General features: G+C 61.3%; 86 protein-coding genes (1 of these 86 only partly in view). 38 read left to right on the top strand and 48 right to left on the bottom strand.

The genetic code is table 11. From position 1 onward, the window contains the following. Both KHP07_RS02650 and bfr read left to right on the top strand, forming a co-directional pair. Positions 1–219: a bacterioferritin-associated ferredoxin gene (locus KHP07_RS02650; protein ID WP_078047118.1), complete on the top strand. Its 219-nt coding sequence runs from the start codon at positions 1–3 to the stop codon at positions 217–219. 201 nt (positions 220–420) lie between these two features. Next, positions 421–891 (top strand): bacterioferritin, encoded by a 471-nt coding sequence (gene bfr, locus KHP07_RS02655; protein ID WP_010212744.1) that lies wholly within the window; start codon positions 421–423, stop codon positions 889–891. 102 nt (positions 892–993) lie between these two features. On the opposite strand, the gene grxD is transcribed toward bfr, so the two are convergent. Together grxD and KHP07_RS02665 are read right to left on the bottom strand one after the other, a co-directional pair. Further along, a complete protein-coding gene (gene grxD / locus KHP07_RS02660) occupies positions 994–1,332 on the bottom strand; it encodes a Grx4 family monothiol glutaredoxin (protein ID WP_065906770.1) in 339 nt (112 codons plus the stop codon). A gap of 77 nt (positions 1,333–1,409) precedes the next feature. Continuing rightward, positions 1,410–3,518: a molybdopterin oxidoreductase family protein gene (locus KHP07_RS02665; protein WP_078047117.1), complete on the bottom strand. Its 2,109-nt coding sequence runs from the start codon at positions 3,516–3,518 to the stop codon at positions 1,410–1,412. A 434-nt stretch (positions 3,519–3,952) separates the two neighbouring features. Here KHP07_RS02665 and argF point away from each other — a divergent pair, with 434 nt between their 5' ends. Both argF and KHP07_RS02675 read left to right on the top strand, forming a co-directional pair. Beyond that, a complete protein-coding gene (gene argF, locus KHP07_RS02670; RefSeq protein ID WP_034102406.1) occupies positions 3,953–4,873 on the top strand; it encodes an ornithine carbamoyltransferase in 921 nt (306 codons plus the stop codon). Beyond that, complete coding sequence (locus KHP07_RS02675) at positions 4,870–5,979, top strand: ABC transporter ATP-binding protein (RefSeq protein WP_078047115.1); 1,110 nt, start codon at positions 4,870–4,872, stop codon at positions 5,977–5,979. The genes argF and KHP07_RS02675 overlap by 4 nt, the downstream gene beginning before the upstream one ends. Positions 5,980–6,112: 133 nt before the next feature. Here the strand turns inward: KHP07_RS02675 and ybaK are convergent, their stop codons facing one another. Then, complete coding sequence (gene ybaK, locus KHP07_RS02680) at positions 6,113–6,583, bottom strand: Cys-tRNA(Pro) deacylase (protein ID WP_214496553.1); 471 nt, start codon at positions 6,581–6,583, stop codon at positions 6,113–6,115. Between the two features lie 328 nt (positions 6,584–6,911). On the opposite strand from ybaK, the gene KHP07_RS02685 reads away from it, so the two are divergent. From KHP07_RS02685 to KHP07_RS02735, 11 genes are all read left to right on the top strand, one after another. After that, on the top strand, positions 6,912–7,769 hold the full coding sequence (locus KHP07_RS02685; RefSeq protein ID WP_012722481.1) for an MIP/aquaporin family protein: 858 nt from the start codon (positions 6,912–6,914) through the stop codon (positions 7,767–7,769). An 81-nt stretch (positions 7,770–7,850) separates the two neighbouring features. Continuing rightward, positions 7,851–9,356: a glycerol kinase GlpK gene (gene glpK / locus KHP07_RS02690; RefSeq protein ID WP_214496554.1), complete on the top strand. Its 1,506-nt coding sequence runs from the start codon at positions 7,851–7,853 to the stop codon at positions 9,354–9,356. A 95-nt stretch (positions 9,357–9,451) separates the two neighbouring features. Beyond that, positions 9,452–10,207, top strand: coding sequence for a DeoR/GlpR family transcriptional regulator (locus tag KHP07_RS02695; RefSeq protein ID WP_025856881.1), 756 nt, complete (start codon positions 9,452–9,454; stop codon positions 10,205–10,207). Between the two features lie 201 nt (positions 10,208–10,408). Next, on the top strand, positions 10,409–11,947 hold the full coding sequence (gene glpD, locus KHP07_RS02700) for a glycerol-3-phosphate dehydrogenase (RefSeq protein ID WP_099494169.1): 1,539 nt from the start codon (positions 10,409–10,411) through the stop codon (positions 11,945–11,947). A 324-nt stretch (positions 11,948–12,271) separates the two neighbouring features. Next, positions 12,272–13,198, top strand: a complete 927-nt coding sequence (locus KHP07_RS02705) for a glutamate/aspartate ABC transporter substrate-binding protein (protein ID WP_010212760.1) — start codon at positions 12,272–12,274, stop codon at positions 13,196–13,198. Positions 13,199–13,392: 194 nt separating this feature from the next. Continuing rightward, positions 13,393–14,139, top strand: a complete 747-nt coding sequence (locus KHP07_RS02710) for an amino acid ABC transporter permease (RefSeq protein WP_025856885.1) — start codon at positions 13,393–13,395, stop codon at positions 14,137–14,139. Beyond that, the gene (locus KHP07_RS02715; protein WP_078047112.1) at positions 14,139–14,810 is read left to right on the top strand and encodes an amino acid ABC transporter permease; all 672 of its coding nucleotides are present in this window, start codon (positions 14,139–14,141) and stop codon (positions 14,808–14,810) included. The genes KHP07_RS02710 and KHP07_RS02715 overlap by 1 nt, the downstream gene beginning before the upstream one ends. Further along, positions 14,807–15,541, top strand: coding sequence for an amino acid ABC transporter ATP-binding protein (locus tag KHP07_RS02720; RefSeq protein WP_034102398.1), 735 nt, complete (start codon positions 14,807–14,809; stop codon positions 15,539–15,541). The genes KHP07_RS02715 and KHP07_RS02720 overlap by 4 nt, the downstream gene beginning before the upstream one ends. A 176-nt stretch (positions 15,542–15,717) precedes the next feature. Continuing rightward, positions 15,718–17,619 carry a two-component sensor histidine kinase AauS gene (gene aauS, locus KHP07_RS02725; protein WP_099494168.1) on the top strand — a complete coding sequence of 634 codons (1,902 nt, stop codon included), beginning with the start codon at positions 15,718–15,720 and terminating at the stop codon, positions 17,617–17,619. Continuing rightward, positions 17,616–18,965 (top strand): two-component response regulator AauR, encoded by a 1,350-nt coding sequence (gene aauR / locus KHP07_RS02730; RefSeq protein ID WP_078047110.1) that lies wholly within the window; start codon positions 17,616–17,618, stop codon positions 18,963–18,965. Before aauS ends, aauR begins: the two co-directional genes overlap by 4 nt. Further along, positions 18,965–19,303, top strand: coding sequence for a GlpM family protein (locus tag KHP07_RS02735; RefSeq protein ID WP_028619050.1), 339 nt, complete (start codon positions 18,965–18,967; stop codon positions 19,301–19,303). Before aauR ends, KHP07_RS02735 begins: the two co-directional genes overlap by 1 nt. Positions 19,304–19,425: 122 nt before the next feature. Here KHP07_RS02735 and KHP07_RS02740 read toward each other — a convergent pair whose 3' ends face one another. From KHP07_RS02740 to KHP07_RS02765, 6 genes are read right to left on the bottom strand one after another with little or no spacing between them, the layout of a single operon-like run. Continuing rightward, positions 19,426–20,823 carry a sigma-54-dependent transcriptional regulator gene (locus KHP07_RS02740; protein ID WP_099494166.1) on the bottom strand — a complete coding sequence of 466 codons (1,398 nt, stop codon included), beginning with the start codon at positions 20,821–20,823 and terminating at the stop codon, positions 19,426–19,428. Beyond that, positions 20,813–22,582 (bottom strand): sensor histidine kinase, encoded by a 1,770-nt coding sequence (locus KHP07_RS02745; protein ID WP_078047108.1) that lies wholly within the window; start codon positions 22,580–22,582, stop codon positions 20,813–20,815. The genes KHP07_RS02740 and KHP07_RS02745 overlap by 11 nt, the downstream gene beginning before the upstream one ends. Continuing rightward, positions 22,582–23,706 carry a GNAT family N-acetyltransferase gene (locus KHP07_RS02750; RefSeq protein WP_214496555.1) on the bottom strand — a complete coding sequence of 375 codons (1,125 nt, stop codon included), beginning with the start codon at positions 23,704–23,706 and terminating at the stop codon, positions 22,582–22,584. The genes KHP07_RS02745 and KHP07_RS02750 overlap by 1 nt, the downstream gene beginning before the upstream one ends. Before the next feature lie 16 nt (positions 23,707–23,722). Then, positions 23,723–24,589: an alpha/beta hydrolase gene (locus KHP07_RS02755; protein ID WP_214496556.1), complete on the bottom strand. Its 867-nt coding sequence runs from the start codon at positions 24,587–24,589 to the stop codon at positions 23,723–23,725. Further along, positions 24,586–25,980: an aspartate aminotransferase family protein gene (locus KHP07_RS02760; RefSeq protein ID WP_078047105.1), complete on the bottom strand. Its 1,395-nt coding sequence runs from the start codon at positions 25,978–25,980 to the stop codon at positions 24,586–24,588. The genes KHP07_RS02755 and KHP07_RS02760 overlap by 4 nt, the downstream gene beginning before the upstream one ends. Continuing rightward, a complete protein-coding gene (locus KHP07_RS02765; RefSeq protein ID WP_078047104.1) occupies positions 25,973–26,671 on the bottom strand; it encodes an MtnX-like HAD-IB family phosphatase in 699 nt (232 codons plus the stop codon). Before KHP07_RS02765 ends, KHP07_RS02760 begins: the two co-directional genes overlap by 8 nt. 228 nt (positions 26,672–26,899) lie before the next feature. On the opposite strand from KHP07_RS02765, the gene KHP07_RS02770 reads away from it, so the two are divergent. Together KHP07_RS02770 and KHP07_RS02775 are read left to right on the top strand one after the other, a co-directional pair. Next, complete coding sequence (locus KHP07_RS02770; RefSeq protein WP_214496557.1) at positions 26,900–27,670, top strand: MipA/OmpV family protein; 771 nt, start codon at positions 26,900–26,902, stop codon at positions 27,668–27,670. 56 nt (positions 27,671–27,726) lie between these two features. Then, positions 27,727–28,593, top strand: coding sequence for a fatty acid desaturase family protein (locus KHP07_RS02775; protein ID WP_214496558.1), 867 nt, complete (start codon positions 27,727–27,729; stop codon positions 28,591–28,593). Positions 28,594–28,676: 83 nt separating this feature from the next. On the opposite strand, the gene KHP07_RS02780 is transcribed toward KHP07_RS02775, so the two are convergent. The 5 genes from KHP07_RS02780 to KHP07_RS02800 form a co-directional block, all read right to left on the bottom strand. Then, the gene (locus tag KHP07_RS02780; protein ID WP_078047101.1) at positions 28,677–29,081 is read right to left on the bottom strand and encodes an EamA family transporter; all 405 of its coding nucleotides are present in this window, start codon (positions 29,079–29,081) and stop codon (positions 28,677–28,679) included. Next, positions 29,078–29,458, bottom strand: a complete 381-nt coding sequence (locus KHP07_RS02785) for a DMT family transporter (RefSeq protein ID WP_010212789.1) — start codon at positions 29,456–29,458, stop codon at positions 29,078–29,080. Before KHP07_RS02785 ends, KHP07_RS02780 begins: the two co-directional genes overlap by 4 nt. Beyond that, positions 29,455–30,375, bottom strand: coding sequence for an arginase family protein (locus KHP07_RS02790; RefSeq protein WP_078047100.1), 921 nt, complete (start codon positions 30,373–30,375; stop codon positions 29,455–29,457). Before KHP07_RS02790 ends, KHP07_RS02785 begins: the two co-directional genes overlap by 4 nt. Before the next feature lie 186 nt (positions 30,376–30,561). Further along, entirely contained in the window at positions 30,562–31,215 is a 654-nt protein-coding gene (locus tag KHP07_RS02795) for a DsbA family oxidoreductase (protein ID WP_100491409.1), read from the bottom strand. A 55-nt stretch (positions 31,216–31,270) separates the two neighbouring features. Further along, complete coding sequence (locus tag KHP07_RS02800) at positions 31,271–32,290, bottom strand: alpha/beta fold hydrolase (protein WP_078047098.1); 1,020 nt, start codon at positions 32,288–32,290, stop codon at positions 31,271–31,273. Between the two features lie 179 nt (positions 32,291–32,469). Between KHP07_RS02800 and KHP07_RS02805 the strand changes: the two genes are divergently transcribed. Continuing rightward, positions 32,470–38,082, top strand: coding sequence for a dermonecrotic toxin domain-containing protein (locus tag KHP07_RS02805; RefSeq protein WP_250883402.1), 5,613 nt, complete (start codon positions 32,470–32,472; stop codon positions 38,080–38,082). A gap of 78 nt (positions 38,083–38,160) precedes the next feature. Beyond that, positions 38,161–39,078 (top strand): transcriptional regulator MetR, encoded by a 918-nt coding sequence (gene metR, locus KHP07_RS02810; protein WP_078047097.1) that lies wholly within the window; start codon positions 38,161–38,163, stop codon positions 39,076–39,078. Positions 39,079–39,783: 705 nt separating this feature from the next. On the opposite strand, the gene KHP07_RS02815 is transcribed toward metR, so the two are convergent. From KHP07_RS02815 to KHP07_RS02840, 6 genes are all read right to left on the bottom strand, one after another. Further along, positions 39,784–40,290, bottom strand: coding sequence for a GNAT family N-acetyltransferase (locus KHP07_RS02815; protein ID WP_214496559.1), 507 nt, complete (start codon positions 40,288–40,290; stop codon positions 39,784–39,786). Next, positions 40,287–40,694, bottom strand: coding sequence for an NUDIX hydrolase (locus tag KHP07_RS02820; protein ID WP_214496560.1), 408 nt, complete (start codon positions 40,692–40,694; stop codon positions 40,287–40,289). The genes KHP07_RS02815 and KHP07_RS02820 overlap by 4 nt, the downstream gene beginning before the upstream one ends. 47 nt (positions 40,695–40,741) lie before the next feature. Beyond that, entirely contained in the window at positions 40,742–42,088 is a 1,347-nt protein-coding gene (gene nosR / locus KHP07_RS02825; RefSeq protein ID WP_078047094.1) for a response regulator c-di-GMP phosphodiesterase, NosR family, read from the bottom strand. 167 nt (positions 42,089–42,255) lie between these two features. Beyond that, complete coding sequence (locus KHP07_RS02830) at positions 42,256–42,528, bottom strand: type B 50S ribosomal protein L31 (protein WP_078047093.1); 273 nt, start codon at positions 42,526–42,528, stop codon at positions 42,256–42,258. Positions 42,529–42,628: 100 nt separating this feature from the next. Continuing rightward, a complete protein-coding gene (locus KHP07_RS02835; protein ID WP_099494157.1) occupies positions 42,629–43,954 on the bottom strand; it encodes an APC family permease in 1,326 nt (441 codons plus the stop codon). Between the two features lie 165 nt (positions 43,955–44,119). Beyond that, positions 44,120–44,941, bottom strand: coding sequence for a carbon-nitrogen hydrolase family protein (locus KHP07_RS02840; protein ID WP_214496561.1), 822 nt, complete (start codon positions 44,939–44,941; stop codon positions 44,120–44,122). 93 nt (positions 44,942–45,034) lie between these two features. Here KHP07_RS02840 and KHP07_RS02845 point away from each other — a divergent pair, with 93 nt between their 5' ends. From KHP07_RS02845 to KHP07_RS02865, 5 genes are all read left to right on the top strand, one after another. Beyond that, complete coding sequence (locus KHP07_RS02845) at positions 45,035–45,799, top strand: helix-turn-helix transcriptional regulator (protein WP_078047090.1); 765 nt, start codon at positions 45,035–45,037, stop codon at positions 45,797–45,799. Between the two features lie 69 nt (positions 45,800–45,868). After that, entirely contained in the window at positions 45,869–47,488 is a 1,620-nt protein-coding gene (locus KHP07_RS02850) for an FMN-binding glutamate synthase family protein (RefSeq protein ID WP_078050873.1), read from the top strand. Between the two features lie 67 nt (positions 47,489–47,555). Further along, positions 47,556–47,852, top strand: coding sequence for a cupin domain-containing protein (locus tag KHP07_RS02855; protein ID WP_214496562.1), 297 nt, complete (start codon positions 47,556–47,558; stop codon positions 47,850–47,852). A gap of 132 nt (positions 47,853–47,984) precedes the next feature. Continuing rightward, on the top strand, positions 47,985–49,112 hold the full coding sequence (locus KHP07_RS02860) for an OpgC family protein (protein WP_100491413.1): 1,128 nt from the start codon (positions 47,985–47,987) through the stop codon (positions 49,110–49,112). Positions 49,113–49,177: 65 nt separating this feature from the next. Beyond that, positions 49,178–55,705: an NEL-type E3 ubiquitin ligase domain-containing protein gene (locus KHP07_RS02865; RefSeq protein WP_214496563.1), complete on the top strand. Its 6,528-nt coding sequence runs from the start codon at positions 49,178–49,180 to the stop codon at positions 55,703–55,705. 3 nt (positions 55,706–55,708) lie between these two features. Here the strand turns inward: KHP07_RS02865 and KHP07_RS02870 are convergent, their stop codons facing one another. Beyond that, positions 55,709–57,127, bottom strand: a complete 1,419-nt coding sequence (locus KHP07_RS02870; protein ID WP_099494152.1) for an amino acid permease — start codon at positions 57,125–57,127, stop codon at positions 55,709–55,711. Positions 57,128–57,495: 368 nt separating this feature from the next. On the opposite strand from KHP07_RS02870, the gene KHP07_RS02875 reads away from it, so the two are divergent. Next, positions 57,496–60,582 (top strand): transglycosylase domain-containing protein, encoded by a 3,087-nt coding sequence (locus tag KHP07_RS02875; RefSeq protein WP_214496564.1) that lies wholly within the window; start codon positions 57,496–57,498, stop codon positions 60,580–60,582. Positions 60,583–60,731: 149 nt separating this feature from the next. After that, on the top strand, positions 60,732–65,585 hold the full coding sequence (locus KHP07_RS02880; protein ID WP_214496565.1) for a hypothetical protein: 4,854 nt from the start codon (positions 60,732–60,734) through the stop codon (positions 65,583–65,585). Positions 65,586–65,943: 358 nt separating this feature from the next. On the opposite strand, the gene KHP07_RS29425 is transcribed toward KHP07_RS02880, so the two are convergent. Together KHP07_RS29425 and KHP07_RS29430 are read right to left on the bottom strand one after the other, a co-directional pair. Further along, positions 65,944–67,875 carry a hypothetical protein gene (locus KHP07_RS29425; RefSeq protein ID WP_250883861.1) on the bottom strand — a complete coding sequence of 644 codons (1,932 nt, stop codon included), beginning with the start codon at positions 67,873–67,875 and terminating at the stop codon, positions 65,944–65,946. After that, positions 67,779–70,568: a dermonecrotic toxin domain-containing protein gene (locus KHP07_RS29430; protein ID WP_250883399.1), complete on the bottom strand. Its 2,790-nt coding sequence runs from the start codon at positions 70,566–70,568 to the stop codon at positions 67,779–67,781. The genes KHP07_RS29425 and KHP07_RS29430 overlap by 97 nt, the downstream gene beginning before the upstream one ends. Positions 70,569–70,744: 176 nt before the next feature. Here KHP07_RS29430 and KHP07_RS02890 point away from each other — a divergent pair, with 176 nt between their 5' ends. Continuing rightward, positions 70,745–75,784, top strand: a complete 5,040-nt coding sequence (locus KHP07_RS02890) for a dermonecrotic toxin domain-containing protein (protein ID WP_214496566.1) — start codon at positions 70,745–70,747, stop codon at positions 75,782–75,784. Here KHP07_RS02890 and KHP07_RS02895 read toward each other — a convergent pair. Genes KHP07_RS02895 through KHP07_RS02910 form a run of 4 tightly spaced genes read right to left on the bottom strand, consistent with a single transcriptional unit; the run spans position 75,781 to position 80,876 of the window. Continuing rightward, complete coding sequence (locus KHP07_RS02895) at positions 75,781–77,031, bottom strand: hypothetical protein (protein WP_100491419.1); 1,251 nt, start codon at positions 77,029–77,031, stop codon at positions 75,781–75,783. The two genes, KHP07_RS02890 and KHP07_RS02895, sit on opposite strands and share 4 nt — an antisense overlap. A gap of 12 nt (positions 77,032–77,043) precedes the next feature. After that, positions 77,044–77,529, bottom strand: coding sequence for a CS1 type fimbrial major subunit (locus tag KHP07_RS02900; RefSeq protein WP_078047080.1), 486 nt, complete (start codon positions 77,527–77,529; stop codon positions 77,044–77,046). A 29-nt stretch (positions 77,530–77,558) separates the two neighbouring features. Next, on the bottom strand, positions 77,559–78,296 hold the full coding sequence (locus tag KHP07_RS02905) for a molecular chaperone (RefSeq protein ID WP_214496567.1): 738 nt from the start codon (positions 78,294–78,296) through the stop codon (positions 77,559–77,561). Between the two features lie 60 nt (positions 78,297–78,356). Next, positions 78,357–80,876: a TcfC E-set like domain-containing protein gene (locus tag KHP07_RS02910; RefSeq protein WP_214496568.1), complete on the bottom strand. Its 2,520-nt coding sequence runs from the start codon at positions 80,874–80,876 to the stop codon at positions 78,357–78,359. Here KHP07_RS02910 and KHP07_RS02915 point away from each other — a divergent pair. Beyond that, positions 80,836–81,009 (top strand): hypothetical protein, encoded by a 174-nt coding sequence (locus KHP07_RS02915; RefSeq protein ID WP_177409442.1) that lies wholly within the window; start codon positions 80,836–80,838, stop codon positions 81,007–81,009. The genes KHP07_RS02910 and KHP07_RS02915 overlap by 41 nt on opposite strands. Here KHP07_RS02915 and KHP07_RS02920 read toward each other — a convergent pair. Then, positions 81,006–81,503 carry a CS1 type fimbrial major subunit gene (locus KHP07_RS02920; protein ID WP_214496569.1) on the bottom strand — a complete coding sequence of 166 codons (498 nt, stop codon included), beginning with the start codon at positions 81,501–81,503 and terminating at the stop codon, positions 81,006–81,008. The genes KHP07_RS02915 and KHP07_RS02920 overlap by 4 nt on opposite strands. A 514-nt stretch (positions 81,504–82,017) precedes the next feature. Here KHP07_RS02920 and KHP07_RS02925 point away from each other — a divergent pair. Next, a complete protein-coding gene (locus tag KHP07_RS02925) occupies positions 82,018–82,560 on the top strand; it encodes a PadR family transcriptional regulator (RefSeq protein WP_214496570.1) in 543 nt (180 codons plus the stop codon). Beyond that, positions 82,557–83,306 carry a siderophore-interacting protein gene (locus KHP07_RS02930; protein ID WP_214496571.1) on the top strand — a complete coding sequence of 250 codons (750 nt, stop codon included), beginning with the start codon at positions 82,557–82,559 and terminating at the stop codon, positions 83,304–83,306. Before KHP07_RS02925 ends, KHP07_RS02930 begins: the two co-directional genes overlap by 4 nt. Before the next feature lie 40 nt (positions 83,307–83,346). Here the strand turns inward: KHP07_RS02930 and KHP07_RS02935 are convergent, their stop codons facing one another. Next, on the bottom strand, positions 83,347–83,970 hold the full coding sequence (locus KHP07_RS02935) for a Pr6Pr family membrane protein (RefSeq protein ID WP_214496572.1): 624 nt from the start codon (positions 83,968–83,970) through the stop codon (positions 83,347–83,349). A gap of 4 nt (positions 83,971–83,974) precedes the next feature. Beyond that, positions 83,975–84,208, bottom strand: coding sequence for a VF530 family protein (locus KHP07_RS02940; RefSeq protein WP_078047073.1), 234 nt, complete (start codon positions 84,206–84,208; stop codon positions 83,975–83,977). A gap of 149 nt (positions 84,209–84,357) precedes the next feature. Here KHP07_RS02940 and KHP07_RS02945 point away from each other — a divergent pair, with 149 nt between their 5' ends. Next, the gene (locus KHP07_RS02945; RefSeq protein ID WP_214496573.1) at positions 84,358–86,376 is read left to right on the top strand and encodes a TonB-dependent receptor; all 2,019 of its coding nucleotides are present in this window, start codon (positions 84,358–84,360) and stop codon (positions 86,374–86,376) included. A 426-nt stretch (positions 86,377–86,802) separates the two neighbouring features. Beyond that, complete coding sequence (locus KHP07_RS02950) at positions 86,803–89,214, top strand: glucose/quinate/shikimate family membrane-bound PQQ-dependent dehydrogenase (RefSeq protein ID WP_099494140.1); 2,412 nt, start codon at positions 86,803–86,805, stop codon at positions 89,212–89,214. A 153-nt stretch (positions 89,215–89,367) separates the two neighbouring features. Here KHP07_RS02950 and KHP07_RS02955 read toward each other — a convergent pair whose 3' ends face one another. The 9 genes from KHP07_RS02955 to KHP07_RS02995 form a co-directional block, all read right to left on the bottom strand. Then, positions 89,368–91,704 (bottom strand): putative bifunctional diguanylate cyclase/phosphodiesterase, encoded by a 2,337-nt coding sequence (locus tag KHP07_RS02955; RefSeq protein WP_214496574.1) that lies wholly within the window; start codon positions 91,702–91,704, stop codon positions 89,368–89,370. Positions 91,705–92,194: 490 nt separating this feature from the next. Beyond that, the gene (locus tag KHP07_RS02960; RefSeq protein ID WP_214496575.1) at positions 92,195–93,370 is read right to left on the bottom strand and encodes an ABC transporter substrate-binding protein; all 1,176 of its coding nucleotides are present in this window, start codon (positions 93,368–93,370) and stop codon (positions 92,195–92,197) included. Then, entirely contained in the window at positions 93,367–94,341 is a 975-nt protein-coding gene (locus KHP07_RS02965) for a CobW family GTP-binding protein (protein WP_214496576.1), read from the bottom strand. The genes KHP07_RS02960 and KHP07_RS02965 overlap by 4 nt, the downstream gene beginning before the upstream one ends. After that, positions 94,338–94,637 carry a hypothetical protein gene (locus KHP07_RS02970; RefSeq protein WP_078047067.1) on the bottom strand — a complete coding sequence of 100 codons (300 nt, stop codon included), beginning with the start codon at positions 94,635–94,637 and terminating at the stop codon, positions 94,338–94,340. The genes KHP07_RS02965 and KHP07_RS02970 overlap by 4 nt, the downstream gene beginning before the upstream one ends. Before the next feature lie 13 nt (positions 94,638–94,650). Next, positions 94,651–95,400: an SDR family NAD(P)-dependent oxidoreductase gene (locus KHP07_RS02975; protein ID WP_214496577.1), complete on the bottom strand. Its 750-nt coding sequence runs from the start codon at positions 95,398–95,400 to the stop codon at positions 94,651–94,653. 138 nt (positions 95,401–95,538) lie between these two features. Further along, on the bottom strand, positions 95,539–96,300 hold the full coding sequence (locus KHP07_RS02980) for an SDR family NAD(P)-dependent oxidoreductase (protein ID WP_078047065.1): 762 nt from the start codon (positions 96,298–96,300) through the stop codon (positions 95,539–95,541). A gap of 10 nt (positions 96,301–96,310) precedes the next feature. Beyond that, complete coding sequence (locus KHP07_RS02985) at positions 96,311–97,651, bottom strand: MFS transporter (RefSeq protein ID WP_099494135.1); 1,341 nt, start codon at positions 97,649–97,651, stop codon at positions 96,311–96,313. Between the two features lie 33 nt (positions 97,652–97,684). Further along, a complete protein-coding gene (locus tag KHP07_RS02990) occupies positions 97,685–98,563 on the bottom strand; it encodes a polysaccharide deacetylase family protein (protein WP_003234086.1) in 879 nt (292 codons plus the stop codon). An 11-nt stretch (positions 98,564–98,574) separates the two neighbouring features. Then, entirely contained in the window at positions 98,575–99,897 is a 1,323-nt protein-coding gene (locus KHP07_RS02995) for an amidase (protein ID WP_214496578.1), read from the bottom strand. A 337-nt stretch (positions 99,898–100,234) separates the two neighbouring features. Between KHP07_RS02995 and KHP07_RS03000 the strand changes: the two genes are divergently transcribed. From KHP07_RS03000 to cmoB, 6 genes are all read left to right on the top strand, one after another. Continuing rightward, positions 100,235–101,224 (top strand): GntR family transcriptional regulator, encoded by a 990-nt coding sequence (locus KHP07_RS03000; RefSeq protein ID WP_100491426.1) that lies wholly within the window; start codon positions 100,235–100,237, stop codon positions 101,222–101,224. A gap of 222 nt (positions 101,225–101,446) precedes the next feature. Then, on the top strand, positions 101,447–103,867 hold the full coding sequence (gene lon, locus KHP07_RS03005; protein ID WP_078047061.1) for an endopeptidase La: 2,421 nt from the start codon (positions 101,447–101,449) through the stop codon (positions 103,865–103,867). A gap of 200 nt (positions 103,868–104,067) precedes the next feature. Further along, complete coding sequence (locus tag KHP07_RS03010) at positions 104,068–104,457, top strand: protease inhibitor I42 family protein (protein WP_099494131.1); 390 nt, start codon at positions 104,068–104,070, stop codon at positions 104,455–104,457. A gap of 1 nt (position 104,458) precedes the next feature. Continuing rightward, positions 104,459–105,115, top strand: coding sequence for a lysoplasmalogenase (locus tag KHP07_RS03015; protein ID WP_100491427.1), 657 nt, complete (start codon positions 104,459–104,461; stop codon positions 105,113–105,115). 36 nt (positions 105,116–105,151) lie between these two features. After that, the gene (cmoA, locus tag KHP07_RS03020; RefSeq protein ID WP_078047058.1) at positions 105,152–105,895 is read left to right on the top strand and encodes a carboxy-S-adenosyl-L-methionine synthase CmoA; all 744 of its coding nucleotides are present in this window, start codon (positions 105,152–105,154) and stop codon (positions 105,893–105,895) included. Further along, a complete protein-coding gene (gene cmoB / locus KHP07_RS03025) occupies positions 105,892–106,848 on the top strand; it encodes a tRNA 5-methoxyuridine(34)/uridine 5-oxyacetic acid(34) synthase CmoB (RefSeq protein ID WP_078047057.1) in 957 nt (318 codons plus the stop codon). Before cmoA ends, cmoB begins: the two co-directional genes overlap by 4 nt. 123 nt (positions 106,849–106,971) lie before the next feature. Here cmoB and tadA read toward each other — a convergent pair whose 3' ends face one another. From tadA to lptG, 9 genes are all read right to left on the bottom strand, one after another. Further along, complete coding sequence (tadA, locus tag KHP07_RS03030; protein ID WP_078047056.1) at positions 106,972–107,469, bottom strand: tRNA adenosine(34) deaminase TadA; 498 nt, start codon at positions 107,467–107,469, stop codon at positions 106,972–106,974. Next, on the bottom strand, positions 107,469–108,851 hold the full coding sequence (locus KHP07_RS03035; RefSeq protein WP_099494203.1) for a multicopper oxidase family protein: 1,383 nt from the start codon (positions 108,849–108,851) through the stop codon (positions 107,469–107,471). The genes tadA and KHP07_RS03035 overlap by 1 nt, the downstream gene beginning before the upstream one ends. Positions 108,852–109,125: 274 nt before the next feature. Next, positions 109,126–109,866, bottom strand: a complete 741-nt coding sequence (gene pdxJ, locus KHP07_RS03040) for a pyridoxine 5'-phosphate synthase (RefSeq protein ID WP_214496579.1) — start codon at positions 109,864–109,866, stop codon at positions 109,126–109,128. A gap of 51 nt (positions 109,867–109,917) precedes the next feature. Further along, on the bottom strand, positions 109,918–110,607 hold the full coding sequence (recO, locus tag KHP07_RS03045) for a DNA repair protein RecO (RefSeq protein ID WP_099494129.1): 690 nt from the start codon (positions 110,605–110,607) through the stop codon (positions 109,918–109,920). Positions 110,608–110,761: 154 nt separating this feature from the next. Then, positions 110,762–111,664, bottom strand: a complete 903-nt coding sequence (gene era / locus KHP07_RS03050) for a GTPase Era (protein ID WP_034102340.1) — start codon at positions 111,662–111,664, stop codon at positions 110,762–110,764. Further along, the gene (rnc, locus tag KHP07_RS03055; RefSeq protein ID WP_016978270.1) at positions 111,657–112,346 is read right to left on the bottom strand and encodes a ribonuclease III; all 690 of its coding nucleotides are present in this window, start codon (positions 112,344–112,346) and stop codon (positions 111,657–111,659) included. The genes era and rnc overlap by 8 nt, the downstream gene beginning before the upstream one ends. A gap of 150 nt (positions 112,347–112,496) precedes the next feature. Beyond that, the gene (gene lepB / locus KHP07_RS03060) at positions 112,497–113,351 is read right to left on the bottom strand and encodes a signal peptidase I (RefSeq protein WP_078047052.1); all 855 of its coding nucleotides are present in this window, start codon (positions 113,349–113,351) and stop codon (positions 112,497–112,499) included. A gap of 5 nt (positions 113,352–113,356) precedes the next feature. Further along, entirely contained in the window at positions 113,357–115,156 is a 1,800-nt protein-coding gene (gene lepA, locus KHP07_RS03065) for a translation elongation factor 4 (protein WP_028618986.1), read from the bottom strand. Between the two features lie 151 nt (positions 115,157–115,307). Beyond that, positions 115,308–115,343 carry the final stretch of an LPS export ABC transporter permease LptG gene (lptG, locus tag KHP07_RS03070; RefSeq protein ID WP_100491429.1) on the bottom strand. 1,044 nt of this gene lie beyond the right edge of the window, so the window shows 36 of its 1,080 coding nt (coding positions 1,045–1,080); its start codon lies off the right edge, out of view — the gene reads right to left on this strand; its stop codon occupies positions 115,308–115,310.

Below are 115,343 nucleotides of genomic sequence, written 5' to 3' on the forward strand. Positions count from 1 at the left end.
ATGTATGTGTGCCTCTGTACTGGCGTCACCGACGGACAAATCCGCGAAGCAATCTATGAAGGTTGCTGCAGCTACAAGGAAGTGCGTGAAACCACCGGCGTTGCCAGCCAGTGCGGTAAATGTGCTTGCCTCGCCAAGCAAGTGGTACGGGAAACCCTGACGCAGCTGCAGACAGCCCAGTCCGCGCTCCCCTATTCAGCAGAATTTACACACGCCTGATTGGGCGTGTTTTAAAGAACCGGACTTAGTGTCCGGTTTTTTTATGCCCGCAATTCAATTAGTTAGCGTCAAGACGCGGAACACAAACATTCTTATTCCGATTAATTTTCATTTATTATTCAATAACTTAGGTTTGACACTAGGGAATTCGCCGCTCAAACTCCGCCCTATACACAGCGATTACAGGGCAGGACCCCAGTCATGAAAGGCGACATCTCAGTCATCCAGCAACTCAACAAAATCCTTGCCAATGAACTGGTCGCGATCAATCAGTACTTTCTGCATGCGCGCATGTATGACGATTGGGGCCTGGAAAAGCTGGGCAAGCGCGAATACAAAGAATCCATCAAGGCCATGAAAGACGCTGACGCGTTGATCAAGCGCATCCTGTTCCTGGAAGGTCTGCCGAACGTGCAGGACCTGGGCAAGCTGAACATCGGCGAGCACACCCAGGAAATGCTCGGCAGCGACCTGGGTTTCGAGCGCAAGAGCCACAGCGACCTCAAGGCCGCCATCGCTCACTGCGAGACCAAGGGCGACTTCGGCAGCCGTGAGCTGCTGGAAGACATCCTCGAAGACCAGGAAGAGCATATCGACTGGCTGGAAACCCAATTGGGCCTGATCGACAAGGTCAGCCTGGAAAACTACCTGCAATCGCAGATGGGCGAATAAGCCCTCAGCGCGCCGGTACAAAAAAGCCCCGCTCTCTCACGAGAAGCGGGGCTTTTTATTGACCGATGACGGGTAGGCGCCGGCTTGCCGGCGCCTACACAATTACGCGTCGGTCTTGGCTGCGGCGTTGGCCGCTGCTTCTTTGATCAGCGCCTGCAACGAACCATCAGCCGCCATCTCAACGATGATGTCGCTACCGCCGACCAGCTCACCGGCTACCCACAGCTGTGGGAATGTAGGCCAGTTGGCATACTTTGGCAGGTTGGCGCGGATTTCAGGGTTTTGCAGGATATCCACGTAAGCGAATTTCTCGCCACACGCCATGATGGCCTGGGACGCCTTCGCGGAGAAACCGCACTGAGGAGCGTTGGGCGCGCCCTTCATGTAAAGCAGAATGGTGTTGTTGGCAATCTGCTCTTTGATCGTTTCGATGATATCCATGGAACACCTCGGCTGGAACTTTGCGACTCACAGGTCGGCACGGTGGCGCATTGTAACGCAAAATTCCAGCCTGGTGCTCAGGCGGCTGCTACCTGCACCGGAACGCCATTCAACGCCGCATTGCCGGATAACTCATCCAACTGCCGCTCGTCGGTCAAGTCATTGGCACTCGCCCCCGGCTGTCCGCTGGCGATCGTCATCTGCACACCCGGTCGTCCATGGCCCCAACCGTGAGGCAGGCTGACCACGCCAGGCATCATGTCCAGGCTGGCGACCACTTCCACTTCGATCATGCCGATGCGCGAACTCACGCGCACACGCTGGCCATCATTCAGCTGCCGGCTGGCGAGGTCATCCGGGTGCATCAACAATTGATGGCGCGGCTTGCCTTTCACCAGCCGGTGATAGTTATGCATCCAGGAATTATTACTACGCACATGACGACGGCCGATGAGCAGCAGTTCGTCGGCCAGGGGCATCGGCTGCGCCGCAAAACGCGCCAGGTCGGCGAGGATCACTGCCGGTGCCGCTTGCACCTTGCCATCCGTGGTTTTCAGACGTGCGGCAAGGTTGGGCCGCAGCGGCCCGAGGTCCACGCCGTGGGGATGATCCGCCAGCATGGCCACGGATAACTTATGGCTGGAGGCATCACCGTACACCCCGGCGCGCAGGCCGAAATCGATCATGTGCGAAGGCGGCATCGTGGGCTTGAGCGTCGTGCCGGTCTGTGCGGCAAACGCCTGGGCCAGGCCGACGAAGATCTCCCAGTCATGCAGCGCGCCCACGGGCTTGGGCAGAATCGCCCGGTTAAACCGGGTGACATTACGCACCGCGAACATATTGAAGGTCGTGTCGTAGTGATCATTTTCCAGCGCCGACGTAGACGGCAGGATCAGGTCGGCATACCGCGTGGTCTCGTTGATATAGAGGTCGATGCTGACCATGAATTCCAGGCCATCCAGGGCTTGTTCCAGTTGCCGGCCGTTGGGCGTCGACAGCACCGGGTTGCCTGCCACTGTCACCAGGGCACGGATTTGCCCATCGCCTTCGGTGAGCATTTCTTCGGCCAACGCCGACACCGGCAGCTCGCCGCCGTATTCCGGGCGCCCGGAAACCCGGCTCTGCCAACGATTGAAATGCCCACCACCGGTCGATGCCACCAGATCCACCGCCGGTGTGGTGCACAGCGCCCCACCGACACGATCCAGATTGCCCGTCACCAGGTTGATCAATTGCACCAACCAATGGCACAGGGTGCCGAACGCCTGGGTCGAAACACCCATGCGCCCGTAACATACCGCTTTGTCGGCGGCGGCAAAGTCCCGCGCCAGTTGGCGGATCTGCTCGGCAGGCACTGCACACTGACGGCTCATGGCCTCGGCGGTGAAGCCGGCGATGGCACGGCGTACATCCTCAAGGCCTTCAACCGGCAGATGGCTGTCGCGGGTCAGGCCTTCGGTAAACAAGGTATTGAGTACGCCGAACAACAATGCCGCATCACCGCCTGGACGCACGAACAGATGCTGGTCGGCCATCGCCGCCGTCTCGCTACGCCGAGGGTCGACCACTACCACTTTGCCGCCCCGCGCCTGGATCGCCTTGAGACGCTTCTCCACATCGGGCACGGTCATGATGCTGCCGTTGGACGCCAGTGGGTTGCCGCCCAGGATCAGCATAAAGTCGGTGTGGTCGATGTCCGGGATAGGCAGCAACAGACCATGGCCGTACATGAGGTAACTGGTGAGGTGGTGGGGCAACTGGTCCACCGAGGTAGCGGAAAACCGATTGCGCGTCTTCAGTTGCCCAAGAAAGTAGTTGCTGTGGGTCATCAACCCATAGTTATGCACGCTGGGATTGCCCTGATACACCGCCACTGCATTCTGTCCGTGCCGCGCCTGAATGCCGGCCAACCGCTCGGCAACGCGTGCAAAGGCCTCGTCCCAGGCAATTGGCTGCCATTCGCTGCCCACCCGCAACATGGGCTGGTGCAGGCGGTCGGGATCATTCTGGATATCCTGCAGCGCCACGGCCTTGGGGCAGATATGCCCACGGCTGAAACTGTCTTGGGCGTCGCCCTTGATCGAGGTGATTGCCAGGCTGCCGTCGTCGGCCTGGGTGGTTTCGAGCGTCAAGCCGCAGATGGCTTCACACAGATGGCAGGCACGGTGGTGGAGAGTCTTGGTCATGGCCAGTCTCTTATCAGGGCTTTGATTCAACTATGGGCCGCTGAAGGCCAAGGCACCACCAACGTCAGTGCCGTGAATCGACAAGCATCAGGCCCGGCCATGGCTAAGCATGAGCAAATGTTTCAGAAACTTCGCACAGCCACGCTGAAACCGACTCAGCCTGGCCCGCAGCCGCCTCCGCGCATTGCAAAAGGTTGTGACGCCAGTGTACAAATGACCCGCTGCTGTCTGGTATTCGTCTTCAAAAGCGCTCCGGCGCCCTGCTTGAACACCCCTAAAAACCGTAGCCCTATTGGTAAGACGCGACATTTAATTATAAGATCGCGCCTTCCCCTATTTCGTCGCCCCGTGCGGCTTTCGCCGCAGGTCTCGCCCGTTGTCACAATAAACAAGGCTTTGAGTATCTGCGGTCTGTTGCAAAAAGGTAGTTAATGATGAGCGCAAGGCACTTTCTCTCCCTGATGGATTGCACGCCCGAAGAGCTGGTCAGCGTGATCCGTCGAGGCATTGAGCTTAAAGACCTGCGTAACCGCGGCGTACTGTTCGAGCCTTTGAAAAACCGCGTGCTCGGGATGATTTTCGAGAAGTCGTCGACCCGCACCCGCGTGTCCTTCGAAGCCGGCATGATCCAACTGGGTGGCCAGGCCATCTTCTTGTCCTCGCGCGACACCCAATTGGGCCGCGGCGAGCCAATCGCCGACAGCGCCATCGTCCTCTCGAGCATGCTTGATGCGGTGATGATCCGTACCTTTGCCCACAGCACCGTGACCGAATTTTCCGCCAACTCCCGCGTGCCGGTGATCAACGGCCTGTCCGATGACCTGCACCCGTGCCAGTTGCTGGCCGACATGCAAACGTTCCTCGAACACCGTGGCTCGATCCAGGGCAAGACCGTGGCCTGGATCGGCGACGGCAACAATATGTGCAACAGCTATATAGAAGCCGCCATCCAGTTCGACTTCCACCTACGCGTTGCCTGCCCGGAAGGCTACGAGCCGGACGCGCGCTTCCTGGCACAGGCCGGTGACCGTGTGACCCTCGTGCGCGACCCACGCGACGCCGTGATTGGCGCGCACCTGGTGAGCACCGACGTCTGGACCTCCATGGGCCAGGAAGACGAGACCACCCAGCGCCTGGCCCTGTTCGCGCCGTACCAAGTGAACCGCGCGCTGCTCGACCTGGCCGCGCCGGATGTGCTGTTCATGCACTGCCTGCCAGCCCACCGTGGTGAAGAGATCAGCCTCGACTTGCTCGACGACCCACGCTCGGTCGCCTGGGACCAGGCTGAAAACCGCCTGCACGCGCAAAAGGCGCTGCTCGAATTCCTCGTTCCGCCGTCGTACCACCACGCATGAGCCATTCATTACTGCTGAACCTGCGCAATCTGGCATGCGGCTATCAAGATCAACGGGTGGTGCAGAACCTCAATCTGCACCTCAACGCCGGCGACATCGGTTGCCTGCTGGGTTCTTCGGGCTGCGGCAAAACCACCACGCTGCGGGCGATTGCCGGGTTTGAGCCGGTGCACGAAGGTGAAATCAGCCTGGCGGGTGAAGTGATCTCCAGTGCCGGTTTCACACTGGCACCAGAGAAACGTCGTATCGGGATGGTGTTCCAGGACTACGCACTGTTTCCTCACTTGAGCGTGGCCGACAACATTGCCTTCGGTATTCGCAAGCATCCGCAGAAAGACCGCGTGGTGGCTGAGTTGCTGGAGCTGGTCAACCTGAAGAACCTGGGCAAGCGCTTTCCCCACGAGCTTTCCGGCGGCCAGCAACAACGCGTCGCCCTCGCCCGCGCGTTGGCGCCGGAGCCGGCCCTGTTGTTGCTGGATGAACCCTTTTCCAACCTCGATGGCGAGTTGCGGCGCAAGCTCAGCCATGAGGTGCGCGACATCCTCAAGGCACGCGGCACCAGTGCGATCCTGGTGACCCACGACCAGGAAGAAGCCTTTGCCGTCAGCGATCAGGTCGGCGTGTTCAAAGAGGGCCGGCTTGAACAGTGGGACACGCCCTACAACCTCTATCACGAACCGCAGACGCCCTACGTCGCCAGCTTTATCGGCCAGGGTTACTTCATCCGTGGCCAATTGAGTTCGCCGGAATCGGTCAGCACCGAGCTGGGTGAGTTGCGCGGCAACCGCGCCTACACCTGGCCCACCGGCGGCGCGGTGGACGTGCTACTGCGCCCGGACGACATCGTCTACGCCCCGGACAGCGGTTTGAAAGCGCGGATCGTCGGCAAGACCTTCCTCGGCGCGTCGACCTTGTATCGCCTGCAACTGCCGACCGGCGCGCAGTTGGAGTCGATTTTCCCGAGCCATGCCGACCATCAAGTCGGCGCGGATGTGGGGATCCGTGTGGCCGCCGAACACCTGGTGCTGTTCCAAGCCTCAGGCAGCACCGCCGCGCAGATTCCTCAAGTCGAATCCGGCGTGCGCCGCTACAGCCCCGCCAACTGAAGAAACCGGATCAACCTGTGGGAGCGGGCTTGCTCGCGAAAACGGAGTGTCAGTCGACCTATTGATTGACTGATACACCGCCTTCGCGAGCAAGCCCGCTCCCACACCTGGCTCATACACCTCTAAATGGACGTCAGGCGCGACCAATCGGCGCGAACTTGGCCTGGGTATGTTCAGCCAGCACAGCCGCCGGCAATTCAACTTCCAAGCCCCTTCTCCCCGCACTCACAAAGATCGTCGCAAATGGCTGCGCCGTCACATCGATAAACGTGCGCAACCGCTTCTTCTGCCCCAACGGACTGATGCCGCCCAACAGGTAACCGGTGGAACGTTGCGCGGCTGCCGGGTCGGCCATTTCGACTTTCTTGACGCCTGCCGCCTGCGCCAGGGCTTTCAGGTCCAGACTTCCGACGACCGGCACCACTGCCACCAATAATTCACCTTTCTCACTGCTGGCCAGTAAGGTCTTGAACACCCGCGCCGGGTCGAGGCCCAATTTCTCCGCGGCTTCCAGCCCATACGACGCCGCCTTGGGGTCATGTTCGTAACTGTGGATTCGATGTTCGGCGCGAACTTTTTTCAACAGGTCCAATGCGGGCGTCATGGCGGCTCCGAGGCGTGGCAAACAGATGGCCAATTCTAGGCCAAGCCCACATAAAACGCTCTAGTCCGCACTCTCTTGCGGTACACGCAAAATGTGCCGAGCGTGATCATTCACCAAACCAATAGTTTGAAAGTGACTGACAGTTCACTTTCGACCTTTGACAGCCGTCATTCTTGTCTATATTTTTTCGTTTCCGAATACTGTAGGAATAGACCCGCAGTATTGAAGCAGTAAGCCGCGACCGGGATGGGGATCCTTGCCACGGTGAAAATCGCGCAACAATCCGTTGAGGTTGTGCGCCAGACAAGAACAACAACTGAGGTTTTCCATGACAACTGCTCTTCAACAGCCTTCACTTTCGAGCCAATGCATGGCCGAGTTCCTGGGGACTGCGCTTCTGATCTTCTTCGGTACAGGATGTGTCGCTGCGCTCAAGGTCGCGGGTGCCAGCTTTGGCTTGTGGGAGATCAGTATCATCTGGGGGGTTGGCGTCAGCATGGCGATCTACCTGAGCGCCGGTATTTCCGGGGCCCACCTCAACCCGGCCGTCAGCATCGCGCTGTGTATTTTCGCTGACTTCGAAAAGCGCAAACTGCCCTTCTATATCCTCGCTCAGATCGCCGGCGCCTTCTGCTCGGCGGCCTTGGTGTACACGCTCTACAGCAATCTGTTTTTCGATTACGAACAAACCCACCATATGGTGCGCGGCTCCCAGGCCAGCCTGGAATTGGCGTCGGTGTTCTCCACCTATCCCCATGCGCTGCTGAGCACTGCCCAGGCGTTCCTGGTGGAAATGGTCATCACCGCCATCCTGATGGGCGTGATTATGGCCTTGACCGATGACAACAACGGCCTGCCCCGCGGCCCGTTGGCCCCGCTGCTGATTGGCCTGCTGATCGCCGTGATCGGCAGCGCAATGGGCCCACTGACTGGCTTTGCGATGAACCCGGCGCGGGATTTCGGGCCCAAGCTGATGACCTTTTTCGCTGGCTGGGGTGAAATGGCCTTTACGGGCGGCCGCGATATTCCTTACTTCCTGGTGCCGATTTTCGCGCCGATTGTGGGTGCATGCCTCGGTGCTGCGGCCTATCGCGGGCTGATTGCCCGCCATCTGCCGAGCGCCGCACCTGCTATAGCTGAAGAAACACCTGACACGGCTGTCAACGGCAAGACGCGTATTTCCTGATAGCGCTGGCCGGGTCCCCACTGCCTCTTTGCGGACCCGGCTGATTCCTTACTTCCTTATTTTCCGTCCAAGGCAATCGACATGACCGACATTCAGAATAAGAACTACATCATTGCCCTTGATCAGGGCACCACCAGTTCCCGCGCGATCATCTTCGATCGTGACGCCAACGTGGTCTGCACCGCCCAGCGTGAATTCACTCAGCATTACCCACAAGCCGGTTGGGTCGAGCATGACCCGATGGAAATCTTCGCCACCCAGAGTGCGGTGATGGTCGAAGCGCTGGCACAGGCCGGCCTGCACCATGACCAGGTTGCTGCCATCGGCATCACCAACCAGCGTGAAACCACCGTGGTGTGGGACAAAGTCACCGGTCGCCCGATCTACAACGCGATCGTCTGGCAGTGCCGCCGTAGCACCGAGATCTGCCAGCAGCTCAAGCGCGATGGCCACGAGCAATACATCAATGACACCACTGGCCTGGTCACCGACCCGTACTTCTCCGGCACCAAGCTCAAGTGGATCCTCGACAACGTCGAAGGCAGCCGCGAGCGTGCGCGCAACGGCGAACTGCTGTTCGGCACCATCGACAGCTGGCTGATCTGGAAATTTACCGGCGGCAAGACCCACGTCACCGACTACACCAACGCCTCGCGCACCATGCTCTTCAACATCCACACCCTGGAGTGGGACGCGAAGATGCTGGAGATCCTCGACGTACCGCGCGAAATGCTGCCGGAAGTCAAATCCTCCTCGGAAATCTACGGCCGCACCAAGAGCGGCATCGCCATCGGCGGTATCGCCGGTGACCAGCAAGCGGCACTGTTCGGCCAAATGTGCGTCGAAGCCGGCCAAGCCAAGAACACCTACGGCACCGGTTGCTTCCTGCTGATGAACACCGGCGACAAGGCGGTAAAATCCAAGCACGGCATGCTCACCACCATCGCCTGCGGCCCGCGCGGCGAAGTGGCTTACGCCCTGGAAGGCGCAGTGTTCAACGGTGGTTCCACTGTGCAGTGGCTGCGTGACGAGCTGAAGATCATCGCCGATGCCACCGACACCGAATACTTCGCCGGCAAGGTCAAGGACAGCAACGGCGTGTACCTAGTGCCAGCCTTCACCGGCCTGGGCGCGCCTTACTGGGACCCGTATGCCCGTGGCGCACTGTTCGGCCTGACCCGCGGCGTACGCGTGGATCACATCATTCGTGCAGCGCTGGAGTCGATTGCCTACCAGACCCGCGACGTGCTCGACGCCATGCAACAGGACTCCGGCGAACGCCTCAAAGCCTTGCGTGTGGACGGCGGCGCCGTGGCCAACAACTTCCTGATGCAATTCCAGGCCGACATTCTCGGCACCCAGGTCGAGCGCCCGCAAATGCGTGAAACCACCGCACTCGGCGCCGCCTACCTGGCCGGCCTGGCGTGCGGCTTCTGGGGCAGCCTGGACGAGTTGCGCGGCAAGGCGATGATCGAGCGCGAATTCGAACCACAACTGGACGAAGCGGCCAAAGAGAAGCTCTACGCCGGCTGGCAAAAAGCAGTCAGCCGCACCCGTGACTGGGAGCCCCACGAAGGCGCTGAATAAGCCAAGCGCCGGACCCATATAGGGTTGTAACTGGCAGGGAGCGGATTCCTGCGTCATCATGGGCCACTTTTGTATGGCAGCCCAAAGGACGCCCCATGAATCTGCCTCCCCGCCAACAACAAATCCTCGAACTGGTCCGCGAACGCGGCTATGTCAGTATCGAGGAAATGGCGCAGCTATTCGTTGTCACCCCGCAAACCATCCGCCGCGACATCAACCAACTGGCGGACGCCAATCTGCTGCGCCGCTACCACGGCGGCGCGGCCTATGATTCCAGTGTCGAGAACACCGCGTACGCCATGCGGGCCGACCAGATGCGCGACGAGAAACAGCGCATCGGCGAAGCCATCGCCGCGCAAATCCCCGATCACGCCTCGCTGTTCATCAATATCGGCACCACCACCGAATCCATCGCGCGCGCGCTGCTCAACCACAATCACCTGAAAATCATCACCAACAACCTCAACGTCGCCACCATGCTCAGTGCCAAGGACGACTTTGACGTGCTGCTCACCGGTGGCAATGTGCGCCGTGACGGCGGTGTAGTGGGCCAGGCGAGTGTCGACTTTATCAACCAGTTCAAGGTCGATTTTGCGTTGGTGGGTATCAGCGGTATCGATGAAGACGGCAGTCTGCTGGACTTTGATTACCAGGAAGTACGCGTATCCCAGGCGATTATCGCCAATGCACGCCAGGTGATCCTGGCGGCGGACTCCAGCAAATTCGGGCGCAACGCCATGATTCGCCTGGGCCCGATCAGTTTGGTGGACTGCCTGGTGACCGACCAGCAGCCAGTGCCGGCGCTGGTGCAGCTGTTGAGCCAGCATAAGGTTCGACTGGAAGTCGTGTAACCCTGGGGTGAGCGGGCTTGCCCCGCTCACCACATCAGTAGCTTGTCCCGCCCGCAGATGTTCACAAATTTTCCTTTCCCGCCGCTTCGATGAGTTTTTTCAATCGAAGTCAGGTGGCTGTGCGCGCGTTTATCAGCTACCATTTTCGCAAATGAACATTAATGTTCGAATTCCAATACGAAAAGATCGCGAGGCCAGCCGATGAACCCTTCTACCTTGCCTGCCCCACCGCTTGCCGAAGTCTATGACGTTGCCGTTATCGGTGGCGGGATCAATGGCGTCGGCATTGCAGCAGACGCAGCCGGGCGCGGTTTGTCGGTATTCCTTTGCGAAAAGGATGACCTGGCCAGCCACACCTCCTCCGCCAGCAGTAAGCTGATCCACGGCGGCCTGCGTTACCTCGAACATTACGAATTCCGCCTGGTGCGCGAAGCGCTGGCCGAACGCGAAGTGCTGTTGGCCAAGGCCCCGCATATCGTCAAGCAGATGCGCTTCGTGTTGCCGCACCGCCCGCACCTGCGCCCAGCGTGGATGATTCGTGCCGGCCTGTTCCTGTACGACCACTTGGGCAAGCGCGAAAAGCTCGCCGGTTCGAAAAGCCTCAAGTTCGGCCCTGACAGCCCGCTGAAAAGCGAAATCACCAAAGGCTTCGAATACTCCGACTGCTGGGTCGATGACGCCCGCCTGGTGGTGCTGAATGCCATGGCCGCCCGCGAAAAAGGCGCGCACATTCACACCCAGACCCGGTGCATCAGCGCACACCGCAGCAAGGGCCTGTGGGAAATGAACATGGAACGCGCCGACGGCAGTCTGTTCTCGATCCGCGCCCGCGCACTGGTGAACGCCGCCGGCCCATGGGTCGCCAAATTCATCAAGGACGACCTGAAGCTGGACTCGCCCTACGGCATCCGCCTGATCCAGGGCAGCCACCTGATCGTGCCGAAACTGTACGAAGGCGCCCACGCGCACATCCTGCAGAACGAAGACCAGCGCATCGTCTTCACCATTCCGTACCTGAATCACCTGACCATCATCGGCACCACGGACCGCGAATACACCGGCGACCCGGCTGCAGTTGCGATCACCGAGGGTGAAACCGACTACATGCTCAAGGTGGTCAACGCTCACTTCAAGAAACAATTGAGCCGCGACGACATCGTCCACACCTACTCCGGCGTTCGCCCGCTGTGCAACGACGAGTCCGACAACCCGTCAGCCATCACCCGCGATTACACCCTGGCACTGTCCGGCGGCACGGGCGAGGCGCCGATCCTGTCGGTGTTTGGCGGCAAACTGACCACCTATCGCAAGCTGGCTGAATCGGCGATGGCGCAACTGGCCCCCTACTTCACCCACATGCGCCCAAGCTGGACTGCTACCGCCAGCCTGCCCGGCGGCGAAGACATGACCACGCCAGAAGCCTTGGCTGACGCCATCCGCAGCAAGTTCGACTGGGTGCCGAGCGAGATCGCGCGCCGTTGGTCCACCACCTACGGCAGCCGCACCTGGCGCCTGCTCGAAGGCGTGCAATCGCTGGCCGACCTGGGCGACCACCTGGGTGGTGGCCTGTACACCCGGGAGGTCGATTACCTGTGCACCGAGGAATGGGCAACCCAGCCTCAGGATGTGCTGTGGCGTCGCACCAAGCTTGGCCTGTTCACCACCCCGGAAGAACAGGACAACGTGCAGCGTTACCTGTCCAAGGTCGAGCAACACCGCGCAAAGATTGAAGCGGCCTGACCGGGCCGCCATAAAAAGCCCCTGTGCCGCGAGGTCCAGGGGCTTTTTCATGCCTGCACCTTCCCTCTTTCACCATTCGGTTTTCCGAACGGCGTACACCGTACCATTCGGTTTGCCGGACCCATGCTTCGAAAATCAACCGTCACACAAAGTTAATTTTCTTATAAATCAAATAGATAACCTTTAATTCCAGGTATGGCACGACTCATGCTCTACACTCTTGGACGATTGCCTGAGACGCCTCAGGAGCCGTCACGGGCATTCGCTGTACAAGAGAGCCGTTTAGCCGGCTTCATAAAAAAAACAAATGTCGAGGAAGTATTGATGCGCATCGTTCCCCATATTCTGGGCGCAGCTATCGCTGCTGCTCTGATCAGCACTCCAGTGTTCGCCGCCGAACTGACCGGCACCCTGAAGAAGATCAACGACTCCGGCACCATCACTCTCGCTCACCGCGACAGCTCCATTCCGTTTTCCTACATCGCGGATGGTTCGGGCAAACCAGTGGGCTACTCCCACGACATTCAGCTGGCCGTCGTCGAGCAACTGAAAAAAGACCTGAACAAACCCGACCTGAAGGCCAAGTACAACCTGGTCACTTCACAAACCCGTATTCCGCTGATCCAGAACGGCACCGCGGACCTCGAGTGCGGCTCCACCACCAACAACGCCGAACGCGCCCAACAAGTTGATTTCACCGTCAACATCTTCGAAATCGGCACCCGCCTGCTGGTCAAGAAAGACAAGGATGGCAAGCCGAGCTACGCCGACTTCGCTGACCTGAAAGGCAAGAACGTCGTGACCACCGCTGGCACCACGTCCGAGCGCATCATCAAGGCGATGAACGCCGACAAGCAGATGGGCATGAACGTCATCTCCGCCAAAGACCACGGCGAATCCTTCCAAATGCTGGAAAGTGGCCGCGCCGTTGCGTTCATGATGGACGACGCCCTGCTGGCCGGTGAAGAAGCCAAGGCCAAGAAGCCGGACGACTGGGTCATCACCGGTACTCCGCAGTCCTTCGAAGCCTACGCTTGCATGGTGCGTAAAGACGACCCAGCCTTCAAGAAAGCGGTCGATGACGCCATCGTTGCCCTGTACAAATCCGGCGAAATCAACAAGATCTACAGCAAGTGGTTCGAGAGCCCGATCCCACCAAAAGGCCTGAACCTGAACTTCCCGATGAGCGACAAGGTTAAGGAGCTGATCGCTAACCCAAGCGACAAGCCAGCCCCTGACGTAAAAATCTGATACCTGACTAAGCTTATCTCCTGAGGGAGCCAACCCTCCCTCAGGCGTCTGTTACTACCTGCTGGCTTTACTTTGGAACACTCGACCTGGCGGTTTTCGAGCCGATCGCGTGTGCCTGGCGTTCATCGCCAGGCGGGAATGGATTTTCCCCAAGCGGGTGCTTGTACATCGATCGATCTCGAGGGGAGACCCTAATGAATTACAACTGGGACTGGGGCGTGTTCTTCAAGTCCACTGGCGTGGGCAGCGAGACTTATCTCGACTGGTACATCGCCGGTTTGGGCTGGACCATCGCCATCGCTGTCGTGGCATGGATTATCGCCTTGCTGCTGGGGTCCATTCTGGGCGTCATGCGCACCGTGCCAAACCGCATCGTATCGGGCATCGCGACCTGCTATGTGGAACTGTTTCGTAACGTGCCGCTGCTGGTTCAGCTGTTTATCTGGTACTTCCTGGTACCCGACATGCTGCCGCAGAACCTGCAGGACTGGTACAAACAAGACCTCAACCCGACCACCTCGGCCTATCTGAGCGTTGTCGTGTGCCTGGGCCTGTTCACCGCCGCCCGTGTGTGTGAGCAAGTGCGTACCGGTATCCAGGCGCTGCCACGCGGCCAGGAATCCGCGGCACGCGCCATGGGCTTCAAGCTACCGCAGATCTACTGGAACGTGCTGCTGCCGCAGGCTTACCGGATCATCATTCCGCCGCTCACCTCGGAATTCCTCAACGTCTTCAAGAACTCCTCCGTGGCGTCCTTGATCGGCCTGATGGAACTGCTGGCGCAAACCAAACAGACCGCCGAGTTCTCGGCCAACCTGTTTGAAGCCTTCACCCTGGCCACGCTGATCTACTTCACCCTGAACATGAGCCTGATGCTGCTGATGCGCGTGGTCGAGAAGAAAGTCGCGGTGCCCGGCCTGATCTCCGTGGGGGGTAAATAATGGAATTCGATTTCAGCGGCATCATCCCCGCCATCCCGGGCCTGTGGAACGGCATGGTCATGACCTTGCAGTTGATGGTCATGGGCGTGATCGGCGGTATCGCGCTGGGTACGGTCCTGGCGCTGATGCGCCTGTCGTCCAGCAAACTGTTGTCCCGCGTGGCTGGCGCCTACGTGAACTACTTCCGCTCGATCCCGTTGCTGCTGGTGATCACCTGGTTCTACCTGGCGGTGCCGTTCGTGTTGCGCTGGATCACCGGCGAAGACACCCCGATCGGTGCGTTCACCTCGTGCGTCGTGGCCTTCATGATGTTCGAAGCCGCGTACTTCTGTGAAATCGTGCGGGCCGGCGTGCAGTCGATCCCCAAGGGCCAGATGGCGGCGGCACAGGCAATGGGCATGACCTATGGCCAGACCATGCGCCTGATCATCCTGCCCCAGGCGTTCCGCAAGATGACTCCGTTGCTGCTGCAACAGTCGATCATCCTGTTCCAGGACACCTCGCTGGTCTACACCGTGGGCCTGGTGGACTTCCTCAACTCCGCCCGCTCCAACGGCGACATCATCGGCCGCTCCAATGAGTTCCTGATCTTCGCCGGTGTCGTCTACTTCATCATCAGCTTTTCCGCCTCGCTGCTGGTCAAGCGTCTGCAAAAAAGGTTTGCCGTATGATCTCTATCAAGAACATCAACAAGTGGTATGGCGACTTCCAGGTGCTGACCGATTGCAGCACCGAGGTTAAAAAAGGCGAAGTGATCGTGGTGTGCGGGCCGTCCGGCTCGGGTAAATCCACCCTGATCAAGTGCGTCAACGCGCTGGAACCGTTCCAGAAAGGCGACGTGGTCGTGGACGGCACCTCGATTGCCGACCCAAAGACAGACCTGCCGAAACTGCGCTCGCGCGTGGGCATGGTGTTCCAGCACTTCGAGCTGTTCCCGCACCTGACCATCACCGAAAACCTGACCATCGCGCAGATCAAGGTGCTCGGCCGCAGCAAGGAAGAAGCCACCAAGAAGGGCCTGCAACTGCTGGAGCGCGTCGGCCTGTCGGCGCACGCCCACAAGCACCCGGGCCAGCTTTCCGGCGGCCAGCAACAACGTGTGGCAATCGCCCGCGCCCTGGCCATGGACCCGATCGTCATGCTGTTCGACGAACCGACCTCGGCGCTGGACCCGGAAATGGTCAACGAAGTGCTCGACGTGATGGTGCAACTGGCCCACGAAGGCATGACCATGATGTGCGTGACCCACGAAATGGGCTTCGCCCGCAAAGTCGCCGACCGCGTGATCTTCATGGACGCCGGCAAGATCATCGAAGACTGCCCGAAAGAGGAGTTCTTCGGCGACATCAACGCCCGCTCCGAACGCGCGCAGCACTTCCTTGAGAAAATCCTGCAGCACTAAAAAGCAGGCCCGTTTTCCCTGTGGGAACCGGTTTTGTGTAGGAACTGGCTTGCCAGCGATAGAATCACCTCGGTGTCACAGACACACCGAGGTGCCTGCATCGCTGGCAAGCCAGCGCCTACATGAGCCATGTTCGTCACAGGGCTTGCGGCTCTGGTTGACCCAAGGCATCTGTGATGAAATGCGACCCCAACCAATTTCGCGCCGCACCGCCATCACTTGCCGTGAAACCACGTCTGATCCGCCAACTGTTCCTGCCGCCGTTGATCATCGCCCTGATGATCGGCCTGGGTTATATCGGCTTCTGGATCAGTGAGTACTACGGCATCCGCACCCTCAGCGACACCGGCGAACGTCAGCTGGAGTTGCATGCCCGCACCGTCGAAAGCGAACTGAGCAAATACACCTACCTGCCCAGCCTGCTGGAATTGGAGTCCAGCGTCTCCACGCTGCTGGCCGACCCGAACCAGGAAACCCGCAAGACCGTCAACGATTATCTCGAAGGCCTGAACCGACGCAGTCGCAGTCGGGCCATCTACGTGATGGACACCACCGGCCGTGTGCTGGCCACCAGTAACTGGCGCGATGCCGACAGTTATCAGGGTGAAGACCTGTCCTTCCGCGCCTATTTCCAGAACGCCGTACGTGGCCAGCCCGGGCGTTTCTATGGGATCGGCAGCACCAACGGCGAACCCGGCTACTACCTGGCCCACGGCCTGGAGGAGCATGGCAAGATCATCGGTGTCGCCGTGGTCAAGGTGCGCCTCGAAGCCCTGGAAGAACGCTGGCAACGCGCACGCCTCGAAGCCTTTGTGAGCGACGAGAACGGCATCATCATTCTCTCCAGCGACCCGGCCCGCCGGCTCAAGGCCGTGCGCCCGCTGAGCGATGACACCAAGGACCGCCTGGCCCACAGCCTGCAATATTACTGGGCGACGCTGAACGAGCTGGAGCCCCTGGCCCGCGAGCGCCTCAACGAAGGCACCGAGAAACTGACCTTTCCCGCCAACAGCGAAGTGGTCAACGACGAGCATGAAGTCAGCTACCTGGCCCAGACCCGCCCGCTCAACGATACCCCCTGGAATTTCACCCTGCTGACCCCGCTCAACGACCTGCGCCGCGCCGCGATCAACCAGGGCATCCTGGTGGCGGTCGCGTTTGGCCTGGTGGCGTTTTTGCTGATTGCCTGGAACGAGCGTCGCAAGGTCATCGCCACCCGCCTCGCCGCGCGCGAAGCCCTGCAAGAAGCCAACAGCCAGCTGGAGCGGCGGATTGCCGAACGCACCGCCGACCTGCGCGCCAGCAATGAACGGCTCAAGGGCCAGATCCGTGAACGGCGCCAGGCCGAGGAAACCCTGCGCCGCGCCCAGGATGAACTGGTGCAGGCCGGCAAGTTGGCGGCCATCGGCCAGATGTCGACCAGCATTGCCCACGAATTGAACCAGCCCCTGGCCGCGCTGCGCACCCTGTCCGGCAACACCGTGCGCTTCCTCGAACGTGGCGCCCTGGATACTGCCAGCGCCAACCTCAAGACCATCAACGAACTGATCGACCGCATGGGCCGCATCACCGCCAGCCTGCGCTCCTTCGCCCGACGCGGCGACGATCAGGGTGAAGCCAGCCTTGCCAAGGCGGTGGACGCCACGTTCCAGGTACTCGGCGCACGCCTGGACAGCCTGCCACTGACCCTGCACCGCGACTTTTCCAACGCCCAACTGCAAATCGACCAGACGCGCCTGGAGCAGATCCTGGTCAACCTGATCGGCAATGCCCTCGACGCCATGCAAGCCCAACCGGCTCCCGAACTGTGGCTGGAAGGCAGCACCGTCGACGATAAATACCGCCTGCAAGTGCGCGACAATGGCCACGGCATCGACCCCGAGGCGCGCAAGCATTTGTTCGAACCGTTCTTCACCACCAAACCCGGCGAGCAAGGCCTGGGCCTGGGCCTGACCCTGTCCGCCAGCCTCGCAGCAGCCACCGGCGGTAACCTCGCCGTGGAGCACCCGGCCAGTGGTGGAACGGCCTTTGTCTTGTGCCTGCCGTTGGCGGGCGCTCAAAAAGCTGAGTCGACATGAATACAGACGCTACAGCCCTTAAAGACGACCTCACCGTACTGATCGTCGAAGACGACCCCCATGTGCTGCTGGGCTGCCAGCAAGCCCTGGCCCTGGAAGACATTCCCAGCGTCGGCGTGGGCAGTGCCGAAGAAGCGTTGAAGCGTATCGGCGAGAACTTCGCGGGCATTGTGATCAGCGATATCCGCCTGCCGGGCATCGACGGCCTGGAGTTGCTCACGCGCCTCAAGGCCCTGGATAAAAGCCTGCCGGTGGTGCTGATCACCGGGCATGGCGATATCTCCATGGCCGTCGGCGCGATGCGCAACGGCGCCTACGACTTCATGGAAAAACCCTTCTCCCCCGAACGCCTAGTCGATGTCGCCCGCCGCGCACTGGAGCAGCGCGGGCTGGCGCGGGAAGTCTGGTCGCTGCGCCGCCAACTGGCCGAGCGCGACTCGCTGGAAGGCCGCATCATTGGCCGTTCGCCAGCCATGCAGAACCTGCGCGAATTGATCGCCAACGTCGCCGACACCTCGGCCAACGTGCTGATCGAGGGTGAGACCGGCACCGGCAAGGAACTGGTCGCACGCTGCCTGCATGACTTCAGCCGCCGTCACTCCCACCAGTTCGTCGCCCTGAACTGCGGCGGGCTGCCGGAGAACCTGTTCGAGAGCGAGATCTTCGGCCACGAAGCCAACGCCTTTACCGGTGCGGGCAAGCGTCGCATCGGCAAGATCGAACACGCCCACGAAGGCACGCTGTTCCTCGACGAAGTGGAAAGCATGCCGATCAACCTGCAGATCAAACTGTTGCGGGTGTTGCAGGAACGCACCCTCGAACGCCTGGGTTCCAACCAGAGCGTCGCGGTGGATTGCCGAGTGATCGCCGCCACCAAGTCCGACCTCGACGAACTGAGCCGCGCCAGCCAGTTCCGCAGCGACCTGTACTACCGTCTCAACGTGGTGACCCTGGAACTGCCGCCCCTGCGCGAACGCCGCGAAGACATCCTGCAACTGTTCGAACACTTCCTGCAGCAGTCGTCACTGCGTTTTGACCGCAGTGTGCCAGAGCTGGACAACCAGACCCTGTCCAGCCTGATGAGCCACGACTGGCCCGGCAACGTGCGTGAACTGCGCAATGTCGCCGAACGCTTCGCCCTCGGCCTGCCCGCCTTCAAGAAAAGCGGCGCCAGCAGCGGCAGCCAGGGCCTGGCCTTTACCGAGGCGGTGGAAGCCTTCGAGCGCAACCTGCTCAACGATGCCCTGCAACGCAGCGGCGGCAACCTGACCCAGGCCAGCCAGGAACTGGGGATGGCCAAGACCACGCTGTTCGACAAAGTCAAAAAATACGGGTTGAGCCACTGATGGATCTGGTATTGAAGGCCGCCCTGGGCGCGGCCGTGGTGTTGATCCTGGCCGCGCTGGCCAAGACCAAGAACTACTACATCGCAGGCCTGGTGCCGCTGTTTCCGACCTTTGCGTTGATCGCCCACTACATCGTCGGCAAGGGCCGTTCGGTGGACGACTTAAAGACCACGATCCTGTTCGGGATGTGGTCGATCATTCCGTACTTCGTGTACCTGGCGACATTGTATGTGATGGTCGATCGGATGCGGTTGGAAGCGTCACTGGCCGTGGCGGCGGTGGCGTGGTTGATGGCCGCTACGATATTGGTCAGCATCTGGGTCCGCGTTCACGCCTGACCCAACACGGTCAAAACTGTGGGAGCGGGCTTGCTCGCGAATGCGGTGGTTCAGTTGGAACATATTTGACTGACACACCGCTTTCGCGAGCAAGCCCCCTCCCACATTTGAACCTCAGTGTGTCAGCGCACGATCTTGTCGACCTGGATACCCAGCTTCTTCAGGCGATACCAGAAGCTGCGCTCCGATATCCCGATCTTCGCCGCCGCCGCGGCCTGTACGCCGTTGCTCTCCTGCAACGCTGCCAGGATATAGGCCTTCTCGACCTCTGCCAGCGCCGCATCCAGGTCCTGGGGAATGCCCGGCCCATCGCTCAGAATCGCCGTCACACCGCCCTCGCTCGGCTTGGACGCAAACAGGTAACCCGGCAAGTCGATGTCCTCGATCACCGGTGAGGCCGCCACGATGGTCGCGCGCTCCACGCAGTTCTGCAGCTCACGGATATTACCCGGCCAGTGATACGCCGCCATGGCCTGCAACGCCTCCGGGCTGAAGCCAGTGATACGTTTGCCGGCGGTGGCACTCAGGGTGTGGGCGAAGTGGCGGGCCAACGGCGCGATGTCTTCCACCCGTTCACGCAAGGCCGGCAGCGGGATCGGGAAGACATTGAGGCGGTAATACAGGTCTTCGCGAAACTCTTTGTTGGCCACCGCGTCCAGCAAATTCTTGTTGGTGGCGGCAATGACGCGCACGTCCACCTTGCGCTCGCGCGGGTCGCCCACCGGTTCGATCACCCGCTCCTGCAACGCCCGCAGGATCTTCGCCTGCAACGCCAACGGCATGTCGCCCACTTCGTCGAGAAACAACGTGCCCTTGTCGGCCTGCTGGAAGCGCCCTACCCGGTCGGCCACGGCACCGGTAAACGCGCCTTTGCGATGGCCGAACATTTCGCTTTCCAGCAAGCCTTCCGGGATCGCCGCACAGTTGACCGCAACGAAAGGCTGGTCGGCACGGCTGCCGTGTTTGTGGATGGCGCGTGCGACCATTTCCTTGCCAGTGCCGCTTTCGCCGGTCAGCAAGATGGTGGCGCTGCTGTCGCGCACCGAGTCCACGGCTTGCAGTACTTTGCGAAACGCCGGGCTGTCGCCCACCAGGCTGTCGAACTGCGCGTGTTCATCCAGCTCGGCACGCATGCGCGCGTTGTCGCGCATGATGTCGCGAAACTGCAGGGCCTTGGCCACGGTGATGTCCAGCTCGTCGATGTCGAACGGCTTGGCGATGTAGTCGTAGGCGCCGTTGCGCATCGACTGCACCGCGTTTTTCACCGTGCTGTAGGCGGTCATCACGATCACCGGCACATGGGGGTAACGCACCTTGATCTCGGCGAGCAGCGCCGGCCCGTCCATGCCGGGCATGCGCCAGTCGCTGATCACCAGGTCGATGTCTTCCTGCTCCAGCACCTTGAGCGCGTGCAGGCCGTTGCCGGCGATAAACACCTGCACATCGTTCTGGCCCAGGGCCGACGCCAGCAGGTCGCAGAGCTTGGGTTCGTCGTCGACTACCAGAATGTTATGCGTCATGACTGTCCTCGTCGTCTTCGCCAATCGCCGGAATGTACAGGCTGAAGGTGGCGCCGGCATCTTTCTCACTGGCACATTCGATGCTGCCGTCGTGACTTTCCATGATCGAATAGACTTTGGCCAGGCCCAGGCCGGTGCCAGAGGCCTTGGTGGTGACGAATGGCGTGAAGATACGCTCGATCATTTCCGCCGGGATACCTTGGCCGGTGTCGGCGATGCTGATCACGGTGTTGTCGTCCAGCGTGCGAATGCCCAGGGTCAGGCGCCCGCCTTCGGGCATCGCGTCGATGGCGTTGAGGATCAGGTTGAGGCACGCCTGCTTGAGCTGTTTGGCGTCCGCGTAGATCGTCGCCCCCGGCGCCTGGTCATCGATGTGCGCGTCGATGTTATGGGTGGCCAGTTCCGGGGCGCAGAAACCGAGGATTTCCTCCACCAACGGGCGCGCAGGCTGCAACACGCGCAGCGGCGGGTTGGGCTTGGCGAAGTCGAGGAACTCGGTGATCAGGTCGTTGATGCGGCTGACTTCACTGATCACGTATTCCAAGTGGCGTTTGTCGGTGTCCGCCAGGTCGGCGCGGCGGTGCAGCAACTGTGTGGCCGTCTTGATGATGCCCAGCGGGTTGCGGATCTCGTGGGCCAGGCCCATGGCGACTTCACCCAGGGCATGCAGGCGATCACGCCGGCGCAGCTGGGCTTCGAGGTAATGCAACTCGCCCAGGCGTTCGGTCATATGGTTGAAGGTGCTGCTCAACTGCGCCAGCTCGTCGCCGCCACTGACCACCACGCGGTGCGCGTAATCGCCGGAGATCACCGCGCTCACGCCTTGGGACAGGTCTCGCAGCGGCTTGGTCAGGCGCCGCGACACCAACACCCCCGCCGCCAGCGACAATGCCGAGCTGAGCAGGAAGATCAGCACGAACAGATTGCTCTGGTTCACCAGCCCCACCAGGCTGGTGTGGCGCAGCAGGCCGCTGAAAATCACGCCCTGCAAGTCGCCGGCGTCGTTGAAGATCGGCCAGTACAACCCACTGTAGTTATTGGTGAACTGCTCGCTGGGCTGCTTGGTGCTGCGCATCGCAGTTTCGACGTTCTTGGGGATACGCGAGGGGTGATCCTCGAAGCGCTGGGTGGAGAATATCTCGGAGAACCCATCGGGGTTGGCCAGGTACAGGCGCAGGTCGAGGGAATGCACATCGGCCACGCTGGTGAGGAAACTGCTGTCCAGGTACGTGGCCACCAGCAGCAGGTAATCGACACCGTCCTGGGTGGTCTCGAAGGTGGACACCACGATCCCGGTGCTCACCCCGGCCACCTGCACGGTCTGCAACACCGCGTTGCTGGTCAGGCTGATCTGTTTGACGATGTCGTCGGAGGCGGTGCTGAACACCAGCTTGTGGTCGCTGACGCGGATCAGCGCGACCACGTCGATGTCCGTGGCATCGGCAATGTCGGCAGTCAGCCGGTCGTGCTTGGCCGCCTGCCGGTTGGAGGGCGGGCTGGTGTAGCGCAGGAACAGCTTGGCCATGCGCGCGTTGTCATGAAGGATGTCGCCGATTTCGTCCTTGACGATCTTGGTCGACTCCTGCAGCCAAATGCGCACGTTGCTGTCGAAGATCTGCGACAACGTGGTGGCGGCCAGCTCTGCTGCGATCATGGTGGGAATCACGCTGACCAACCAGAACGCCAGCACCAGCTTGCGCTGGACGCTCCAACGCGAAATGGCAAAGGGGCGGGCTTTCTGGCGGGTCTTGGTGATCATCAGGTTTCGCTTATCGCAGCAGCCATGGCAGGGTCGGAACGATCCGGTCGAATAAACAGTTTTACAAGCTTGAGCAGGCTGTTGACCAGCCGGTTGCGGTGGCGAAAATACACACTGTTGCCCTGGAACTCGCAGCCCAGGCGCAGCTTACTGGCATACCCGGCCTGCCCGCACTCATACACGGCAATATTGTGTTGAATACAGTAGTCGACATTGGTCAGCCAGCTACGGAAGTACAGGTTGTAGTCGCGGGTGAACGCGACGTCATGCCCGAAAAACTTGTCCACCAGCCGGTGTTGGTCGACCAGCATCAGGTTGAACGCCACCAGTTGCTCGTCCACCCAGTAAAGAACACAGACCGCGCGCTCATCAAGCCGTTCGAGCACCGAGGTGAAGTAACCGGCAGGCAGCCGCTCGAACTGCAACTCGGCACGCGTGAGCGTGGCTTCGTACAGGCGCATGACTTCGGGCAGCACGTCGTCGATGTTGCGCCGCCATTCTACCCGCGGGCCCGGCGCGCGCAGCTTGCGGCGCAGGTCCTTGCGGGTGGATTTGCCCAGCGAGCCCAGGTAGGCATCCACCGAACCATAGGGCAGCGGCAGCACGCCCGTGGGCAGGCTCGGCATGCTTTGGAAGCCCGCCGCCCGGCAACTCTCGAGCCAGTGCGGGTCTTTGCTCGGCGCATCCTTGACCGCCACCAGGCCGATGCCGAAGTCATCGGCATCCTGGCGAGCGGCCTGCAGCAAGTGCTTGAGCAACAGCGGACGCTGGGCATCCGGCACGCTGCTGGCGAAACCCACGTCACAGCGTTCGGCCACTGGCGATCCGAGGGCATACAGCCCCAGTTGCAAAAGCCCCGGCCACAATCGCTCCACACGCTCGGCCAAGCGCTTGCCGGCGCCCGACACCGTGGTGTCGAGGCGATAATGCGTGATGAACGCGGCCGCCACCGCCACCAGCGTTCCATCTTGATAAACCGCGAGATAACGCCACTGAAAATCATCAATGGCGGCGTTTTCCACGGCAACGTAATAGTCCCAGTCCTCCAGGGCACCCGGGAAACAGTCGTTCCAGGCACTGCGCTGGATAGCCCGGATGGTCGGGAAGGCTTGGGCGGTGATCACATCGTGTCCTTAAGGCTTATGCCCGCTGTCGATAATCTTGAGGGGCCGGGATGGCCTGGGCATGCTGTTCGACGAACCCCGCACTCAATTCGATCACCCGGCGGTATTGCAGGTCGACGGTGATCATGTGGTAGCAGTTGTCCAACAGGATCTTGGTCACCGGCCCGCCGAGGTGGCGTTCCACGTAATCGGCGTTCCAGCGGCTGGTGATGTCGTCCTCGATAGAGTGCAATACCAGCGCCGGTACGTTGATCGACGGCATGCGTTTTTTGACCACGGCGTTCATCCAGTGCAATTCACGCACTGTCACGCCCTCCATCGTCAACAGGCCCGCCTCGCTGCTTTCGCCTTCCTTCATTTGCCGTTCAACGATGGCGCGCAGGCGTTCATTCTTGATGCCGTAGGGCGGCTTCTCGGTGAAGCGGAACAGGCGTACGCCGAACGGGATACGGATGAGCAACGGCGTGATGAACGCCATTTTGTTGATGCTCCACCCGTCGTACTTGAGCGTGGTGGAATACATCAGCAAACCGGCCACCTGGCCCGGATGCTCCGACGCCAGGTACATCGACATCACCGCGCCCATCGACAAGCCGCCGACAAACACCTGCGCGTGGCGTTGCTTCACGCCCACGAAGGTCTTGCGTACGCCTTCGTACCAGTCCAGCCACCCCGTGGCCTGCAGGTCACTGTTGTCACCGCAGTGCCCGGCCAGGGTGGGCACGTACACCGTGCAGTTGCCCGCCTTGGCCAGGCCCTTGGCGACCTGGCGCAATTCCGTCGGGGTGCCGGTCAGGCCGTGGATCAACAGGATCCCGACCGGACCGTCACCGAGAACGAAGCCGGCGGTACCTTCACCGAGGTCGATCTCTGCTGTGTTCACCGGTTGGTCGCCCGCACCAGCAGTTGCTCGAGCAGCTTCAGGCCCAGTTCGATTTCCGGGTAGCTGATTTCCAGGGACGGTGCCAGGGTGATCACGTTCTTGTAGTAACCGCCCACGTCGAGGATCAGCCCGAGTTTCTGGCCGTCCACCACCATGTCGCCCTTCATGCCTTCTTCGACCATGTAGTCCAGGGTCGCCTTGTCTGGCGTGAAACCATCCGGGCCGCAGATTTCACAGCGCAGGGCCAGGCCTAGGCCGTCGACGTCGCCGATGATTGGGAAACGTTTCTGCAGGTCTTGCAGGCCTTCGAGGAAGAATTTGCCCTTGGCCATGACCATCGCGCCGTAGTCGACTTCGTTGGTCATCTTGAACATTTCCAGGCCGACCGCCGTGCCCAACGGGTTGGAGGCGAAGGTGGAGTGGGTGGAACCTGGCGGGAAGACCTTCGGGTTGATCAACTCTTCACGGGCCCAGATGCCGCCCAGCGGGTTGAGGCCGTTGGTCAGGGCCTTGCCGAACACGATCACGTCCGGTTGCACGTCGAAGTGCTCGATCGACCACAACTTGCCGGTGCGGTAGAAGCCCATCTGGATTTCGTCGGACACCATCAGGATGCCGTGCTGATCCAGCACCTGCTTGAGTTCGCGGTAGAAGTTCATCGGCGGGATCACGTAGCCGCCGGTGCCCTGGATCGGCTCGACGTAAAACGCGGCGTATTCGCTCTGGCCGACTTTCGGGTCCCACACACCGTTGTATTCGGTCTCGAACAGGCGGGCGAATTGCTGCACGCAGTGGCTGCCGTATTCTTCCTTGGTCATGCCTTTAGGGCCACGGAAGTGGTACGGGAACGGAATGAACTGCGCACGCTCGCCGAAGTGGCCGTAGCGGCGACGGTAGCGGTAGCTGGAGGTGATCGACGAGGCGCCGAGGGTACGCCCGTGGTAGCCGCCTTCGAAGGCGAACATCAGGCTCTTGCCGTTGGTGGCGTTACGCACCACCTTCAGGGAGTCTTCGATGGACTGCGAACCGCCGACGTTGAAGTGCACGCGACCGTCGAGGCCGAATTTCTTCTTGGCGTCCACCGCGATCATTTCCGACAGCTCGATCTTGCCCTTGTGCAGGTACTGGCTGGCGATCTGCGGCAGCGTGTCGATCTGTTGTTTCAGCGCATTGTTCAGGCGCGGGTTGGCATAGCCGAAATTGACCGCCGAGTACCACATCTGCAGGTCGAGGTAGGCCTGGTCTTCGGTGTCCCACACGTAGGAGCCTTCGCAGCGGCTGAAAATACGGGGTGGTTCGATGTAGTGAACGGTGTCGCCGTAGGAGCAATACTTGGCTTCTTTATCCAGAAGAACCTGGTCTTCGGCGGTAGCGATACGGATATCAGACATGGTGGAAGAGTTCCTGGTTGTCAGCAGTAAAGGAGTTGGCGTTGGCGGCGATGCCTTGTGGCAGCAGCGCCAGCAATGCCGGCACTTCGGCGAAGGTGTCGAAGCGCGCGTGTGGGATGTCGTGGGCCACGCAGTAGTCGGCGAGGCTGCCCTTGGCAAACACAAAATCGGCGGTGGAGGCCACGCACATGTCGGACTTGCCGTCGCCGATCACCAGCACGCGCTTGTTGCGCGGCGTGGACTTGCACTTGCAGTTGCCGGAGGCGGCACGGCAGGCATCGCTGGCATACGGGAAGTCGATGCGCCAGCTGTTCTGGTCGACCTGGCGCAGGCGGTTGGCGAGGATCGGCAGCAGGGTCACGTAGTTGCGTGACAGAATCCGCGCAATGCCCTGCTCGATGCCGTCGCTGACCACTTCGATGGACGCACCCAGGCCGATCACGTGGTCGACGAAATCCGGGAAGTCCGGGTCGATCTCGACGCTGTCGAAATACGAAAGCAGCTCGGAGGGGGTGGCCTTGATCAGCGCCAGTTGGCGGCTCAGGCATTCGCGTGAACCGATATGCCCATCCAGCCATTCCTGTTCGATGGTTTCCCACTCGGGGCCGGCGAAGCGTTGGAGGACGTTGTCGATGACATCGGTGGGGGTGATGGTCCCGTCGAAGTCACACACGATATGCCATTGGATCATCGTTGTTTACCTTGGAGGAGCGCGCTGTGTGCGCTTGCAAAAAGGTGTAGAGCAGGGACTGTGCCAACTGGCGCAAGCCCAGCGGGGCTGGGGCTTGGCTCGGCTTCGAGGATGATTTGTGTCGCAGGAGCTACAATTTTTGTAGCTTGCTACAAACAAGATGAGTGCTTGCGCGGGGTCGACGCTTTGCGCGTTCATGCGCACGTAATCAATCAAGGAACAGTGACCATGTTGAGGATCACTTGCGCTGCACTGGCCGGTTTACTGGGCCTCTGGAGCGTTTCGAACGCGGCTCAGGCCGCCGGTATCACCGGCGACGTCGGCGCAGGCGTCAGCTACCAGCCCCATGACCCTACTGGCAGCCGCTACGAAACGCGGCCCGTTCCCTACGTCGATCTGGACTGGGGCTCTGTCAGCCTGAGTACCGACGACGGCTTGACCTGGAGCGCCTTGGACAGCAACGGTTTTACCGCCGGCCCGTATATCAATTACCTGCAGGGGCGCACCTCGAACGGCTCGCTGCAGGGCTTGCGCAATGTGTCGGACATGGCCGAGGTAGGCGGTTTCGTTCAGTACGCACCGGCTGATTTCTGGCGGGTGTATGCACAGCTGGGCCAGGCCGTCGGCGGCGGCCATTCGCAGAGCGGCGCGCTGGGCAAGGTCGGCGGCGAACTGGGCTACCCGTTGGGTAACGGTGTGATCGGCAGCAGTGGCCTGGTGGCGCACTTCGCCGATGCCCGCCAAACCCAGACGTTTTTCGGCGTGGATGACAACGAGGCAGCCGCTTCGGGCTTTCGGCCGTACAACGCCAGCGGCGGCTTCCAGAACGTGACGCTGACCCAGAGTTTCGAGTTTCCCCTGGCGGCCAAATGGTCGTTGCTGACCAGCGCGAGCTGGGTGCATCTGGTGGGCTCGGCGGCGGACAGCAGCATCGTCCGGCAGACCGGCGAAGTGAACCAGGGCCAGGTGCAGACGGCCATCAGCTACACATTCGATTGAGGTTGGTCTGGGGTTTGCAATGAGGTGCTGGAATCCATTTTTCCAGGACACTCTTCATGGCTCGCCCCGCTTACCGCCTGCTGCATCACTCGCTCTGGGACCTGGTGCCCATCGCCCTGGGCCTGGCGCATTTCGCCTTTGTCATCTGGCTGGTTGCCGCCTTCCATAGCCTGAGCTGGTGGGCGCTGGTGCCCCTGGCACTGATCTACGCGATCAGCTTGTCGTGGAGCATCAACAGCATCTCCCACAACCAGATTCACAACGCCTACTTCACCCATCGCGCGATGAACCGGGCCTTCGACCTGCTGCTGTCGGTGACCATCGGTTTTTCCCAGACGCTCTACCGCGATATCCACAACCGCCATCACCGTGGTAACGCCGACCTACCGGGGCCGGATGGCACAACCATCGACCCGCTGTCGATCTACCAGCGCGGCCACAATGGCCAACCGGAAAACCCGTGGGCCTATACCTTCCTGAGTTTTTTCCGCGACGATCCCAAGCCGTTCTATGACGAGATGAAGCGCAAACGCCCGGCCGATGCACGCTGGGTCAAAGTCGAGATCATCGTGACGGTGGCGTTCTATGTCGCCCTGGCGTTCTACAACTGGCAGGCGGTGCTGTGGCTGTTGCCGTTCTGGTACCTGGGCCAGTGCCTGTCGTCGCTCAATGGCTACTACGAACACTTCGGCGGCAACCCGGACCTGCCGATTGCCTGGGGCGTGAGTTCCTACAGCGTGCTGTACAACCTGATCTGGATGAACAACGGCTACCACGCCGAGCACCACTACCGACCGAAGATGCACTGGACCAAGGTGAAGGCGTTTCATCGGGAGATTGCCGAGCAACAGCGTGAGGCGGGGGTGAAGCAGCTTCCAGTGTCACACGGGCTGGGCTTTCTGGTGGCGCACAGAAAAGCCTGACTCGCCACTAACCCCTGTGGTGAGCAGGCTTGCCCTGCGCGAGGCAAGCTCGCTCACCACAAAAATCAAACCGGCCAACGTGATCAGTTTTCTTCGCCTTCGGCCAGCAGGGCGATGCCGGCGATAATCACCGCCACCCCCACCCAGTGCAGCGGGCTGATATGTTCCCCCAGCCCCAGCCACGACCCCAGCAACACCACCACAAACACCAGTGAGCTCAGCGGAAACGCCAGGGACAGGCTGCTGCGCCGCAGGATCAGCATCCACACGAAAAACGCGCCGATGTAGCTGGCGATCGCCGCCAGGATCCCGGGGTTGCGCGCCACTTCACCCAGCCACTGCCAGTTGAAATCCATCTGCCCCAGTTGGTCCCCGGCCACTTTGGTAAACAGCTGACCGGCGCTTTCGGTGCAGATCAATAAGGCCCACAGCACCACCGTGCCGAAGCGCCCGTGCAGCCATCCGGTATTCATCGTTTGCGTACTCATGCCTGGCTCCCTGCAATCGCCACCAACATCACTCCCAAGGTAATCACCAGCGTGCCCAACCAACGGCGGCGGCTGACGGTCTCGCCCAACACCACTTTGCCCGCCAGCACCACCCCGCAATAGGCCAGCGCGGCAGCCGGAAACAAGAGGCTCAAGGGTGCGCGGGACAAGGCTTCGAGCCACACGAAAAATTCGATCGCATAGGCGCCGATCCCGGCCCACAGCAACGGCGCATTGAACACTTGGCCCCAGAACGCATTCAGGCGAAAGCCGCCGTCCAGCTCGGGTAAACGGTCCAGGCCGATCTTGAAACACAGCTGGCCGATCACATCGAGCACGATGGAAAACGCCACCAGCAACACCACGGTCAAGGTCACGGAAACAGCTCCTCAAACAGATCAATCAAGGCTTCATTGGTGGCAGCGTTGCGCTGCAGGTCTTGCGCGCTCCAGCGTTCGGGTGGTGGCTGGTCCGACTTGGCTTCCCAGCGCTTGAACGCGTTGCTGAAAGCCGGCTGGGCGAACTCGCCGCACACATCGATGCCGATGATGCGCTTGCGCGCGGCCAAGGCCCGCAGGGCTTGCAGCAGGTGGGTCAGGCGCATGCCGCCCTGGTCCCAGTTGGTGGCCGCGTCTTCACTGGCAAGCACGTCTTTGTCGAGGGTGATCCAGATCGCTTCGGTGGGCAGACTGCTGATCATCTGCTCCAGGAAAGCCGCCCAATCCAGCTCGGCCAGGTTGCGCCAGTGCAGGTGGTCTTCCTGCTGACGATGGCCGGCGCCGTCCCCTACCCGCCCCCAGACTTTCGAGGGCGCGTGCTGCCAGGGAAACAGCTGCAAGTGCCCGCGCTTGAGGGCGCCAAGGTTGCCGCCACGCAGCTGCGGGTTATGCAGGTCATCGCTGCAGGGGCCGAGGGTGACGATGCGTTTGATCGCCGGCATTTTCAGCGCGCGGTTGACCCACGAACCACAGTGGCGCTTGGGCGCAAAGCGCACCCAGTCGGGGTGGTTGTCGAAGTGGATCAGGCTGATCGGTTCTTTGAGATCGGCGAGAAACGCCGGCGTGAGGTGATGGTAATCACCCGAGCCGACAAACAGGATTTCCGGGCGCGCATCCGTGGGCCGGGGCCGTTGGGCCATGCGTTCGGCGAAGCGCTTCCAGGTTTTTTCGGTGGACCACAGGCGCAGCTTGGGGCCCAGGTCGAGCAGGTCGATACGGTGGGCGCGGCCATTGGCCAAACGCCGGGCAATCGGCGCCTGGCCCGTGAGGCTGTGGTCGAGGTCAAGAATGTTCAAGGCAGTGTCCCCTAAGGCTTTAGGGGGTCAATGCAAAGGACGGGCCAGCACTTATTTCAAGAACCATTGAATAACACATGTGGGAGGGGGCTTGCCCCCGATGGCGGCGTATCAGTCAAGGATGTCCTAACTGATCCACTGTCATCGGGGGCAAGCCCCCTCCCACATTTTGAACTCCGTTCGGCTTTAGTTTTTCGCGTCGTTGATGATCTGGCGAATGGCACCGACAAAGGCTTCCGCTGGCTGGCCACCGCTGACGGCGTACTGGTCGTTGAACACGATGGTCGGCACTGAGCTCACGCCACGGGAGATCCACAGCTGCTCTTGCTCACGCACTTCGGCGGCGTATTCGTCGGAGGCGAGAATCTCGGCTGCGCGTTTGATATCCAGGCCGACACTTTCGGCGATGATCGCCAGGGTGGCGTGGTCGGACGGGTCCTGCCCATCGGTGAAGTACGCCTTGAACAGCGCTTCCTTGAGGTTGTACTGCAAACCTTCGAGCCCGGCCCAGTGCAGCAGGCGGTGTGCGTCGAAGGTGTTGTAGATGCGGCTCTGGCCATCGGTGCGAAAGGCAAAGCCCAGCTCGGCGCCCATGTCGCGGATGCGCGCACGGTTGGCCTGGGATTCTTCAGCGGTGGAGCCGTATTTCTCGGTGATGTGCTCGACGATGTTCTGACCGATGGCAGGCATGTTCGGGTTCAGTTCGAACGGTTGGAAATGGATCTCGGCCTGCACCTCGGCGCCAAGCTGGTCAAGGGCTTCGGTCAGCCCGCGCAGGCCAATGATGCACCAGGGGCAGGACACGTCGCTGACGAAATCGATTTTCAGGGGAGTACTCATGACAGGCAACCTCGCAGGCGCAAATGGGCCACAAAGGTTGCACGATACACCAATGTCACAGCAGCTTCGAAGGGCCGACCGGATCGATCTGCGCCCAGTGCGCGGCATCTTCGCGATGGGCTTGCAGGTACGGCAGCACTGCCGCCAGCAACGGCGCCTTGAATGCTTCCTGGAAACGATGGGCCAGGCCGGGGATCAGTTTCAACTGGCTGCCTTGTATATGCGCCGCCAGGTGCACGCCGTGCATCACCGGCAGCAGCGGGTCGGCGGTACCGTGCACCACCAGCGTCGGCACGCGCAATTGGTTGAGCAAGGGCACGCGGCTCGGCTCGGCGAGGATCGCCATGATCTGGCGCTTCACGCCGTCCGGGTTGAAGGCCCGGTCGTAGGACAGCGCCGCCTGGTGCAGCAAGGCCTGGCGATCATCCTTCACGTTCGGGCTGCCCAGTGCGGCGAGCAGATCCGCCTGTTGCTCCAGCGCCACTTCACGGTTCGGCGCGCTGCGCCGCGACAGCAATTGCACCAGCGCCGCATTCGGCGCCGGCAGGCCTTCGGCACCGGAACTGGTCATGATCAGCGTGAGGCTCTCGACCCGCTGCGGCGCCATGGCGGCCAGGTGCTGGGCGATCATCCCGCCCATGCTCGCGCCCAGCACGTGGAATTGCTCGATCTGCAAGGCGTCCATCAAACCGATGGCGTCATCGGCCATGTCAGTCAAGGTATAGGGCGCCGCCACGGGCAGGCCAAGCTTGTAGCGCAGCACCTCGAAGGTCAGGTTGGCGCTCGCAGGCGCCTGGCGCCACGTGGACAGGCCGACGTCGCGGTTGTCATAGCGGATCACCCGGAAACCTTGCTGGCACAGGGCGACGACAACTTCGTCGGGCCAGTGGATCAACTGCCCGCCCAGGCCCATCACCAGCAGCAAGGCCGGATCGGACGCACGGCCGATGCTCTGGTAGGCGATGCTCACCTGAGCCAGGTCGACCGTTTGGGTCGGGACATTGACGTCACATCGAGAAGCCGCAAAAGACGGCAGGCCGAACAGTAGAGCGGCCAGTAAAAGCAACACGCGCATGAAAAACACCGAAACGCAGAACCCCAGTAGAGCGCGAGTCTGATGAAGTTTGTTCAAGCGCGCTGCCACACTTGCGTGACAGTTTGATGAAGCCCGCTCAACGGTCGTCCGCTATTTATATCCCACCCTGGGTCATGGCCATCGCTCTCTAATCCTTCTTAAATGAAGGAGCGACCCCCATGACCAACATTCAAGACCTCAACGTGTACGAGTTCGGACTATCACACCTGCTTGTGCCGGCGAGCATTGACGAAAACCTGCTGCTGGACGCCACACAACGCTGGCAACGTTGCTACGAAGACATGCGCGAGTTGATGGCTGGCACGCCATCGGTACGCACAGTGATCAACCAGATGCTCCAAGAACACTTGACGCTGGACGGCGAGCGCGTTGGGCTGAGGTTCCTGGCAACTGAAGCGCGTAGTTCAAGCATCATCTCCCTGTACGAAGCCTGCCTTTACATGCAACAGCATCCCTCTTTGGATACGAGCCAAGTACCCGAGGGCCAACTCATCCACCTACCGGCCAACCACCGTTTTTCAGGCTATACGGTGCCCATGTTGCTCGATGAGCTCAGAGGGTTGGATCTGGAGCAGGCAATCAAGGATGCCTGGACCCGGCACTTTTTAAACAACCGAGCGCCCCGCCAACCGGTTTCATGTCATGCAAGGGCGACCGAACTGTACAAGATCCACTTCGAGGCCTCGGGCGATGTACTGCTGGCCCAAGGCTCGATAAATGCCACGGCGCTCAACCCGATGTTTGCCCTTATTGATCCCCTCCTGGCAGCACCTGGAAGCGACAATATCTGCATCGAACACATCGTGCTAAAGCGCCCCGCTGCCGATGCACGCGTCTTGCCTGGGTCATGGGTGTTTACCCTTGATACCGACCAGCCGGTCAGCCAGTTGCTGTACTTACCCGCACATCAACCGGCGTGGCGCACGTTCGCCAAGCGTACGGACATGGAGCGTTGGTTGATCGATCAGCAACAAGCCTTGTTTTCGACTCCGAACTCCGATCCCCTCGCTACCATTGACTATCGTCTCAAGACCAGGCCGCTGGAAACCGGTATCAGCGACTGGCTGAATCTATTGGCCGAGGCCCAATATCACGAAGCGATCAAGCCCGTCCCCGGTTTCGAAATCGATAATGCCAACATGGCACGACTGCCCATCGAAGCATTTGATAAACAGCGCCAGAGCCAATCACTGTTTGCCCTGGCACCTGAACAGCCGAAACCCACCCCCCTTGAGGAGGAGATGCTCTCGCAGTTCGGCCAGCTCTACCCAAGCCTGCCATTGAGCCAACGCCAGGCCCAAGTGCTGCAACAACGCACCGCCCTGGACGGCCTGCTCGACAAAGATGATGCTGTAACCAACCGCAAAACGCGCTTGCAGCAATTCCAGCAGCAACTCGATGATTTGCGAGTACAACAGGACGCATCAGCCGTCGCAGCACGCCTCATGCTGAAAAGACGCACCCACGATGTGGCAACCCTCAATACCCAATTTACCGCTCTTTACAATGCGCGCGTGGCGGGGCTAAGAATCGAAGCGCAAATTCAGCATGCGTTGAACCAAATCAGCGCCGATGAGCTGAAACTGCTGGAGGTCATCCTTGATTCGCCCGTGGCCGAAGAGCGATTCATTGAAGTAGCGGTCTGTTCGATGAGCCTCTCGGTCACCGAACAGACCAATACCACCAAAAAAATCACTGAGAGCGAGCTCAAAGGACCGCTGGTATTCACTGCCGCAACCGACTTGAAATTACCGTCGACATCCGCCGCCAGTTACTTGGTTTACTGGCCGGGCACTGGCGGGGGCTTGCAACGCTTCGCGTCCCGACAAGCACTGCAAGGAGCCTTGTTCAACATCGCGCCCCAGGACGACCGGCTTGCCTTGGCGCTCAAGGAGCTGACCGACAACCCCTTCGAACACAGCCTCAGACTTCAGCAAGTCAATTTTGAGGAACGTGCGGCGCAGTTGCGCTTGACCTATGCCACCCCGGACGATGCCGACAAACTGGTCGAACGCCTGGAAAAATTACGCGAAGAAACCTTCGAAAAGCTCGTGGTGCCCGAGCACAGCGCCCGCGAAGCGGCGTTTTTGGAAATCGTGGAGCAGAACAACAGCAGCCATCTGGCGGCAAGCATCCCGACCTGGCTGGACAAACAAACCGAGGAACAGCGGGAACTGCTCAGGACTCGGCTCAAGGCTTACATTCCCGCACTCAAACGCTCCCAGGCCTTGCTCGACCAATCTCTGCCCTCACGGGATGAATTCGCCAGGCTTAAGATCGATTCACGCTTGCGCAAAGACTTCTCCATCACCCAGGATTTTACCGTAGAAGTGGACCTGCCTGATTCGACAAGGGATATCCGAGATCCCGTAACCGGCGGCAGCGGAGTGGGCGGAACCCCAATCAAGATAATCACCGCACCCAGCCTGAAACGCAGCAAGATGTCGCTTGATGAACTGGCCGTGAGGAACATCGACAGCAGCATGGGCAAGCGGCTGCACTACATGACCTTGGACGTGACGGCTGACAACACCGCGGAGTTCGACAGGCTCAAGGCGGGTATAGACGCTGCCTACCTGGTCAAGATGGTCCAGGACCTCAACCTGGCCAACGCCTACGAAACGCGAATAGTCCAAGCCTTCAGAGGTACCTCCCAGGAGTCGGCATTCCAATTGAACTACCGCCGTGAATGCCTGGCGGAACCACTGCGCTTGATGCTCCAGACTCAAGGCCAGTTGGCGTTCATGCAAAACCATATCAACGCTGACGAGCGCCTGGTGTGGGACACCGCGATCGACGCCGATACGCAGCAAGCATGGGAGGTCGGCACCCAACGTATTGCCCTGCTGCCGGCAATACTGGTCGATGACAGCGACACTAACCGCTATGGCACAGTCACGCTCTCAGGTATCAGCTTCATTCAGGAAAAAATCTCCGGGATGACGTTACTCTACCTGCCCGATGCGCCGGATGATCGATGCTTGCAGCGCTTCGACAGCCTGGAACTGGCGCGCAGGAAACTGTTTGATCTCTGCAGTATCGACACCATGGCCGAGTACGTGGCAAGCCGTGCCTTGACAGGAGAGCTCCAGTCTCACCTCAACCGCATTGACCAGGCCACGGTCAAACACTATGACGCGATCATCGGTGTCGGCTCCCCCTGGCCAGTCACTACTTCGCTGGCAGCTCATCAATTGGATGCTCACATGGGACGCCTGATCGAGAGCAATCGACAGTACGCTCGCTCCAATGAGGACCTGGCGGATGAGAAATACGCGCTCAAATCAGGTGGTCTGTTCAACGGCATCAAAATCGCGGTGAGTTTTCTTCCACTGATTGGCACCGCGGTTTCCCTCGTCGATGCCACCACTAGCCTTTACGCTGCTGTCGATGCCCTCAGGAAAGGCGACATGCACCACGGCATCGAGCAACTGGCCTCGGTGTTCGAATGCCTGGTGTATGCAGGCATGGACGCGCTGACCTTTGCCGCCGTGCCTGCGGCACGGCCCAACACCGCCAAAACGTTGATGCTGCAGCGCCAACTCAAACACATACTGCGCCCTGACTTCTGGCGCAACCTGAAGTCACGCCAGGCGAAAACCCAGGTTCATCGTTTCGCCGGCTACGAATTCGATCAACTACTCGAGCTCGGCAGCCTGCAAGCGGTGCAAACCGGTCCTTATCGCCACACGCTACGGCATACATCCGGCGAGCATTTCATCGCGGACGGTGGACGTTACTTCAAAGTGAAGTTTGAACCAACAGCCCATGAAATGCGGCTGGTCGCCAAGGGAAAAACCTACTCGCCGGTCATTGCCTTTGACGAAGCGCAGCAATGGAACACTTACTCGGCGCTGCATGGCGGCTATCTCACCGGGTATAGCGGCGGCAGCCGACGAGGACAGGGAACATCGCGTGCGGGTTCGCGCGTGCCAGCCGCTGTGGAGCAGCAGACTCCGCCAGCGGTAGCCACCGTACACACGCAACGCCAGGCAACACTCAACGATCTTGATAGGCTCTCCAAAAAGCTCGGCGCACAAGTTGAAGTGACCAACCGCGATGCGATGAGATTGGACAACGAATTCAGTACCGCCACCACCGCGACAGGCACGACATCGAGGCACCAAGCGACCAAGGCACTGGACCTGCGCTTGACCGAAGACGCAGACCTCGCCAAACAGGTATACGCGTTGAATCAAACAGCCGCCGGGTTCCTAGGCAGTACGTTGCAGCAGACCGTCGCCAAAAGTCAAAACTGGGCGGCCATGATAGTGGGCAATCGTTACGCGCTTCAGGCATTGAACGCCAAGCGACGAATACTTGGCTTGCAGGGGGACTTTACGCAGTTAAAGAACCGCATGAAGGCAATGTCCCCCGACGGCGCTGAATACCTGCACGCTGAAAAAGTGCTCAAGCAATATCGAATTGAAATGCTTGATGAGCTGAAACAGGTAGAAATCATGCTTGGAGAAGTGACTGGCTGGTTGGACCGCATAACTATCCCGTCCATGAGGGCAGAAGTGACCAAGTTTGCATCGCCGTTGCAGATAATTTTCACCGAGCACCGTACGCAGCTGGCAAAGGCCGAAATGTTGTTGGAACTCCTGCGTGCTGAACGCCAACCGGGGAACCCTAGCTGGATCTATCAAGAAAGGGTGTTGGAACTGGCCACCGACAAACTGAAACGCACCATCGCCGCCCACCGGGAACTTCCCACGGCCAACATCAGTAAGGCCCAGCGCAACCAAGTGCTAAGCAACACCCTCGAGGCTTATGAGCTGTTTCACCTCGATCTGACAACCTGGAACGCGATGTCACCCAGCCACTTTGACGCGAACTATGTTTCACAGATGCTGGACTGCCTGACCCAACTCATGGAGCGAGCACGCAAGGGCATAAAAAAAGCCTACACCGCCCCCCAGGCAGAACACACCAAAACGCTCTTTGAAACCGAGGATGGACAGGTTCTGGTGGGCACTGAAAAACCGGCGCAACAGCAATCATCGAGACAATTTATTGTGGAGGACAGCGAGGGCAAACCTGTGGAGGTGTGGGAGCAAATGTCCGGCAGCCAGCGATACCGCTTGAACGCCGAGCTGAGCCAGCCCAAGACTCAGCCCCCGGCGCTGCCTAGCGACCTGCCGACCATGGTGACCGAAGCCCAGGCCCGTTTAGCCGCCGTGGATGCCTTCGAAAACAAAGTCCGCGCTTACCAAACGATGGAACCGATCAACCTTGAGCACATGTTAGTCAGTGAAGCCGAGGCCTTGGAACTTCGAGCCAACCAGCTACAAGGCCTATCCCCCACGCACCCACTAATCGAACAACTGCGCAGTCGGGCAACCCCCCTCAGGCCCGCCGGACAAGCCCTGCGTATCGAGCGTACGCTGGCCAGCAAGAAACCGACCGAAGGCTATCTGGACTACTTGATGGAACACAATCGCGTTGAGATCCGCAAAGTCGGCATTCGCCGCGGGCAGACACAAAAACGCCCCGACGGAGAAACCGACTACTTTCAGGAATATTCCATTCACGACACAGCCAGGCCGCAGGACGCACCAAGCTGGTTCGCCCACTTTCACTACGTGAAGGCCAACTCAGCGTTCGATACCTTTGCCAAAGCGCACCTGAAAATCGCTGCGGAACGGTATCGGGGTCTGCACTGGCAAATGAAGAAGAGCGGCAAGGGTGTGCAATTCGCCGACCTGACTATATGGCGCGGCAATATCGGCAAATACTATGCAAAGAAACACTTCGAAGCCCTGAACTGATTTAAATCACGCAACGGCCAACATGAATAGTTTTCAATGTTTTATCATTAAGCACAAAATTCATTCATGGAGGCCGCCGTGCTGGAAATCCGTCATCTCAAAACCCTGCACGCTTTGCGCGAAGCCGACAGCCTGGTGGAAGCCGCCGAGCGCCTGCACCTGACGCAGTCGGCGCTGTCCCACCAGTTCAAGGAGCTGGAAGAACGCCTGGGCATGCCGCTGTTCGTGCGCAAGACCAAGCCGCTGCGCTTCACCAGCGCCGGCCTGCGCCTGCTGCAACTGGCCGACGCCACCCTGCCGCTGCTGCGCGGTGCGGAACGCGACATCGCCCGGTTGGCCGGCGGCACTGCCGGGCGCCTGCACATGGCGATCGAGTGCCACAGCTGCTTCCAGTGGCTGATGCCGACCATCGACCAGTTCCGCGATGCCTGGCCGGAGGTTGAACTGGACCTGGCCTCCGGCTTTGCCTTCGCGCCGCTCCCAGCCCTGGCCCGCGGCGACCTGGACCTGGTGGTGACCTCCGACCCGCTGGAGTTGCCCGGCATTACCTACGTGCCGTTGTTCACCTACGAAGCCATGCTCGCGGTCGCCAACCAGCACCCGCTGGCGCACAAACCATACGTCGTGCCGGAAGACCTGCTGACCGAAACCCTGATCACCTACCCGGTCGAGCGCGACCGCCTGGACATCTTCACCCGCTTCCTCGAACCCGCCGACGTAGAACCGGCCCAGGTGCGCACCTCGGAACTGACCGTGATGATGATGCAATTGGTGGCCAGCGGCCGTGGCGTGTGCGGCATGCCCCATTGGGCGCTGCACGAATACAGCTCGCGCGGTTACGTGAAAGGCAAGCGCCTGGGTGAGAAAGGCTTGTTTGCAACGCTGTACGCGGGGATTCGCGCAGACATGCTGGATGCGCCGTATATGCGCGACTTCCTGCTGACCGCCAAGGACACCTCATTCTCCACCCTCGATGGGGTCAGCGCGGTACGCTGAACTCTGCGTCGCCTTGTAAACGAAGAGATCGCCTGGGTGTGCCTGAGGTACCGAGGTGCCTGCATCGCCGGCAAGCCAGCGCCTACAGTTAGATCGTGGGGTGACAGTTAGATTGTGGTCGTCTGCCGGGCCGCCTTCGCAGGCGGGCCAGCTCCCACATTTTGATCGTGGGGCAACAGTTAGATAGTGGTCGTCTGCCGGGCCGCCTTCGCAGGCAAGCCAGCTCCCACATTTTGATCGTGGGGCAACAGTTAGATTGTGGTCGTCTGCCGGGCCGCCTTCGCAGGCAAGCCAGCTCCCACATTTTGATCGTGGGGCAACAGTTAGATAGTGGTTGTCTGCCGGGCCGCCTTCGCAGGCAAGCCAGCTCCCACAGTTAGATCGTGGGGTGACAGTTAAATTGTGGTCGTCTGCCGGGCCGCCTTCGCAGGCAAGCCAGCTCCCACATTTTGATCGTGGGGCAACAGTTAGATAGTGGTTGTCTGCCGGGCCGCCTTCGCAGGCGGGCCAGCTCCCACATTTTGATCGTGGGGCAACAGTTAGATAGTGGTCGTCTGCCGGGCCGCCTTCGCAGGCAAGCCAGCTCCCACATTTTGATCGTGGGGCAACAGTTAGATAGGGGTCGTCTGTTAAGCTTCCTCACCACAGGTGCAGCGTTGTGCAGATACCTATGGCTATCGCCGGCAAGCCTGCCACAGTCGGAAATCACTGGTGCTGCAATTCGCGCCACATGTGGATCTTGTCAAAGTAATCGACCCCCACCCGCACCGCCAGCGGCTCCAGGCCGTACTGGATGAACCCACAGCGCTGGTACAACGCAAAGGCGGCATCATTGCCGGCAGTGACCGTCAGTTGAATCACCTTCAGGCGCGGATACTGGCGCGCCTCAGCCAACGCCGCTTCGACCAATTGACGGCCCAGCCCTTGCTGCTGGTAAGCCTGGGTCACGTACATGCCGAACAAAGTCACTTTGTGCCGTGCCTTCTCCCGCGGCTCGAACGCCAAGCCGACAATGCCGGCCAGTTCATCCCCTTCAAAAGCCCCCAGCAACCGGTCCAGTGGGCTGCTCAAGCGCTTCTCCCACCAACTCAAGGGCATCGCGGCACGCTCCGCCACGCTGGAAGTGAACGCCTGGGGATAGGCGCCATACGCCTCCAGCATCAACGCCCGATAAGCCTCGGCGTCGCTGGCCTCCAGCGTGCGGATGCTCATGCCGTCAGCGATGCACGATAAAACGGCAGGATCAGATCCCGCGTCAACGGTGCCAGGACCAGGCCTCCGTCGCCAGCCGAGTCGATCCAGCGCACTTCTTCGATCTCCGCCGCCGGGCTCACCGGCACGTCAATCTGCACTTGGAACAGCTCGGCTTCCACGGTAAAACCCGGCTCATTGACCGCCGGTGCGGAAAACTTGCCAAGGTAGACCGCCGCGCCGGGCTCAATGCGCAGGTTCAGTTCTTCGTGCAGCTCACGGGCCAGCGCGTCGGCAGGTTGCTCACCCGCGTCGATCTTGCCGCCAGGTTGCATGAAGGCTTGCGTGCCGCGCTTGCGCACCAGCAGGGTCTGGCCGTCGCTGCCGATCAGGAGGGCGGCGGCGATGCGGATGGTGGAGGGCATGTACAGTCTTCCTTGAAGGCAAAGATGTAAGGATCACATGAAGTGCCTTAACCGGAAAGCAATGCCTCGTCGGTGTCCTTGATAAACACGCTGTACCGCGCCCCTTCCATGGTCTCAAAGGCAATCAACTTATCCACCAATGGCAGGTTCAACACCTTGCCGGCGTTGAGCAGCAGCATGCCGTTGTCCGCATTGAGATTGCGCGCCAGCACCATGCCCTCCGCCAGTTCCCGGGTGCCGAGCACTTTGACGTTGGGGTCGCCCAACGTCACGTCATTGAGGTAAGTGGCGCAGACCAGCACAAAGTCTTCGACCATCACCGGGTCGTACAGCCGCCCGGCGTATTTGCGGATGTACAGCAGCGCTTCGTCGCTGTTCATCTGCCGCTCCAGGATCAGGCCTTTTTGCAGTTCGATAAAATCCACCGCCAGTTTCAGCAAACGCGAGCCGGCGGGAATCGCTTCACCCTTGAGGTGGTCAGGGAAACCGCTGCCGTCCCAGCGTTCCTGGTGATGGCGGATCAGCCGCGCGGCGTCTTTCATCGGCTCCAGGGTCATCAGCAGCGACTCGCTCTGGGTGGCGTAGGCGCGATAGCGTTCACGGTCGCTGCTGTGCAGCAGGTCCGAGGGCGACGCCATCATGCTGTCGCTCCAGCTCAGCTTGCCGATGTTGTAGAGCGCGGCGGCCATGGTCAGGTCGCGGTTGCTGGCGGAGTCCACGCCATGGGCCACACACCAGGTGCGCACCAGTTCGATGATCTGCCGGTTGGTCTGTTTGGCGCGCGGCAGGCGCAGGTTGGCCAGCAGCGAAAACACTTCGGTGCCGGTGGCGTAGCTGTGCTTGAGCTCTTCGTAGGCCAGATCGAGCATGTCGGCGGTTTGCTGCAGCTCGCTGGTGCGCGCGGCCACGCGTTTTTCCAGGGTGGCGTTGAGCTGCTTGAGTTCGTCGTTCTGCTGCTGGATCAGTTGTTCAAGGCGCAGGCGCTCCAGCTCGGAATGCTGATGCGCCAGGGATTGGCGCAGCGCCAGCAACAATTCTTCATCCTTCCAGGGCTTGCTCAGGTACCGGTAGATTTCACCTTCGTTGATGGCCTTTACGATCAGCGTCAGGTCGGTCTCGCCTGTCAGCAGGATGCGCACGGTGTGGGGGTAATGCTGGTGGACATGCGCGAGCAATGAGGCGCCGTCCATGTCCGGCAGGCGCGCGGCGCTCATCACCAGGTCGACGGGTTGGCTGGCCAGGATGGCCAGGGCATCGGCAGCGCACGTGGCGCTGTGCAGGTCGAAGGGTTCCAGTTGCAGCAGTTGCGTAAGGCGTTGGAGCACGTCGGGGTGGGCGTCGATCAACAGCACCACGGCACGTCTGGCATCGGTAAATGTAACTGACTCTCCCATGGGACACCTCGGATCGTCGGTGTGCATTCCTTAGGGTCCGGTCCTGCCTTCCTGGCTATTACTGAGGAGTTTAGTCGGTTTTTTGCAAAATAATGGCTTTACGATATCAGCGCAAAAAAAAGCCGCTCCAGAAACCGGAGCGGCCTTCGAGGTGAAGCACGTGATAGTCACGCCTCGGCTTTTTTCGGGCTCGAGCCAAACGAAGCGAAACGCTTGTTGAACCCGGCGATCCGGCCTTCGGCCTGGGTCTTGCGCTGTTGGCCGGTGTAGATCGGGTGCGAGGCGCTGGAAACGTCCAACGGGATATACGGGTACGTGTTGCCGTCGCTATGGGTGTGGGTGCGATCGCTGTCGGCGGTGGAGCCGATCAGGAAGAACACGTCGGCGGCGGTGTCATGGAACAGCACGGTGCGGTAGTCGGGATGGATACCAGCTTTCATAAGGCCTCCGGGGCGTCTGGGTGCATTTGATGTGTTATACAGTAACACATCAAATGCACCCAAACGAGAACCGATTGCAATAAGGATAGGCCCACAGCTTCTATGCAGTTTCCTGAAAGTCCATTTCCGGTGGCTGTTGCGAGAATCCGCGCGTCAGCACACCCAGGTAAACCAGGCCGATCGCCAACCACACCAGGCCCAGGTAGATCGCCAGGTGATCGAGGCTGACCATCAACCACAGATCCGCCAGCAGGCCGATGGCCGGGAACACCAGGAACAGGATCAGTTCCCGCACGCCGCGCTGCTTAGCCCCGATCCAGTAGTGAAAGATCACCGAGAGGTTCACCAGGCTGAACGCCAGGAACGCACCGAAGTTGATGAACGAGGTGGAGGTGGTCACGTCCAGCTTCAGCGCCAGCAAGGCCACGACTGCACACAGCAGGATGCTGTTGACCGGCGTGCCGAAACGCGCATGCAAGGTGCCGAAGAACGACTTGGGCAACACGCCGTCGCGGCCCATGGCAAACAACAAGCGCGAACCACTGGCCTGGGCTGAAAGCCCCGAGGCGAACTGGCCGACGATCAGGCCGATCAGGAAGATCGACACAAACAGGTCGCCACCGATGTTGCGCGCAATCTCGTAGGCCGCCGAATCCACATCGGCAAATTCGAACGACGGATGCGCGACCTGCACAAAATACGACACACCGACGAAGATCAGCCCGCCGATCAAGGTGATCAGCATGATCGCCCGGGGAATGGTGCGGCGTGGGTCGCGGGTCTCTTCAGTGAGGGTACTGACCGCGTCAAAGCCCAGGAACGAATAACAGGCAATCGCAGCCCCGCTCATGATCAGTGGCATTTGCATCTGGCCATTGAAGAACGGCGTGATCGTCCACAGCGGCGTGCTCGCATCGCCACCGATGTAGTGGATGCACAACGCGACAAACGCAATCAGCACCAGAAACTGCACCAGCATCAGCAGCGCGTTGATGCCGTTGGCGAGTTTCAGGCCGATGATATTGATCGCCGTGGTGATGCCGATGAACGCCAGCACCCAGACCCACTGCGGCACGGCGGGGAATGCCGAATGCAGGTATGCCGCGCCGATCAACCAGATCGCCATCGGGAGGAACAGGTAGTCGAGCAACACCGCCCAACCGGCGATGAATCCCAACTTGGGGCTGATCGCCTTGCGCACATAGCTGTAGGCGGAACCGGCCACCGGGAAGGCCGAAGCCATGCGCCCGTAGCTCATGGCGGTGAAGAACATCGCCACCAGGGCGGCGAGGTAAGCGGCGGGGACCATGCCGGCGGTGGATTGCGCCAGGATGCCGAAGGTGCCGAGCACAATGATCGGCGTCATATAGGCGATGCCAAACAGCACCACCGACCCTAACGACAGGGTGCGTTGCAAACGAGCCATGAGCGATTCTCCGCTGATTTATTAGATTTATGGCAGAACTGAAGTCGATGAAGCGGATGCACTAATTGTTATGGTGTACGGCGCCCTCTGTAGGCGCCCGGCTTGCCGGCGATCGCAATTTCAAAGCCGCCATCACCGGCAAGCCGGGCGCCTACAGGGGTTGTGTCAGTTTTTCGGGATCAGCAGCTCACGCGTCCCATCGCTGCGCTCGATCACCTCGCCGGGCAGTTTCATGCGCTGGTCGTCGAGGTAGCGGTAGTCCTTGTGCGCCGCCTCCAGTTGGTCGAGATCCAGCTCGACCGTGAATTGCCCTTCGTCACGCCCGGCTTCGAACAGCAACGTACCGAACGGGTCGACCAAGGCGCTGCCACCGGCGAACACCAGGCCGCCGTCGCCCTCTTCCACGCGGTTGACCATCAGCGCGAACACCTGGTTTTCCTGGGCACGCGCCATGATCGCGGTACGGTGCGTGGGGCCGTAAGGGTCCATGTTGCCGTTGGTGACGATCAGCAATTCAGCGCCCGTTTGCGCCAGGGCGCGGGCGGTTTCCGGGAACTCGATGTCGTAGCAGATCAGCAGGCCGACGCGCATACCGTTCCACACACAGGTGGGGTAACGGTCGCCCGGGTTGAACACGCCACGCTCTAATGGCCACAGGTGAGTCTTGCGATAGCGCAAGGCAATGCCTTCGGGGGTGATCAGCAAGGTGGTGTTGTAGAATTGGCCGCCGTCGTTCTCGGCGATACCGATCACCACCGCAATGTTGCACGCGCGAGCCGCCTCGATAACGGCTCTCACGGTGGGGCCATCCAGGGGCTCGGCGATGTCGGCGACGGTTTCAGCCGAGGGAAAGCCCGTCAGGTGGGTTTCCGGGAATACGATCAGTTGCGTATCGTCGGCGCAGGCAACGATTGCCGCCAGGGCGCGCTCAAGGTTGTAAGCTGTGTCGTTATCACGACCGGCCAGTTGGGCGAATTCGACCTTCATGGGTATTCCTTGTTCTTTATCTGTGTCGCAGTATGCGCAGCCAATACCCGCCAGGGAATTACGCGGCCGGGGTAACACGTTAGGGGTAGATCAATGACCATGTCGCTGCAGGACATCGCCTGGCACCGCGCGGTGGGGCAAATGATAGACGCCCTCGACCAGCCCAACTTCTGGACTCAGCTTGTCCGCTTGCTGGACCAATACGTGCCGTTCGACAGTTGGGTGGTGTTGCTATTCAGCAGCGAACACCGCCCCCTGGTGTTCGCCGAATGCCCCGGTGCCGACGGTACGCCAGACCAGCTGTTCCAGGACTACCTCAATGGCCTGTACCTGCTCGACCCCTTCTACATTGCCAGCCGCGAACACTCGCGCACCGGCTTGTTTCGACTGGCGGAAGTCGCGCCGGAGCATTTCGAACTCACCGAGTACTACCAGCGCTACTTCCGCCTTAACGTGGTCGCAGATGAAATCCAATTTAATTGCCATCTGCCGGATGGGCGTACGCTATGCCTGTCGTTGGGTTTGAAGCAGCGTTTCGACCAGGCGCAGATTGCCCTGCTGTCGCTGATTCAACCCTGGGTGCTGAGCCTGCTGCGCCAACGCTTGCCCTATGAACTCAACCAGGTCAGCACCCCGCAGCCGCCGATCCAGAATGATGATTGGGGCGCGCAACTCACCGCCCGCGAGCTGGATGTAGGCCGCTTGATGCTCAGCGGTTGCTCCAGCAAGGAAATCGCTCGTAAGCTGGAAATCTCTGTTGAAACCGTGAAAGTCCATAAGAAACACATCTACAGCAAGCTAGGGATCAAATCCCAGTCGGAGCTGTTCTCGATCTTTCTACAGGCGCAAAACGCCTGATTGAGCCCCGTAGGAGCCCGGCTTGCCGGGCGCCTACAGGCCCTGATGAGTGAAACCAAGGAAAAACGTATGAGTCTGTCCCTGCTGAGTCGTTACGCCTTCTTTGCCGTGTGTGTCATTTTCACCCTCGCCAGCCTCCCCTTTATCGAACATGAATGGCTGTGGCCTATTACCCTCGTCACGGGCGTGCTGAGCCTGATCGGCCTGTTCGACCTGCTGCAAAGCCCCCACGCGGTACGGCGCAACTACCCGATCCTGGGCAATATCCGTTATCTGGTAGAAGCCATCCGCCCGGAAATCCGCCAGTACCTGCTCGAATCCGACAGCGACGCCCTGCCCTTCTCCCGCGCCCAGCGCTCGCTGGTCTACTCACGCGCCAAGAACGAGACGGCGGACAAACCCTTCGGCACCTTGATCGACGTGTACCAGTCGGGCTTCGAATTCATCGGCCACTCCATGCGCCCGGCGCCGCTCAGCGACCCCAGCGCATTCCGCGTGATGGTCGGCGGCCCGCAGTGCACGCAGCCGTACTCAGCATCGGTGTTCAATATCTCGGCGATGAGCTTCGGCTCGCTGAGTGCCAACGCGATTCGTGCGCTGAACCAGGGCGCCAAGCTCGGCAACTTCGCCCATGACACCGGCGAAGGCAGCATCAGCCCCTACCACCGCGAAAACGGCGGCGACCTGACCTGGGAACTGGGCAGCGGCTACTTCGGCTGCCGCACCAGCGACGGCCGCTTCGACCCGGAACGCTTCGCCGCACAGGCGCAGAACCCGCAAGTGCGCATGATCGAAATCAAGATGAGCCAGGGCGCCAAACCAGGCCATGGCGGGATCCTGCCCAAGCACAAGGTGACACAGGAAATCGCCGAGACCCGCGGCATCATGATGGGCGAAGACTGCATCTCGCCGTCACGCCACAGTGCCTTCTCCACGCCCATCGAACTGATGCAGTTCATCGCCCAACTGCGCGAATTGTCCGGCGGCAAACCGGTGGGGTTCAAGTTCTGCCTGGGTCACCCATGGGAATTCATGGGCATCGCCAAGGCCATGCTCGAAACCGGCATCCTCCCGGACTTCATTGTGGTGGACGGCAAGGAAGGCGGCACTGGCGCCGCGCCCGTGGAGTTCACCGACCATATCGGCGTGCCACTGCGCGAAGGCCTGCTGTTCGTGCACAACACCCTGGTGGGCCTGAACCTGCGCGACAAGATCAAGCTAGGCGCCAGCGGCAAGATCGTCAGCGCCTTCGACATCGCCAGCGTGCTGGCCATCGGCGCCGACTGGGCCAACTCGGCGCGCGGCTTTATGTTTGCCATCGGCTGCATTCAATCGCAAAGCTGTCACACCAATAAATGCCCGACCGGCGTTGCCACCCAAGACCCACTGCGCCAACGCGCCCTGGTGGTGCCGGACAAAGCCCAGCGCGTGTTCAACTTCCACCGCAACACCCTCAAGGCCTTGGCAGAAATGCTCGCGGCGGCGGGCCTGGATCACCCCTCGCAGCTGTCGGCCAAGCATCTGGTGCGGCGCATGTCGGCGACCGAGATCAAGTTGTTCTCGCAGTTGCATGTGTTCCTCAAGCCTGGCGAGTTGTTGACCGGCGAGGTGAATGGCGAGTTTTATTCGCGGATGTGGCAGATGGCGCGGGCCGACAGTTTTGAGCCCCATGAAGCCAGCGCCGCGTAACATCAATACCCTAACCCCTATCGCTGAACCGGACCACCGACGGCATCGTTGAAACAAGGAGCTTCACATGCCGTTACTGGACTTCGCCGCCATCGCCGGGCAACTGCCCGACACCTGGAAATCCACGCGCCTGGGCCAGGTCGGCCCGGCGCGGATCAAGGTGTTGCGCATGGACGAACAGGCTCACGAGGAGGAAACCCATGCCTACAACGAAGGGTTGCTGGTGATCGATGGTCAGTTGCGCTTGAGCATCGGCAACAGCGAGATCAGGGTAGGCGCCGGCCAGATGTACCTCGTGGAAGCCGGTATCGCCCATGCGGTACTTGCGGGCAGCCATGGCACGCTGGTCATCATTGATGTCTAGAGACATTCAGTAATACCCAACCTTTGCAATTGCTTACAAATACCGCCAACCTGCGCCCGCCCGACGTGCGGCGTACGACTACACCCGCGCTCGCCTGTCATTACTAAACACTTTGTTCAAGAGCTTGTAGCCATGCCGAACGGACGCGACCCGCGCATCGATTTTTTTCGGGGCCTGGCGTTGATCTTCATATTCTGGGATCACGTCCCCCACAATCCCCTGGGCCAGATCACCTTGCGCAACATCGGTTTCAGCGATGCCGCCGAGGTGTTTGTGTTCCTCGCCGGTTTTGCCGCCGTGTTGGCGTACGGCAAGATCATGCAGCGCGACGGCTACTGGATGGCCTGCCTGAAAATCCTGCGCCGCGCCTGGGTGCTGTACGTGGTGCATATCTTCCTGCTGGCCTTGCTGATGGGCATCGTGTTCTTCGCCAACAGCCATGTGGAAACCCGTGACCTGGTCGAGGAAATGGGCCTGACGCACTTCGTCACCCACCCGCAACAAGCCCTCACCGATGAGTTGCTGCTGCGCTTCAAGCCCAACCTGATGGACCCACTGCCGCTGTACATCGTGTTACTGGCGGGGTTGCCGCTGGTGCTGCCGATGCTGGTACGCAAAGTCGAGGCCGTGGTGGCGGTGTCACTGGCGATCTACCTGCTGGCCCCGTGGATGGGCTGGAACCTGCGGGCGATCAGCGACGGTGTGTGGTACTTCAACCCGGTCACCTGGCAGCTGTTGTTTGTGCTGGGCGGCGCGGCAGCGATCTACAGCCAGCGGCCTAAAACCGCCGAAACCCGGGCCTTGCTGCGTCAGCCACTGTTTGTTGCTTCGGCGGTCTACGTGCTGGTGGCCGGGGTGATCACCCTGTCGTGGCGCTGGCCCGAGATCCACGATGCGTGGATGCCGGCGGCGCTCAGCAACTGGCTGTACCCCATCAGCAAGACCGACCTGTCACCGGTGCGCCTGGTGCATTTCCTCGCGCTGGCATACGTCACCGCCAAGCTGTTGCCGGGTGCCGGCTGGACGCAGAACCGCGTGGCCGGCGAAATCTGCCGCATGGGCCGTTATTCCCTGGAAGTGTTTTGCCTGGGGGTGGTACTGGCGCCCCTGGCGGACATGATCAACGCCATGGCCAACGACGCCGTCGCCATGCAGTTGACCACCGCCGTGATCGGCGCGTTGCTGATGGCCGGCCTCGCAGCCTGGTTGGAGTTGATCAAGCGCCTGGACCGGCAACCCCGCGCCGCGCTACATAGCTAGCGCCCAACGGTAGGGGCCAGATGCTTCCATTGCCTTCCACTTAACCCGTGAAAGGACATGGCCCCATGCCTACCCATCTACTGCTCAATGGCTTGTCGGGCAACCTGCAATCCAGTGAATCCTGGGCCCGCCAGCAAGCCCTGGAAATGATCCGCGAAACCTTGGCGCGGACGATGAGCAGCCTGACCCCACAGGAGCAACGGGACTACGTCAGGCTGCAACGCGAAGCCCACCAGGCGATCAAGGCGGTGGACCGCGAAAATGCGGCCCTGCTCCAAGCCTTCCAATCCGACGGCACGACTCAGCTGCGCAACCGCATCGGCGGCCTGGACCCGCACAACCTATTCCTGCACACCCGCTACCTCGAAGAGTTGCAACCGCCACTGCCCTGGGAACCCCGCGCCAGCGCTCACCTCAATGGGACTCACCGCAGCCGCTTTCGCCGTGCCTACGACGAATGGAAATATCGCCCCCATGTCTCCACGTTATCGCTGTGGGACGCCGCCTGCCTGAACTTCGATTTCGCCACGTCCCAGCCTCAGGCGTCAGGGCAGACATTTGTCGAATCGTCTTACCTGAGTGGCGCAGACAACCTTCAACTGACCGTCAGCCAGTTCATCGCCATTGCCCGTGACCTGGACCTGGGCGGTCAACTCGACAAGCGCCTGCAAACCGCCTTGGGCCAGGGCGGCAAATTGCAGGGCCTGCTGCAAGCGAGCAGCGAGGCCTGCCTGCGCTTTGAAGCGCTGGAGGCGTACCGCAACCGCGCCCACACTGGCGTGACCCGCGACCTTCTTGCCAGCCTCAACGCCGCCCTCGACGGCAGCGGCCCGGCCCTGCCCTTCGACACCCTGGGCATGAGCACCGGGATCACCGTGTTGCCTGCCGTGCCGTTCGTACCGTCAGGGCAAACCGTGCCGGTACCGCTGCTGCTGATCCGCGTCGCCGCCCACGGGGTGCTGTCATACTTCCCCTTCCGACCTGGGGGCGCCCTGCGTTACCACCGCGACGCCAACGCCGCGCACGCGGCGTTCATGCAGCAACTCAAGACCAGCCACAGCGAAGGTGACTTGGGCTGGTTCGCCCGCCAGTTGCCGATGGCTGAAATGCACGGATTCAAGCAACTGCTCAAGGATGCGCCACGCCCGGTAGGCCTGAGCCCCGTAGCCGGTTTCCTCTACGACACCTTCCACCGCCTGTTCCCGCAACGTGCCCTTGATGGCTTGCGCTTTACCCCCGACCCCAAGCACGGTCGCAAGGAGTCCCTGGTGCAAGCCTGCACCTACCGTGAGGTGCAGCGCTACCAGGCCAACCTCTCGACCCTGGCCACCCGTCGTTCGGAGCGTGACTTGCAGGCCCTGATCGATGGCGTCGCGGCCATGGCCCGGGAAGTCCTGGAGCTGCTGCTCACGCCCATGCCCGGCGGCGTCACCGGGCTGAATCGCGTGATGCAAGTGGCGGTGTTCGGCAGCCTGGCCTATAGCGTGATCATCGGCATCAACGAAGCGGCGCGTGGCGAAGCCAGTGAGTTTGCGTCTGCCCTGGCGGACATTGCCGACTTGGCCATCAATGGCCTGTTGATCACCACCGCCGGCCGTGTGCACAACCAGCGCATGACACGCCTTTTGCACCAACTGGGCAACCCGCGCAAAGTGACCCATGCCGACGGCAGCCACGCCCTTTGGAAGCCGGATATCGGCCCCTATGCGATCCTTGATCAGCACCTGCTCGACGGCCAAGTCGCCAACGCCCAAGGGGTGTACCAGGTCGACAGTAAACAATACGCGTGGCTGCAAAAAGATCAGGAGCGCCACGTCGTGGAGGTCAGCTATGACGCGCAGAGCATGCGCTTTGTGCTCAAGCTCGAAAACGCCGGGCGCTTTGCCCCACCGATCCTGTTCGACCCGGCGCTGCAAGCCTGGACCCTGGACCTGCACAACGCCCACACCCTTTCGGACATCCAACTGGCCGAGCGCATGTTGCCCGACGGCTCCACGGCCGTGCCCCGTATCGAGATGGAAAGGATGCTACGCAGCACCGCCGCCGACCGCACCACCCTGGATCGCGTGTGGGCCGGCGACCCCGCACCCGTCAACCTCACCGAAGGGGTCCGGCGCCTGCAGGCCGACCGAGTCATCGAGCAGTTGATCAAGGACTTCTCAAGACGCGGGCATATGCCGCCCCACGCCGATGGCACCGTGTTGTGCCTGTTGACCCAAGTGCCCGCCTGGCCGGTCGATGCGTGTATTAACGTGCACGACCAGCGCGGCGTGCTGATCGAACGTTATGCCGCCCGCGAGAATGGCCTCTCCCACACCGTCGAATTGATGCGTCGTGACGATGGCACCTACGGCGGACTGACCGATCAACTCACCTCCGCGCCCACTCAGGAACAGCTGTTCGAATTGATCCTGAACCAGCAACCCGCCACCTCACTGCTCGGCAAGGAAGGCAGCCCACACCTGACCGTGGCTCAACGCATTGCGCGCCTGCGCGTGCAAATCAGTGAACTGGCAAAAACCCACCGCCACCCGTTGTTTACCGCCATGACGCGCTACGACGGTTATGCCCGCGACGAAGTCCCTGTTGAGGACAGCGCACGCCAGTGGCTGCCGATCCAGGTGCCCCCACCGTTGGTGACCGTCACACCACTGCTGAAAAAACTGCGCGGGCTCTACCCGCCCCTGACCTCGGCCAACCTGCAACAACTGTTGCTGCAAACGCCCCTCGATGCCAACCAACAAGCCGCCTTCCTGCGCGATGCCAGCCTGCCCCAGGCGGTGCGGGAGAACCTCGAACACCATCGCACCGCCCTGCGCATCGACATCGTGATCGACGGCCTCTACCACCCTCGGGCCTACAACCCGGACACCGACCTATGGGCACGCGATTTCATCGCCAGCCTGTTGCGCAGCACCTGCAAGCGCGACTTTGTGGTCACCGAGGTGAGCAATGGCCCCCCCGCCGATCGCTATGTCTCCAGCGGTCCCGATGACACCACCGTGGAACTGCTGCACTACGGCCAGGGCCACTATGAAGCCTACGACATGCGCAACGCCGGGCCGATCCCGGTGTCACCGGCCATTGACAGTCTCTACCTGGCCGTGGGCTCGGTCCTGCAACCCGGCGAGCGCCTGAAACTGGGGATGAACAGCGCCAGCGATGCCCAAGGCTTGCGCGACACCCTGGGCGACTTGATGAGCACCCGACGCAGCCCTGAAGGACAGGTCAGCCTGCTGGACCAGTCGCTTGGCCAGTATGAGCAAAGCGTGGTGCTGCCCCATGACCTCAAGCCCGACGCCCTGGGCCTCTATGAGTGGGAAGGCCAACAGTTGCTGCCGCTGTATGGCTCGCTGTACCCGATCGTCTACGACAACCGGCTGCGCAAGTGGCGGCTCAAGCACCCGCAAAAAGTCGGCGTCGATACCCCGCGCCTGGAACATAACCGCCAGGGTGCCTGGCGCCTGTCCAGTGAAAACCCGCTGACCTGGGACGATCACCGCCTGTTTTATCGCCTGGGCCCCGCCCACTATCACGTCGACCAAACCACCGCCGCACAGATCATGCGCCTCACCGACACGCCGGCGCAGGCGTTGCGAGAGGTGCACAGCAGCGGGCTGCCACCACCGCCGTTGTTGCAGGACACCAGCAAACGCTTTCACATCGAGCGCGAGATCCTGCAGTTCATCCAGGCCATGAGTGTCTACTCGGCCACGCGCAATGCGCGGCCTTCCCTGCAATTGCTGCTGGTCACCAGCTTGCCGGCCTGGCCCGACAGCCATGCCTTGGAGATCATCAACGCGCAAGGCCAAGTGATCCAGCGCTACCCGGCCAGCAGCGGGGCCAGCAGCGAACGCATTCAATTGACCGAAGCGCAGAGCCGAGGCTTGGAGCCCCTCACCCGTATTGTTTTGAACGATCAGGTCTGCCGCGCGCTGCTGGGTGAACTGCCCACCTCACAGGAGGAACGCCTGTTCAAACTGTCGAAGAAAATCGCTGAGTACGCCTGGCGCGAACGGGCGCAACTGTTCGACATCCTCTACGCCCAGAGCGAGCAAGGCGCGACGAGCCTGGAACGGCGCCTGCACGCGCACTTCCCGCAACTGCCCGTCAGCGCGGTAAAGGCGATTATCGGGCAATCGAGCCCCAACGAACTCAAGCAATTGCATAAGCGCGACGAAGTGGGTTTGCGCCTGGCCGAACAGGTCCGACTCACTGCTGACGATATACGTTTGAACCGCGCCTATGAAGGCCTTTACCTGAGTACTCTGGCCAACCCCGACAGCGAAAAAATCATGCTGCACCTGCTCAAGGATGTACCCGGCTGGCCACTGAGCCTGCGCCTGGAAGTGCGTGACGCCAGCCTCGCCGGCCCGCTGTTGGCCCGCGCCGGCCAAACGGGTGCCACCGACCGCCGCACACTGGTGAAGATCGACGGCGGCTACCAGTCCCATGATCGCGACGGTCATAGGCTCAATGAGCGGCCCGACGGCACCCGCGACCTGCTCGGCGCCGTGGTCCTGACCCTCGACGATGCCGAGTGCCGTGCACTGGGTGTGGAGGAGGGTGCCGAGCCGAAAGCGCTACGGCACGCCATTGCCGACCTGGCCCTGGGCCAACGCGTGGCCATCAAGGCCCTGCTGGGGCTGACGCATATCCCGGCGTGGTTGCAGCCGCCGATGCGCGTGGACACTTCATTCATCGTCTACCCGTTTACCCTGCGCAGCCTGTGGCCGTTCGGTGGCAACCAGCCGGTGGACCTGGTGAGCAAGGTGCGCGAGATCTACCCCAGCTTCAGCGTCGCCGACGCCCGGGATCTGATTAACTCGCTGGGCATGAACGAACCCGCCGCGTTGATCGAACTGGAGCGACGCAAGGCCGAGTACCAGGCCCTGGAGTTCGAACTGCAGCGCTGGATCGACACGCCCCAGCCGGTGGACGACCAGGCGATCGACCCGGCGATCTACCTGGAGGGTTGGAACTACGGGCGACGCCGCCTAATGGCCGAGCGCATCCTGCGTGCCTGGCGCCACGAAACCCGTGCAGCCTACGACAACGAGACTGGGCTTTTCGACTCCCATCAACTGGTGCTGCGCCTGGACGGCAACAGCCTGCCCGACCCCGACTTCATGCTGGGCACCCGTGGCTTCGAGCACATTGAATACCTGCGGATCGTTAGTGATTCCTTTCCGCCGACGGGCAACGCCTTCCTGAGCAAATTTATCGGACTGACTCATTTAAAGCTCGACTGCATGCTCAATGACCTGCCCACCAGCCTCACCCAGATGACGCAACTGCAACAACTGGACTTGAGCGACAACTTGATCGTGCTGACACCGGAGTCTCGTCAGCGCCTGGCCGGCCTCACGCGATTGGAGGGCCTCTACCTGGACGGCAACCCTCTGGGCCTGACGCCGGACGTTTCGCAGATGACGCGCCTGCAGGTGCTGTCGCTACGCCAGACCCATATCGACCAGTGGCCCGTCGGGGCCGAACGCCGCAGCACGTTGCGCCATTTGATGCTGCAGGAAAACCGTCTGACCACAGTGCCCGAGGCGGTGTTTTCCGACGTGCGCATGGGCCCTACCAACCTTCACACCGTGCTGCACGACAACCCTTTGAGCGAACAGACGCTGGGCCGGATTCGCGACTATCGCGATCGCACCGGCATTGCCCTGGGTGGCCTGCTACCGGGTGAACTGCATCAGCCGGCGACAAGCAACGACGTCAGCTTTTGGCTGGCCGGTATCCCCAACGCTCGACATGCGCAACGGCAGGCGCTATGGGATCAATTGCTACGGCATGAGGGTGCGCGACCAGAAGACGCGTTCCGAGTGTTGCGCGACCTGACCCAATCGTTCTCGTACCGGTCCAGCCAAGACACTCGGCAAGCCCTCACCCAAAGGGTATGGCAGTTGCTCGATGCCATGGGCGAATCGACCGAGCTACGCGACCGGGTCTTCCGTAGCACCTATACCGACGGCACCTGCGGCGATGGCGCCATCCTGGTATTTATCGATATGGAGATCGTACACAAGGTGCATCAAGCACGCACCCAGGCCAGCAGCAACCAGGCAGACCGCGAGTTGCTGGCGTTGGCGAAAAGCCTGTTCTACCTGCGCCAGGTCGATCAACTGGCCGACGCGCATATCCAGAACCGGCGCATGGCGGGTCTGGAGGTGGACGATGCAGAGATCAAGTTGTACTACCGGATGCGCTTTCGCGAAGAATTCAACTTGCCCATTGGGCGCGAGGAAATGCTCTATTCCGTGGAGGATTGGGTCGATGAGCAAGACATCAATCAGGCACGCATTACCTTGCAGGCGCTGAGCGGCACCCAGGCGGCGCAGAACTCATTGCTGACGGAAGAGTTCTGGATCGAGTATCTGGCCCGCAGTTACCCTGAGCCTTTCTCGACCATCGAAAACGTAGCGCGCTACAAACTGAACAGGCTGAACGAGGAGGTGGTGGACAGACGTTCGGATATCTACCTCGATCGTCGGCAATCCCTGGTAGAGCTTGAGATTGCCGAGCGCAATCGCCTGGTGCGCCAGTTGACCGAAGCAGCACAACTGGCCCAGCAAGTGAATTAAGCGTCAGGCCGAACGCGGGGCGCCTTGGCCTGCGTTCAACGGCTGTAACTTGAACACGTAGAACAGCACAGTCAGCAGCACCAGGAAGACCGGGCCGACATACAGGGCTATGCGGGTGTCCGGGAAGTAGGCCATCAGGCCCACCACCAGCAGCAGGAACGCCAGGGCCAGGTACGAGCTGACCGGGTACAGCCACATGCGGTACTTGAGCCCGGCCTGCTCGGCGGGGCTCAGGCTTTTGCGAAACTTGAGCTGGGCCAGCAGAATCATCAGCCAGGTCCAGATCGCACCAAAGGTGGCGATGGAGGTCACCCACACGAAGACTTTTTCTGGCACCAGGTAGTTGAGCAACACGCCCAACAGCAACGCGAAGATCGACAGCAGCAAGGCCTTGCGTGGCACGCCATTGCTGGACGTGGTGCCGAAGGTCGCCGGCGCCTGGCCGTTCTGCGCCAGGCTGTAGAGCATGCGCCCGGTGCTGAAGATGCCGCCATTACAGGAGGACAGCGCGGCGGTGATCACAACGAAGTTGATGATGCCGGCGGCGGTCTTGATGCCGAGGCGTTCGAAGGTCATCACGAACGGGCTGCCCTGGGTGCCGATTTCGTTCCATGGGTAGATCGACAGGATCACGAACAACGCGCCCACATAGAACAGCAGGATGCGCCAGAACACCGAGCCGATCGCGCTGGGGATGGTCTTCTGCGGGTTCTTCGCTTCACCGGCGGTGAGGCCGATCATTTCCACGCCCAAGTAGGCGAACATCACCATTTGCAAGGACATCAACACGCCCTGCACGCCGTTGGGCATGAAGCCGCCATGGGCCCACAGGTTGGAAATCCCCAACGCCACGCCGTCATTGCCGAAGCCGAACGCGATGATGCCGACGCCGCCGATGACCATCGCAATGATCGTGACGATCTTGATCAGCGCAAACCAGAACTCGAACTCACCAAACGCCTTGACCGCAATCAAGTTGATGGTGCCCATGCTGATCAACGCCGCCAGGGCCCAGATCCAGCGCGGGGTGTCGGGGAACCACACGCCCATGTACACCGCCACGGCGGTGATTTCGGCGACGCAGGTCACCAGCCACAGGAACCAGTAGTTCCAACCGGTGAGAAAGCCCGCCAACGGGCCGAGGTAGTCTTGGGCATAACGGCTGAAGGAACCGGCGACGGGGTTGTGCACCGCCATCTCGCCCAGGGCACGCATGATCACCAGGATCGCCAGGCCGCCGATGATGTACGACAGCATGATCGCGGGGCCGGCCATCTCGATGGCCTTGGCCGAGCCGAGGAACAGGCCCACACCGATACAGGCACCGAGGGCCATCAGGCGGATATGCCGTTCACCGAGTTCGCGTTTGAGCGGGCCGCCTTGAGCGGTCTCGCCATGGGGCAGTGGGTTGCCGACTGGCATAGGGGTACAACCTCATTTTGTTATTGGATTGCCCACCTGAGTCTGCGGGGGGCAAGCCGGTAAGCCTGCCCCCTTGCCGAGACCGGGGCCGCCGTGTGGACGGGCCCTTCTTGCCGGGCAAGATCAGCGGGGGCATGCAGTATAAAAAGCTCAGGCCAGAGCCTTTCACTATAAAAAAGGGGCAATTTAGGGGAAGAACCCGCTCAAACGCCATTTTACAGGAGCATCTTACCTGCTCCGGGCGGCAAAACGCCGCAGCCCGTGCACTTCATATAGTTGACGGGCCGATCACATTTTTCTCGCAGCGAGCGCCCAGCGACTACGCTTTGAACACGTCCGATCAATCTGCGTGAAGGGATCAATCGACTATGGGCGCACTGTGGCATACCGAATCGACAGAGGCTGCGAAACTACAAGGCAGTTCGGACCCAGCGCCTTTACCTGAAAACAAACCCCGGCCTCGCTACGGGTGGCGAGTGTTCTGGCTGATCATGCTGATGGCCCTGATTGCCCTCGGTTTTGCCGCCAACAAAGAGATGCGCACCTCCGCCCTGCAAGCCCGGGAACTCAGCCGTCTTGCCGACGACCTCACCTTCGAGATTAAACCTGGCGCCAGTGACGCCATCGTCTACCCCGGCGCGGGCCCCTTCGATCGCCGCCTGGGCTACAGCGACCTCGGCACCTTCCTGCCACGCCTGCTCAAACGCGGTTACGTGATTGATGCCCAGGTGCGGTTCTCGCCTGAGCTGATGAGTTACGCCAACAAAGGCCTGTTCGTGCCCTACACGGAAAAAATCCAGGCAGGCCTTTCGATCACAGACTGCCGCGCCGTGCCGCTGTATCAATACGACTACCCGCAACAACTGTACTCAAGCTTCGCGGCGATTCCGCCGCTGGTGGTCAGCAGCCTGCTGTTCATCGAAAACCGTGACTTGCTCGACCCCGCCCAACCCCAGGCCAACCCGGCGGTGGACTGGCCGCGCTTTGCCAAGGCCGCATGGTCGCAGGTCGCGAAGTTGCTGCACTTGCCCGGCCAAAGTGCAGGCGGCAGTACCCTGGCGACCCAGTTGGAGAAATACCGCCATTCGCCGGATGGCCTGACCGTGTCCGGCAGTGAAAAGCTGCGCCAAATGTTTTCTGCCGCCGTGCGCGCGTACCAGGATGGCCCCGACACCTTGCCTGCACGCAAAAATATTCTGCGCGACTACCTCAACAGCGTGCCCCTGTCGGCAGTGCCCGGTCACGGTGAAGTGCACGGCATGGCCGAGGGATTGCGGGTGTGGTACGGCGCCGATTTCAACCAGGTCAACGCGGCGCTGACCGGCCCGGTCAATGCTCAACAAGGCTTGGCGCTGCGTGAGGTGCTGTCGTTGATCATCGCCCAGCGCCGGCCATCCCATTACCTGGCCAAGGGTCGCGACGAACTGGCGCAACTGACCGACAGCCACCTGCGCCTGCTGGCCCAGAATGGTGTGATCGAGCCGGCTTTGCTCAAGCAGGCATTGGCGAGCAAGGTCACTTACCGTGACTGGGCGCAGCAACCGACGATCCAGCCGATTGAAACCAATAAAGGCATCAGCGTCGCCCGCAGCCGCCTCGCCGCCCTGCTCGACCGGCCGCTGTACGACCTCGACCGCCTGGACCTTTCCGCGACCACAACCCTGCAAGCCCAGTTGCAGGGCCAGGTCAGCGACTATCTAAAGCACCTCGCCGACCCCGAGTACGCGCGCCAGATCGGCCTGCTCGGCGAGCGCCTGCTCACCCCCGCCAGCACCGCACAAGTGCGCTACAGCTTCACGCTGTTCGAGCTCACACCCGATGGCTCACGGGTGCGCGTGCAAACCGACAACACCGACCAGCCCTTCGACATCAACGAAGGCAGCAAGCTGGAACTGGGCTCTACCGCCAAGTTGCGCGTGCTCACCACCTACCTGCAAATCATCAGCGAATTGCACGACAAATACGCCGCGCAAACGCCTGCCGCGTTGAAAAAAGTCACGGTGGAGGATCAGGACCGCCTAAGCCGCTGGGCCCTGGATTACCTGATCCAAACACCGGACAAATCCCTGGCCAAGATGCTCGACGCGGCCCTTGATCGCACCTACTCGGCCAGCCCCGGCGAACGCTTTTTTACCGGTGGCGGGCTGCACACCTTCCATAACTTTCGCAGCCAGGACAACGGCCGCAGTCCCACCTTGCGTGACGCGCTGCGTGAGTCGATCAACCTGCCGTTCATTCGCCTGATGCGCGACGTGGTGCGCTACGTCACCTACTCGGGCGAGAACAACAGCGCCGAGTTGCTCAAGGACGACAACGACCCGCGCCGCCAGGAATACCTCGCCGGTTTCGCCGACCGCGAAGGCACCACCTTCCTGCGCAAGTTCTGGAAGAAGTACCAGAAGAAAGACACCCAGGCACGCCTCGATACCTTCCTCGACAGCTTGCGTCCCACGCCGATCCGCCTGGCCGCCGTGCACCGCTACCTGTTGCCCGACGCCAGCCAGGCGAGCTTCAACCTGTTCGTGCGCTCCCACCTGGCCGGCGTCAAAACCCACGAAAAACTCACCGACGAACGCCTGCAAAAACTCTACAGGGACTACGGCCCCGGCACCTACGACCTGCCCGACCAAGGCTACATCGCCAAGGTGCATCCGCTGGACCTGTGGTTGCTCGGCTACTTGCTCAACCATCCCGAGGCGACGTTCAGCGAGGTGGTCAAGGCCAGCCAGTTCGAGCGTCAGGAGGTGTACAGCTGGCTGTTCAAGAGCCGCCACCAGAGTGCGCGGGACAGCCGTATCCGCACCATGCTGGAGATCGAGGCCTTCCTCGACATCCATCAGCGCTGGCAGGCCGTGGGCTACCCCTTCGATCACCTGGTGCCATCCCTGGCGACGGCGATCGGCAGCTCTGGCGATCGCCCGGCGGCCTTGGCTGAACTGATGGGCATCATTCTCAACGACGGCGTGCGCCCCAAGGTGCTGCGTATCGACAGCCTGTTGTTTGCCGCCGGCACGCCGTACGAAACACGCCTCGTCAACGACCCGGCGCCGGGCAAGCAGGTGATCCCGGTCGAGGTCGCCAGAGCCCTGCGCGGCACCTTGTCCCAGGTAGTGGATGCCGGCACCGCCAAACGCGTCGCCGGCAGTTTCAAGCTGGCCGACGGCACGCCACTGGCCATGGGCGGCAAGACCGGCACGGGCGACAACCGCATCGAAGCCATCGGCGCCGGTGGGCGGATCCTCAGTTCCAAGTCGATCAACCGCACTGCCACTTTTGTGTTCTACATCGGCGAACATCATTTCGGCACCCTGACGGCCTTTGTGCCGGGCGCCTCCGCTCAACATTTCACGTTCACGTCAGCGCTGCCGGTGCAGGTGCTCAAAGGCATGGCGCCGCTGCTCAACCCGTTACTGCAACCGGGGAGCCCAGCCATGTGCCTGGCCGCGACTCACTGATGCAAGGGCCATCGCGCTACAGGCCTGGGCAAACCGGTCATGTAGTGGTTATGTAGGCCCGTCACTCCCTCGGCGGCCAATAGTGTGGGCATCCGCGTGCAGAGCCCTGCTCTGTATGGTTTACCTTATCGCTACAGGACACCCAGGCTATGCCTACACAAACCCAGACCTCTACCGAGGACCTGCTACGCCGCTTGCCGCCCCGTATCACCGCCATCGAGCACCTGCTGGACGCCCAGCCGGACTTGGCGACCATCATGGCCACCGAACTGCGCAAGGGATTAGCGAAACGGGTACCCGCCAACCCACCGAATCCTGATACGGTTTATCTCAACGAGTACGACATTCCCTCGCAGACAGAGCAAGACAGCGCACCTCGCATCACCCGAACACGTAACCTGACACAGGTGCTGCAAGAAACGATTGCCACCCAAAACCTGCCGAGCGAGCTGGCCAAAGAGCCGCAAACCGGCAGCGTCAGCCAAGCCGTCGGGTTCTATCCAACGGCCCACGGCACCGGACGTGACACTGAACTGGCGGATTTGGAAATCTCGGCAGTCAATGAGTTAATCAGTGACCTGCAACTCAACAGCCAGACGCTCTACGTGAACGCGCTCAGGGCGTTCTGGTCGTCGCCCCACGCAAGCACCGGTGCCCTGAGCGTCCTGGCAGCCGTGAGTCAAAAGCAGCGAGAGGTATTTACGCTGGAGGCGGACCTGAAGGTGAATGATGCACGGCAACAGGTCCAAAAGGCCGAGCAGAACCTGAAGAAAGCGCCCGAAGATACCCAGACTCAAGCGGCTGTGGCCACGGCCAAGTCACACCTGCAGGTGCTGATCGAAGGCCGGCAATTGATCGAGAACCGCGTACTCCATGAAACCACGAACAACGCCACACCGCCGCTCACACTCAGTATTGCGCTGAACGCTACGGGCCAGCCTGACTGGACCACGACGCTCAACGGCTGCTTCGTACTCACCGAGCGCCTGCATGGGCCCCGACCGACCGTCCTCTATACCCCACAATGGGGGGGCGAATTTTTCGAGAGTTTCTCGTCCATGGAAAATGCCTTGCGTCTACGCCTGGTGAGAAGCGCCGAGAGAGACCTGCTGTTCGCCAACATTGCCGCCAAGGAACACGCCCATGCCCGAGGCGTGTTACCCAACGAGCAGAAATTGAGCTATGCGCCGATCACCGGGCAGGTATTCAATACGTGCCTGCACGCCCAGCTCATCCAGCAAGAGGCCGATATCGACCAGGCCTTCGAGACGTCCCACACCACGTTCGAAACCCTGGCAGCCGGCGTACGTGCCACGCTGGCACTGCCGTTCAAGGGCAACCCGGGCTTGATCGCCCGCATGCCTGTGCCGCTTGACTTGACGCAGGCATCTCCCGACCCGCTCACCCAGCCAACCACTGCGCAGCAAACGCATCTGATACAGCAGTGGAACTCGCTTAACCAACAACTAGACCAGGTTCTGGAAAAGCACAAACACCCCTCGCTGGACGCTGTGCTGACCTCGCTGCTCAACGAGACCTTTGCACAATTGCCTGACGGCACAGGGCTGGACAGCCTGTATGTCAACCGCTACCGCATCGACAGCATGGGCGCGCGCCATTTTGAATCCTCCCGCCCATTACTCGAGGCGGTGTGTACCTTATTGCTGTGGGGCAACACCGCAGTGGAAACGGATGAGGATCACACCACTCAAAAAGATGGCGCCAAACCGGTCGAGACCTTCGCCGAAAGTGTCTTTCGCAGCGCGACCGCATTCAGCGAAACCGACCAACTGAACCAGACCGGCACACTGTCGGACCTGGCTCACACGCTGAAACTACAACTGGCCGAACGGGTCACCGCCTACTGGCGTACGCCAATAGCACCCGAGCTGGTCTGCCCACAAGTCCGGCTGATTGATGTCCAACGCCAAACCCTGGATGTACAGGCACGCCTGCGCGTAGCCGACAATACCCTGAGCCCGCAGGCCAAATTGCTGATTGACCGTGCACTGCGCTACCCGACTCAGGCCCGGCGCGAAGCGAGCTTCAGTCATGGCAACCGCCCCGGCGTCTATCAATTGACCGTGGCCACCGCCCGCACCGAGGTGGCGCGTATGGCCGGCAGCTTCATCCTGACCTTCAATGACGGCTCCAGCCCGGTCGCCCCTCATTGGCCCCATGGGCACAAAAACCTGAGTACCCAGACGGCTGGCATTGGCCCGGTAATGTTATATACCCCGGACATGGGCTTTGAAGAGTGTGCGTCTCTGCAAGCTTTGCATGACATGCTCAAGGCCCGCATCAATGCCGGCGAAGACGCCGGCAGATTGTTTACCAGCGGCTTACCGCTGTTGGTTCAGCATGGAAAAACCGGGTTGTGGGGCGATGACCTGAGTAGCACGTTCGCGCCGATCGCAGACGATTTTGTCGCGGACAGCATTCAGGCCTTGCTCGACAAACAGCAATCCGACATCGAAACCATTCTGGGCCTGACTGAGGATGAATCGGACAGCGAAAAAAATGGCCGCGTGGAGCTGGCGGAGCTGGTGGATATGGCCGGACCGTTCCTGGCGCGCAACCGGCTGCTGACAGAACACTGGCGGCCGGACTGGGAAAAGCGCTTGAGCGCGGCGGACAAGAAGGCTCTGCAAGATCAAGCCGACACCACCCTGGCCACACAGGACGAACTGGCCAAACAGTGGCAAGCGCTGATCCCCACATTGGCCGAGTATGCCAAGCAACAGGTACTGACAAAGATTCGCGCCTTACTGGTCGAAGCAGGCCAAGACTATCCCGCACAGGGCATCGACCCGGACAAAATAATGGTCGTCCGTACTACCCGAATACGGATTTCATCCGGTGGCGGTTTTGGGTCTGTGCATGAAGGGGTTAAGAGCAGCAGGATGAGCCTGACCAACCTGCTGTTGAAAAACACCAAACCGTGGCAAAGGGGCCTCAACTGGGAAGAAGACGATCTGTTGAAGGCCCAACTGACCACCTCCCAGGGAGAATGGGTGCGCGATGCCAAGGGGGCCATAATTACCTTGGAGAAAGAACGCCTTGAGCAGTGGCTCAAGGACCTGGATGTTGGCCAGCAGTACGCACAAAACGTGCTCGATAAATACCTCGCCCCGCAGGCTACGGCAGCCGAGGCCCACGCCTTGAAACAAGCCTGGATCGCCTGCCAGACGGCTGTTCTGGATTACGCGGCCCTTGCGGCCCGGTTGAATCCTGATATCTACCGCAGGCAAATGCCCAGTGACCCCGGGCAAAAAAAAGCTGACGCTTGGGTGGGGGCGGTGCTGGCCTCGCCATCCCCCACGACACGCCCACGGGTCGACGGGCAGACCGTGATCGCCAACGCGCTGATGTTCAACCCGACCAATTACGCGCCCCAAGGATCTGGCGGGCAGACCGTGAACGGCGTGCTGATTCTCTCCACTGACGCCGATGATATGCGGGTGCTGTATACCCCGAATGCACCCGACGGTGTGGAACTCAGGGAACTCGTCAACGAGGCCGAACTGGTGCAACTGATGCGAGGGCCGGCCTGGCTGGATTATCTTCGCGCACGCCTGCCGGCCGGTACACGCTTGCTCAATCATCGTCTGGCCGCGCATCAAGGCGATGTATTGGTCGGGCTGTACCGGCAGAACTACCTGTACCTGCTGGACAAAGCCGACACTGAAAGCGTGACCAATGAAGAATTGGAGGCCCAGTCGACCCTCAACAAGGTACTGTTCGGCGTTGAGGTAGCGCTGACCGTGCTGGGCGGTCTCCCCTGGAGCGGCCAGCTGGCCTCTTCGGCCGCCCGGTTTGTCGGCCGGGTGGGGCGCACAACGGTCCATGCTCTGCGCAGCCTTGGGCAAACCGTGGCGGGGCTCGTCGTGCGTCGCGGACCACGTGCGCAAACGCTGTTTGAACTCGCAAGAGTCACCACTACGATGGCCGGGGTGACGCGAACAACAGGCCTGGGTATCAAGCCCCTGTCCATGCTACTGCGGCCTGGGAGAAATACACTGCGCCCGGATCTGCTGAAATACCAGAACGACTTTCTGCAAGAAAGCGCCCGCCTGGTGGTGAAGGGCGGCATCCCGGCCGGTGCAGAACTGGCCGAAGGCACAGGCATCTATCGCGTCCCCGGCACATCCAGTACCTACCTGGTACGCAGCGTCGGTGAAAAGGGCAAAGAGCAGGTGTTCCGCATTCAGAATACGTTCAACCTCTATGACAACAATGGCTTGGTCGCGCCGGTACTCACACCCTCTGGAGGCGTGACCCCGTTTCGGTTGCGGCGCCTGCCAACCAAGTTCTGGGAGCTGGACACCTGGCAACGCCTGCCCGGCGCCGGGCCAAAAACCGACAACGCCATCACCCAAGCACTCAGGGAATGGGACGAACTCGTCAAAGCCAATGCGGCACCGACCACCCCACAGAACACGCTGGACCCGACTGGTTTTTTCACAAGTCGCGGTTTCAAGCTTGGACAATGGAACAAATTAGTCAGGTCAGGCGGCGAAATAACCCAACGAGGCTTGGTACGACTCAACCCTGAGAGCGCTACACAGCTGTCAGACGAGCTGTTCATGAAATGGGTAAACATGGAGCAGCCGACCAGAGAAGCGGCGGATGCATTTGTAAAAACACATGGCATTAACCCTGACCGTTGGAGCCAGTTCGTCAGCAGGGGCAAGCTGAACAAAGCTGGCGAGGCCCGCAAGGCAAAACTGACGAAGCCCTTCAACAATTATTACACCCGGATCTTCGACCAGGACTTTTTAGACTGGTATCAGTTGGCCCTTCGACCGGAAAACCAGAACAAAGCGGCCGCCTGGCAATTCGCCGTTGATCGTGGCCTTCACCCGTCGACCTGGATGAAATACGTGAACGCCAACGGTACCTTCAACACGGCCATTCCGACAGTCGCAGAGCGTGTCAATCGTCTAAAGCTTGAATTCCCCCGTGACTTAAGCCAACCCGGCCCGTCCCTCCCCCCCAGCTGAATCGCATTCGGCTGCCAATGCAGGAGCGAGGGTGCTCGCTCCTGCTGATTGTGGCTAAATCTCTGAATCCCGGATCACCGTGACACTGCCTTCATAAGTAAAGGCCTCACCAGGCCGTAGGTTGCCGGGCGGTGAGGTTCTTGAACACGTTACGCCCCGGTTGGCGTGGCTGAAGATGTGATGCCCCTTGAGTGGCTGGCCTTGAGGGTCGATCAGGCGACCGCGCACGGTGACTCAACGACCGCGTGCGCCCCAGGGTGCTGCGTACCGACAGTCTGCTGTTTGCCAGTGGCCCCCATAAGAACCCCATCTGGTCAACGGCCCGGCACCCAGAGCCTGTGCGTGGCGGGCCCGGGCCTCAGTCGAGGCTGAAAAACAGACGCCTGGCCACGGCCAGAGAGATGGCTTGACGTTCGATCTGAAGCACAGGTTCCAACTGGCCAGTCTGCCCGCGACGAATACGCGCAAACCTGTCCGCCTCGACTTCGGCCTGGTCCTGACGGCCCAGGTGTTCCTGCTCGGGACGCTTGAGGTGGGCGGCCACGAAATGATCGTCCAACGCCTTCTGCGTCGTGTAATGGAAATGGGCAACACACAGCGCTTCGCCGTTCGCGGCATCGGCGACGGCATAGACCTGCAGGTAGTCGTCGCGGTGCCCCTTGAGCGCCACCCGCCCGCCGCGCCGGGTTATCCGAACCTCGTGGTGGCGATGCAGGAACTCCAGCGTGTCCTGGGTGATCGGCCCTGCCTTGCTCGCCCGTATGCGAGCCTCCAGGCCGGCTGCCTCCAGGCTCGCCACCGAGGCGTGCAAGCGGCTGACCATGGCCCGGGCATTGGCCTGTTGCACCACTGCCAGCCGCGCACTGTCGAGCATACTCAGCTTCTTGTTGATGTCCTCGGCCACCCAGCGTCGACGGGTGGCCTGGGATTCCAGCAGGTATTGCAGGCTCGACGGCTGGTTGACGCTAGGGATCATGCCCTTTACCTGATTGATGGCTTTATCGACCGTGGCCACCAAGGCTTCGCCCTTTTCCATCAGGCTGCTCAATGCCCGATTGGGGTGGCGCCGTGGGGGGGTCGGCTGGGCATCCCACACGCCGTCTTCGGCTTCGGTGAAAGCGGCGATGACTTGGCCCGAAGGGTCACGCAGTTCGGCCGCTGGCTGGTCGGACGGCAGGTCGCTCAGTTGGGCAACATACAGGTCGCGGTTACGCGTGCGGATGATCTTCTTGCGCCTTGCCCCTGGCACGGGTGCGGGTGGCTTGGTCCGTGGCCTGGACTTGGCGGCCGGCTGCGACAGGTCGCTCAGTTGGCCCTCGATGTGCAGATGCAGCTGTGTCAGCAATGCCTGGAGTTTTTGCAGGTAATCCACGTTGAACTTGTCCGGCTCCATGGCCCGCCAGAATTCGATCTGATCGTCGGTTTGCGCGTAGACCTGGTCAATGCTCTCCAGCAATTCGACGCGCTCCTGGTCAGTGACCTGCACGTGACGCAAGTCCGCCATGGAACGGTTGGCCCGGCGCGCCCGGTTGATGGTTTCGCTGACGCTGTCGAAGAAGGCGTCCTCCAAAGGCGGGCCTGCCACATCGATGGCGATGCTCCACAATGTGGTGAACTGCAGGGCTTGCAGGTCCTGTACCGAAGGCCGTGGGGGCAAGCCTGCCGTCAAGGCCTCGGCCTTGTCGCGGCCGAGCCTGGGGACACGCAGCAGTTGGTCAAGGTGACGGTCCTCCAGGGTGCGCCAGTGTATGGCGTTGTCATGCAGCGTCGCCAACTCGCGCAGGCCCTGTCCCAACTGCTCGTGGGCCTGGCGGTTGATGTCCGACTGAGCCTCTCCCTCGGTTTCGTCCTCCAACAATTTGAACACCGGATCGAGCCGTGCATTGACTGCCACCATCTGCTCGCGGGTCAGGGAACTGAGCAATTGCGTGCCCAGCACGACTGACTCCAGGGCGCTGCACAGTTCTTCTTCATAACGCGGTCGCGGCGCCAATTCGCGCAACGCGCGCAGGGTGCGCAGTTCCTTCTGGGAAAAATCAAGGGCGTGCTCGGCTTCCTGGTGATAACGCTGCCGGGCTTGCACCCGACGTGGCTCATCAATAGCGCCTTCCGGCTGTTCGACCAGTGCACGGGCGACCGCCATCGCCTGGCGGGCCCGCATCTGGTCCTGGCGCGCCTGCTGGTAATCGCGGTTCAGGCTTTCGCGCTGTGTACTCGCTGCCTGGCGAGCATCCTGCAGGGCATAGTCGGCGCACCGCCACGCAGGTGCAGGCCCAGGTCGATGTCCCAACGCCCGTTGCCCAGGTGTTTGAGCCAGGGCCCGAGGATTTCGCCCGTGGCACTGACCACCCGTACCCGGCCCTGTTGGATCTGAATGCGATAGACCCGCCCGCGTACCAGCGCCTGCCAGTACCCGCCGACAGCCGATGCGGGTTTCAACAACCCCTGCAAAGGGCCGCTGGCTTCAGCCTGTTTCAGGTAGTCGGGCGTGGGCTGCGACTTGAGGCTCAAGGCCGTCAGCCGCGCCTGCATGGCCGGGGTCAGGGTATCCCGTGCATTGGCCCAGCCAAGCGGCGCACTGAATGATGCCGGGGGGCTCCCCCGCACTGGCGCGGCAGGCACCGGTTCGGCGCGGGCCAATGGCGCAAACGCCGGATGCTCCAGGTCCAGATGGCGCTGCACGTCATGGGGGGCAGCCTGATGCGCCATCACCGCCATCAGGTTGACCAGCATGTCCGTGACCGCTGCGGCTCGCGCCTGGGTGTCGCTGCTGTGCAGGCTCTGAAGATCCTCTCGCACGCTGTCGGTCAACTGCAGCAGCCAACCGGCCAACGCCGCCGGCCCACGCAGGAGCGGCAGCAGGTTGGTGAACAGCAGCCAACCGAGCTGTTTCAGGGAGGCCCAGCGCTGTTCGGTATTGGACTGCGACTGGCGGTCGGCCAGGGTTACCAGTGCCTCAGCGGTTGCAACGAAGACCTGTTGCGCCGGATCGCCGTCCGCCACCTGTTTGTGCAGGTGTGCCGGAGCCGGTTTGGTGTAGACCGTGAACTCATCCGACGGTAAAAAGTGCCGGATGTGCGGCTCGATGAAACCACCGTTGGCATAGATCGCCTGGCGCCGCGCATCTATCCAGCTCAGCACCTGATCTTGCAGTTCGCCCGTAGCCCTGATCGCCTCTAACAACGCCGCCAGGCTTTCATACTCCTGCAGCGTTGGACTCAGCAGCGGCCGGTACAGCAGGTGCGGTCCTTCGTGCCCGGCCTGTGGCCCGATAATGAACTGGTTGGCAACCACGTCCGCCACCTGATCGGGCGCAGCCCGGAACGCCAGCGGCCACAGGGCCATGGCTTGTCCATCGAGCAGGCGTTGGACCGGGGTAGCCTGCAACGCGGCCTGCAAGCGCAGGAAACCGTTAAGAGTCAGGCCGTGCAGGCCCTGGATCTTGTATTCCAAAGCGAGCAGCGGCAATTGACTACGCAGCTGCCGACTGAACAACCGCTGGCGTCGAGTGGCTTCAGATACGTCGTCCACCAGCTTGCGCTTGAGCAACAGCGGATAGGATTGCCCGATATCGACCTGTTTGATGCAGGCGCTGAGCAGGTTATACGTCAGCCCTGGCGGGGCCTTTTCGCCCTTGAGGCTGATCGACTTGGGCGTATGGGGAAAGCCGGCGAGGTTTTCCAGGGCCAATTGCACCAGGGTCACGGTGACGGGTTCGACTTCTCCAGCGATGAAGCCGCCCGGCAGCGGTACGGCAGCGCCAATCACGCGATCGAACCGGATGCTGATCTCTTGTGCTTTCAGCTTGGCCGTCACCGGCTGCTGCTGCAAACACCCCTGCAATTGCTCGACGGCAAACTGCTCGATCGTCGGGATGCCTTCCAGGTAGTCGTGTGCGCCCTCGGCATGACCGGTCAGGACCCAGCCGCGCAGCAATTGAGCGCAGGCGGCACTGTCGGTGGCATCGGCCTGGCTCAGCCACAATGGCAAACCTGCACGCAATTTCTGTTGGAGCGGACTCAGGCGCGCGACAAACCAATGAAGGGGGTCAGTGATGTCGTTCAGCAACTGTTGCCAAGCCTGGGCTGTTCGTGGCAACCGGCGGTCGATGCGGTCGAGGTCACGCAATTGCCGCTCCAGGTAACTGGCTGCCAAGGCGTCGAAGGGGTCACCCTCCACCGGCCGGGAAAACCAATGTGCGACTTGCCCTGCCGGTGACGGTTCCACCTCGGCAGCCAACACCCCCCCTATATCGTCTGTGTCCTCAATGGGGGTGATTCCCAAGGCCGGGTTGTAAAGCAGCGAAGACGTCCCCCCCTGCGCCAGGGTCCGCTCAAACAGCAGCCAGGGCAGCGTGCGTAACTGGTTTTGCCACAGGTGCAGCGTTTGCACGCGCAATACCGCGCTGTGCAGGCTCCACTGACGGTCGGGCCGGGTCGGGCGCAGCATCGTTTTGGGAAACAGCTCGGCGAATCGCGCCGGGCTCATGCCGGGCGGCATGGGGGTATCGTAGAACAGCGCCAGCAATTCGTCGGACAAATACCCCCAGCGCACCATGTCCACGGGCATTGCCTCGTGCCACCACGCCTGCAATCGCTGGGCAAAAGCCTCCAGCAGAAAGGTACCGCATTCGTTGATCACTACCTCCAGCTCGGCAAGGCTCGGCCCGCCGGGCTCAAACACCTCGCGTACGCGCCGAACCACCGTGTGATAGTCCTGCACCAACAACACGGGCCGGGCAGCCGCCAGGCGTTCCACCACCATCTGCGGTAACGAGGCATAGTGCCAGGCCCCCGCGTCGAGTTGATCTTCAGGGGTCGCGATATGGAGCAATCCGGCGTGCTCGTTACGCCCACTGAAATAGCGGTCCAGGTAGGCCTGGGCACTGTCCAGGGCCACGGTCAACAAGGACGGTGGGGCGTTGAACAAGGTTTCGATCTGTTCGATATGCGCTTGGCGCAGGGCACTGGCGGCGAGGGGCATCCGGGTATCTCCGTCGGGTTGATCCCCCACGCTAGCCCCTCGTACCGCCGCCAAGGCCCTAGACAGTTACCACGCACACCCCAGAAAACCCGCAGCACCAGATTTATCTACTGCCCCGTCCTGACCTGAGGCGACATAGCCTGATGACCTTGTCTCCCTACATCAGGTCATCCGTCATGCCCCACCTGCCTAACCCTGCACCCGGCGCCACTCCTCCCGAGGACAAAGGCCCGCACTACGAACTGATCAAGCACAAGATTCCTCCCTGGTTGCTGTCGACCTCGCCGGCCAGGGTCGAGGCACTGCGCAAGGCCCGCCTGGACCTCGCGCCCTGGTCTCATAGCGGGACACCTCAGGCTCACGCCAGCCTCAAGACGGCCAACGCCCAGGCATGGGTCACCCAGAATACGGTGGATGAGCGCCTCAAACAGGTCCAGGACGTATATGCCTTCGCCGAACCGCTGCTGACCCAGGCGCTCAAGACAGAGTACGGCGTGGACGCCAGCGTCCGGGACACCTTCCTGTTCCTGTACAGCGTCAAGGGCACGTTCATCCAGGGCGTCACCAGCCGCAGTGTGTCCTTGCTGGACGCCGCCCTGCAAAACTTTGCCAAGGATGAGCACTTCACCGACGACTCCAGCTACATCAGCCCACCCGACGCCCGCGGCCACTTCACCCTCAAGCCCCTCAAACAGCAGATGAGCATTGCGCAGTTCACCGCCCTGTGCCGACAATTGGACCTGGGCGCCCAGTATCAACGGCACCTGCAGCAGCATTTGTTGCCGCCTAAACAAGCGGACAAAGACAGCCTCAAGGCCCAGGTCGTCGCCAGCCAGCAGGCGCAGTTTGCTGCCGCGGTCCATATGGCTTTAGCCAGGAAGGACATCACGCAGGCCACCTTTCACCTGCTGATACGCATTGCGCAGGGCCAGCGCGGGGTGATGCAGTCGTATCGATTGCAGATGATGGACAGCCTGCTCACCGGCATCCTGCTGATCGCTGTCGACCTCGACCGGGCCAGCGAAGTGGCGCGGGTGATCGCGTATATCCCCCACGACCCGCACAGCCCGGTCAAGGACTACCCCAACGCCCAGGCGTTCATGACCGAGCTGACCGACAGACTGCGCACACCCAGCTATCGCCAGTTTTTCAGCCATTTTGTCGACCACGGGCAACGCGGGGCGTTCTTTGCCAACCTCGAACAACGCTTGAGCCGCGTGCAGTGGCATCGTCGCCAGGACCCGCTCGACCCAAGCCCGAGCTGGCGCGACACACCCGTGACGCAACCACGCCTGCAGTATGCGGCGCTGCCAATCACGGGCGACCTGTGGGAACAGCTTTACCAACAAAAACTCAACAAGATCCTCAACGATGCGCGACAGCTCGCCGTCAGTACCAACGATGTCGACAGCCGCGCGCGCTGGGCCTGGTGGGACAATGTCAGCAAGATGGTGACGCAGATCTTCAACGCGGCGCTCATGGTGATCACCCCGTTCGTACCGTTCCTGGGGGAACTGATGATGGCCTATACCGCCTACCAACTGCTCGATGAAGTGGTGGAAGGCGTGGTTGAGTTGGCAGAGGGCCAGGCACTGGAAGCGGCCGGCCATTTTCTCGGGATACTCAGCGAAGGGGTGGAGCTGGCGACATTCGGCGCCGCCGGTAAACTGGTCGAGCTGATCCCTTCGCCCTTCGTCAACCAGCTCAAGCCAGTGCAGGTGCAGGGCAAGACCCGCCTGTGGCACCCAGACCTGCGCCCCTACGCACAAAAAAACCTGGCGCTGCCAGCCGATTCCTCACCCGACACGCTCGGCCTGCACACCCATGACGGCAAGCGCCTGCTGCCCCTCGATGGCGAGCACTACGCGGTGACGGTCGACCCGGCAAATGGCGCCCACCGCATCCGCCACCCCAGCCGCGAGGACGCCTATGCACCGCGGGTGCAACACAATGGTCACGGCGCCTGGACCCACGAGGCGGAAAATCCCAGAGCCTGGGACGCACCCAAGTTGATGCGGCGCCTGGGCCCTTGGACCGACGCGCTGGACGATCCGCAGCTGGAGCAAATCCGCTGCAACAGCGGCACTGAGCCTGGGGTGCTGCGTGGCCTGTATGTGGACAACAGCTCCCCGCCGCCACTGCTGCTCGACAGTGTGAAACGCTCTCGTCTCAACCGCGAAACCGAGCAATTGGCCCAGCGCCTGCGCACCGGCGAGGCTGTCGACTCCCCCACCTACTGGAGCCCCTACCTGGCCACCGAGTTGCCCGGCTGGCCGGCGAGCAAGGCCATCCGCGTGTACGAAGACACCAGCCTGACGGGCGCGCACCTGCACTACGGCGAGGCCGATGCACCCGACACCCTGGCCATCAGCCGCCAGGCACTCAACCAAGGCCAACTGGCGGAGCAGATCGTGGACGTTCTTGACGAACCCCAGTTGCAGGCGCTGTTGGGCCCGCTACCGACCACGCGCGCGGAGCGGGTGACGGTCCTGCGCAATCACCTGGCCGACCTGCTCACCCGCCGCCACCGTTCGGTATTCGAGTACCTGTACAACGCCAGAGAACACGCGGCCAGCGCACGCCAGGTGGTGGTGCGCCAAGCAGTGCCGACGCTGCCGAAAACCCTGGCTCACACGCTGTTGGAGCAAGCTCGGCCCTCAGAGCTCAAACGCATGGACGAGCACAGCCAATTGCCTTTGCGCATGAAAAACCTGGCCCGCGACCTGGCCATTGACGCACGTGCCAGCCATGCCCACGAAGGCCTTTACCACCCGGCCCACCTCACCCTCGACACCGAGCGCATGTTGCTCAACACCCTGAAGTTTCACAGCGACGCCTTCGCCGACTTGCGCGTGGAGATACGCGAACACAGCGCCCTCGGCGAGCTTCGTTGTGCGGCCGGCCCGGACGACGCTCGGCAGGTCCGCGTCCTGGTGCGCGATCCCCAAGGCCGCTACACGCTTTACGACAACGAGCGCCACCTGCTCAATCCCGCAAGCGACCTCTACGCGACCCTTTTGCATGCGCTGCCGAACCCTACGGCATGGAAGGACGCGCCCGCGTTGCAAACCTGGCTGACGGAGCGCCTGGCAACCCTGCAGGAACGTCGTACCGCCCTGGACATCCCGCCCACGCCACCCGCCGTGGCCCGTACCACTGAGCAACTGCTGCAAAAACCCAGGTTCCGCTGGGCGAGCAAACTGCTGGGCATCGGGCCGCCGTCCCTGGAAGACCGTATCAAGGCGCTCTACCCCCGGATGCACGAAGAGGCCATCCAAGAGCGGGTGCAGGCCTACAATTCACCCGAAGGCGAGCAGGCCCTCAAAGACCTTGAACGTGAAAAAAAGGCGCTGCTGGCACACCTGGAAAACTGGGTGCAATCCCCCACGCGCTACAACGGCGGCGACCGCGAAGCCCAGGAAGGCGAACGGTTGATGCGCTCGCACCTGTCCCGGGCGATTCGCAGGAGTTGGGAAAATGTGTCCGGCGGCTTTACCGACACTTTTGGCGAAAGCCATACCGGTGGCATCCTCGACCTCGAAGGCTGGCCCCTGGGCCTGCACCTGCATGGGTCGCCCAACCCGCAGTTGCCATTTGAATTCATCACCGGCCTGAACCTGAACGAGAGCGGCCTGAACGACACCCATGACGGCTTCCTGGCCTTGTTCCCCAACCTGAGGGTACTTGACCTGAGCCAAAACCAATTGACCCGGCTGCCCAAGGCGGTGACCGGCATGCCACGCCTCAACCAACTGGGCCTGGGTGACAACCCGATGCAATGGAACAGCGCCAGCCTGGAGCAGCTCAAAAGCCTGCATAACCTCAGGGCCCTGGACCTCAGCCATCACCGGCAGATGACCACCGCCCCCGACATCAGCGGCATGCCGCACCTGCGTGAGCTGCACCTGGCCGGAACCGGCATTGCCGAATGGCCCACCGGCCTGTTTGATCACCCACGGTCCGAGCACTTCGTTCTCGACCTGCAAAATACTCAGGTCAGGCACGTGCCGCAGTTCCTGCCCTGGCAACCCGAGGCCGAGGTGGTGGCGCGTACCCGGCTGGACCGTAACCACCTGCACCTGGACGACGAGGAACGCATGGTCAGCTATCGCCTGGGGGCAGGCCTTGACCCCTATCGGACGTATCCACCGAGAGGCGAAGAAGACAGCCGCTTCTGGATTGACGAAATGACGAGCACTACCCAACGGCGCAGGCGCCAGGCGCTATGGGACGAGCTGGAACAGGAGCACGGTTCACAAGGCTTTTTCGAGGTGATCCGCAGCCTGCAGCCACCAGAAGCGTTCGAAACCCAGGAAGACGGCCTGGACTATATTCGCAACCTCCCGCAACTGACTGAAAACGTCTGGCGCATGCTCGAGGCCATGCACGCCGACGACGCCTTGCGCACACGCTTTTTCAGCATGACCAGCACCCCCGGCAACTGTGCCGACGCCAGCGCGCAAATCTTCAATAACATGGGGATCCAGACGCTGGTGCACGAGCTGCACCGCGCTCGCCCACGATTGACGTCGGTAGAATTTGCCGGACGCCTGGCCCTACTGGCCCGCCAGACCGCACGTCTGGACTTGGTCAACGAAGCGGCCCGCAAGGAAGTCGCCCGCCGCCTTGCACCACCCGAGCGCGGGGGGCTGGGACTGCGCCTGACCACCGACGTGGTTGACGGCGTGCCGGGCAGCGTTGATGAAGTACAGGTGTACGCGGCCTTGCAGACCGCTCTCAAGCACGACCTGCATTTGCCCTGGCTGTCTTCACACATGGTCTATCGTCAAACCGCCGGTGTAGACGACGCGCTGATCGCCCGCGTGCACCAGAGCATCATCAATGCCGAACGGCGTGATGGCCTGGTCGACCGTACCCTTGCGGTGGGCTTTTGGGATAAGTACCTGGAGGATACTTACGGCGATGAGCTGACGCTCAATACCCGCCAGTTCCAGGAAAAAGCCCTGCGCATCGAAGACCTGCGCGATGCACAAGACGCCTGGGCCCAGGCGCAGACCCAGTCGAATCTCAAGCAGACCCTCACCGACCTGGCCGATGAACTGGGCGTGCCTCACAGCGACGTGCTGACTGGGTCATCCATGACCCACAGCACTTACCGGCGCTTGTTCGACCAGTTGGCCCACCAAGAAAAAGAACTGCGCCGACAGCTCACATCGAACGCCTTGGTCATCCTTCCGGAGGGGCTGGAACCCTAGACCTCAGAGTCCCACACGACCGTGGCCGTACCGGAATAGGCATTGCCGCTGTTCTGGTCGAGCATCTGTGACACGCCGTCGGCCTGTATCTCAAAGTGCAGGGTGCTGGGCTTGCGATCCACATAACGGCTCGGCCGGAACAGCTGTGTGCCGCTGCCATCCAGGCGCAGCGGGAGGCGACTGACCGGGCGCCCGGCGCTATCGCTCAGGCCTGCAGGCAAGGTCACGGCGATATCCAGCGGCACTTGGTGACCCGCGGCGTTGCGTACGCTGCAGGTGTTGCCCAGCGGGTCGCCGCACTCCAGGCTCATCTTGAAGGCGGTGCTGGTCCACAGGTTGACGGTCTGGTCGTGGAACAGGCGCGTGGGTTTGCGCCCGCTCTGCAACCAGCCCTGCCAGCCACCCTGGGGTTCCAGTTGGATACGATGGCCGCCAGGGGGGACTTCGACCTTGAGGTGATGGTCGACGGTCAGGGTGAAGTTGAAGGTCAGTGCGTTGTCATTCGGGATAATCACATCGCCGAAGTCGAAATCGGCACCCGGGCCCACGCTGTAGGTAAGGCTGCCGGTGTATTCGCCGCTGGCCATGGCCAGAGGATTGGGGGTTCTCAGCGAATAGGCGTATTCCGTAGTCGAAAACCAAAAATGTGTGATGTCCTGCCCCGGCACACGATTACAAACGCCTGCGTTTTCGGGAACCAGCCAGAAGAACAACAAATAGGTGTTCGCACTGGCTAAATAATTGATCCCCTGACACGGGGCCGGTGCGTGGAACCACTGGCGGTACCAGTTCCAGACCGGATCATCCGGACGGCTCCACACAGTGACATTCGGCCGCACATCCCAACGATGGCCGATTCCGGCAATACGCATCTGCACGGTCTCGGTCTGCCCGGTTTCACTGTGCGTGACCTCGAGATCACGCCACTCCGAGGGCACCTTCCACATGGCGCCATCGCGAGGGTTTTCGTGGTTGGCGAGGATAGGTCGACTGGCCGTGGCAAGCAAATCGGAAGTCCGGATAGTAAAAAGCCCGTTAGCTTTGCAATAGGCCGGGATATGCCCCGGGCAAATCCCGCTTTGGGGCGTGGTATTGACGAACTCATTGACCATCGGATTGCTGGGGTCGGGGCGAAAACTGGCAGTGATGTCCTGCACCGCCCCATGGGCCGGCAATACCAGCAGCATCGAGACAGCAGCGGCCAGGCCAGGTCCGTACAGTACTCGCAAAAACGGCACGACTTTCATGACGACAGTTCCTTAAAAGCGCGGGGCAATGGCATCGAACACCATGTGCACAGTGCCGAAATAACGCCCCGGACGGTAATCGTCCTGGGGCTTTATGGCGGCGATTTCCAGGTGAACCCGCTTACCGGGTTTGGCATCGAGGACGGAGACCACTTCGGTGTGGTCCAGGCTAAGCTCCTGGCCATTGAAAGTAACCCGCAGGTCGATCCGGTCATTACCGTTGTAGAGGAAAGGCTCGGCTTCGAGGCGTGCACCAATGGCACCGCCGGTGTTCTTTACATCGAACGGCGCCCGCAGCGAGCTCAACTCGGAAATGACCGGGTTGTAGTTCAGCACTTGCTCGCGTTGCACCAATTGCGGGTCCACCGGCAGCACGTAGAACTGCGGCGTGGGGATGTTAACGTAAACCTCGAAGGTTTCCCGTTCGACCGCCGCCCACCCTGGGGCGGGCAGCAGGCCGACGATAATGAAAGCGAAAAGCGCCCGTGCGTTGAACATGGTATTCACCTGTGGTGATCGAGGCTGCATCAGCCTTTGACCTCGACTTTTTTAGTCTCGGTGCCTTCAATCACGCTGAAGTGGTATTCACGCCCCGGCTCCTTGTCGAAGCCGAACGAGCGACCCGCCATCACATGGTACTTAGTGGTCGGGCGGCAGTCCTGGTTGTTGGCGGCGCAATCCTTGAACTCATCGATCACCACCACGCTGTTGCCGTTGTTACGCAGGGCGTAGCGACGCGCGTCGTTCTGAATCTCGCTGTTGAAGCGGGTTTCGGTGGGCCGCACGAAAAACACCGTGCCGTAGCCGGCCAGGATCTGCACTCCCGCCGCCAGGCTATCCTTGTACTCGGCGCGTTCCTGTTCACTGATCGCAAATTCATCTTCGGTCTGCGGCACCACTGGCACAAAACGCACGCGAAAATAACGCTCTTTGTCGCGGTTGCCCATGAACAGCAAGCGCGTTCCCTGGGTGCCATTGGCGGGCACGATCAAGCGCGCCGGGCTGGCCATCAGGCCGTCGCGGGCAGTGGCGTCGGCCTGGTTCTGCAACGCCACTTCACGGAAGGTGCCGTCGTCGTTGTAGATCATCTCCAGGATGTTGACCTTGACGAACGCCGTGGACGTGCCGCCATTGAACACCCGCTTCATGTAGGTACTTTTGCCGGCGTCCATGTAGTCGTAGACCACGCCGACATGGATCTTCGGCGTCGCCTGGCCACCCAGGCAAAACAGGCACAACACCCCAAATAACCCTAAACGTTTCATTACTTGCTACCTCATGTAGTGCAGGGAGGCCGACTGCGGCCCGTGAGTCATACGCAACCGTCAACCCGCAGTTCCGGCGCGGGAAATGGCTTCGGCCAGGGAGTCCGGTGTACAGCGCAAGTCCCCGATCATCAGCACATCACTTTCGCGCCGGCCCTGGCTCGGGTCGAGACGGAACTGGCACAGCAACTGGTTGGCGTAGCGCACTTCCAGGGTCGGTGAATTGGCGCTCATTTCCATGGAGAAGAACCCGTCCACCTCGCTGACCCCACGGCTGGCGTGGTTGATTACGTGATGGCCCTTGAGCGGTTTGCCCTGGGCGTCGAGCAGGCGACCGAGCACAGTTACGGTTTTCATCACACGGATCTGGCGGTAGTCCACGCCACCTTTGTTCAAGTGGTAACTGCTGCGCGCCGGCTGGATGCTCGCGGCGGGCGGATGGTTGCCGTCGAAATCGAACGCGAGCGTGCTGCTTTTGTAGGCGGTGATCGGCACGAAATTACGGCCTGGACGCAAGACCGAACTGCCGCCGCTCAAGTCGTCGGCGCGCAGTTGGATGTCATCCAGGTCGGTCTCCACATCCACGATCATTCCAGCGCCGTGGCCCTGGGACTGGCTGCTCATGACTATTTTTGAACCGCCCACCGCCACCGTGCTGCTCAAGTTCAGGCCACCGGTGAGATTGCCGTTGAACGAGGAGCGCTGGACAAACCCATCGCCGTATAACGCATCGGTGGCGAAACTGCCGCGACCGGACAAGCCGAGCCCGTAGGTATCAGTCAGCACCGTGGCTGAAACGCTCTGCAGCAGGTGATCGTCCAGGGTGCGCTGGTAGGTCAGCGAGCCGTTGTTATCACGGCTGCCGTCGCGGGCAGTGCGGCTGCCGATACTCGCTGACCACTGCTCGCCGGGGGCACCGAGGGCCACGCTGACACTCAAATCGACCCCGCGGTTGCGTTTGTCACCGGTGCTGGCGGTGGCTGCGCGATCGAACACCGAGAACCGCCAGTTGGCATCACTATTAAGAAACTTGCCGCGTTGGTTCCAACCCAGGTCCAGGCCCAGCCCTTCGACATTGCCTTCGCTGTAGGCCAGGCGCGAACTGATCGAACTCTTGTTGCTCAGGCGATGGTTGACCGACACCGAGGAATTGCTGGTGCGCCCATTGAACACGCGCGTGGGGCGCAGCCGGGTGCCGTCGGGCAAGGTCTCGTAGGTGCGACGGGTGTCGAGCCAACTGCGGTTGTGGCTGACGACCACACTGCCATGGCCGTAACTGTGCATAGCTTGCACGTCCATGCCGGTGCCGTGGTCCTGGGTCTGGTAGACATTGGCGTACAGGCTGGAGTTGTTGGCCAGGCTCCAGTCGATGGAGCTGCCAAACTGCATCTTTTCGCGCACCTTGCGCGTGGACAGCCCGAGAATCACCCGAGGGTGCGCCAGGTAATTGATACCGGCGCCATAAGTGATGAACCCGGTGGACTGTTCTTCCCAGTTGCTCAACAGCTTGGTTTCACGCCCAACAAAGGTGCTGTAGCGCCAGCGTTCGTCGGCGTTGCGCCAGTTGTTGGGCTTGTAGACCAGCTCCTGAGTGGTGGAGGTCACCAACCCATCTTCGACCAGGCGCACTTCCACGTCATAGATGCCGCCGGGCAGCGGCCGTGTGTCGATGGACTGCAAGCCGGCTGCGACCGGCTGGCTGTTGATCAGCAGGCCATTGCGGTAGATCTCCACCGAGGCCTGGCGACTGGCGGTGACGTAGATCGGGTAGACGCTGGGCTTGGGGTTGTTGATCAGCAAGCTGTCGGAGCTGCCGAACATCATCCCTACGGCCGTGTCGGGGTTGGCGCCGAAGGAGCGGATCTGGCGCGTGAGGCCATTGGAGCCGGGCATGAAATAGCCCAGCAGCAGGAAGCGACCTTCCATTTCGCGTTGTGTATACAGCTCATGCACGGCATGGCGCAGTGACGTGTCGCCACCGCCAAAACGTGAGACCTGCAAGTTCAGTGCCTGGGTCCAGTTACCCAGGCTGGCACTGGCTTCCAGGCCGTAACGGCCGCCGACATCTTCGTCCTGGCCACCGTTGAGATTGAGTTGGTTGTTGACGATCAAGCCCAGGCTGCCCGCCTCGGGTTGGTCGTAATAACGTTTGATCTGGGCGTTGCGCTCCACGTTTTCCGTGAGGATCGAGACCAGGGATTCCTGCAAGTTGTAATGCACCGCCAGTAACTGCGCAGGGCAACTACGCTCACAATTACCCAGGGGCATGCCCTGTTGTAATAGTTGCTCCCAACGGCCGCGTTCGGCAGCGGATACGGTACTTTCATCGGTCTCGGTAAACTCCAGCAGTGTAATACGGTCATCCCGGCCAAGCACAATCATGGCTTCACCCAGTGACTGCTGATCAAGTTCTACCCGCACTGCCAACGGCACATCGAAAAAGTGTTCTTCGAAATCTTTTGGCAACCCCTTGGACTGCGATAACAAACTTCCCGGTGTTGTGCCGGGCGCAGTGGCAGCCAACGCGCTGGCACTCACCATGAGCGCCAGCGCACCTGCAATTGACGTCTTCGAAAACATGAGCGCAATACTCGTTAATGCTGAAAGTTGGCACGAGATAAACAAGGCCGGCAGCCAGAACGGCTGGCCGGCCTTACACCAAGCGCCCCTGATCTTCGCGATCAAAGGCGGTGATTTACACGGTGGTGCTTAGGGCGCCGAACGTGGCTCGGAGTAGAACATCAGGGTGTAGGCCGCGGTAAACAGGCCGTTCTGGGTATCCAGCGGCTTGGCGGGAGTGACCACCAGGTCGGCCTGGGTGCCGGGAGTGGATTGAGGATCGTCGACCACTTCCTGCGGGGTGGCAGTCAGCACAACGCCATTGAAAGTGTTGGTCAGCGGGATGGTTTCGCTACCGTTATAGAGCGCGGCAGCCGTTGGACCACCTTCGATAAAGGCATGCACCGAGCCTTCTGTGTTTTTCACATCGAAGGTCGCACGCAGGCCGCTCAGCTCACCGCTCACTGGGTTGTAGTTCATGACCTCGTTCTTACCGAAGTCCGGGTTGCGCGGCTTTACGTGGAACTGCTTGTTCGGGATGTCGGCGACGATGTTGACGGTGCTACGCGCGTCATCCGCAGCGAGGGCTATGGAAGCATCCAGAACGACCGCAACCAACGATGCCGCTACGGCAATTTTTTTGAACATAGTTCAATACCTGTTTTGTTGATAATTCACGATTTCGGGTAACAACTAGAAAGTAGGGAGCTTGCACTTTCCAATTACTTGCATTGAGGCAAGCCGTTGCCCGCACTCAAACGCCCGACAAGTATCCAGCGATTGAAATGACAAGTAAGCAGGCAAACGCCTTGTATTGCGTAGCTTGGTGCCGATCAACTTAATAGGAATAAGATGGCATTTAGCCAAAACTTAAAATGCATCTGTAAGAAATGAACTACATTCACTTAATGAGAATGTTTTATTAACGAAGTTCTCTGAGGGAATGGTATTACACGCCGTTTAAATCAGGTAATAACACGCCGCTGAAAGTTGTGTAGGACACCGCCAAAGATCAACTTGAGTAGTTGCTCTAATAGGTATAGACCCTCCGTTGCAGACCACGCCCATAGCGACCGCACATAGCGTGCCGTTGGTCAGAAAAGCTTGCTCACGCAATAAGATATATCTTACGTTGTATCTAACCATGACGGAGAGCGAAGCAATGAGAGAGCACCACCCCCACCCTCCCCACAGCCACGACGGCTTCGACAAGCGGCTTGGCCGCGAGCGCGGCAGCCGTGGCCCGCGGGTATTTGCCCCAGGCGACCTGAAACTGTTGCTGCCGGCGCTGATCGCCGAGCAGCCCTGCCACGGCTATGACTTGATCCGCCAGATCGAAAGCCTGTTCGACGGCGCCTACACCCCCAGCCCCGGCGTGATCTACCCGACCCTGACCTTCCTCGAAGAAAGTGAGTTGATCAGCGGCGACGCCGAAGGCGGAAAAAAACGCTACACAATCACCGACGCCGGTCGTCTCTTCTTAAGCGAACAGGCGGTTGCCCTCGAAGGCATCCGCGTGCGCATCGACGTGAGCAAGCGCTCATTGCGCGGCCAGGACCGCCCACCGGAAATCCACGAGGCGGTGCACAACCTGCGCCACGCCCTGCATTCGCACCACGGGCGCTGGAGCCCGGAAGAAATCGTTCGTGTCGCGGCGCTGCTCAACAGCACCGCCCAAGCCATTGCCGACGGGAAAGCCCAATGAATACTCAAGCCATCCATCGCGTTACCCACGAAATCAAACGTCGCCGCCTGCAAGTACTGCGGGTGGTGGACATCACCCCGCGCATGCGCCGCATCACCCTCGGCGGGCCGGAACTGGCAGGGTTTGTCAGCCTGGGCAGCGATGACCATATCAAGCTGCTGTTCCCGCAGAACGCGGCCGAACAGGCCGCGCTGGAAAGCCCGAGTTTCACCATCAAGGGCGACGGCCCACAGCCGGCCATGCGCGACTACACGCCTCGACGTTTCGACCTGAGCATCGGCGAGCTGGATATTGACTTCGTGTTGCACGGCGATGGCCCTGCGTCGACCTGGGCCGAGCAAGTGCAGGTCGGCCAGCACCTGTACATCGGCGGGCCACGGGGCTCGATGATCGTGCCGGATATCTTCGACAGCTACTTGTTGATCGGTGATGAAACGGCGATCCCGACCATCGCCCGCCGCCTGGAAGAATTACCCGCCGGGCGCACCGTGCTGGCGGTGATAGAAATCGCCGACGCAGCAGAACAGCAGGCCCTCAACAGTGCCGCCGATGTGCAAGTGAAATGGGTGGTGCGCGGCAAGGATGACTTGCTCGAAACCGTGCAAAACCTGACCCTGCCGAGCGGCTCGCTGTACAGCTTTGTGGCGACGGAAAGCAAGCGGTCGCGCCAGGTGCGGCGTGTGTTGCTGGACACGCACAAGGTCAACGAGGAATTCCTCAAGGCCGTCGGTTACTGGCAAGCCTAACCCAGACCTTGCAGGAGCCGGTTTGCCGGCTCCTTCGGTTTTACCGTGCCCGCTCGAGGTAACGGTCCAGCCCCACCACCGCCAGCGCGATCACGACAAACCCCGCCAGAATCCCCCCGGCATTCACGAACACTTGTGGATAACCCAGGGTGCTCACGTCTATGAACGGGTACTGATACTGCCCGAGCAAGTCCCCGCGCAGCAGGGCATAGGCGAAGTACACCAGTGGGTAGATCACCCACGCGCCAATGTGCTTGAGCCGCAAACTGCCCTTGGGCACACACCGCCACCAGTAGATCAAGAACAGCACCGGCATCACGTCATGCAGCAACTCATCCGCGATGAACTGAAAACCCGTGGGCGTCCATAAATGCCGTAGCAGCAGGTTGTAGGCCAGGCTCACCACGACGATGCTCGTGGCAATCCCACTGCTGATCGAGGGCGCCAGGAAAAACCGCTTTGCCGCTGATTCGCGCTCGACCAGCGCATAACTCAGCACCACCACCGCCAAGGTGTTGGTGAGCACGGTGAAGAAACTGAAAAAGTTAATCAGCCCGCCGAGCAGGCTGGCGCCGGTCGACCAGCGCGAATAGAAAATCAGGTATTGCTGGATCGCCAAGCCCACCCAACCGGCCAACGCTGCCGCCGTAACAAACCGCTTCATGGGGTCAATCCAGCGGGCGTTTGGTGCGCATCAGCTTCACGTACAAGCCTTCGACTTTCTCCCGCGCCCACGGGGTTTTGCGCAAAAAGGTCAGGCTCGACTTGATGCTCGGGTCGCTCTTGAAGCAGCGGATATCAATGCGCTCGGCCAGGCCTTCCCATTCATAGTGCGCCACCAACGTGGTGAGAACGTGCTGCAGGGTCACGCCGTGGAGGGGGTCGTTGCTTGTCGCGGTCATGCCGGGCCTATCAAAAAAGGGTCACGAAGGTGCACACCTTATCACCCGCCTGCCGAGTTATAAAAAGTTCCCGTTCCCAGCGAAAAAGAGATGTTATATTGTAACTATAGTTAACCAATCTCTTTGCCCGATCTGCCAAGGAATGTCCGATGTCCCTCTCTTCTCTGTGGCGCCTGTCCCCGCTCGCTGCCGCCCTGCTGATCTGCTCCGAAGCCCACGCCCTTGAACTGCAACCCCAAGTCATCACCGGCAACCCGCTGGGCAGCGAACAACTCGCCTCGCCCACCACCGTGCTCGAAGGCGATGACCTGACCCTGCAACAAAAAGGCAGCCTCGGCGAAACCCTGAACAAGCAACCTGGCGTGTCGTCATCGTATTTCGGCCCTGGCGCCAGCCGGCCGATCATCCGGGGCCAGGATGGCGACCGCATTCGCATTCTGCGCAATGGCGTGGGTGCGCTGGATGCGTCGTCGCTGTCCTACGACCATGCGGTGCCACTGGACCCAGTCAACGTTGACCGCATCGAAATCGTGCGCGGCCCCGCCGCCCTGCTGTATGGCGGCAGCGCCATTGGCGGCGTGGTCAACACCTTTGACAACCGCATCCCCACCGAAGCCATCGAAGGCATCCACGGTGCCGGTGAACTGCGCTACGGCGGCGCTGACACCACACGCAGCAGCGCCGGCAAGCTGGAAGCCGGCAACGGCACCTTTGCCTTGCACCTGGACGCCAACGCGCGGGAATTCAACGACCTGAAAATCCCCGGCCAGGCCCGCAGCCGCCACGCCCCGGAAACCGAAGACGCACCCGGCAAAAACGGCCGCCTGGGCAATAGCGACGGGCGCCAGGACGGCGGCGCCGTGGGTGGTTCCTACACCTGGGACGACGGTTACGCAGGGCTGTCCTACAGCAATTACGACGCCAATTACGGCTCGCCCGCCGAGCAGGACGTGCGCATCCGCATGAAGCAAGATCACTACGCGTTTGCGTCCGAGATCCGCAACCTGCAAGGCCCGTTCACCTCGGTGAAACTCGATGCCGGCTACACCGACTACGAGCACCGCGAGATCGAAGGCGGCGAAACCGGCACGATCTTCAAGAACAAAGGCTACGAAGCCCGCGTTGAAGCCCGTCACCAGCCGATCGGCCCATTCGATGGCGTGGTCGGTGCCCAGGTGACCCGCAACGAGTTCTCGGCCCTTGGTGAAGAAGCCTTCGTGCCACAGACCGACACTAACGCCGGCGCGCTGTTTATCCTCGAAGAGATGCAGGCCACCGAGCGCCTGAAACTCAGCCTCGGCGGGCGGGTGGAGCACACCAGCGTGGACCCGGACGCCAAGGGCAACGCGCGTTTTGCCGGTGCGGACAAATCCAACGATTTCACCGCCGGCAGCCTGTCGTCGGGGGCGGTCTACACCCTCACGCCCATCTGGTCCCTGGCCGCGACCCTGGGCTACACCGAGCGCGCGCCGACCTTCTACGAGCTGTATGCCAACGGTGCCCACGTTGCCACCGGCACCTATGAACTGGGCAACGCCAACTTGAAGAAAGAAAAAGCCGTGTCCAGCGACCTGGCCCTGCGCTTTGACAATGGCACCCACAAGGGCAGCTTCGGTGTGTTCTACAGCCGCTTCTCCAATTACATCGGCTTGCTGGGCACCGGTCGTACCTTGAACGACGAAGGTGAAGAGGACGCCGCCGGCATCCCTGAGTACGAATACTCCGGCGTGCGTGCCCGTTTCGCCGGCTTCGAAGCCCAGGATCACTGGAAGCTGGGTGAAGGCGCCTACGGCAAGTTCGCCCTGGAGCTGTCGGGTGACTACACCCGCGCCACCAACCTCGACACCGGCGAAGCCCTGCCGCGCATTGCACCGCTGCGTTTGAACAGCGGCTTGCTGTGGGAGCTGGATCGCTGGCAGGCGCGCATCGATGTGGAACATGCCGCAGGGCAAGGACGTGTGCCGGATAACGAAAGCGGCACCGACGGCTACACCACCCTGGGGGCAAGCGCGGGGTATCGGTTCAATGTCGGTGGCAGCCAATGGCTGGCGTTTGTGAACGGCGAAAACCTCACCAACCAGACGGTGCGCTATGCCAGCTCGATCCTGCGTGACATTGCGCCGGCACCGGGTAGAAGTGTGCAGTTCGGCGTTCGAACCACCTTTTGAAAACATCGCAACTCTAACCTGTAGGAGCCGGCTTGCCGGCGATGGCGTCCTTGACATCGCCATCGCCGGCGAGCCGGCTCCTACGGGTTTTGCAGTGCCCTTTGCAGCGACGTTCTGTCACTGTTACCAAATCGGAAATGATGCATCTTGCGATTTGCGCTTTCTCTTGGCGCGTCAGCACCTTATCCTTGCCGCAACAAACTGAAACGTTTCACGTCCGCGGTCGACCCCATCTTGCCGAATTCCCCCCTTTTCAAAGACAGCGCTGTCTGACACCGACCTGCGCGTGGGGATAACTCGCCCGCCTGTGGATAACCCTGCTATCCCCAGAAAAACCGAATTAACGCTGAACCAAGCCCGCGCCGAATCGTCATCTACAGTGAAGCACGGGGTTACATAATTCCAACGTAACGGAGAAACACAACTATGAGCACTGACGGTGCCTCAACGCCAAGCCGCCTGCTGCCCAGGCTGCTCGGAGTCTTGCTGCTGATCATGGGCCTGGCCTTGCTGGCCGGGGGTATCAAGCTGACGATGCTCGGCGGGTCGCTGTACTACCTGCTGGCCGGTATCGGCATCACCCTGACCGGCATCCTCTTGCTGGCCACCCGCCGCGCCGCACTCGGCCTGTACGCACTGGTACTGTTCGCCAGTACGGTGTGGGCTTTGTGGGAAGTCGGCCTGGACTGGTGGCAGTTGGTGCCGCGCCTGGCGCTGCTGTTCGCCCTGGGCATCGTCATGTTGCTCCCGTGGTTCCGCCGTCCGTTGCTGCGTGGCCAGCCGGCCCCGCTGGGCACTGGCGCGCTGAGCGTGGCCGTGGTGCTCGCCGGTGCTGCCGCCGTTGCCAGCCAATTCACCAACCCGGGTGAGATCAAAGGCCAACTGGACCGCGACGCGGTACCCGGCATGGCCAGCGCTGCACCGTCCCAGGCCGATGGCGACTGGAACTCCTACGGCCGTTCGGCCTTTGGCGATCGCTACTCGCCGCTGGCACAGATCACCCCGGAAAATGCCCACAAGCTGGTCCCGGCGTGGACCTTCCGTACCGGTGACATCCCTGGCCCGAACGACCCAGGTGAGACCACCGCGGAAAACACCCCGCTGAAAGTCAACGGCATGCTCTACGTGTGCACGCCGCACAGCCAAGTGATTGCACTGGACCCGGACACCGGCAAGGAAATCTGGCGCTTCGATCCGAAGATCAGCAGCCAGGGTGCCGAGAACTTCAAGGGTTGGGCACACATGACCTGCCGTGGCGTGTCGTATCACGATGACGCTGCCTACGCTTCCGAGCAGAGCCCGACCGGCAGCGCCAGCCCTGCCGCTGCACCGAATGCCTGCCCGAAACGTATTTTCGTACCGACTGCCGACACCCGTCTGATCGCCCTCAACGCCGACACCGGCAAGATGTGTGAAGACTTCGGTGACAAAGGCCAGGTCGACCTGCGTGCCAATATCGGCAGCTTCGCCCCAGGCGGTTACTACTCCACGTCGCCACCGGCCGTGACTAAAAACCTGGTGGTGATCGGCGGCCACGTCACCGACAACGTGTCCACCGACGAGCCAAGCGGCGTGATCCGCGCATTCGACGTGCACACCGGCAAGCTGGTGTGGAACTGGGACAGCGGCAACCCGGACGACACCACCCCGTTGGCCGAGGGCAAGACCTACACCCGCAACTCGCCGAACATGTGGTCCATGTTCGCCGTGGATGAAAAACTCGGCATGCTGTACCTGCCGATGGGCAACCAGATGCCCGACCAATACGGCGGCGACCGTACCGAAGACTCGGAAAAATACAGCGCCGGCCTGACCGCCCTGGACATCGACAGCGGCCATGTGAAGTGGACCTTCCAGTTCACCCACCATGACCTGTGGGACATGGACGTGGGCGGCCAGCCTTCGCTGATCGACATCAAGACCGCTGATGGCGTGAAGCAAGCAGTCATGGCGTCGACCAAGCAAGGCAGCATCTACGTGCTGGACCGTGCCACCGGCCAACCCGTGGTGCCGATACACGAAGTGGCCGTGCCGCAAGGGGCAGTCGCTGGCGACCACACGTCGCCGACCCAACCGAAGTCCGACCTGAACTTCATGCCGCCGCCGCTCAAAGAGCGCGACATGTGGGGCGTGACGCCGTTCGACCAGATGCTGTGCCGGATTGATTTCAAATCCATGCGCTACGACGGTGCTTTCACCCCGCCTTCGCTGCAAGGCTCGATCGTTTACCCAGGCAACTTCGGCGTGTTCGACTGGGGCGGCATTTCCGTCGACCCGGTTCGCCAGATTGCCTTCGTGAACCCAAGCTACATGGCGTTCAAATCGAAACTGATCCCGGCCGCCGACATCGCCAAGCAAGGTCCACGCGTCAGCGAAACCGAAGGCGTGCAGCCGAACAAAGGCGCGCCGTACGGCGTGATCCTCGAAGCCATGCTGTCGCCAATGGGCCTGCCGTGCCAGGCACCGGCGTGGGGTTACGTGGCGGCGGTCGACCTGACCACCCACAAGACCCTCTGGATGCACAAGAACGGCACCGTGCGTGACAGCTCGCCGGTTCCGATCCCGCTGACCATGGGCGTGCCTAGCCTGGGCGGCACCTTCACCACCGCCGGTGGCGTGTCGTTCCTCAGCGGTACCCTGGACCAGTACCTGCGTGCCTACGACGTGAAAAACGGCAAGCAACTGTGGGAAGGCCGCCTGCCTGCAGGCGCGCAAACCACCCCGATGACCTACACCGGCAAGGACGGCAAGCAGTACGTGCTGGTCATGGCCGGCGGTCACGGCTCCCTGGGTACCAAACAGGGTGACTACGTGATGGCGTTCAAACTGCCGGATTAAGATCGACTGGCAGCCAAACAAAGGCGGCTACCCTCACAGGTAGCCGCCTTTTTCATACCCGTAGGAGCCGGCTTGCCGGCGATGGCGTCCAAACACTCACCGCAACATTCAAGGCCGCTATCGCCAGCAAGCCGGCTCCTACAAGTGGGTGGGTCAGACGGGGGAGCGTTCGCGGCGCATCCACATTTCGAACGCCATCGCGTTCAACGGCCGGCTGATGAGGTAGCCCTGGGCGGTGTCGCAATTCCACTGCTTGAGCAGCTTGAGGCTGGGGGCAAATTCGACGCCTTCGGCCACCACCTTGAGCCCCAGGTTGTGGCTCATCTCAATGGTGGAACGCACGATCACCCCGTCACTGCTGGTGCTGTTGAGGTTACGCACGAAGGACTGATCGATCTTCAACTCCTGCACCGGCAGCCGCTGCAATTGCGCGAGCGAGGAATAGCCGGTGCCGAAGTCATCCACCGACAGGCTGATGCCACAGTCGCGCAGTTGCTCCAGCACGCTGAGCGCCTGTTGCGGGTTGTGCATGATCGCGCTTTCGGTGATCTCGAAGATCAGTTGCTCGGCCTCCACCTGATACTGCATCAACAGCGCAGTGACACGGATCGCCAGGTCATCATCGGCCAGGTCGTCCACCGAGATATTCACCGACAGCTGGATCAGCATGCCGCGCTGCGCCCACTCGGCGATCTGGCGGATGGCTTCCTCGATGACCCACAGGGTCAGGCTGCTCATGCTGCCAGTGCGTTCGGCCAGCGGGATGAATTCGGCGGGCGACACCTGGCCCAGGGTCGGGTGCTGCCAGCGCAACAGGGCTTCGGCCTGGCGGACATGGCCGTGCTTGAGGTCGAGTTTGGGCTGGTAGCACAGGAACAACTCGCCCTCGATGGCGGCACGCCGCAAGTCACGGATAAGCGTGATCTGGCGTTGATGGGCGAGGTCGCGGTCCTGCTGGTAGATCTGCAAATGCCCCGGCAGGCTCGCGGCGTCATGCCGGGCGATGGCAGCGCGGCTGATCAACTCTTCCACCTGTTGACCGTCGGCGGGGTAAGCGGCGATGCCGATGCTGACTTCGTGGCGCAGCTCATCATTGCCGATGCGCTGGGGCTCGGTGAGCAGTGCGTAGAGACGGTCGGCGCGGGCCACGGCGCGGTCGATCTCGGTGTTCTCCAGCAACAACAGGAACTCGCTGCCGGTAATGCGCGCCGCCGTGTCGCTGGCCAACAGGCTCATCGACAAGCAGCGACTGGCTTCGCGCAACATTTCTTCCACGCCCTGGGGACCAAAACCTTCGTTGATCACCCGGTAATTCTCGATCCCCAGGTACAGCAACACCACCGGCCGCCGCGCACTGATCGCACTGCCCAGGCGTTCCATGGCCAGGGCACGATTGGGCAGGCCGGTGAGCGGGTCGTGCAGCGCGTTGTGGGCCAATTGCCGCTCGCGCACGGCGATGCCGCTTTGCATGGCGTTGAACGCGCGGGCCAGCAGCCCGAATTCATCATGGCTGCGCACCCGCACCGGCGTGCGGTAGTCGCCGGCACCAATACGCTCAGCCGCCTGCACCAAGGCATTGAGCGGGCGCGACACCCGCCGCGCCAGGAACAACGCACCGGCCAGCGACACCAGCAGCACCGCCAGGGCGATCCCGAGGAACTGCCGGTCCAGCGGCGCGAAGGATTCCAGGGCGTGGTCAAGCGGACTTTGCAGTAACACCCGCACTTCATCGCCATCGCCGGTATTGGCCAGCGGCAAAACCTGGCTGAGCACACGTTCGCCATAGAACAGGTGGATCTTTGGTTCGGGGTCGACGTGCCCTTCGCGCAACAGGCTGAGCGTGGCGGCCTGGTAGGCATCCGGCTGCGTGCTGAACAGCGGGCCGGGCTTGCCGTTTTGCACGCTGAGGAACGACACCTCCAGGTTGCTCATGGAGCGCAGTTCATTGGCGAACAGTTTGTCCATGGGAAAGCCCATGACGACACGGGCGATGGGCAGCGGGTTGAGCACTTCATCCTGCACCAGCAGATAGGGGCGCCCGTCCATGGCCACGATCAGCATTTGCAACCCCGTGCGCCGCGCGTGGCGCAGGGCATCGTCGTAGGGGAAGAACTGACCGCGCATGAGGATGGGCAAGGTGCTGACCATGACCTTGCCATCCAGGCCCAGTACGAACACTTCGCTGGAGCGGATACCCGTGCCGTGGCGACGCAGGGCGGCGAGGATCGGCGCGGTCTTGCCTTCGACCACGGCCTGTTTGAAGGGGAGATCGGCGGTCAGCCAGTCCAGGCCGTATTGCAGGCGACGTCCGCGCAGGTCGAGCAGACGTTCGAACACTTGGCTGCCGGTTTTGAGTTGGAATTGCGCCTGGTTTTCAACGGCGCGGGAGGTGGCGGTCTTGACGGCGAAATAGGTGGCGGCGACGACGACCAGCAGCAACAGCGCGAGCACCCCCGCGATACGGGTTTGAAACGTGTGGCGCCACCTCATTGCAGTGCCCTCTGGCGGCGTGCGCCTCTCTCTGCCACTGCGTCCTTTTGTCATGTGCATTCCTTGCGACAGCTGACCTGGCGTCAAAAAAACATCAATTTTAATGGAGTATTGGGTCTGAGGAGATTAGCTGGGAGTAGGGTTAAGTGCACCCAATAAAACCGGGGAATTTGGTGGTGGTTTTTTGGCGACAGAGGGTTGGCTTAATGGATCGGGCGTTGGTTACATATCCAGTATTTGGGTGATGGCTGACAGGGGCTCCGCCCTGATTGGATCAAAAGCAGGTAGGTGTAGGAGCTGGCTTGCCAGCGATGCAGGCGATTCGGTACATCAGGCCCACCCAGGTGATGCCATCGCCGGCAAGCCGGCTCCTACACGTTGACCGAGATCGGCTTTCAATATCGGTCGGCTACAAGGCCGCCGCGTTTGCTTTTGATCCTAGGCGCCCCGTTAAACACGCTGGCCGAACGCAGCAACGGAATGTACTCAATCAAACACAACGAGCCCGCATAAAATCCCCCCACCGCCGCACCAAATAATTATGCTCATCCATCACCGAATTCCACACCGCAATATGCCCCATACGCTGCTCATAAGACCCCCCATCCCGCACTTCCCCCACATCAATCAACGGCAACCCATCACTGCCCAACAACTCCTCCCGCGCCGGCTTGCCCGCGTACCAGTAATCCCACTCCGCACTGCTCAAGTGGTCACGGCTACGCGCCGGGTTACCAATGTAATACCCCTGCCGCGCCATCACCGCCCCCGGCCAACCGGACAGCCACCAATTCAGATACGCATAGGCCGCATCCAGCACCGGCCCCTTGGCATGCCGCGACAACGACAACCCACCAAACCACGCCCGATACCCCTCGCGCGGCACCGCCAGGCGGTATTTCACCCCGGCGCGATGCAGGCGCATCAAGGTCGGTGACCACAGGCTCTGGATATCGATACTCGGGCTCAGCATCAACTGCGCCGCCTCTTCATCGTCGGACCAGAACGCTGCGAAGTGTCCTTCTTTCTGTTTACGCACCAGGATGTCAGCGAGTACATCGATCTCTTCGATGCTCATGTTGCCGATGTCCCTGAAGCTGGCCAGCCCCGCGCCCTGCACCGCCAGCGCGGCATCCAGGGCGCCGATGGCGGCGTCGCTCTGCAAGGCGGTGCGCGCACGCCACGCGGGGTCGAGCAGCCAGCCCCAGCTTTCGTTGCCGTGGCAAAAACCTTCGGGCAGGCGCTCGGGGCGATAGGCGAAGCTGTCGGCGTTGTGGGTCAGGGGCAGCATGCTGATGCGCTCGGTGACCGTGCTGCCGAGGCTGCCATCGTGCTGCACGAATAGCCGCTCGCTGGGCACGCTGCCACTGCCCAAACGGTCGTCGGCCGAAAGGCGCCCGCGCTTGGGCAGGTCATTGATCTCGTGCCACAGCGCGATGCGCCGCGTGTCGATGGGCTGGATCGCCCGAGCCGGCCACACGAAATCAACGTTGTGAAACCACTGGTCGTACAGGTCATAGCTCTCGGGCTGCATCACCGCGATACGCTGGGCCTGTTCGACGTCGTGCACCTGGTACACAAGGCGAATGCCCAGCTCCTGTTCGGCGCGTACACGCAGGCATTCGAGCAGGGTGACGGAGGTGCCGAGGACGCGAAGAGTGATCATGCCGCGAACCGCCGTGAGAACACCTCGAAGGACCGCCGCAACAGTGCGGGGTCGAGGCCGCGCAGGATAAACACCAGGCGCGATTGGCGGTCACTGCCCGGCCACGCCGGCAAATGGACCGGCGCATGCAGGCAATGCTGCACACCATGAATGACGATGGGGGCGTTACTGGCGTTCACGTTGAGCAGCCCTTTGACACGAAGGATTCGTTCGCCGTGGCATCTTAACAGCATCGACAACCACACCCCGAACCCCACCCAATCCAGCGGCTGGTCAAACGTCAGGCTGCACACTTGCGCAGCACCGTGGGTGGCCGTGGGGGTGCGGTGCAGCTGCCAGCGACTGACCTCCACCGCAGGTTCAGCGCTGCGTAGGCCTTCGCCGAGCAACAGTTGATCGCCGCTGTGAATGGCGTGGGTATCAAGGATCGGCGTACCCGCGTTCAGTGCCTGCAAGTGCGCGCGCAGTGCCGCACAGTCGCCCGCGAGATCAGTCTTGCTCAGCAGCAAGCGATCCGCCGCAGCCACCTGGGCCAGCCATTCGGGGTGCAGGCGTTCTTGGAGGGTGGCGTGGCTGGCATCGACCAGGGTGATCACCAGGCCGATATGGAAACGCCCGCGCAGTTGCACATCGTTGTTCAGGGTGGCCAGGATCGGCGCCGGGTCGGCCAGGCCGGTGGTCTCCAGGATGACCCGCTTGAACGCCGGGATCTCACCGCGCTCACGGCGTTGCAACAAGGTCAGCAAAGCCTCTTTCAACTCGCCACGGATCGAGCAACACACGCAGCCGCTGGGCAGCAGCACCGTATCCGGCGCCACTTCTTCCACCAGCAGATGGTCGATACCGACATCACCGAATTCGTTGATCAGCAACGCGGTGTCGCCCAGGCTTTCACCCTGCAGCAGGCGCTTGAGCAAGGTGGTTTTACCGCTGCCGAGAAAGCCGGTGATGACGTTGAGGGCAATACTCATGAGGCTGACTCCAAGTGGTCCAACAAGCGCGGATCAAGGGGATCCAACGGGCGGCCGAGCATGGTTTCGGCCGCCTGCCAGAGTTGATCCAGACCGCTGGCCAATGCCTGCTTGCCAGTGGCGCCGAGCAGCAGATACGACGCGCCCTGGAAGTCTTCGACCTTGAGCCGGAACACCGCCAGCACCTGATTGATCGCCGCGATCCGGCGCAGGCGTTCGCGGCGCCGGGGTAATTCATCGCCCAGGGGATCGCTCCAGTGCAGGTCTTCGCCGAGCAGTCCGCAGAGTCCGCACATGGCTACACCTCACTCATGGCATGACATCGCCGGAGTTCGGGCCCAGTGTCTGGCCAACGAACAGATTGCCGCCGGGCTCGCTGGCCAGCAGCACCGCAACCGGCGCCACTTCATCGGCCAGGCCGAAGCGGCCCAGGGGCAACTCCTTGGCCTTGGCGCGTTTCCATTCTTCGCTGATACCGCCCACCAATGGCGTTTCAATCGGGCCCGGTGCGATGGCGTTGACCAGCACGTTGTCCTTGGCCACTTCCAGCGCCAGGGACTTGGTAAAGCCGATCACCCCAGCCTTGGCAGCCGCATAGTGAGTCAGTTCGGCGCCACCCTTGATGCCCAGTTGCGAGGCGACGTTGATGATCCGGCCCCAACGCTGCGCAAGCATGTGCGGCAAGGCGCGTTGGCTGGCGACGAACACACTGGTGAGGTCGACGCGCAGCATGTCGTTCCACATCTCGATGGTCAGGTCGACACAGCGCGCCTGGGTGAGCATGCCGGCGTTGTTGACCAGGATATCGATACCGCCGAACTGTTCGACGCAACGGTCGACGCTGGCCTGGGCGCCTTCGACGGTGCCGACGTCGGCCAGGCATTCGAACACCTCGGCGCCAAGGTTGCGGCAGGTGATCGCGGTTTCGGCGAGGCTGGCGGCGTTGCGGTCGGCCAATACCAGCCGCGCGCCTTCGGCGGCGTAGGCACGGGCGATGGCGGCGCCGATGCCGCTGCCGGCGCCGGTGATGACGGCGCGGCGGTGAGTCAGTTGAGGCATGTAAATTCTCCCGAGACAAACACGGTTCTAATGTGGGAGCTGGCTTGCCTGCGATGGCGGCGGGTCAGCCACACATGTGTTCACTGATACACCGTTATCGCAGGCAAGCCAGCTCCCACCTTTTTAAATGGGGTGCAGTCAGTCGGGCCAGCGTACGGTCAGGCCGCCGTCGATGACGATGCTTTGTCCGGTCAAATAGCTCGATGCCTCACTGGTCAAGAACTGCACCAGCGACGCGACTTCATCCGCCCGCCCTACCCGGCCCAAGGGGATAGCCCGCGCCGCTTTCGCCAAGCCTTCCGGGCCCAGGGAGTTCTTTGCATCCAGCGACTGTGGCGTCTCGATCAGACCCGGGATCACCGCATTGCAACGAATCCCCAGTGGCGCCAACTCCACCGCCAACGACCGGCACAACCCCGGTACACCCGCCTTGGCGGCTGCGTAATGGCTGTGTTCCTGCCAGCCATACACACCACCGGCAATCGATGAAATCGCCACCAGCGCACCGCCTTCGCTCATGTGTCGGGTCGCTGCGCGGAAGGTGCGCATCACCCCCGTGAGGTCGACATTGAGCATCTCGTCCCACAGCGCGTCGGTCATCTCCAGCAAGGGTGCGCGGCGCAGCAAACCGGCGTTGGCCACTGCGTAATCCAGCCGGCCAAAATGCTGAATAGCTTGTTCGGCCAGGGCGTCCACCGAGGCGGTGTTGCCCACGTCCAACGGCAGCATCAGGCATTCGCCACCCGCCTCTTCCACCCGGCTGACGGTGGTCTGCGGGTCATGGGGATCGGCCGGGAAATACCCGCCCACAACCGCCACGCCATGACGGGCATAGGCCACGGCGAGGGCTTGGCCGATGCCACTGGCGGCACCGGTAATCAACGCAACTTTACGGCTCATCGATCACTCCTTACTGAACGGTTTCCGGACGCACATGGCGTGCGGCAAACATCAACGCGCCGGACAGGAAGCACGGCAGCGCGCCGAACCACAGCGCGGCGGTCTGCCAGTCGCTGCCGGCGGACAACACTTGGGTCGCACCAAAGCCTGCGACCACCGCACCAATCGGGCCCATGGCATGGATGATCGCGCCGCCGGTGGCGCGGATGCTGGTGGGGAAGCTTTCACTGATAAAGAACAGCGCCGCCGAGTACGGCCCGATCAGGAAGAACAGGCCCAGGCTGTACAGCCCGACCACCATCGGCATATTGCTGGGGCCAAACAGCATCCCGGCGAACGACAGGCCGCCGAGCATCCAGCCCAAGCCGATCACGTTGCGGCGGCCGATCTTGTCGCCCATCCAGCCGTGGCTGAGGTAACCGCAGTAACCCACCAGGTTCGACAGCACAAGGATGATCAGCGAGTTCTCGAACGAGATGTGGTGCACGCTGACGATCACCGAAGTCCCCAGCACGCTGAATACTTGGATCGCGGCCCAGTTGAGCAACAGTGCCGCGCCGATCACCAGGGTGGCGCGCCGCGCCGGGCCACGGAATGCCGCTTTCAGGCCGGCCTTGCTGTGTTCGTCGTAGTCCACGCCGTAGGTCACGGCGACGTTCTGCGCTTCCTTCACCGCGCCGCTTTTACGCAGCTCGCTGATGCGCTGGTGAATCTGGAACTGCGGGCTCTCCTTGAGCTTGCGCGCCATGATCGCGATCACCACTGCCGGGATGGCGGCAAAGATGAAGCACCCCTGCCAGCCGATGATCGGCAGCAACAGCGCGGTCAACCCGGCAGCGATCAACGCACCGACCGGCCAGCCACCCTGCACGAGGCTGTAGATAAAGCCGCGACGCTTGGTCAACCGTGGGTCTTCGGAGGCGCCATACAGCTCGCTCAGATAAGTCGCGTTGACGGTTTCCTCGGCATAACCCAGGCCGCCCAGCGAACGGATCAGAATCAGCGGCGACTTGCCCCACGCGCCGCCAATCGCCGTCAGCGCCGAACACAGCGCAGAGCCGGCCACGGTGAAGATAATGCCTTTGCGCCGGCCCAATTTATCGACGACGGGGCCAATGGCAAAGGCGACCACCGCCGTACCCACCGCCACCCAGGTCGCGATTTCAGCTTGCTCCACTTCACCCCAGCCAAAGTGCCGGCCAATCTCCGGCAGCAAAGTGCCGAAGAGGATGAAGTCATACACCGCAAACACCCAGGCGAAAAACGCGATCCAAGTGGCGAAACGCACCTCCTTGGACGTCAGTTGCCGGGGTTTCCAACCAGTCAGGTCAAGCTTGTTGTAGATGGACATGGGTCGCGCCTCAGGGGGGCTGTTTTTTAAGGGTCAGGTACGGGGTTGGCGGCGGATGAAGTCGTCGGCGATTTCGTCGAAGGTGACGAAGCGCACGCCGGCATGGCTCTGGATGTGTTCGATCAGGCGCTCCAGCATCAGCAGCACTTGCGGGCGGCCGGAGACGTCGGGGTGGATGGTCATGGTGAACACCGCGTGTTCGTGTTCGCGGTAGACCCAGTCGAACTGGTCGCGCCACATTTCTTCGAGGTGACGCGGGTTGACGAAGCCATGGCTGTTGGGGGCTTTCTTGATGAACATCATCGGCGGCAGGTCGTCCAGGTACCAGTTGGCCGGGATCTCCACCAGGTCGGTTTCTTCGCCACGCACCAGCGGTTTCATCCAGGTGTCGGGGTGCTGGCTGTAGTCGATCTTGGTCCAGCTATCGCCCTTGCGCACGTAGTAAGGGTGGAAGTCGTTGTGCATCAGGCTGTGGTCGTACTTGATGCCTTTTTTCAGCAGCAGTTCGTTGGTGACCTTGCTGAATTCCCACCACGGCGCCACGTAACCCGTCGGGCGTTTGCCGGTGACCTGGGTGATCAGCTCGATGGATTTATCCAGGACGATTTCTTCCTGCTCGGCGGTCATGGCGATGGGGTTTTCGTGGCTGTAGCCGTGCACACCAATTTCGTGACCAGCGTCGGCCACGGCCTTCATCTGCTCGGGGAAGGTTTCCATCGAATGGCCGGGGATAAACCAGGTGGTGCGCAGGCCGTAGCGTTCGAACAACTTGAGCAGGCGTGGCGCGCCGATTTCACCGGCGAACAGGCCACGGGAGATGTCGTCCGGCGAATCTTCGCCGCCGTAGGAACCGAGCCAGCCGGCGACGGCGTCAACGTCGACGCCAAATGCACAGAGGATATCTTTAGCCATGGTGTGTCTCCTTAAACGTTAAGTACGGTTTCGACGGACAACGCGGCGCGCAGCAGGCGTGCGTCTTCTCCCGTCGGGGCGCTGAGCAGCAACCCGGTGGGCAGGCCCTGGGCATCGCGGCCGCTGGGCAGGTTTACGCCGGGCATGTCGAGCAGACTGCCGGGCATGGTCAGGCGCAGGGTGGCAAGGTTGGTGTTGACGAACAGGTCGTCGTCGCCTGCCAGAGGCGCCAATGGAGGCGCGACGTGGGCGACGGTGGGTGTGATGAGGATGGCGCCGTCGAGGTCGTCGACCAGTTGCTGTTGCAGGCGGCGACGTGCATCGGTCAGGTGGATGAGCTGGCTGGCTGGCAGTGAACGCGCAGTTTCGAGGCGGCGGCGCACGCGCGGGTCGAGCAGCTCGGCGTCGGGGCTGTCGAGCAGCGTTTCGTGCAGGGCGAAGGCTTCAAAGGCGCCGAGCCAACCGTAGTGTTTGATCAGGTCCAGGGTCGCCTGGAACGTCGGGCATTCGCGTTCTTCGACCAGCGCGCCCTGGGCCTTGAGTTGCTCCACCGCTCGCAGCAGGTTGTTGCGCACAGCGGGTTCAGCGTCCTGTTGCGCCAACACAAAGCGCTGGCCCTTGAGGCTGCGGGCCGTGTGGGTTTGGGTGCGGCCATGCAACAGGTCGTCGATGGCCAGTGCATCGCGCACGCTGCGGGTCAACGGGCCAAGGCTGTCGAGGGTGTGGGCCAGGGGGAAAACCCCATCGCGGCTGTAACGTCGGCTGCTGCTGCGGTAACCCACCAGGCCATTGAACGCCGACGGGATACGGATGGAACCGGCCGTGTCGGTGCCCATGGCGATAGGCACGATGCCGGCAGCGACGGCCACCGCCGAGCCGGACGACGAACCGCCCGGAATACGCGGTTGGTCAGTGCCATGGGGATTGTGCGGCGTGCCGAAATGCGGGTTCAGCCCCAAGCCAGAATAGGCCAGTTCGCTGAGGTTGGTCTTGCCGACACTGACCATCCCGGCGCGGCACAACAGGCCGACAGTGGGGGCATCGAGCAAGGCCGCGGGCGCGTTGCGGCGGTAGGCGGCGCCCGCCGTGGTGACGCTGCCGGCCACATCAAACAGGTCCTTCCAGGCCAACGGCACGCCATCGAACACACTCACTGGCTGGCCGGCGCGCCAACGGGCGGCGGCGGCTTCGGCTTCACGGCGGGCGCGTTCGCCCGTCAGGCTGATGAAGACGGCAGGCACCTGGCTGGCTTTCTCGAGTGCCTGTTCGAGGGCTTGCACCGGGTCGCTGCGACCGCTGGCGAAATCCTCGGCCATTGAAGTGGCGTCTGACATCAGGATGATCCTCACAAAACGTACATATTAATAAAATGTACATTTTATGAAGGCAGCTTTCGTGCCAGTCTTAGCCGGGATCTTGGTTCGCAAAGAGTGAATCCCGCCTAGAGCATCGGGATAGATAGCTTTAAAGAGTAGGAAAAATGCTTGCAGGTGGGCAGGAAAGCACCTTCAATGAAATAATGTATCTTTTATTAATAAGTACATTTTGGTGCAGAAAAGTAACATTCCTACCGACAAGGCCCCAAAAAAGTGCCCGCGACGTGGCGCAGAGTGACAGGCGCAACTTATGAGAGAATCCCCGGCCACCGTCCTACAGCCTCCAGAGAAAGCGATGAAAGCAGTGTCCGCCTCGGCCTCCCGTTACGCGATGATTCATCAGGTGTTGCGTGACGCGATCGTCAACGGTACTGCGCGCCACGGCCTGGTCTTGCTGGAAGCACCGCTGGCCGAATTGTTCGGCACCAGCCGCGTGCCGGTGCGCAAGGCCCTGGACCTGCTGCACGCAGAGGGCCTGATCTGCCGCTTCAACGGCCGGGGTTACCTGATCAACCCCGAAGGCCTGGCGATGGAGCCGCTGCGCCTGCCCTTGAGCCACGCTCACCTGGGCCTTAACGGTGAAGATGAGCTGGTGGACACGCGGCCGCTGGGCGAACGCATCGTCGAAGAGATCGGCGCGGCGTTGTCCACCTGTATTGCTTTCGGCCATTACCGCCTGGATGAGCAAGCTGCTGCCGACCACTACGGCGTCAGTCGCGCCGTGGTGCGCGAAGCGCTGATGCGCCTGCGCGACCGTGGCCTGGTGGAAAAGGAGCCCTACTCCCAATGGCTGGCGGGGCCGTTGACTGCACGAGAAGTCACCGAAGACTACGAACTGCGCGCCTGCCTGGAGCCCGAAGCCCTGCGCCAAAGTGCCCCCCACCTCGACCGGGAATTGCTGGAGGCCATGCTGCAGCGCGTGCTGGATGCTCAGGAGAGCGCGCATTGCAGCCTGGAGGCCATTGAACAGATCGAGGAAGATTTGCACCAGCGCTGTCTGGCCGGCCTGCAGAACCGCAAAATTGCGGCGTTGATTCGCCAGGGCCAGAGCCCGATGATCATCAGCCGGATTTTCTACCGTTTGCTGGGGATCGGTGCTGATCCGGCCATGTTGGCTGAGCATCGCCTGATTCTGGAGCTGTTGCTGCATGGCGCGGTGGACGCGGCGGCGCTGAACCTGCGCGAGCACCTGCAGCGGGCTCGGCAGCGGATGTTGCAGCGCTTGAAAGTGCTCTCAGTGCTGCCCGAACAGCCGCTTCCCGCCTACCTGCACAAAATCAGCTGACCGCACATAATTCCAAATGTAGAAGCGGGCTTGCTCGCGAATGCGGTGGGTCAGTCAAAGATATATTCACTGATCCACCGCTTTCGCGAGCAAGCCCGCTCCCACACTGGTCCTGCGGCGTAGTCGAGAATTTCATGCAATATGTTGCTATCTCGCCGCGACCATTGAAACCACCGCCGCCCCGCCCCATCTAAGCACCATACTTCCTTATGCAGGTGCCCCATGAGCGACCAGCAAGATTTCCCTGATTACGACTTGAACGACTACGCCGACCCCGAAAACGCTGAAACCCCGTCTTCCAATACCGGCCTGGCCCTGCCTGGGCAAAACCTGCCGGACAAGGTCTATATCATCCCGATCCACAACCGGCCCTTCTTCCCGGCGCAAGTGCTGCCGGTGATCGTCAATGAAGAGCCGTGGGCCGAGACGCTTGAGCTGGTGAGCAAATCCGAGCACCACTCCCTGGCGCTGTTCTTCATGGACACCCCGCCGGAAGACCCGCGCCACTTCGACACCTCCAGCCTGCCGCTGTACGGCACCCTGGTGAAGGTACACCACGCCAGCCGCGAGAACGGCAAGCTGCAGTTCGTTGCCCAGGGCCTGACCCGTGTGCGCATCAAGACCTGGCTCAAGCACCACCGCCCACCGTATCTGGTGGAAGTCGAGTACCCGCACCAGCCGAGCGAGCCGACCGACGAGGTGAAGGCCTACGGCATGGCGCTGATCAATGCGATCAAGGAGCTGCTGCCGCTCAACCCGCTGTACAGCGAAGAGCTGAAAAACTACCTCAACCGCTTCAGCCCCAACGACCCGTCGCCACTCACCGACTTCGCCGCCGCGCTGACCTCGGCCACCGGTAACGAGTTGCAGGAAGTGCTCGATTGCGTACCCATGCTCAAGCGCATGGAAAAAGTCCTGCCGATGCTGCGCAAAGAAGTCGAAGTCGCGCGCCTGCAAAAAGAACTCTCCGCCGAGGTGAACCGCAAGATCGGCGAGCACCAGCGCGAGTTCTTTCTCAAGGAACAGCTCAAGGTCATCCAGCAGGAGCTGGGCCTGACCAAGGACGACCGCAGCGCGGATGTCGAGCAGTTCGAGCAACGCCTGGAAGGCAAAGTGCTGCCGGCCCAAGCGAAGAAACGCATTGATGAAGAACTGAACAAACTGTCGATCCTCGAGACCGGTTCGCCGGAATACGCGGTGACGCGCAACTACCTGGACTGGGCCACTTCAGTGCCGTGGGGCGTGTACGGCGAGGACAAACTCGACCTCAAACACGCGCGCAAGGTGTTGGACAAGCATCACGCGGGCCTGGATGACATCAAGAGTCGCATCCTCGAATTTCTCGCGGTGGGCGCTTATAAAGGCGAAGTCGCCGGCTCGATCGTGCTGCTGGTGGGCCCGCCGGGCGTGGGCAAGACCAGCGTGGGCAAATCCATCGCCGAGTCCCTGGGCCGGCCGTTCTACCGTTTCAGCGTGGGCGGCATGCGTGACGAGGCCGAGATCAAGGGCCATCGCCGCACCTACATCGGCGCGCTGCCAGGCAAGCTGGTGCAAGCGCTCAAGGATGTGGAAGTGATGAACCCGGTGATCATGCTCGACGAGATCGACAAGATGGGCCAAAGCTTCCAGGGCGACCCGGCCTCGGCGCTGCTGGAAACCCTCGACCCGGAACAGAACGTCGAATTCCTCGATCACTACCTGGACCTGCGCCTGGACCTGTCCAAGGTGCTGTTCGTGTGCACCGCCAACACCCTGGATTCCATCCCCGGCCCGCTGCTGGACCGTATGGAAGTGATTCGCCTATCGGGCTATATCACCGAAGAAAAAGTCGCCATCGCCAAGCGCCACCTGTGGCCCAAGCAGCTGGAAAAAGCCGGCGTGTCGAAAAACAGCCTGACCATCAGCGACGGCGCCCTGCGCGCCTTGATCGACGGTTATGCCCGCGAAGCCGGGGTGCGACAGTTGGAGAAACAACTGGGCAAGCTGGTGCGCAAGGCGGTGGTCAAGCTGCTGGATGAGCCGGATTCGGTGATCAAGATCGGCAACAAGGACCTGGAAAGCTCGCTGGGCATGCCGGTATTCCGCAATGAACAAGTGCTGTCCGGCACCGGTGTGATCACCGGCCTGGCCTGGACCAGCATGGGCGGCGCGACCTTGCCGATCGAAGCGACGCGCATCCATACGCTCAATCGCGGCTTCAAGCTCACCGGTCAGTTGGGCGAAGTGATGAAGGAATCCGCCGAAATCGCCTACAGCTACATCAGCTCCAATCTGAAGTCGTTTGGCGGTGATCCGAAATTCTTCGACGAAGCCTTCGTGCACTTGCATGTGCCGGAAGGTGCCACGCCAAAAGATGGCCCGAGTGCCGGTGTGACCATGGCCAGTGCGCTGCTGTCCCTGGCGCGTAACCAGCCGCCGAAAAAAGGCGTGGCCATGACTGGCGAGCTGACCTTGACCGGGCATGTACTGCCGATTGGCGGGGTGCGCGAGAAAGTGATCGCGGCGCGGCGCCAGAAGATTCATGAACTGATCCTGCCGGAGCCGAATCGGGGCAGTTTTGAGGAATTGCCGGAGTACCTGAAGGAAGGCATGACGGTGCACTTTGCCAAGCGCTTTGCGGATGTGGCGAAAGTGCTCTTCTGATAGTTATGTAGTGCCTGGTCTGGCCTCATCGCGGGCAAGCCCGGCTCCCACAGGGATCGGTGTTGTTGATGACAAATCGGTCAAATGTGGGAGCGGGCTTGCCCGCGATGGCGTCTGTCGCAACAACACAAATCCCTCTTGTCACACCTTGTCTCATCTTCGGTTATGCTCGCCCTTCGTCGTGAATGAACGGAGCCCCCATGACCGCTGCCCGCCTGCTTCTCCCCTTGAGCCTTGCCCTACTGGCCGCGTGTGCCAGCGCACCGAAGCAAAACATCAGCGTGGACAACCAGAGCGCCTGCCCGCTTCAACTTAAAACCGGGCAAAACCTGATCCTCACCCTGCCAAGCAACCCCACCACCGGTTACCGCTGGGCCATCCAGGACTCCGCGGGCGGCGTGCTGCGCGCACTCAGCCCAGAGGTGTACAGCAGCACAGAATCCGGCGTGATCGGCGGCGGCGGCCAGTCGACCTGGCGCTTCCAGGCCTTCGCGGCAGGCCAAGGCCGTTTACGCTTGACCTCCCAGCAGCCCTGGGAACCGGAAGCCGAACCCGCCGAAACCTTCGACTGCGCCGTTACGGTGAACTGATATGCCATGGCTGATTCTTGCGTTGATGGGCGCCGGCACTTTTATCTACGGCCTTGCCACCCATGCCACCTTGTTGTGCCTGCTGGTCAAACCGTTGCCGGTACTGGCACTGCTGGGCTGGCTGCATGACGCGCCGCCCACCGACTATCGACGCTGGATCAGCCTGGGGCTGATTTTTTCCCTGGTGGGCGATGTACTGCTGGCCTGGCCGGGCGACCTGTTCATCTTCGGCTTGGGTGCCTTCCTGTTTGCGCATTTGGCGTACCTCAAAGCCTATTTCAGTGACTGTCGCCGCTTGGCGCTGCTGCCGCTGGTATTGGCGCTGGGCGTGGGCGCGATCCTGCTGAGCATCCTGATCTCCCATGGCCTGGGTGACTTGCTGATTCCAGTGGTGGTTTATGCAACCGTGATCAGTGTCATGCTCTGGCGTGCGTTGGCGCGACTGGGCAGCGACGTGCCGAAACGCTCGGCATGGCTGGCGGCGGCAGGTGCGGTGTCGTTTGTGTTTTCTGACACGCTGATTGGTATCAATCGGTTTGTGGTGGCGTTCGATGCAGCACCTTATTTGCTGATCACCACGTATTGGCTGGGCCAGTGGGGCATCACTGCCTCGGCTTTCCATCAGACAACCCGCGCACATGAGGGCCAACTTGGCTAAAATGCCGGCCTTTCCCCAATCGTCGCCGGAACAACCGTGAGCAAAGAACCCGATCGCCTTTTCGCCCAGCCCCTGCCCCAGGTGCCGGACTTCGCCTTTAACGAGGACGTGGTGCGGGTGTTCCCGGACATGATCAAGCGCTCGGTGCCCGGCTACCCGACCATCGTCGAGAACCTCGGCGTACTCGCCGCGCAGTTCGCCCAACCCAACAGCATGCTGTATGACCTGGGATCCTCGCTTGGCGCGGTGACCCAGGCCCTGCGCCGCCATGTGCGCACTGACGGTTGCCGGGTGATCGCTGTGGATAACTCGGCGGCGATGGTCGAGCGTTGCCGTGAATACCTCAATGGCCAGGACTCGATGTTCCAGGAGCTGCTGCCGGTCGAGGTCATCGAGGGCGATATCCTCGCGCTGCAGTTCCAGCCGGCCTCGGTGGTGGCGTTGAACTTCACCCTGCAATTCATCGCGCCCGATGAGCGCCTGGCGCTGCTCTCGCGCATCCGCCAATCATTGTTGCCGGGCGGTGCATTGATCCTTTCGGAAAAGCTGCGCTTCAATGATCCCGAAGAACACGCGCTGCTCACCGACCTGCACATCGCGTTCAAACGCGCCAACGGCTACAGCGAACTGGAAATCGCCCAGAAGCGCAGCGCCATCGAAAACGTCATGAAGCCCGACAGCCTCGAAGAACACCGCGAACGCCTGCTGGCGGCCGGGTTCTCTAAAGTCGTGCCGTGGTTCCAGTGTCTTAACTTTGCCTCGTTGATTGCCTTGCCATGATTGATCTGTCCCCCCTCGCCCGCCACTTGGTCGGCACTCCCCTGGCCGTGTGGGCCCAGGGCCTGCAAGCGCAACTCGATAGCAAGATGGAAAAGGGTCATGGCGACCTGGAGCGTTGGCAGAGTGCGTTGGATGCGCTGCCTGCGATCCAGCCCAGCGAGGTGGATTTACTCAACGGCCTGACACTCGACACCGACTGCGACGACGATACCCGCGCGCAAATGCGCACCGCGTTGATGGGCCTGAGCCCTTGGCGCAAAGGCCCGTTCCACCTGTTCGGCGTGCATGTGGACACCGAATGGCGTTCGGACTGGAAGTGGTCGCGCGTGGCCCCACACTTGGACTTGAAGGGCAAGCGCATCCTCGATGTCGGCTGCGGCAACGGCTACTACATGTGGCGCATGCTCGGCGCCGGTGCCGACAGCGTAATTGGCGTGGACCCGAACTGGCTGTTCTTCTGCCAATTCCAGGCGGTGCAGCGCTATCTGTCCGAGCCCAAGGCCTGGCATCTGCCGTTCCCGTTCGAAGACTTGCCAGCGAACCTCGAAGGCTTCGACACGGTGTTTTCCATGGGCGTGTTCTACCACCGCCGCTCGCCGATCGAGCATTTGCTGGCACTGAAGGACACCTTGGTCAAAGGCGGCGAACTGGTGCTGGAAACCCTGGTGGTCGAAGGCGATCAGCAGCAAGTGCTGGTGCCGGAAGATCGTTACGCGCAGATGCGCAACGTGTGGTTCCTGCCGTCGGTGCCAGCGTTGATGCTGTGGCTGCGGCGTGCCGGGTTCAGTGATGTGCGCTGTGTGGATGTGAGCGTCACCACCGTCGAGGAACAGCGTGGGACAGAGTGGATGAAGTACCAGTCGCTGAGTGATTTCCTTGATCCGGAAGATCACAGCAAAACCATCGAAGGGCTGCCGGCGCCGATGCGAGCGGTAATCATCGCTCGCAAGTAACCCCCACCTCCCTAAATGTAGGAGCGGGCTTGCTCGCGAATGCAGTGGATCAGCCATGTATAGAGTGACTGACCCACCGCATTCGCGAGCAAGCCCGCTCCCACATTGGTTTTCGAGTGTTCTTTAAAGGGTGGCTTTTGCCCGGCGCGCCTTGAAGAATTCGCTCAAGACCGTCCCGCACTCTTCTGCCAATACCCCGCCTTCAAACAACACCCGATGATTCAAAAAGCCTTGGGTAAAAAACTGCCCCTGGCTTTGCACGATCCCGGCCTTGGGCTCCAGCGCGCCATACACCACCCGCGCAATCCGTGAATGCACGATCAAACCGGCGCACATGCTGCACGGCTCCAGGGTCACATACAGGGTGCTGCCCACCAGGCGGTAGTTGCTGATGGCTTGCGCGGCGGCGCGGATGGCGACCATTTCGGCATGGGCGCTGGGGTCGTTGCCGCTGATGGGGCAGTTGAAGCCACGGCCGATGATTTCTCCGTCCTGCACCAACACAGCGCCTACGGGGACTTCACCCAATGCAGCGCCTTGGGCGGCAAGGGCCAGGGCTTCGCGCATGAAGTCCTGGTCGCGGCTGCGGTCGATGATCGCGGTGGGGCGAAACTGACGCATCACGCCACCTCGATGGCGGCCATCAGGCCGGTTTCCATATGGTCGATCACGTGGCAATGGAACATCCACACCCCGGGGTTATCCGCCACCAACGCCACGCGAGCACGCTCGTTCTTGCCCAGCAGGTACGTGTCGGTGAAGTACGGAATCACCTTGTGGCGGTTCGAAGCGATCACCTTGAAACTCATGCCGTGCAGGTGGATCGGGTGCTGGTACTGGGTCATGTTCTTCAATTCGAAAATGTAGCTCTTGCCCTTTTCCAGCTTGGCAATCGGGCGGTCGGCGCAGGTCTTGTCGGTGATGTCCCAGGCCTGGCCGTTGATCTGCCACAGGCTCGGCGGCTTGCCGTTGTCGACATTGACCGAAACGGAGCCCACCCACTCGAAATTGAAGTTGAGTTTCTCGGCATTCGCCAGGTCCGGCTCGCTGATCGGGTTGGCGGGCAACGCCGGCGGCCACTCGGTCGGCGCATCGGTGTTGGCCACCGAACGAAACGTGCCGAGGCGCACCGGGCCGTTGCGGATCGACAGTTCTTCGCCGGCCGGCGGTGCCTTGATCGCCAGGCAGATGCGCATGCCGGGGCCCAGCCAGTATTCCTTGCCCAACGGGCGCGGCTCGATAGGGTTTCCGTCCAGCGCGTAGATCTGCGCTTCGACGTCAGGGATGTTGATGCGATAGGTCAGGGTGTTGTCGAGGTTGAGCAGGCGCACGCGGGTGATCTGCCCGGCCGGCAAATCGATGACAGCCTGGGACACGCCGTTGATCGTCGACAACCGCCCCGCCGTGCCGCCACGCGCCGCTTCACGGGGAATGCTGAAGGCCACGAAAGCGCCCTCTTCGTCCACGTGCCAGCTTTTCAGGCTGAGGGTGCGCTCGTGCTTGAAACCGGTGGGTTCGCGTTCCTCGATGATCAGCGGGCCGACCAGGCCACGGCCGAGCTCTTCGCTGCTGTTCACATGGGGGTGATACCAGTAGCTGCCGGCGTCGGGCACGCGGAATTTGTAATCGAAATATTCGCCGGGTAGCACCGGCAATTGCGAGACGTAGGGCACGCCGTCCATTTCCAGTGGCAGGCGGATGCCATGCCAGTGAATGGTGGTGGCGACCGGCAGGTGGTTGATAAAGCGCACCCGCAGCCATTCACCCTGGCGCACGCGCAATTCGGTGCCCGGCGCGGATGGGCCGAATGCCCAGGCCTCGGTCTTGTGCCCCGGTACCAGTTCCACGTCCAGCGGTGCGGCGATCAGTTCGTAATCGTGCCCGGCCTCGGCCTCGGCGACTTTCCCCAGCCAGTAGCGGTAGGCGCCACCGGCCCCCACACCCACTACGGCCAGGCCTGCGAGACCACCCAGGATTTGTCGACGGGAAAAGGATCGGGACACAACAACCTCACGTATCTGCCGCAGGCCCGGGGCCTGCAAAGGGCAGATACGATACACCTGCATCGGCTAAACAGTAAGGCTTCGCATTGCCGCATGGCTGAAACGCGGGGAAAAACACCAGAGATCAAAAGATGGAATACGCCTATGTGGGAGCGGGCTTGCTCGCGAATGCAGTGGGTCAGCCATACATGAATCGACTGACACACCGTATTCGCGAGCAAGCCCGCTCCCACACAAGCCCATTTCCGCAGGGGGATTGCGGTGTTATTTAGTGCTAGGCAGCAGCGCTCAGGATCAGCGCTTTCATCTCGGCGACGGCGCCCTTGAAGCCGACGAACAGCGCATGAGCCACCAGCGCATGGCCGATGTTCAGCTCGTTGATGCCCTTGATCGCGGCCACGGCTTCGACGTTGTGGTAGTGCAGGCCATGCCCGGCGTTGACGATCAGGCCTTCCTTGAGGCCGCAGCTCACGCCGTCAATGATGCGTTGCAGCTCGTCGGCCACTTCAGTGGGCGTGGTGGCATCGGCGTATCGGCCGGTGTGCAGTTCGATGGCCGGCGCACCGACACGACGCGACGCTTCGATCTGGCGCTCGTCGGCGTCGATGAACAGCGAGACTTCACTGCCGATTTTCGACAAGCGCTCCACGGCGGCCTTGATCCGCGCTTCCTGGCCGGCCACGTCGAGGCCGCCTTCGGTGGTCAGTTCCTGGCGGGTTTCCGGGACCAGGCAGATATGCGCCGGGCGGATGCGCTCGGCGAAGGCCATCATTTCTTCAGTGACGCCCATCTCGAAGTTCATGCGGGTTTGCAGCACGTCCTTGAGCAGCAGCACGTCGCGCTCCTGGATGTGCCGGCGGTCTTCGCGCAGGTGCACGGTGATGCCGTCGGCGCCCGCTTCTTCGGCGTCCAGCGCGGCCTTGACCGGGTCAGGGTAACGGGTGCCCCGGGCCTGGCGCAGGGTAGCGACGTGGTCGATGTTGACGCCAAGGAGAATGCGATTGCTGGTGGTCACGGAAGCGCTCCTGAAAAGGGAAAGAATCGGTGCACAGCATACACGGGGATGTCAGGGCTTTCGAAACAACTCGCGACTGACCAGCGGCCGCCCGCCCAGGTGCACGGCCAGCGCCTGGCGCATCAGGCGCTTGGCGGCGGACAAGGCGCCGGGCGCCGTCCAATCCGCTTCGCTCATGGCCAACAGCTCGGTGCCCTGGAACAGGCCGGGTTGCAGCAGGTACACGCGCTCAAGGCCGGCGTCGACTTGCAGGCGGTAGAGGCCGTCGGCGGCGATGGGGTCGCCGTGCAGGTCGTTGGCGAGTTCGAAGCCGTAGCCCAGGTCGTCCAGCAGGCGCCATTCAAATGCGCGCAGCAGCGGTTCCAGAGGACGGCCTTCGGCCAGCGCCAACAAGGTGGCAGCGTAGTGATCGAAGACGGCCGGGTGCGGGTCTTCGGCGGGGAGCAGGCGGATCAACAGTTCATTGAGGTAGAGGCCGCTGAACAGCGCCTCGCCATTGAGCCAGGCAGAAGTGCCGACGCTTTCCATGCGACCGACGTTTTTCAGTTCACCCTTGCCGCGAAACTCCACGTCCAGGGCCACGAAAGGCCGCGCCAACGTGCCCGCCTTGCCCCGCGCACTGCGCAACACCGCGCGCAGGCGGCCTTGGGGCGTGAGGAAGTCCACCAAGGCGCTGGTCTCGCGGTAGGCGCGGCTGTGCAGGACGTAGGCGAGTTGGCTGGGGGGTGGGGATTGGGACATGAAAGTCTCTTCGCGGAACTTAAGAACAGCGATAAACCAATGTGGGAGCGGGCTTGCCCGCGATGCAGGCACCTCGGTTTTTCAGTTGCACCGAGATGATGCTATCGCAGGCAAGCCAGCTCCCACACAAGCCGGCTCCTACAGCGGAGCGATCTTACAGGTCGCCGTAGCCCAGGGAGCGCAGTGCACGCTCATCATCGGACCAACCACCCTTCACCTTCACCCACAGGTTGAGCATGATCTTGGAATCGAATAGCAATTCCATGTCCTTGCGCGCCTCGGTGCCGATGCGCTTGATGCGCTCGCCCTTGTCGCCAATGATGATCTTCTTCTGGCCGTCACGTTCGACGAGGATCAGCGCATGGATGTGCAAGGTCTTGCCCTGCTGCTTGAACTCTTCGATCTCGACGGTGATCTGGTACGGCAGCTCGGCGCCCATCTGGCGCATGATTTTCTCGCGCACCAGTTCGGCGGCAAGGAAACGGCTGCTGCGGTCGGTGATCTGGTCTTCCGGGAAGAAGTGCTCGTTCTCCGGCAAGTGCTCGGCGATCACGCGCTCAAGGGCATCGAGGTTGTGGCCGTGCTGGGCGGAGATCGGCATGATCTGCGCGTTCGGCAGTTGTTCTTGCAGCCAGCTGAGGTGCGGCATCAGCTCGGCTTTGTCCTCGATACGGTCGGTCTTGTTCAGCGCGACGATCAACGGGCCGGTGACGTACTGCACACGCTCGAGGACCATCTGGTCTTCGTCGGTCCACTTGGTGCGGTCGACCACGAAGATCACCACGTCGACGTCTTTCAACGCCGCCGACGCGGTCTTGTTCATGTAGCGGTTGAGGGCTTTCTCGCCGCCTTTGTGCATGCCCGGGGTGTCGACGTAGACGGCTTGCACGGTGCCTTCGGTCTTGATGCCCAGCATGTTGTGGCGAGTGGTCTGCGGCTTGCGCGAGGTGATCGCGAGCTTCTGGCCGAGGATGTGGTTGAGCAACGTGGACTTGCCCACGTTCGGGCGGCCGACGATGGCAACATAGCCACAGCGTGTTGCGGTTGAATCAGTCATGGCCATTCTCCACGCCCAGGGCAATCAGTGCTGCAGCGGCCGCTACCTGTTCGGCAATACGACGGCTCACACCCTGACCTCGGCTTTTTTCATTCAGTAAGGTGATTTCACATTCCACGAAGAACACGCGGCAATGGGGCTCACCCTGGATATCCACCACTTCGTAGCGTGGCAGTTCGCAACCGCGGGACTGCAGGAATTCCTGCAGGCGGGTCTTGGGATCTTTGTTGGTGTCGACCAGCGTGAGGCTTTCGATCTCGGACGTCAGCCACGCGGTGACACGTTCCTTGGCCGCTTCCATGCCGGCATCGAGGTAGATCGCACCGATCAGCGCCTCGAGGGCGTCGGCCAGGATCGATTCACGCCGGAAACCGCCGCTCTTCAATTCGCCAGAGCCCAGGCGCAGGTACTCGCCCAGGCCGAAGCCACGGGCCAGCACGGCCAGGGTCTCGCCCTTCACCAGGCGCGCGCGCAAGCGCGACAGCTGGCCTTCACGGGCTTGGGGGAAGCGCTCGAACAGGGCTTCACCGGCGACGAAGTTGAGGATGGCATCACCGAGGAATTCCAGGCGCTCGTTATTGCGCCCTGCAAAGCTGCGGTGTGTAAGGGCAAGGACCATCAATTCCTGGTCCTTGAAGGTGTAGCCGAGCTGGCGCTCGAGACGGCTTAAAGAAACGCTCACGGTTTACCCATATCTGTTTGGTGGCACCGGCGGCCATCGACGATTGACGCAGTGTTCAAATTCAAATCCTGATTGGTGCTGCATGAGGCGGGACCGATTTGTCCACACCCCAGAAAAGCATTCGGCGCTGTGTTCACAGCGCCGCCTGTATTACTTGATCAGCCCGACCCGCGAGAAGTTCGGCAGGTGGCTGAGTTTGGGTTCCGGCCAGCTCATCCAGACCGCGAAGGCCTTGCCGACGATATTCTGGTCGGGAACCATGCCCAGCAGGTCCTTGGGAATGTTGGGGTCATCCCAGTACCGGCTGTCATTGGAGTTGTCGCGGTTGTCGCCCATCATGAAGTAGTGCCCGGCCGGCACTGTCCACTGGCCGTCAGGCTGGGCACGGTAGCGGCTCATTTCCTTGCGGATTTCGTGCTCCACCGCACCGAGTTTTTCCTGATACAACTCGGCGCTGCCCAGGCTGTTCGGCTCGGAGCCGATCAGTTTCTCGGCCACCGACTCGCCGTTGATGAACAGGCGCTTGTCGCTGGTGTAGCGGATCACGTCGCCCGGCAAGCCGACAACACGCTTGATGTAGTTGACGTTAGGGTCGCTCGGGTAGCGAAAAACCATCACGTCGCCGCGCTGCGGGTCACCGATCTCGATGACCTTCTTGTCGATCACCGGCAGGCGGATCCCGTAGGAAAACTTGTTCACCAGGATGAAGTCGCCCACGTCCAGGGTAGGTTTCATCGACCCCGAGGGGATCTGAAACGGTTCCACCAGGAACGAACGCAGCACCAGCACGATGAACAACACCGGGAAGAACGACTTGCCGTATTCAACCAGCAAGGGCTCTTTGTTCAGCTTCTCGATCACCACGCCATCGGGCTGGCTGACGCTGCCCTGATAGGACGCGATAGCCGCCCGCCGACGCGGGGCGAAGAACACCAGATCGAGCAACGCCAAGAGACCGCAAACGGCAACGGCGATGACCAGCAACAGCGGGAAATTTAGCGACATAGGACCTAACTATCCAACCTGAGCACCGCAAGGAAGGCTTCTTGTGGAACTTCCACGTTACCTACTTGCTTCATGCGTTTTTTACCGGCCTTTTGCTTCTCAAGCAGCTTGCGCTTACGGCTTACGTCACCGCCGTAGCATTTGGCCAGTACGTTCTTTCTGAGTGCCTTGACGGAGGTCCGCGCAATGATCTGCCCGCCGATGGCGGCCTGGATCGCGACGTCGAACATCTGGCGCGGAATCAGTTCTTTCATCTTCTCGGTCAACTGGCGACCTTTATAGTGCGCGTTGTCCTTGTGCACGATCAGTGCCAGGGCATCGACCTTGTCGCCGTTGATCAACACATCCAGTTTCACCAGATTAGCCGATTGGTAACGGTCGAAATGGTAATCCAGCGAAGCATAGCCGCGGCTGGTGGATTTGAGGCGGTCGAAGAAGTCCAATACCACTTCGTTCATCGGCATGTCGTAGGTCACTTGGACCTGGGTGCCGAGGAACAGCATGTCGCGCTGCACGCCACGCTTTTCAATACACAGGGTAATAACGTTGCCCAAGTGCTCCTGCGGGACCAGGATATTGGCCCGCACGATAGGCTCGCGCATGTCTTCGATCGCCGAGAGATCCGGGAGCTTGGACGGGTTGTCGACGTAAATCGTTTCACCGGTTTTCAGCAACAACTCGAAAATAACCGTTGGCGCGGTGGTGATCAGGTCCAGGTCGTACTCGCGTTCGAGGCGCTCCTGGATGATTTCCATGTGCAGCATGCCCAGGAAGCCACAGCGGAAGCCGAAGCCCAGGGCGTCGGAGCTTTCCGGGGTGTACTGCAACGACGAGTCGTTGAGGGTCAGCTTTTGAAGGGCCTCGCGGAAGTCTTCGAAGTCATCGGAGCTGACCGGGAACAGACCCGCGTAGACCTGCGGCTGGATGCGCTTGAAGCCTGGCAGCACGTCGACATCCGGCGTGGAGCTCAGGGTCAGGGTGTCACCCACCGGCGCGCCGTGGATGTCCTTGATACCGGCGATGATGAAACCCACTTCACCGGCTTTCAGATCAACGGTCGCGGTGTGCTTGGGGTTGAAGACACCGACGCTGTCCACCAAGTGGATCTTGCCGGTGGATTTGACCAGGATCTTGTCGCCCTTCTTCACACGGCCGTGGCGCACGCGTACCAGGGAGACAACGCCCAGGTAATTGTCGAACCAGGAGTCTATGATCAACGCTTGCAGCGGATCTTCGTAGTTGCCGGTCGGGGCTGGAATGGTCTGCACCAGACGTTCGAGCACTTCGTCGACACCCAGGCCGGTCTTGGCGCTGCAGGTGACGGCGTCGGTGGCGTCGATGCCGATGATCTTCTCGATCTCTTCCTTGACGCGCTCAGGCTCGGCCTGAGGCAGGTCGATCTTGTTCAGCACGGGCATGACTTCCAGGCCCTGCTCGATCGCGGTGTAGCAGTTGGCAACCGACTGCGCTTCCACACCCTGCCCTGCGTCAACCACCAGCAAGGCACCTTCACAGGCCGCCAGGGACCGGCTGACTTCGTAGGTGAAGTCGACGTGGCCTGGGGTGTCAATGAAGTTCAGTTGGTAGGTGATGCCGTCTTTGGCTTTGTAATACAGCGTAACGCTGTGGGCCTTGATGGTGATCCCGCGCTCGCGTTCGAGGTCCATGGAGTCCAGTACCTGGGCTTCCATTTCACGCTCGGCAAGGCCGCCGCACATCTGGATGAATCGATCGGCCAGCGTCGACTTACCATGGTCAATGTGGGCGATGATGGAGAAATTGCGGATATGACTCAAATCACTCACGGATCAACACTCAAAAAGGCTGCAGGCAGATTGCCCGCTGAAAAATAGCCGGGAATTGTACCTGATGCTCAGGCCAGACGTCATCTTTGCTGACCAGAACAAAAATGCCCCGATCTCTCGACCGGGGCATTTTTTGTTCATAAGCGAGGCATCAACCGGCTCGACGAAGTAGCCAGAAGCCAGCCAA

The organism is Pseudomonas sp. VS40 (genome assembly GCF_018587885.1).
GTDB lineage: Bacteria > Pseudomonadota > Gammaproteobacteria > Pseudomonadales > Pseudomonadaceae > Aquipseudomonas > Aquipseudomonas pergaminensis.

Bases quoted from the DNA above. Each gene is read 5' to 3' on its own strand.
- KHP07_RS02650 (WP_078047118.1), top strand. From the start codon at position 1: ATGTATGTGTGCCTCTGTACTGGCGTCACCGACGGACAAATCCGCGAA.
- bfr (WP_010212744.1), top strand. From the start codon at position 421: ATGAAAGGCGACATCTCAGTCATCCAGCAACTCAACAAAATCCTTGCC.
- grxD (WP_065906770.1), bottom strand. From the start codon at position 1,332: ATGGATATCATCGAAACGATCAAAGAGCAGATTGCCAACAACACCATT.
- KHP07_RS02665 (WP_078047117.1), bottom strand. From the start codon at position 3,518: ATGACCAAGACTCTCCACCACCGTGCCTGCCATCTGTGTGAAGCCATC.
- argF (WP_034102406.1), top strand. From the start codon at position 3,953: ATGAGCGCAAGGCACTTTCTCTCCCTGATGGATTGCACGCCCGAAGAG.
- KHP07_RS02675 (WP_078047115.1), top strand. From the start codon at position 4,870: ATGAGCCATTCATTACTGCTGAACCTGCGCAATCTGGCATGCGGCTAT.
- ybaK (WP_214496553.1), bottom strand. From the start codon at position 6,583: ATGACGCCCGCATTGGACCTGTTGAAAAAAGTTCGCGCCGAACATCGA.
- KHP07_RS02685 (WP_012722481.1), top strand. From the start codon at position 6,912: ATGACAACTGCTCTTCAACAGCCTTCACTTTCGAGCCAATGCATGGCC.
- glpK (WP_214496554.1), top strand. From the start codon at position 7,851: ATGACCGACATTCAGAATAAGAACTACATCATTGCCCTTGATCAGGGC.
- KHP07_RS02695 (WP_025856881.1), top strand. From the start codon at position 9,452: ATGAATCTGCCTCCCCGCCAACAACAAATCCTCGAACTGGTCCGCGAA.
- glpD (WP_099494169.1), top strand. From the start codon at position 10,409: ATGAACCCTTCTACCTTGCCTGCCCCACCGCTTGCCGAAGTCTATGAC.
- KHP07_RS02705 (WP_010212760.1), top strand. From the start codon at position 12,272: ATGCGCATCGTTCCCCATATTCTGGGCGCAGCTATCGCTGCTGCTCTG.
- KHP07_RS02710 (WP_025856885.1), top strand. From the start codon at position 13,393: ATGAATTACAACTGGGACTGGGGCGTGTTCTTCAAGTCCACTGGCGTG.
- KHP07_RS02715 (WP_078047112.1), top strand. From the start codon at position 14,139: ATGGAATTCGATTTCAGCGGCATCATCCCCGCCATCCCGGGCCTGTGG.
- KHP07_RS02720 (WP_034102398.1), top strand. From the start codon at position 14,807: ATGATCTCTATCAAGAACATCAACAAGTGGTATGGCGACTTCCAGGTG.
- aauS (WP_099494168.1), top strand. From the start codon at position 15,718: ATGAAATGCGACCCCAACCAATTTCGCGCCGCACCGCCATCACTTGCC.
- aauR (WP_078047110.1), top strand. From the start codon at position 17,616: ATGAATACAGACGCTACAGCCCTTAAAGACGACCTCACCGTACTGATC.
- KHP07_RS02735 (WP_028619050.1), top strand. From the start codon at position 18,965: ATGGATCTGGTATTGAAGGCCGCCCTGGGCGCGGCCGTGGTGTTGATC.
- KHP07_RS02740 (WP_099494166.1), bottom strand. From the start codon at position 20,823: ATGACGCATAACATTCTGGTAGTCGACGACGAACCCAAGCTCTGCGAC.
- KHP07_RS02745 (WP_078047108.1), bottom strand. From the start codon at position 22,582: ATGATCACCAAGACCCGCCAGAAAGCCCGCCCCTTTGCCATTTCGCGT.
- KHP07_RS02760 (WP_078047105.1), bottom strand. From the start codon at position 25,980: ATGTCTGATATCCGTATCGCTACCGCCGAAGACCAGGTTCTTCTGGAT.
- KHP07_RS02765 (WP_078047104.1), bottom strand. From the start codon at position 26,671: ATGATCCAATGGCATATCGTGTGTGACTTCGACGGGACCATCACCCCC.
- KHP07_RS02770 (WP_214496557.1), top strand. From the start codon at position 26,900: ATGTTGAGGATCACTTGCGCTGCACTGGCCGGTTTACTGGGCCTCTGG.
- KHP07_RS02775 (WP_214496558.1), top strand. From the start codon at position 27,727: ATGGCTCGCCCCGCTTACCGCCTGCTGCATCACTCGCTCTGGGACCTG.
- KHP07_RS02780 (WP_078047101.1), bottom strand. From the start codon at position 29,081: ATGAGTACGCAAACGATGAATACCGGATGGCTGCACGGGCGCTTCGGC.
- KHP07_RS02795 (WP_100491409.1), bottom strand. From the start codon at position 31,215: ATGAGTACTCCCCTGAAAATCGATTTCGTCAGCGACGTGTCCTGCCCC.
- KHP07_RS02800 (WP_078047098.1), bottom strand. From the start codon at position 32,290: ATGCGCGTGTTGCTTTTACTGGCCGCTCTACTGTTCGGCCTGCCGTCT.
- KHP07_RS02805 (WP_250883402.1), top strand. From the start codon at position 32,470: ATGACCAACATTCAAGACCTCAACGTGTACGAGTTCGGACTATCACAC.
- KHP07_RS02815 (WP_214496559.1), bottom strand. From the start codon at position 40,290: ATGAGCATCCGCACGCTGGAGGCCAGCGACGCCGAGGCTTATCGGGCG.
- KHP07_RS02820 (WP_214496560.1), bottom strand. From the start codon at position 40,694: ATGCCCTCCACCATCCGCATCGCCGCCGCCCTCCTGATCGGCAGCGAC.
- nosR (WP_078047094.1), bottom strand. From the start codon at position 42,088: ATGGGAGAGTCAGTTACATTTACCGATGCCAGACGTGCCGTGGTGCTG.
- KHP07_RS02830 (WP_078047093.1), bottom strand. From the start codon at position 42,528: ATGAAAGCTGGTATCCATCCCGACTACCGCACCGTGCTGTTCCATGAC.
- KHP07_RS02835 (WP_099494157.1), bottom strand. From the start codon at position 43,954: ATGGCTCGTTTGCAACGCACCCTGTCGTTAGGGTCGGTGGTGCTGTTT.
- KHP07_RS02840 (WP_214496561.1), bottom strand. From the start codon at position 44,941: ATGAAGGTCGAATTCGCCCAACTGGCCGGTCGTGATAACGACACAGCT.
- KHP07_RS02845 (WP_078047090.1), top strand. From the start codon at position 45,035: ATGACCATGTCGCTGCAGGACATCGCCTGGCACCGCGCGGTGGGGCAA.
- KHP07_RS02850 (WP_078050873.1), top strand. From the start codon at position 45,869: ATGAGTCTGTCCCTGCTGAGTCGTTACGCCTTCTTTGCCGTGTGTGTC.
- KHP07_RS02855 (WP_214496562.1), top strand. From the start codon at position 47,556: ATGCCGTTACTGGACTTCGCCGCCATCGCCGGGCAACTGCCCGACACC.
- KHP07_RS02860 (WP_100491413.1), top strand. From the start codon at position 47,985: ATGCCGAACGGACGCGACCCGCGCATCGATTTTTTTCGGGGCCTGGCG.
- KHP07_RS02865 (WP_214496563.1), top strand. From the start codon at position 49,178: ATGCCTACCCATCTACTGCTCAATGGCTTGTCGGGCAACCTGCAATCC.
- KHP07_RS02870 (WP_099494152.1), bottom strand. From the start codon at position 57,127: ATGCCAGTCGGCAACCCACTGCCCCATGGCGAGACCGCTCAAGGCGGC.
- KHP07_RS02875 (WP_214496564.1), top strand. From the start codon at position 57,496: ATGGGCGCACTGTGGCATACCGAATCGACAGAGGCTGCGAAACTACAA.
- KHP07_RS02880 (WP_214496565.1), top strand. From the start codon at position 60,732: ATGCCTACACAAACCCAGACCTCTACCGAGGACCTGCTACGCCGCTTG.
- KHP07_RS29430 (WP_250883399.1), bottom strand. From the start codon at position 70,568: ATGCCCCTCGCCGCCAGTGCCCTGCGCCAAGCGCATATCGAACAGATC.
- KHP07_RS02890 (WP_214496566.1), top strand. From the start codon at position 70,745: ATGCCCCACCTGCCTAACCCTGCACCCGGCGCCACTCCTCCCGAGGAC.
- KHP07_RS02895 (WP_100491419.1), bottom strand. From the start codon at position 77,031: ATGAAAGTCGTGCCGTTTTTGCGAGTACTGTACGGACCTGGCCTGGCC.
- KHP07_RS02900 (WP_078047080.1), bottom strand. From the start codon at position 77,529: ATGTTCAACGCACGGGCGCTTTTCGCTTTCATTATCGTCGGCCTGCTG.
- KHP07_RS02905 (WP_214496567.1), bottom strand. From the start codon at position 78,296: ATGAAACGTTTAGGGTTATTTGGGGTGTTGTGCCTGTTTTGCCTGGGT.
- KHP07_RS02915 (WP_177409442.1), top strand. From the start codon at position 80,836: ATGAGCGCCAGCGCACCTGCAATTGACGTCTTCGAAAACATGAGCGCA.
- KHP07_RS02910 (WP_214496568.1), bottom strand. From the start codon at position 80,876: ATGTTTTCGAAGACGTCAATTGCAGGTGCGCTGGCGCTCATGGTGAGT.
- KHP07_RS02920 (WP_214496569.1), bottom strand. From the start codon at position 81,503: ATGTTCAAAAAAATTGCCGTAGCGGCATCGTTGGTTGCGGTCGTTCTG.
- KHP07_RS02925 (WP_214496570.1), top strand. From the start codon at position 82,018: ATGAGAGAGCACCACCCCCACCCTCCCCACAGCCACGACGGCTTCGAC.
- KHP07_RS02930 (WP_214496571.1), top strand. From the start codon at position 82,557: ATGAATACTCAAGCCATCCATCGCGTTACCCACGAAATCAAACGTCGC.
- KHP07_RS02935 (WP_214496572.1), bottom strand. From the start codon at position 83,970: ATGAAGCGGTTTGTTACGGCGGCAGCGTTGGCCGGTTGGGTGGGCTTG.
- KHP07_RS02940 (WP_078047073.1), bottom strand. From the start codon at position 84,208: ATGACCGCGACAAGCAACGACCCCCTCCACGGCGTGACCCTGCAGCAC.
- KHP07_RS02945 (WP_214496573.1), top strand. From the start codon at position 84,358: ATGTCCCTCTCTTCTCTGTGGCGCCTGTCCCCGCTCGCTGCCGCCCTG.
- KHP07_RS02950 (WP_099494140.1), top strand. From the start codon at position 86,803: ATGAGCACTGACGGTGCCTCAACGCCAAGCCGCCTGCTGCCCAGGCTG.
- KHP07_RS02955 (WP_214496574.1), bottom strand. From the start codon at position 91,704: ATGAGGTGGCGCCACACGTTTCAAACCCGTATCGCGGGGGTGCTCGCG.
- KHP07_RS02960 (WP_214496575.1), bottom strand. From the start codon at position 93,370: ATGATCACTCTTCGCGTCCTCGGCACCTCCGTCACCCTGCTCGAATGC.
- KHP07_RS02965 (WP_214496576.1), bottom strand. From the start codon at position 94,341: ATGAGTATTGCCCTCAACGTCATCACCGGCTTTCTCGGCAGCGGTAAA.
- KHP07_RS02970 (WP_078047067.1), bottom strand. From the start codon at position 94,637: ATGTGCGGACTCTGCGGACTGCTCGGCGAAGACCTGCACTGGAGCGAT.
- KHP07_RS02975 (WP_214496577.1), bottom strand. From the start codon at position 95,400: ATGCCTCAACTGACTCACCGCCGCGCCGTCATCACCGGCGCCGGCAGC.
- KHP07_RS02980 (WP_078047065.1), bottom strand. From the start codon at position 96,300: ATGAGCCGTAAAGTTGCGTTGATTACCGGTGCCGCCAGTGGCATCGGC.
- KHP07_RS02985 (WP_099494135.1), bottom strand. From the start codon at position 97,651: ATGTCCATCTACAACAAGCTTGACCTGACTGGTTGGAAACCCCGGCAA.
- KHP07_RS02990 (WP_003234086.1), bottom strand. From the start codon at position 98,563: ATGGCTAAAGATATCCTCTGTGCATTTGGCGTCGACGTTGACGCCGTC.
- KHP07_RS02995 (WP_214496578.1), bottom strand. From the start codon at position 99,897: ATGTCAGACGCCACTTCAATGGCCGAGGATTTCGCCAGCGGTCGCAGC.
- KHP07_RS03000 (WP_100491426.1), top strand. From the start codon at position 100,235: ATGAAAGCAGTGTCCGCCTCGGCCTCCCGTTACGCGATGATTCATCAG.
- lon (WP_078047061.1), top strand. From the start codon at position 101,447: ATGAGCGACCAGCAAGATTTCCCTGATTACGACTTGAACGACTACGCC.
- KHP07_RS03010 (WP_099494131.1), top strand. From the start codon at position 104,068: ATGACCGCTGCCCGCCTGCTTCTCCCCTTGAGCCTTGCCCTACTGGCC.
- KHP07_RS03015 (WP_100491427.1), top strand. From the start codon at position 104,459: ATGCCATGGCTGATTCTTGCGTTGATGGGCGCCGGCACTTTTATCTAC.
- cmoB (WP_078047057.1), top strand. From the start codon at position 105,892: ATGATTGATCTGTCCCCCCTCGCCCGCCACTTGGTCGGCACTCCCCTG.
- tadA (WP_078047056.1), bottom strand. From the start codon at position 107,469: ATGCGTCAGTTTCGCCCCACCGCGATCATCGACCGCAGCCGCGACCAG.
- recO (WP_099494129.1), bottom strand. From the start codon at position 110,607: ATGTCCCAATCCCCACCCCCCAGCCAACTCGCCTACGTCCTGCACAGC.
- era (WP_034102340.1), bottom strand. From the start codon at position 111,664: ATGACTGATTCAACCGCAACACGCTGTGGCTATGTTGCCATCGTCGGC.
- lepB (WP_078047052.1), bottom strand. From the start codon at position 113,351: ATGTCGCTAAATTTCCCGCTGTTGCTGGTCATCGCCGTTGCCGTTTGC.